The organism is Pseudarthrobacter woesei, assembly GCF_055412745.1.
The window spans coordinates 57,672-168,391 of record NZ_JBVAYU010000005.1 but is presented as its reverse complement, the minus strand read 5'-3'; the positions used below and the strand labels follow the sequence as shown (position 1 = coordinate 168,391).

The 110,720-nt window shown below is 67.0% G+C and carries 108 protein-coding genes, 3 tRNA genes and 2 riboswitches (2 of these 113 cut by a window edge); of the genes, 34 read left to right on the top strand and 77 right to left on the bottom strand.

All coding sequences use genetic code 11. The features are described from left to right. The 3 genes from ACZYZE_RS09610 to rimP all read right to left on the bottom strand — a co-directional run. Positions 1–164 carry the 5' end (the start) of a YlxR family protein gene (locus tag ACZYZE_RS09610; protein WP_459318664.1) on the bottom strand. The gene continues 178 nt to the left of window position 1, outside the view, so the window shows 164 of its 342 coding nt (coding positions 1–164); its start codon is at positions 162–164; its stop codon lies off the left edge, out of view. 182 nt (positions 165–346) lie between these two features. Further along, positions 347–1,327 (bottom strand): transcription termination factor NusA, encoded by a 981-nt coding sequence (nusA, locus tag ACZYZE_RS09605; protein WP_459318663.1) that lies wholly within the window; start codon positions 1,325–1,327, stop codon positions 347–349. Continuing rightward, complete coding sequence (gene rimP, locus ACZYZE_RS09600) at positions 1,327–1,944, bottom strand: ribosome maturation factor RimP (RefSeq protein ID WP_463907461.1); 618 nt, start codon at positions 1,942–1,944, stop codon at positions 1,327–1,329. Before rimP ends, nusA begins: the two co-directional genes overlap by 1 nt. A gap of 106 nt (positions 1,945–2,050) precedes the next feature. On the opposite strand from rimP, the gene ACZYZE_RS09595 reads away from it, so the two are divergent. The 3 genes from ACZYZE_RS09595 (at position 2,051) to ACZYZE_RS09585 (ending at position 5,219) form a co-directional block, all read left to right on the top strand. Continuing rightward, positions 2,051–3,112 (top strand): ferritin-like domain-containing protein, encoded by a 1,062-nt coding sequence (locus tag ACZYZE_RS09595; protein WP_463907460.1) that lies wholly within the window; start codon positions 2,051–2,053, stop codon positions 3,110–3,112. Between the two features lie 259 nt (positions 3,113–3,371). Continuing rightward, the gene (locus ACZYZE_RS09590) at positions 3,372–4,100 is read left to right on the top strand and encodes a VIT1/CCC1 transporter family protein (RefSeq protein ID WP_459318660.1); all 729 of its coding nucleotides are present in this window, start codon (positions 3,372–3,374) and stop codon (positions 4,098–4,100) included. A gap of 72 nt (positions 4,101–4,172) precedes the next feature. Beyond that, a complete protein-coding gene (locus ACZYZE_RS09585; RefSeq protein ID WP_459318659.1) occupies positions 4,173–5,219 on the top strand; it encodes an aminoglycoside phosphotransferase family protein in 1,047 nt (348 codons plus the stop codon). Positions 5,220–5,870: 651 nt separating this feature from the next. On the opposite strand, the gene ACZYZE_RS09580 is transcribed toward ACZYZE_RS09585, so the two are convergent. The 3 genes from ACZYZE_RS09580 to ACZYZE_RS09570 all read right to left on the bottom strand — a co-directional run bounded on the left by ACZYZE_RS09580 (position 5,871) and on the right by ACZYZE_RS09570 (position 9,989). Then, on the bottom strand, positions 5,871–7,295 hold the full coding sequence (locus tag ACZYZE_RS09580; protein ID WP_463907459.1) for a pyridoxal phosphate-dependent decarboxylase family protein: 1,425 nt from the start codon (positions 7,293–7,295) through the stop codon (positions 5,871–5,873). A gap of 71 nt (positions 7,296–7,366) precedes the next feature. Further along, the gene (locus tag ACZYZE_RS09575) at positions 7,367–8,161 is read right to left on the bottom strand and encodes a sulfite exporter TauE/SafE family protein (protein WP_463907458.1); all 795 of its coding nucleotides are present in this window, start codon (positions 8,159–8,161) and stop codon (positions 7,367–7,369) included. 16 nt (positions 8,162–8,177) lie between these two features. Then, positions 8,178–9,989 carry a proline--tRNA ligase gene (locus ACZYZE_RS09570; protein WP_463907457.1) on the bottom strand — a complete coding sequence of 604 codons (1,812 nt, stop codon included), beginning with the start codon at positions 9,987–9,989 and terminating at the stop codon, positions 8,178–8,180. Between the two features lie 438 nt (positions 9,990–10,427). Here ACZYZE_RS09570 and ACZYZE_RS09565 point away from each other — a divergent pair, with 438 nt between their 5' ends. Genes ACZYZE_RS09565 through ACZYZE_RS09555 form a run of 3 tightly spaced genes read left to right on the top strand, consistent with a single transcriptional unit; the run spans position 10,428 to position 12,675 of the window. Continuing rightward, a complete protein-coding gene (locus tag ACZYZE_RS09565; protein ID WP_459318655.1) occupies positions 10,428–11,261 on the top strand; it encodes an ABC transporter ATP-binding protein in 834 nt (277 codons plus the stop codon). An 8-nt stretch (positions 11,262–11,269) separates the two neighbouring features. Beyond that, positions 11,270–12,013, top strand: a complete 744-nt coding sequence (locus ACZYZE_RS09560) for an ABC transporter permease (protein ID WP_459318738.1) — start codon at positions 11,270–11,272, stop codon at positions 12,011–12,013. Then, a complete protein-coding gene (locus ACZYZE_RS09555) occupies positions 12,010–12,675 on the top strand; it encodes a TetR/AcrR family transcriptional regulator (protein ID WP_459318654.1) in 666 nt (221 codons plus the stop codon). The genes ACZYZE_RS09560 and ACZYZE_RS09555 overlap by 4 nt, the downstream gene beginning before the upstream one ends. 7 nt (positions 12,676–12,682) lie before the next feature. On the opposite strand, the gene ACZYZE_RS09550 is transcribed toward ACZYZE_RS09555, so the two are convergent. From ACZYZE_RS09550 to dxr, 7 genes are all read right to left on the bottom strand, one after another. Continuing rightward, positions 12,683–13,570: a GNAT family N-acetyltransferase gene (locus ACZYZE_RS09550; RefSeq protein WP_459318737.1), complete on the bottom strand. Its 888-nt coding sequence runs from the start codon at positions 13,568–13,570 to the stop codon at positions 12,683–12,685. After that, positions 13,533–14,699: a flavodoxin-dependent (E)-4-hydroxy-3-methylbut-2-enyl-diphosphate synthase gene (ispG, locus tag ACZYZE_RS09545; RefSeq protein ID WP_459318653.1), complete on the bottom strand. Its 1,167-nt coding sequence runs from the start codon at positions 14,697–14,699 to the stop codon at positions 13,533–13,535. Before ispG ends, ACZYZE_RS09550 begins: the two co-directional genes overlap by 38 nt. A gap of 72 nt (positions 14,700–14,771) precedes the next feature. Beyond that, a complete protein-coding gene (locus ACZYZE_RS09540; protein WP_459318652.1) occupies positions 14,772–15,065 on the bottom strand; it encodes a YciI family protein in 294 nt (97 codons plus the stop codon). A 128-nt stretch (positions 15,066–15,193) separates the two neighbouring features. Next, the gene (locus ACZYZE_RS09535) at positions 15,194–15,709 is read right to left on the bottom strand and encodes a hypothetical protein (RefSeq protein ID WP_459318651.1); all 516 of its coding nucleotides are present in this window, start codon (positions 15,707–15,709) and stop codon (positions 15,194–15,196) included. Beyond that, positions 15,706–16,455, bottom strand: a complete 750-nt coding sequence (locus tag ACZYZE_RS09530) for a MarR family transcriptional regulator (protein ID WP_463907456.1) — start codon at positions 16,453–16,455, stop codon at positions 15,706–15,708. The genes ACZYZE_RS09535 and ACZYZE_RS09530 overlap by 4 nt, the downstream gene beginning before the upstream one ends. 432 nt (positions 16,456–16,887) lie before the next feature. Continuing rightward, positions 16,888–18,219, bottom strand: a complete 1,332-nt coding sequence (locus ACZYZE_RS09525; RefSeq protein ID WP_459318649.1) for a M50 family metallopeptidase — start codon at positions 18,217–18,219, stop codon at positions 16,888–16,890. A gap of 18 nt (positions 18,220–18,237) precedes the next feature. Then, positions 18,238–19,422: a 1-deoxy-D-xylulose-5-phosphate reductoisomerase gene (gene dxr / locus ACZYZE_RS09520; protein ID WP_463907455.1), complete on the bottom strand. Its 1,185-nt coding sequence runs from the start codon at positions 19,420–19,422 to the stop codon at positions 18,238–18,240. 78 nt (positions 19,423–19,500) lie between these two features. Here dxr and ACZYZE_RS09515 point away from each other — a divergent pair, with 78 nt between their 5' ends. After that, positions 19,501–21,018: a lipase maturation factor family protein gene (locus ACZYZE_RS09515; protein WP_463907454.1), complete on the top strand. Its 1,518-nt coding sequence runs from the start codon at positions 19,501–19,503 to the stop codon at positions 21,016–21,018. Between the two features lie 94 nt (positions 21,019–21,112). Here ACZYZE_RS09515 and ACZYZE_RS09510 read toward each other — a convergent pair whose 3' ends face one another. The 3 genes from ACZYZE_RS09510 to ACZYZE_RS09500 are packed head-to-tail and all read right to left on the bottom strand — an operon-like array spanning position 21,113 to position 24,193. Further along, positions 21,113–22,645 carry a tripartite tricarboxylate transporter permease gene (locus ACZYZE_RS09510; RefSeq protein WP_463907453.1) on the bottom strand — a complete coding sequence of 511 codons (1,533 nt, stop codon included), beginning with the start codon at positions 22,643–22,645 and terminating at the stop codon, positions 21,113–21,115. Next, the gene (locus ACZYZE_RS09505; RefSeq protein ID WP_463907452.1) at positions 22,638–23,159 is read right to left on the bottom strand and encodes a tripartite tricarboxylate transporter TctB family protein; all 522 of its coding nucleotides are present in this window, start codon (positions 23,157–23,159) and stop codon (positions 22,638–22,640) included. Before ACZYZE_RS09505 ends, ACZYZE_RS09510 begins: the two co-directional genes overlap by 8 nt. A gap of 2 nt (positions 23,160–23,161) precedes the next feature. Next, positions 23,162–24,193: a Bug family tripartite tricarboxylate transporter substrate binding protein gene (locus tag ACZYZE_RS09500; protein ID WP_463907451.1), complete on the bottom strand. Its 1,032-nt coding sequence runs from the start codon at positions 24,191–24,193 to the stop codon at positions 23,162–23,164. Between the two features lie 173 nt (positions 24,194–24,366). On the opposite strand from ACZYZE_RS09500, the gene ACZYZE_RS09495 reads away from it, so the two are divergent. Continuing rightward, entirely contained in the window at positions 24,367–25,947 is a 1,581-nt protein-coding gene (locus ACZYZE_RS09495) for an ATP-binding protein (protein WP_463907450.1), read from the top strand. Beyond that, the gene (locus tag ACZYZE_RS09490; protein WP_463907449.1) at positions 25,944–26,666 is read left to right on the top strand and encodes a response regulator; all 723 of its coding nucleotides are present in this window, start codon (positions 25,944–25,946) and stop codon (positions 26,664–26,666) included. Before ACZYZE_RS09495 ends, ACZYZE_RS09490 begins: the two co-directional genes overlap by 4 nt. Before the next feature lie 257 nt (positions 26,667–26,923). Here the strand turns inward: ACZYZE_RS09490 and ACZYZE_RS09485 are convergent, their stop codons facing one another. The 7 genes from ACZYZE_RS09485 to ACZYZE_RS09455 form a co-directional block, all read right to left on the bottom strand. Then, a complete protein-coding gene (locus ACZYZE_RS09485) occupies positions 26,924–27,757 on the bottom strand; it encodes an HpcH/HpaI aldolase/citrate lyase family protein (RefSeq protein WP_463907448.1) in 834 nt (277 codons plus the stop codon). Next, the gene (locus tag ACZYZE_RS09480) at positions 27,754–28,311 is read right to left on the bottom strand and encodes a MaoC family dehydratase (protein WP_459318640.1); all 558 of its coding nucleotides are present in this window, start codon (positions 28,309–28,311) and stop codon (positions 27,754–27,756) included. Before ACZYZE_RS09480 ends, ACZYZE_RS09485 begins: the two co-directional genes overlap by 4 nt. Beyond that, on the bottom strand, positions 28,308–29,060 hold the full coding sequence (locus ACZYZE_RS09475; RefSeq protein ID WP_463907447.1) for a CoA transferase subunit B: 753 nt from the start codon (positions 29,058–29,060) through the stop codon (positions 28,308–28,310). Before ACZYZE_RS09475 ends, ACZYZE_RS09480 begins: the two co-directional genes overlap by 4 nt. A 2-nt stretch (positions 29,061–29,062) precedes the next feature. Beyond that, positions 29,063–29,851, bottom strand: coding sequence for a CoA transferase subunit A (locus tag ACZYZE_RS09470; RefSeq protein WP_463907446.1), 789 nt, complete (start codon positions 29,849–29,851; stop codon positions 29,063–29,065). Positions 29,852–29,870: 19 nt separating this feature from the next. Beyond that, complete coding sequence (locus tag ACZYZE_RS09465; protein ID WP_459318637.1) at positions 29,871–31,046, bottom strand: acyl-CoA dehydrogenase family protein; 1,176 nt, start codon at positions 31,044–31,046, stop codon at positions 29,871–29,873. 80 nt (positions 31,047–31,126) lie between these two features. Next, positions 31,127–33,340: an acetyl/propionyl/methylcrotonyl-CoA carboxylase subunit alpha gene (locus ACZYZE_RS09460; RefSeq protein ID WP_463907445.1), complete on the bottom strand. Its 2,214-nt coding sequence runs from the start codon at positions 33,338–33,340 to the stop codon at positions 31,127–31,129. Positions 33,341–33,347: 7 nt separating this feature from the next. Continuing rightward, positions 33,348–34,955 (bottom strand): carboxyl transferase domain-containing protein, encoded by a 1,608-nt coding sequence (locus ACZYZE_RS09455; protein ID WP_463907444.1) that lies wholly within the window; start codon positions 34,953–34,955, stop codon positions 33,348–33,350. 158 nt (positions 34,956–35,113) lie between these two features. On the opposite strand from ACZYZE_RS09455, the gene ACZYZE_RS09450 reads away from it, so the two are divergent. After that, complete coding sequence (locus tag ACZYZE_RS09450) at positions 35,114–35,770, top strand: SACE_7040 family transcriptional regulator (RefSeq protein WP_459319554.1); 657 nt, start codon at positions 35,114–35,116, stop codon at positions 35,768–35,770. Between the two features lie 419 nt (positions 35,771–36,189). Here ACZYZE_RS09450 and ACZYZE_RS09445 read toward each other — a convergent pair whose 3' ends face one another. The 3 genes from ACZYZE_RS09445 to pdhA are packed head-to-tail and all read right to left on the bottom strand — an operon-like array spanning position 36,190 to position 39,742. Then, entirely contained in the window at positions 36,190–37,557 is a 1,368-nt protein-coding gene (locus ACZYZE_RS09445) for a dihydrolipoamide acetyltransferase family protein (RefSeq protein ID WP_463907443.1), read from the bottom strand. Next, positions 37,554–38,564, bottom strand: coding sequence for an alpha-ketoacid dehydrogenase subunit beta (locus tag ACZYZE_RS09440; RefSeq protein ID WP_463907442.1), 1,011 nt, complete (start codon positions 38,562–38,564; stop codon positions 37,554–37,556). Before ACZYZE_RS09440 ends, ACZYZE_RS09445 begins: the two co-directional genes overlap by 4 nt. Then, complete coding sequence (pdhA, locus tag ACZYZE_RS09435; RefSeq protein ID WP_463907441.1) at positions 38,564–39,742, bottom strand: pyruvate dehydrogenase (acetyl-transferring) E1 component subunit alpha; 1,179 nt, start codon at positions 39,740–39,742, stop codon at positions 38,564–38,566. The genes ACZYZE_RS09440 and pdhA overlap by 1 nt, the downstream gene beginning before the upstream one ends. 195 nt (positions 39,743–39,937) lie before the next feature. On the opposite strand from pdhA, the gene ACZYZE_RS09430 reads away from it, so the two are divergent. Next, positions 39,938–40,411: an Lrp/AsnC family transcriptional regulator gene (locus ACZYZE_RS09430; RefSeq protein WP_459319558.1), complete on the top strand. Its 474-nt coding sequence runs from the start codon at positions 39,938–39,940 to the stop codon at positions 40,409–40,411. A gap of 147 nt (positions 40,412–40,558) precedes the next feature. Here ACZYZE_RS09430 and ACZYZE_RS09425 read toward each other — a convergent pair whose 3' ends face one another. Continuing rightward, positions 40,559–42,175 carry a monocarboxylic acid transporter gene (locus ACZYZE_RS09425; RefSeq protein WP_463907440.1) on the bottom strand — a complete coding sequence of 539 codons (1,617 nt, stop codon included), beginning with the start codon at positions 42,173–42,175 and terminating at the stop codon, positions 40,559–40,561. After that, positions 42,172–42,552 carry a DUF485 domain-containing protein gene (locus tag ACZYZE_RS09420; RefSeq protein ID WP_463907439.1) on the bottom strand — a complete coding sequence of 127 codons (381 nt, stop codon included), beginning with the start codon at positions 42,550–42,552 and terminating at the stop codon, positions 42,172–42,174. The genes ACZYZE_RS09425 and ACZYZE_RS09420 overlap by 4 nt, the downstream gene beginning before the upstream one ends. A 219-nt stretch (positions 42,553–42,771) precedes the next feature. Here ACZYZE_RS09420 and ACZYZE_RS09415 point away from each other — a divergent pair, with 219 nt between their 5' ends. Genes ACZYZE_RS09415 through ACZYZE_RS09400 form a run of 4 tightly spaced genes read left to right on the top strand, consistent with a single transcriptional unit; the run spans position 42,772 to position 46,593 of the window. Next, positions 42,772–43,989: a sensor histidine kinase gene (locus tag ACZYZE_RS09415; protein WP_463907438.1), complete on the top strand. Its 1,218-nt coding sequence runs from the start codon at positions 42,772–42,774 to the stop codon at positions 43,987–43,989. Between the two features lie 36 nt (positions 43,990–44,025). Further along, a complete protein-coding gene (locus tag ACZYZE_RS09410; protein ID WP_459319562.1) occupies positions 44,026–44,745 on the top strand; it encodes a LytR/AlgR family response regulator transcription factor in 720 nt (239 codons plus the stop codon). Next, on the top strand, positions 44,742–45,119 hold the full coding sequence (locus tag ACZYZE_RS09405; RefSeq protein ID WP_459319563.1) for a DUF485 domain-containing protein: 378 nt from the start codon (positions 44,742–44,744) through the stop codon (positions 45,117–45,119). The genes ACZYZE_RS09410 and ACZYZE_RS09405 overlap by 4 nt, the downstream gene beginning before the upstream one ends. A gap of 7 nt (positions 45,120–45,126) precedes the next feature. Further along, entirely contained in the window at positions 45,127–46,593 is a 1,467-nt protein-coding gene (locus ACZYZE_RS09400) for a sodium/solute symporter (protein ID WP_459319564.1), read from the top strand. A 5-nt stretch (positions 46,594–46,598) separates the two neighbouring features. Here the strand turns inward: ACZYZE_RS09400 and ACZYZE_RS09395 are convergent, their stop codons facing one another. The 6 genes from ACZYZE_RS09395 to rpsB form a co-directional block, all read right to left on the bottom strand. After that, positions 46,599–47,177 carry a DivIVA domain-containing protein gene (locus ACZYZE_RS09395; RefSeq protein WP_463907437.1) on the bottom strand — a complete coding sequence of 193 codons (579 nt, stop codon included), beginning with the start codon at positions 47,175–47,177 and terminating at the stop codon, positions 46,599–46,601. A gap of 90 nt (positions 47,178–47,267) precedes the next feature. Further along, the gene (locus tag ACZYZE_RS09390) at positions 47,268–48,188 is read right to left on the bottom strand and encodes a phosphatidate cytidylyltransferase (RefSeq protein WP_459319566.1); all 921 of its coding nucleotides are present in this window, start codon (positions 48,186–48,188) and stop codon (positions 47,268–47,270) included. Next, positions 48,188–48,745 (bottom strand): ribosome recycling factor, encoded by a 558-nt coding sequence (frr, locus tag ACZYZE_RS09385; protein ID WP_459319567.1) that lies wholly within the window; start codon positions 48,743–48,745, stop codon positions 48,188–48,190. Before frr ends, ACZYZE_RS09390 begins: the two co-directional genes overlap by 1 nt. Before the next feature lie 132 nt (positions 48,746–48,877). Further along, entirely contained in the window at positions 48,878–49,615 is a 738-nt protein-coding gene (gene pyrH, locus ACZYZE_RS09380; protein ID WP_459319568.1) for a UMP kinase, read from the bottom strand. 152 nt (positions 49,616–49,767) lie between these two features. Beyond that, positions 49,768–50,604: a translation elongation factor Ts gene (gene tsf, locus ACZYZE_RS09375; protein WP_459319569.1), complete on the bottom strand. Its 837-nt coding sequence runs from the start codon at positions 50,602–50,604 to the stop codon at positions 49,768–49,770. Between the two features lie 158 nt (positions 50,605–50,762). Continuing rightward, the gene (gene rpsB / locus ACZYZE_RS09370; RefSeq protein ID WP_459319570.1) at positions 50,763–51,686 is read right to left on the bottom strand and encodes a 30S ribosomal protein S2; all 924 of its coding nucleotides are present in this window, start codon (positions 51,684–51,686) and stop codon (positions 50,763–50,765) included. A gap of 433 nt (positions 51,687–52,119) precedes the next feature. On the opposite strand from rpsB, the gene ACZYZE_RS09365 reads away from it, so the two are divergent. Next, positions 52,120–52,650, top strand: coding sequence for a M23 family metallopeptidase (locus tag ACZYZE_RS09365; RefSeq protein WP_463907436.1), 531 nt, complete (start codon positions 52,120–52,122; stop codon positions 52,648–52,650). A 105-nt stretch (positions 52,651–52,755) separates the two neighbouring features. Here ACZYZE_RS09365 and ACZYZE_RS09360 read toward each other — a convergent pair whose 3' ends face one another. Both ACZYZE_RS09360 and ACZYZE_RS09355 read right to left on the bottom strand, forming a co-directional pair. After that, a complete protein-coding gene (locus ACZYZE_RS09360; RefSeq protein ID WP_459319572.1) occupies positions 52,756–53,946 on the bottom strand; it encodes an acyl-CoA dehydrogenase family protein in 1,191 nt (396 codons plus the stop codon). 680 nt (positions 53,947–54,626) lie between these two features. Further along, on the bottom strand, positions 54,627–55,664 hold the full coding sequence (locus tag ACZYZE_RS09355; RefSeq protein WP_463907435.1) for a phage minor head protein: 1,038 nt from the start codon (positions 55,662–55,664) through the stop codon (positions 54,627–54,629). Between the two features lie 100 nt (positions 55,665–55,764). On the opposite strand from ACZYZE_RS09355, the gene ACZYZE_RS09350 reads away from it, so the two are divergent. Then, positions 55,765–56,172, top strand: coding sequence for a hypothetical protein (locus tag ACZYZE_RS09350; protein ID WP_463907434.1), 408 nt, complete (start codon positions 55,765–55,767; stop codon positions 56,170–56,172). Positions 56,173–56,203: 31 nt separating this feature from the next. Here ACZYZE_RS09350 and ACZYZE_RS09345 read toward each other — a convergent pair whose 3' ends face one another. Beyond that, positions 56,204–59,161 (bottom strand): phage tail tape measure protein, encoded by a 2,958-nt coding sequence (locus ACZYZE_RS09345; RefSeq protein WP_463907433.1) that lies wholly within the window; start codon positions 59,159–59,161, stop codon positions 56,204–56,206. Between the two features lie 116 nt (positions 59,162–59,277). On the opposite strand from ACZYZE_RS09345, the gene ACZYZE_RS09340 reads away from it, so the two are divergent. Further along, positions 59,278–59,841 (top strand): hypothetical protein, encoded by a 564-nt coding sequence (locus ACZYZE_RS09340; protein WP_463907432.1) that lies wholly within the window; start codon positions 59,278–59,280, stop codon positions 59,839–59,841. A 97-nt stretch (positions 59,842–59,938) separates the two neighbouring features. Here ACZYZE_RS09340 and ACZYZE_RS09335 read toward each other — a convergent pair whose 3' ends face one another. The 14 genes from ACZYZE_RS09335 to ACZYZE_RS09270 all read right to left on the bottom strand — a co-directional run bounded on the left by ACZYZE_RS09335 (position 59,939) and on the right by ACZYZE_RS09270 (position 67,580). Continuing rightward, on the bottom strand, positions 59,939–60,352 hold the full coding sequence (locus tag ACZYZE_RS09335; protein ID WP_463907431.1) for a hypothetical protein: 414 nt from the start codon (positions 60,350–60,352) through the stop codon (positions 59,939–59,941). Between the two features lie 84 nt (positions 60,353–60,436). After that, positions 60,437–60,652, bottom strand: a complete 216-nt coding sequence (locus ACZYZE_RS09330) for a helix-turn-helix domain-containing protein (protein ID WP_463907430.1) — start codon at positions 60,650–60,652, stop codon at positions 60,437–60,439. 248 nt (positions 60,653–60,900) lie between these two features. Then, the gene (locus ACZYZE_RS09325; RefSeq protein ID WP_463907429.1) at positions 60,901–61,482 is read right to left on the bottom strand and encodes a hypothetical protein; all 582 of its coding nucleotides are present in this window, start codon (positions 61,480–61,482) and stop codon (positions 60,901–60,903) included. A 7-nt stretch (positions 61,483–61,489) separates the two neighbouring features. Beyond that, positions 61,490–61,711: a type II toxin-antitoxin system HicA family toxin gene (locus tag ACZYZE_RS09320; protein WP_463907428.1), complete on the bottom strand. Its 222-nt coding sequence runs from the start codon at positions 61,709–61,711 to the stop codon at positions 61,490–61,492. A gap of 347 nt (positions 61,712–62,058) precedes the next feature. Then, entirely contained in the window at positions 62,059–62,244 is a 186-nt protein-coding gene (locus ACZYZE_RS09315) for a hypothetical protein (RefSeq protein ID WP_463907427.1), read from the bottom strand. 1 nt (position 62,245) lies between these two features. Further along, positions 62,246–62,899 (bottom strand): hypothetical protein, encoded by a 654-nt coding sequence (locus tag ACZYZE_RS09310; RefSeq protein ID WP_463907426.1) that lies wholly within the window; start codon positions 62,897–62,899, stop codon positions 62,246–62,248. 32 nt (positions 62,900–62,931) lie between these two features. Then, complete coding sequence (locus ACZYZE_RS09305) at positions 62,932–63,450, bottom strand: hypothetical protein (protein ID WP_463907425.1); 519 nt, start codon at positions 63,448–63,450, stop codon at positions 62,932–62,934. Positions 63,451–63,736: 286 nt separating this feature from the next. After that, on the bottom strand, positions 63,737–64,075 hold the full coding sequence (locus tag ACZYZE_RS09300; RefSeq protein ID WP_463907424.1) for a helix-turn-helix domain-containing protein: 339 nt from the start codon (positions 64,073–64,075) through the stop codon (positions 63,737–63,739). 113 nt (positions 64,076–64,188) lie between these two features. Further along, on the bottom strand, positions 64,189–64,671 hold the full coding sequence (locus ACZYZE_RS09295; RefSeq protein ID WP_463907423.1) for a hypothetical protein: 483 nt from the start codon (positions 64,669–64,671) through the stop codon (positions 64,189–64,191). Positions 64,672–64,783: 112 nt separating this feature from the next. Then, positions 64,784–65,101 (bottom strand): hypothetical protein, encoded by a 318-nt coding sequence (locus ACZYZE_RS09290; RefSeq protein ID WP_463907422.1) that lies wholly within the window; start codon positions 65,099–65,101, stop codon positions 64,784–64,786. After that, entirely contained in the window at positions 65,098–65,637 is a 540-nt protein-coding gene (locus tag ACZYZE_RS09285) for an LvrA C-terminal domain-related protein (RefSeq protein WP_463907421.1), read from the bottom strand. The genes ACZYZE_RS09290 and ACZYZE_RS09285 overlap by 4 nt, the downstream gene beginning before the upstream one ends. Before the next feature lie 614 nt (positions 65,638–66,251). Beyond that, a complete protein-coding gene (locus tag ACZYZE_RS09280) occupies positions 66,252–66,995 on the bottom strand; it encodes a phage antirepressor (protein WP_463907420.1) in 744 nt (247 codons plus the stop codon). Then, positions 66,992–67,267, bottom strand: a complete 276-nt coding sequence (locus ACZYZE_RS09275; protein WP_463907419.1) for a hypothetical protein — start codon at positions 67,265–67,267, stop codon at positions 66,992–66,994. The genes ACZYZE_RS09280 and ACZYZE_RS09275 overlap by 4 nt, the downstream gene beginning before the upstream one ends. Positions 67,268–67,364: 97 nt before the next feature. After that, entirely contained in the window at positions 67,365–67,580 is a 216-nt protein-coding gene (locus ACZYZE_RS09270; RefSeq protein WP_463907418.1) for a helix-turn-helix domain-containing protein, read from the bottom strand. A 136-nt stretch (positions 67,581–67,716) separates the two neighbouring features. On the opposite strand from ACZYZE_RS09270, the gene ACZYZE_RS09265 reads away from it, so the two are divergent. Genes ACZYZE_RS09265 through ACZYZE_RS09255 form a run of 3 tightly spaced genes read left to right on the top strand, consistent with a single transcriptional unit; the run spans position 67,717 to position 70,118 of the window. After that, complete coding sequence (locus ACZYZE_RS09265) at positions 67,717–68,202, top strand: helix-turn-helix transcriptional regulator (protein ID WP_463907417.1); 486 nt, start codon at positions 67,717–67,719, stop codon at positions 68,200–68,202. After that, positions 68,195–69,385 (top strand): tyrosine-type recombinase/integrase, encoded by a 1,191-nt coding sequence (locus tag ACZYZE_RS09260; RefSeq protein ID WP_463907416.1) that lies wholly within the window; start codon positions 68,195–68,197, stop codon positions 69,383–69,385. The genes ACZYZE_RS09265 and ACZYZE_RS09260 overlap by 8 nt, the downstream gene beginning before the upstream one ends. Continuing rightward, positions 69,378–70,118 (top strand): hypothetical protein, encoded by a 741-nt coding sequence (locus tag ACZYZE_RS09255; protein ID WP_463907415.1) that lies wholly within the window; start codon positions 69,378–69,380, stop codon positions 70,116–70,118. The genes ACZYZE_RS09260 and ACZYZE_RS09255 overlap by 8 nt, the downstream gene beginning before the upstream one ends. 99 nt (positions 70,119–70,217) lie before the next feature. On the opposite strand, the gene ACZYZE_RS09250 is transcribed toward ACZYZE_RS09255, so the two are convergent. The 5 genes from ACZYZE_RS09250 to ACZYZE_RS09230 form a co-directional block, all read right to left on the bottom strand. Continuing rightward, positions 70,218–70,291 (bottom strand) — tRNA-Ile (locus tag ACZYZE_RS09250). Positions 70,292–70,423: 132 nt separating this feature from the next. Beyond that, on the bottom strand, positions 70,424–71,620 hold the full coding sequence (locus ACZYZE_RS09245; RefSeq protein ID WP_463907414.1) for a glycosyltransferase: 1,197 nt from the start codon (positions 71,618–71,620) through the stop codon (positions 70,424–70,426). Positions 71,621–71,724: 104 nt separating this feature from the next. Then, a complete protein-coding gene (locus ACZYZE_RS09240; protein WP_459319574.1) occupies positions 71,725–72,630 on the bottom strand; it encodes a DMT family transporter in 906 nt (301 codons plus the stop codon). Continuing rightward, positions 72,630–73,259 carry a CDP-alcohol phosphatidyltransferase family protein gene (locus ACZYZE_RS09235; protein WP_459319575.1) on the bottom strand — a complete coding sequence of 210 codons (630 nt, stop codon included), beginning with the start codon at positions 73,257–73,259 and terminating at the stop codon, positions 72,630–72,632. Before ACZYZE_RS09235 ends, ACZYZE_RS09240 begins: the two co-directional genes overlap by 1 nt. Before the next feature lie 55 nt (positions 73,260–73,314). Further along, the gene (locus ACZYZE_RS09230) at positions 73,315–74,241 is read right to left on the bottom strand and encodes a phage holin family protein (protein ID WP_463907413.1); all 927 of its coding nucleotides are present in this window, start codon (positions 74,239–74,241) and stop codon (positions 73,315–73,317) included. Positions 74,242–74,473: 232 nt separating this feature from the next. Here ACZYZE_RS09230 and ACZYZE_RS09225 point away from each other — a divergent pair, with 232 nt between their 5' ends. Next, entirely contained in the window at positions 74,474–75,697 is a 1,224-nt protein-coding gene (locus ACZYZE_RS09225; protein WP_459319577.1) for a multidrug effflux MFS transporter, read from the top strand. A gap of 770 nt (positions 75,698–76,467) precedes the next feature. Beyond that, positions 76,468–76,875 carry a hypothetical protein gene (locus ACZYZE_RS09220; RefSeq protein ID WP_459319578.1) on the top strand — a complete coding sequence of 136 codons (408 nt, stop codon included), beginning with the start codon at positions 76,468–76,470 and terminating at the stop codon, positions 76,873–76,875. An 80-nt stretch (positions 76,876–76,955) separates the two neighbouring features. On the opposite strand, the gene ACZYZE_RS09215 is transcribed toward ACZYZE_RS09220, so the two are convergent. The 7 genes from ACZYZE_RS09215 to ACZYZE_RS09185 all read right to left on the bottom strand — a co-directional run bounded on the left by ACZYZE_RS09215 (position 76,956) and on the right by ACZYZE_RS09185 (position 83,892). After that, positions 76,956–77,028, bottom strand: a tRNA-Asn gene (locus ACZYZE_RS09215). 136 nt (positions 77,029–77,164) lie between these two features. Further along, positions 77,165–77,237: transfer RNA gene (locus ACZYZE_RS09210), tRNA-Asn, on the bottom strand. A gap of 90 nt (positions 77,238–77,327) precedes the next feature. Beyond that, positions 77,328–79,274 carry a DNA primase gene (dnaG, locus tag ACZYZE_RS09205; RefSeq protein ID WP_463907412.1) on the bottom strand — a complete coding sequence of 649 codons (1,947 nt, stop codon included), beginning with the start codon at positions 79,272–79,274 and terminating at the stop codon, positions 77,328–77,330. Positions 79,275–79,384: 110 nt separating this feature from the next. Further along, positions 79,385–80,674: a deoxyguanosinetriphosphate triphosphohydrolase gene (locus tag ACZYZE_RS09200; RefSeq protein ID WP_463907411.1), complete on the bottom strand. Its 1,290-nt coding sequence runs from the start codon at positions 80,672–80,674 to the stop codon at positions 79,385–79,387. Further along, positions 80,667–81,845 carry a tRNA dihydrouridine synthase DusB gene (gene dusB, locus ACZYZE_RS09195; RefSeq protein ID WP_463907410.1) on the bottom strand — a complete coding sequence of 393 codons (1,179 nt, stop codon included), beginning with the start codon at positions 81,843–81,845 and terminating at the stop codon, positions 80,667–80,669. The genes ACZYZE_RS09200 and dusB overlap by 8 nt, the downstream gene beginning before the upstream one ends. Positions 81,846–81,910: 65 nt before the next feature. Further along, positions 81,911–83,311, bottom strand: a complete 1,401-nt coding sequence (locus ACZYZE_RS09190) for a YibE/F family protein (RefSeq protein ID WP_463907409.1) — start codon at positions 83,309–83,311, stop codon at positions 81,911–81,913. Positions 83,312–83,409: 98 nt separating this feature from the next. Beyond that, positions 83,410–83,892, bottom strand: a complete 483-nt coding sequence (locus tag ACZYZE_RS09185) for a BBE domain-containing protein (RefSeq protein WP_463907408.1) — start codon at positions 83,890–83,892, stop codon at positions 83,410–83,412. Positions 83,893–84,437: 545 nt separating this feature from the next. On the opposite strand from ACZYZE_RS09185, the gene ACZYZE_RS09180 reads away from it, so the two are divergent. From ACZYZE_RS09180 to ACZYZE_RS09165, 4 genes are all read left to right on the top strand, one after another. After that, positions 84,438–85,196, top strand: a complete 759-nt coding sequence (locus ACZYZE_RS09180) for an alpha/beta hydrolase (protein ID WP_463907407.1) — start codon at positions 84,438–84,440, stop codon at positions 85,194–85,196. Continuing rightward, positions 85,196–86,062 (top strand): DUF1295 domain-containing protein, encoded by an 867-nt coding sequence (locus tag ACZYZE_RS09175; protein ID WP_463907406.1) that lies wholly within the window; start codon positions 85,196–85,198, stop codon positions 86,060–86,062. Before ACZYZE_RS09180 ends, ACZYZE_RS09175 begins: the two co-directional genes overlap by 1 nt. Further along, a complete protein-coding gene (locus tag ACZYZE_RS09170) occupies positions 86,062–86,907 on the top strand; it encodes a lysophospholipid acyltransferase family protein (RefSeq protein ID WP_463907405.1) in 846 nt (281 codons plus the stop codon). The genes ACZYZE_RS09175 and ACZYZE_RS09170 overlap by 1 nt, the downstream gene beginning before the upstream one ends. A 72-nt stretch (positions 86,908–86,979) precedes the next feature. Next, positions 86,980–88,425, top strand: a complete 1,446-nt coding sequence (locus ACZYZE_RS09165) for a short-chain fatty acid transporter (protein WP_459319588.1) — start codon at positions 86,980–86,982, stop codon at positions 88,423–88,425. Positions 88,426–88,506: 81 nt separating this feature from the next. Here the strand turns inward: ACZYZE_RS09165 and ACZYZE_RS09160 are convergent, their stop codons facing one another. The 3 genes from ACZYZE_RS09160 to ACZYZE_RS09150 all read right to left on the bottom strand — a co-directional run bounded on the left by ACZYZE_RS09160 (position 88,507) and on the right by ACZYZE_RS09150 (position 92,086). Next, entirely contained in the window at positions 88,507–89,514 is a 1,008-nt protein-coding gene (locus ACZYZE_RS09160; protein WP_463907404.1) for a GNAT family N-acetyltransferase, read from the bottom strand. A gap of 2 nt (positions 89,515–89,516) precedes the next feature. Continuing rightward, a complete protein-coding gene (locus tag ACZYZE_RS09155) occupies positions 89,517–90,902 on the bottom strand; it encodes a glycine--tRNA ligase (protein WP_459319590.1) in 1,386 nt (461 codons plus the stop codon). Between the two features lie 215 nt (positions 90,903–91,117). Further along, positions 91,118–92,086, bottom strand: a complete 969-nt coding sequence (locus tag ACZYZE_RS09150; RefSeq protein WP_459319591.1) for a DMT family transporter — start codon at positions 92,084–92,086, stop codon at positions 91,118–91,120. Positions 92,087–92,119: 33 nt separating this feature from the next. On the opposite strand from ACZYZE_RS09150, the gene ACZYZE_RS09145 reads away from it, so the two are divergent. Further along, on the top strand, positions 92,120–92,356 hold the full coding sequence (locus ACZYZE_RS09145; RefSeq protein ID WP_459319592.1) for an RNA-binding S4 domain-containing protein: 237 nt from the start codon (positions 92,120–92,122) through the stop codon (positions 92,354–92,356). Here ACZYZE_RS09145 and ACZYZE_RS09140 read toward each other — a convergent pair. Continuing rightward, the gene (locus ACZYZE_RS09140) at positions 92,353–93,009 is read right to left on the bottom strand and encodes an alpha/beta hydrolase (protein ID WP_459319593.1); all 657 of its coding nucleotides are present in this window, start codon (positions 93,007–93,009) and stop codon (positions 92,353–92,355) included. The two genes, ACZYZE_RS09145 and ACZYZE_RS09140, sit on opposite strands and share 4 nt — an antisense overlap. Positions 93,010–93,092: 83 nt before the next feature. Between ACZYZE_RS09140 and ACZYZE_RS09135 the strand changes: the two genes are divergently transcribed. The 3 genes from ACZYZE_RS09135 (at position 93,093) to ACZYZE_RS09125 (ending at position 95,716) form a co-directional block, all read left to right on the top strand. After that, positions 93,093–93,968, top strand: a complete 876-nt coding sequence (locus tag ACZYZE_RS09135) for an SGNH/GDSL hydrolase family protein (RefSeq protein ID WP_459319594.1) — start codon at positions 93,093–93,095, stop codon at positions 93,966–93,968. Between the two features lie 23 nt (positions 93,969–93,991). Further along, complete coding sequence (locus ACZYZE_RS09130) at positions 93,992–95,101, top strand: winged helix DNA-binding domain-containing protein (protein WP_463907403.1); 1,110 nt, start codon at positions 93,992–93,994, stop codon at positions 95,099–95,101. A 78-nt stretch (positions 95,102–95,179) separates the two neighbouring features. Beyond that, positions 95,180–95,716 (top strand): hypothetical protein, encoded by a 537-nt coding sequence (locus ACZYZE_RS09125; protein ID WP_463907402.1) that lies wholly within the window; start codon positions 95,180–95,182, stop codon positions 95,714–95,716. Positions 95,717–95,817: 101 nt separating this feature from the next. Here ACZYZE_RS09125 and ACZYZE_RS09120 read toward each other — a convergent pair whose 3' ends face one another. Beyond that, entirely contained in the window at positions 95,818–97,302 is a 1,485-nt protein-coding gene (locus ACZYZE_RS09120; RefSeq protein WP_463907401.1) for a CoA-acylating methylmalonate-semialdehyde dehydrogenase, read from the bottom strand. 61 nt (positions 97,303–97,363) lie between these two features. Then, entirely contained in the window at positions 97,364–98,266 is a 903-nt protein-coding gene (mmsB, locus tag ACZYZE_RS09115; protein WP_459319598.1) for a 3-hydroxyisobutyrate dehydrogenase, read from the bottom strand. Between the two features lie 191 nt (positions 98,267–98,457). Between mmsB and ACZYZE_RS09110 the strand changes: the two genes are divergently transcribed. Next, entirely contained in the window at positions 98,458–99,363 is a 906-nt protein-coding gene (locus tag ACZYZE_RS09110; protein ID WP_463907400.1) for a LysR family transcriptional regulator, read from the top strand. An 81-nt stretch (positions 99,364–99,444) separates the two neighbouring features. Here the strand turns inward: ACZYZE_RS09110 and ACZYZE_RS09105 are convergent, their stop codons facing one another. The 3 genes from ACZYZE_RS09105 to ACZYZE_RS09095 all read right to left on the bottom strand — a co-directional run bounded on the left by ACZYZE_RS09105 (position 99,445) and on the right by ACZYZE_RS09095 (position 103,805). Next, on the bottom strand, positions 99,445–100,827 hold the full coding sequence (locus ACZYZE_RS09105) for an MFS transporter (RefSeq protein WP_459319600.1): 1,383 nt from the start codon (positions 100,825–100,827) through the stop codon (positions 99,445–99,447). A gap of 214 nt (positions 100,828–101,041) precedes the next feature. After that, positions 101,042–102,250: a homoserine O-acetyltransferase MetX gene (metX, locus tag ACZYZE_RS09100; protein ID WP_463907399.1), complete on the bottom strand. Its 1,209-nt coding sequence runs from the start codon at positions 102,248–102,250 to the stop codon at positions 101,042–101,044. Positions 102,251–102,261: 11 nt separating this feature from the next. Continuing rightward, positions 102,262–102,378: riboswitch (SAM riboswitch) on the bottom strand. A 110-nt stretch (positions 102,379–102,488) separates the two neighbouring features. Further along, positions 102,489–103,805, bottom strand: a complete 1,317-nt coding sequence (locus tag ACZYZE_RS09095) for a bifunctional o-acetylhomoserine/o-acetylserine sulfhydrylase (protein ID WP_463907398.1) — start codon at positions 103,803–103,805, stop codon at positions 102,489–102,491. A 64-nt stretch (positions 103,806–103,869) separates the two neighbouring features. Beyond that, positions 103,870–103,985: riboswitch (SAM riboswitch) on the bottom strand. A 203-nt stretch (positions 103,986–104,188) separates the two neighbouring features. Between ACZYZE_RS09095 and ACZYZE_RS09090 the strand changes: the two genes are divergently transcribed. Further along, positions 104,189–104,827, top strand: a complete 639-nt coding sequence (locus tag ACZYZE_RS09090) for a VOC family protein (protein WP_459319603.1) — start codon at positions 104,189–104,191, stop codon at positions 104,825–104,827. Positions 104,828–104,981: 154 nt separating this feature from the next. On the opposite strand, the gene ACZYZE_RS09085 is transcribed toward ACZYZE_RS09090, so the two are convergent. Next, the gene (locus ACZYZE_RS09085; protein ID WP_459319604.1) at positions 104,982–105,749 is read right to left on the bottom strand and encodes a CPBP family intramembrane glutamic endopeptidase; all 768 of its coding nucleotides are present in this window, start codon (positions 105,747–105,749) and stop codon (positions 104,982–104,984) included. A gap of 41 nt (positions 105,750–105,790) precedes the next feature. On the opposite strand from ACZYZE_RS09085, the gene ACZYZE_RS09080 reads away from it, so the two are divergent. After that, complete coding sequence (locus ACZYZE_RS09080) at positions 105,791–106,471, top strand: histidine phosphatase family protein (protein ID WP_459319605.1); 681 nt, start codon at positions 105,791–105,793, stop codon at positions 106,469–106,471. Positions 106,472–106,504: 33 nt separating this feature from the next. Here the strand turns inward: ACZYZE_RS09080 and hutI are convergent, their stop codons facing one another. The 4 genes from hutI to tdh all read right to left on the bottom strand — a co-directional run. After that, positions 106,505–107,710, bottom strand: coding sequence for an imidazolonepropionase (gene hutI, locus ACZYZE_RS09075; protein WP_459319606.1), 1,206 nt, complete (start codon positions 107,708–107,710; stop codon positions 106,505–106,507). A gap of 11 nt (positions 107,711–107,721) precedes the next feature. Then, entirely contained in the window at positions 107,722–108,858 is a 1,137-nt protein-coding gene (locus ACZYZE_RS09070) for an NAD(P)/FAD-dependent oxidoreductase (protein ID WP_463907397.1), read from the bottom strand. 81 nt (positions 108,859–108,939) lie between these two features. Continuing rightward, the gene (locus ACZYZE_RS09065) at positions 108,940–110,160 is read right to left on the bottom strand and encodes a glycine C-acetyltransferase (RefSeq protein ID WP_459319608.1); all 1,221 of its coding nucleotides are present in this window, start codon (positions 110,158–110,160) and stop codon (positions 108,940–108,942) included. 60 nt (positions 110,161–110,220) lie between these two features. After that, on the bottom strand, positions 110,221–110,720 hold the 3' portion of the coding sequence (gene tdh, locus ACZYZE_RS09060) for an L-threonine 3-dehydrogenase (RefSeq protein ID WP_459319609.1). The gene runs 547 nt beyond the window's last position; the window shows 500 of its 1,047 coding nt (coding positions 548–1,047); its start codon lies off the right edge, out of view — the gene reads right to left on this strand; it ends in the stop codon at positions 110,221–110,223.

Sequence of the window (110,720 nt, the reverse complement as noted above, 5' to 3'; positions counted from 1 at the left end):
AGCCATGCACCCCGGCCAGCCATCCGGCGTCGTTCATCCAGTACGACGGCGGAAGAACCGCTGCCGTCGGCGACGAGCCGGAGTAACTCAGACCGCGAGCCCTTTTTCCGGCATCCGATGCAGGTACGCTGCGGCCGGTTCTCGAGGTGTTGCACTTGTGCCACTTCCGAGTAACTTCCTGCCAGTACATATCTGCCGGCCCACAGCTTCCGGATGAAAACCCGGTTGTGCTGAGGGCACACGGATACCGGCCGTTAGGCCCGGTCATGTCTATTCTAGCCCCCCAAGCGTCTGTGCCCCGAACCCGCGCGGACGCGGACGCTAACGGGCGGGCCCGGACTGAGGCCTAGTTGTCGCGGTTCACCGCGGCGTCCGAGACGATGTCGATCCGCCAGCCGGTGAGCTTGGCGGCCAGGCGCGCGTTCTGGCCTTCCTTGCCGATCGCGAGGGAGAGCTGGTAGTCCGGCACCACGACGCGCGCGGAGCGGGTTGCCTCGTCGGTGATGGTGACCGAATTCACGCGCGACGGCGAGAGTGCACTGGCGATAAAGGTGGCCGGATCGTCGCTGTAATCGACGATGTCGATCTTCTCGTCGTTCAACTCGGTCATAACGGCGCGGACGCGCGAACCCATTTCACCGATGCAGGCACCCTTGGCATTGATGCCGGGGGTGTTGGCCTTGACCGCCATCTTGGTGCGGTGCCCGGCTTCGCGTGCCAGTGCCACGATCTCCACGGAACGGTCGGCGATCTCCGGGACTTCCAGTTCGAAGAGCTTCCTGACGAGGCCCGGGTGTGAACGGGACAGCGTGATGGAGGGTCCCTTGGTGCCGCGGTGGACGTCGATCACGAAGGCGCGGAGCCGGTTGCCGTGGGTGTACTTCTCCCCCGGGACCTGCTCGGGCGGCGGCAGCAGTGCCTCCACGGTGCCCAGGTTGACCTGGATCATGTGCGGGTTGTTGCCCTGCTGGATGGTTCCTGCCACCAGCTCGCCTTCGCGGCCCTTGAACTCGCCGAGGACATTGTCGTCCTCAACATCGCGCAGGCGCTGCAGGATAATCTGCCGTGCGGTGCTGGCAGCGATGCGGCCGAAGCCCGCGGGCGTGTCCTCGAATTCGCCGATGGGGGCGCCGTCGTCGTCGATCTCGGTGGCCCAGATGGTCACATGGCCGCTCTTGCGGTCCAGCTCGGCGCGGGCCGTCTCGAAGGCTCCCGGCGTCTTGTGGTAGGCAACCAGCAACGCCTGCTCGATCGTCGGAATCAGGAGATCCAGAGGGATTTCACGCTCACGCTCCAGGAGTCTCAGTGCGCTCATGTCAATATCCATTAGGCCTCCTCAGAAGGTCCATTGTGTGCGTTCTCCAGACCAGCCTCTTCGAGGTGGCTGAACTCTATCTCGACTTTTCCACTACGGATCCTGTCGAAAGGAAGTTTGACGGGCTCGCCCTGCTTGGGCTTCATGCCCTTCTTGACGGCGATCTCGGGGACCAGCGTGATGCCGTCGTCGTCGACGGACCGGACCCGGCCGGTGACGTTCTCGCCCTGCAGGACATTGACCTTGACCATCCGGCCGCGGGCGCGGTGCCAGTGCCGCTCTTCGGTGAGGGGACGCCCGACGCCGGGCGAGGAGACCTCAAGCTCGTAGGGGCGGGAGTCCGTGCTGGGATCGTTGTCCAAGGTTTCGGAGAGGGTCCTGGAGATCTCGGCGATGACGTCGAGGCCGACGCCACCGGTTTCCTCCTGGGGCAGGTCCACCACTACGTGGACCACGCGGTTGGCGCCGGCGATATGAATGGAAACGTCTTCCAGATACAACCGGTTCGCCAGCACTTCGGGCTCGAGGAGTGCGTGCAGCCGCTCAGCCTCGAAGTTGTGAGCGGGTGCGGCGTCAGCCTTACCCGTCCCGGTCCGGTCTGTTGAAGTCGTGGCTTCTGCGTTGGTCATGATGCCGGCCGCCTCCCGCTAGATGATGTTGTGTGTACTAGCGTAGCGATTTTCCGGGCGCCGTGGTGCACTTGGGTTCCCGGCCGGCATGACAACATGGTGTGTTGTGAAAGACGACACCGGGGAAAAGCGAGGGAGGGAGCTCCTTCCGCGTTTCGCGCTCCTCAGCATCCTCGCCCTGGTGGTGGTCAGCCTGGGCGTGGCCTTGACGCCCGGAGGCCCCAAGGAACCCGCGGCACCGCCTTATTCCGAGCAGGCGAGGGCCGCCGCACTGAGCGATACGATGCGGCTCAGGGCCGCCGGTGAACAGCTGGCCCGGTCCGCCGCCGGCGCCGGGCAGGCGTCCGTTTCGCTGACTGTGAGTTTGCTGACAAGCCAGGCCCGGGCCCTCCTGCTCCCTGGTGAGCCCGTTTCGGACGCGGCTGTTTCCCCTTCGGCCCCGCCTGCATCCTCAGCCGCTGCGCTCCCCTCGTCCTCAGCGGCGCTGGCCGGCGCGCTGGCGAGCAGCGGCTCGCAACGGCTCGCGGATGCCGCAGTGGCCGACGGCGGCATGGCACGGCTCCTGGCATCCGTCGGAACCGCCCAGCTCCTGCAGGCCTCGTCCCTGGCCGCCGCCACAGGCGCCCCGGATCCCCCGCAGGCTGACCCTGCGGGCCCGAAGCCATCCGGCGCCTGCCCCGGCCAGCCGGCGACGGCGTCGACCTCCGGCCCGTCCGACGGCGCGGCCATCCTGCGGGAAGCGCTTGCGGCGACGGTGCGGAGCGAACTGGAAACCGTGTATGGCTATCAGGTGGCACTGACCCGGCTGGGCGGCGGGGCGGCCACGTCGGCCTCGGAGCAGCTAGCCCGGCATGAAGCCCTTGCAGGCGAGGCTGAGGCCCTGAGCAGGATGCACTGTGCCCCGGTGCCGTCCCGGCAGGCCGGGTACACCATGTCACCGGACTTCCTGGCCTCGCCCGCCGCCGGCCTCGGCAGTCTGGAGGCCTCGGCGCTGCCCGTTTACGGCGACCTCGTGGCCCTGAGCGAGGGCCAGACCCGTCAGTGGGCCATCGCCGGCCTTGTGGGTGCCGCGCGCCGGTCCGCCCTGTGGGGCGCGGAGACAGGCGCACTCCCCGGCCTGGGAATGGACCCGGAGGGGTTCCCCGAACTGCCGACTCCCAGCCCCTAGTCCCTAGACGGCTATTCCTCCCGCGTCCCCCTCTTTGCCCGCAGCTACTCCTCGTGCCCGCCGCCGTGTGGGGCGGCTTTGAGGTCTGCAGGCCACGAATCCCGCCCGGTATCCGGCGTGTCCGTGTCGAAGTGCCCCCGTTGCGCCCTACCCCGGGGGCTGCTCGGCAAAGGAAGCCGCTGCGCCGAGGAAGTCCGGACTTACTTTGCTTAGCCTCATCACACTGGCCAGCCGGCGGCGGTGGTGCTTTGCTGTAGCCATGGACAGCACCGGCACGGCCACCCTTCATGAGAATGAGCCCCATCACAACGACATCGCACACCGGCTGAACTGGCTCCGTGCGGGTGTCCTGGGCGCCAATGATGGCATTGTCTCCGTCGCCGCGATCGTGGTCGGCGTCGCCGGCGTCACCACGGACTCCGGCCCCATCCTCATCGCCGGTGCCGCCGGCGTCGTGGGCGGCGCGATCTCCATGGCCCTTGGCGAGTACGTGTCCGTCAGCAGCCAGAAGGACAGCCAGCAGGCCCTGATCGAAAAGGAGCGGCGCGAACTGGCCGAGCAGCCCGAGGAAGAGCTCGAGGAGCTCACCGCCATCTACCAGGGCAAGGGCCTCAGCGCCGACACGGCCCGCACGGTCGCCAAGGAGCTCACCGCCCACGATGCCCTCGGCGCCCACCTTTCCGCTGAACTCCACATCGACGAGACGGACATCGTCAGTCCCTGGCATGCGGCGTTCGCCTCCGCTATCGCGTTCCTGACCGGCGCAATCCTCCCCATGCTCGCCATCCTTTTGCCGCCGGAGAACATCCGCGTCCCGCTGACCTTCGTGGCCGTTCTCGTGGCCCTGGCGGCCACCGGTGCGCTGGGGGCCTGGATCGGCGGCGGCTCGAAGATGAAGGCGGCGCTCCGGGTGGTGGTCGGCGGCGCCGCAGCGCTGGTCGCGACTTTCCTGATCGGCAACTGGCTTGGCGCCAGCGGCATCGTCTGATCCCCGGCTCACCCGCACGCCGCGGCAGGGCCGGCCGGGCCTCGCCGACCACCTGGGACTACGCTGGATCCGATGAGCCAGCCCGCAGACGTCCCGATCCCGCCCGACCTCACCCGACGCTATGGCGGCGGCGCCAGCGGCCGGGAGTGGCTGGCGTCGCTCCCCCGGCTGATCCGGCATTGCCTGGCGCAGTGGCAACTCAAGCTTGACCTTGTTCCCGGCACCATGCCGTGGAACGGCCACGGGGCCATCGTTGTCCCGGTGCACAGGCGGGGCGAGCACGGCGGGGGCCTGGAAAGCGCCGTCCTGAAGATCGCCTATCCGCACGAGGAAGCGCTGTTGGAGCGGCACGCCCTCAGCCTCTGGGGCGGTGACGGCGCCGTCGGGCTGCTGGCGGCCGACGCCGGTGCCGGCGCGATCCTGTTGGAGCGCCTAGACGCCGTGCGTTCCCTGCAGGACGCCCCTGTGGAGACCGCCGTGCCCGTGTGGGGAACCGTGGTGCGCCGGCTCAGCCTGGTGCCCGACGGCCGCGCCGAGTGGCGGGAATTCAACCACATAGCGGCCCGGGCCGAACAATGGAGCGATGAGTTGCCGGAGAGCTGGGAACACCTCGCCCGGCCCTTCCCGCGCTGGCTGCTGGAAGCTGCGCTCGAGGTCTGCCAGACGCGCGGCGCCGTCGGACGCCGCTCCGGCAAGGACGTGCTTGTGCATACGGATCTTCACTACCTGAACATCCTGGCCCGGCCGCGCGGGGAGGGGAGCGGGGAGGGCATCATCGGCTACGCCGCGATCGATCCCCAGCCCATGATCGGGGAAGCGGAGTTCGCCGTCGCCCCGGTGCTGTGGAACCGGATCCCGGAGCTGTCACGGGCGGATCCCCGGGGCGCCCTCCTGGAGCGCTGCCGGGACTTCAGCACGGCCGCGGGCCTCGACCCGGAAACCGCGCGGCAGTGGAGCCTCGCCCGTGAGGTGGAGAACGCCCTCCGGTATGCCTCGAAGCCCCGCCACAATGGGGACCTCGCCCGCTCGCTCTGGGTCGCCAGCACGCTTGCCGGACGCACCCTGCCGGGGCTGCCCGCGCCGCACGAGCTGCCGGCGCCGGGAGCATCGGCCGGCTGACGGGGCACGCTAGCCGGGAATTGTCGTTGGTTCGTAGGGGTCCGGGTCCAAGGCGGGATGGCCGGGCACAGGGACATGCCCTGCGCCGGGGCCGGCGGGTGGACATAGTCCGGTTATGCCCGGTCCCGGGCGAGAGGACTGGGCATGTCCTCCCGCGGCCAGGCTCGCCGCAGCCCGGCTCCCGGCCGCCGGACCCACCCAACGCCTGACCGGACCGCCCCCGCTCGCCCATGCCCATGCCCATGCCGTGACGGTCCTCCCCAGTTGCTTCGGCGCGCGGCGTCAAACTCGCCCGGGAATCCGGGCTTGGCCCGGGCCGGCGGGCAACCGGGCCGGCGGGCAACCGGGAAGGAGCGCGCCCGCTGGCTGCCTGCGCCCGGCCACGAACACGAAAATGCCCACGGGACCGGACATGCCCCGCGGCGGGGCCGGCGGGTGGACATGTGCCCACGGGACCGGACATGCCCCTCCCCCGGGGCTGGCTCATGGATATATTCCGGCCCCACTGGACCGGACATGCCCCGCGCCGGGGCCGGCGGGTGGACATATTCCGGTTATGCCCTGTCCCGGGTGCGAAAAATGGACATGTCCTCCCGGCGCGAAAAGGTCCTGGCCCCGCCATACCCCCGACGAACCGGCGAAATCGACCTCCTAGCCGCGGACCGCCGCCAACGCGTCCCGCACGGCGCCGACAGCAACCGCCACATCGGCGTCGTCCGTACTCCAGTTGCTGACCGAGATCCGCAGGACGTCCCGGTCCTGCCAGCGCGAGCCGGACATCCACACCCGGCCGTCGCTGATGATCCGGGCGGTCACTGCGCGCGTGACGGCGTCGTCCCCGAAGGCCAGCGACACCTGGGTGTAGTCGACATCGTTGAGCACTTCGACCCCGTCCAGCGCGGACAGCCGCTCCGCCAGCTGCGCGGCACACCGCACCAGTTCGCGGATTTGGCCGGCGACGCCGTCCCTGCCGAGGGACTTCAGGGCGGCCCAGACAGGCACCCCGCGGGCACGGCGGGACAGCTCCGGAACCTTCTCGAACGGGTCCGCCGCACCGTCCGCGTCGTGGATCAGATAGCTCGTGTGCAGGCCCATGGCAGAACGCAGGGCCTGGGCGTCCCGGACGACGGCGATGCCGCAGTCGTAGGGGACGTTGAGGGTTTTGTGCGCGTCGGTGCCCCAGGAGTCGGCCAGTTGCAGGCCCGCCGTGAGACCGGCCAACTCGGGGACGGCCGCGGCCCAGAGCCCGAAGGCGCCGTCCACGTGCACCCAGGCGCCGTGCGATTTCGCGACGGCGATCGCCTCGGCGAAGGGGTCAAACGCTCCGGAATGCAGGTTTCCGGCCTGCAGGCAGACCAGCGCCGGGGCCCGGCCGGACCTGTTCGCGCGGCTGGGCGCGCCGTCCAGCGCACGTTCGAGGGCGCGGTCCAGTTCCTTGGGAATAATGCGTCCCTGCCGGTCCGCGGGGACGGGCGTGGGCCGGCCCAGCCCGAGGTACCGCAAGCCGAGGTCGATCGTATCGTGCCGTTGCTGCCCCACAAAGCAGTGGATTTTCGGTGCTCCGGCGAGGCCGTTGCCGTCGAGATCCCAGCCGGCCTCGGCCATCAGGCGCCACCGCGCCGCGGCGAGGCCGGTGAAGTTGGCCATGGTGGCGCCCGTGGCGAAGCCGACGTCGGACTCCGCCGGAAGCCCCAGCAGCTCCAGGAGCCAGCCGCCGGCGGCCTCCTCGATGGCCGCGGCGGCAGGAGTGGCGTAGCGCAGTCCGGCGTTCTGGTCCCAGGCGCTGACCAGCCAGTCCGCGGCCAGGGCCGCGGGCAGGGTGCCGCCGATGACCCAGCCGAAGAAGCGTCCTGAGGGCATGGCCATCAGCCCCGGTTCGGCCCTGGTGGCCAGATAATCGATGACGTCCGCGGCCGGCATGCCCTCCTCGGGCAATGGACCGCCGAAGTCGGCCGCCAGGTCCCCCGCGGTGACGCGCGGGCCCACAGGGCGTGTTTCCTGGCTCTCCAGCCATTCACGGGTATGCCGGGCCGCAGCCTCAAGGGCATCGCTGTAGCGTTCTTCAGGTGCTGACATAGCTGCATGCTACGCCCGCAGCCACCCATCGGGGAGGGGCCTCGGCGAGGGGCCCGCCGCCCAGGTACGGGTCAGGCGAAGCTGTCCTGCCAGATGTCGGAACCGAGCTTGAGGATCAGGGCGGCCACCACCACGAGGAAGACGATGCGGATGAACTTGCTTCCCTGTTTGACGGCCGTCCGCGCGCCAAGGTAGCCGCCGGCCATGTTCGCCGCGCCGAGTACCAGCCCGAGGCCCCAGAGCACGGCGCCGTGCGGCACGAAGAACAGCAGGGCCCCGGCGTTGGTGGCCGTGTTCACGATCTTGGCCTTAGCGCTTGCCTCGAGGAAGGCATAGCCCATCGCCGAGACCAGCGCGATGATGAGGAAGGACCCGGTCCCCGGGCCGATCAGGCCGTCGTAGAAACCAATCACTCCCCCGATCAGGCAGGCGAGGACGTAGTGCCGGTGGCCGTTGTGCCGCAGCCTGGTCAGCTCCCCCACGTTCGGGCGGAAAGCCGTGAACAGCGCGACGGCGACCAGCGCGGCTACGATGATCGGCTTGAACACGCTGGCCGGAAGGGTGGCCGCGAGGACCGCGCCGCCGGCGCTCCCGGCCAGGGCGATCACCGCCATGGGCAGGGCTGTGCGCAGGTCCGGCCGGGCGCGGCGGTAATACGTGACGGCACTTGTTGTGGTGCCGAAAATCGACCCCATCTTATTGGTGGCCAGTGCCTGCACCGGGCTGATTCCCGGGACAAGCAGCATCACCGGGAGCTGGATCAGTCCGCCGCCGCCCACGACGGCGTCGACCCAGCCCGCGGCGAAGCCGGCCACCACGATCAGGATGAGGGTGCTGAGCTCGATCGACTCGAGTCCGGAGACCACGCCTGCCGGGACAGCGTCAGTTGTTGCGGACGGCGTTGACCACGAAGTCGACTGCCTTGTCCACGGCGATGTTTTCGGCGTTGCCGCTGCGGCGGTCCTTGATCTCAACGACGCCGTCCACCAGCCCGCGCCCGACGGCGAGGATGGTCGGGACACCCACGAGCTCGGCGTCGCCGAACTTCACCCCCGGGGATACCTTGGGACGGTCGTCGTAGATGACGTCGAGGCCAGCGGCTTCGAGCTCCAGGGACAGCTTTTCGGCAGTTGCGAAGATTTCCTCGCCGCGGCCAACGGCCACCACGTGGACATCGGCGGGCGCGACGGCGCGCGGCCAGACGAGGCCCTTGTCGTCATGGTTGGACTCGGCCAGGGCGGCAACGGCGCGGGTGACTCCGACGCCGTAGGAGCCCATGGTGACGACCACCTGCTTGCCGTTCTGGTCCAGGACCTTGAGTTCGAGGGCTGCGGCGTACTTGCGGCCGAGCTGGAAGATGTGGCCCATTTCGATGCCTCGGGCGGTTTCCAGCGGGCCGGAACCGTCCGGTGCCTCGTCGCCGGCGCGCACCTCGGTGCACTCGATGACGCCGTCCCAGCCGAAGTCGCGTCCGGCCACCAGACCGAAGACGTGCTTGCCGGCCTCGTTGGCGCCGGTCACCCAGGCAGAACCGCTGACAACGCGGGGATCCACGAGGTAGAGCAGCTTGGCGGCACCCTCGGTGCCCAGCAGGGGCGCGTCCAGGGACAGGCCCGGGCCGAGGTAGCCCTTGACGATCAGCGGCTGCTTCTTGAGGTCTTCCTCGTTGGCGGCTTCGAGCGTGATCTCGCCGGCGATCGGCAGGAACGAACCGATGTTTGCCTCGACCCGCCTGAGGTCGACGCCGCGGTCGCCCGGCAGGCCGATGACGACAATCTGGCGTTCCCCGGTGGGCAGGGTCACGGCCAGGACGACGTTCTTGAGCGTGTCGGCGGCGGCCCAGGCGCCGCCGTCGGCCTCTGCCCTTGGCATCAGCTGGTTGGCCGCGTCGACGAGGGTGTCGATGGTCGGGGTGTCCGGGGTATCCCGGACTTCCGCGGCCGGAGCGTTCGTGAAGTCGATGTCCGCGGGGACCACCGTGGTGACGGCCTCAACGTTGGCGGCGTATCCGCCGGCGGAGCGCACGAAGGTGTCCTCGCCGATCTCCGTGGGGTGCAGGAATTCCTCGCTCTTGGACCCGCCCATGGCGCCGGCGGTAGCCGCGACCGGAATGACCTCGAGGCCGAGGCGCTCGAAGATCTTCAGGTACGCGCCGCGGTGCGCTGCGTAGCTGGCGTCCAGTCCGGCGTCGTCGACGTCGAAGGAATAAGAGTCCTTCATGATGAATTCGCGGCCGCGCAGCAGGCCTGCCCGGGGGCGCGCCTCATCGCGGTACTTGTTCTGGATCTGGTAGATGCTCAGCGGCAGGTCCTTGTACGAGGAGTACAGGTCCTTGACCAGGAGCGTGAACATTTCCTCGTGGGTGGGCGCGAGCAGGTAGTCGTTGCCCTTGCGGTCCTTGAGCCGGAAGATGCCGTCGCCATACTCGGTCCAGCGGTTGGTGACCTCGTAGGGCTCCTTGGGCAGCAGCGCCGGGAAGTGGACTTCCTGCGCGCCGATGGCGGTCATTTCCTCGCGGATGACCCGCTCGACCTTGCGCAGCACGCTCAGCCCCAGCGGCAGCCAGGTGTAGATGCCCGGCGCGGCGCGGCGGATGTAGCCGGCGCGGACGAGGAGCCGGTGGCTGGCCACTTCGGCGTCGGCGGGATCTTCACGCAGGGTGCGCAGGAACAGCTTGGAGAGTCGAAGGACCACGGGGTATCCATCCATTTCTGGGAGGTGCGGGCGAAACCGGTCAAACCGGTTAAAGCGTCTGCGTACTAATCTACCGTCAGCCCGGACACGGAAGAGCCACGCCATAACCGATGGAAGCCCCTGGCCGTTTCCGGCTGGTCATCCCGCTATGGCGTGGCTCTGCGGCCCCAGCACCGCCAAATTCCTGGCTGTGCGTTCCGTGGTGTGCCCTATCGGCACGTGCATTCCCGGGTGTACGCCCGGGAATGCACGTGCCGATGCGACACGGCTAGGTAGAACCTATGCGACGCAGGCCCCGAAAACAAGAGCCGGCATCCGGTTACTTTTCCGTTGACCGTCCGCGGCGCGGGGTCTAGATTCAATTCATCATTTGGTGAATTAATCGCGTTGCAGATCTCAGCGTGGCCCCTAGCGGCACAGCGCTCCGGCGGAGGAACCATGTCCCGTTCATCAGAAGCCAGCCCGCTCCCCGGCGAGGAAGCAGCGGTGCAGGTGACCGCCCTGCGCATCGTGAGGGCTGGCAAGAACATCCTGCGGGATATCGACTTCGCCATCCCCCGGGGGCGGATCACCGGATTGCTGGGCCCTTCCGGCAGCGGCAAGACCACCCTGATGCGCGCCATTGTGGGCGTCCAGCGCATAACGTCCGGCTCGGTGACCGTGCTCGGAAGGCCTGCCGGCGATCCGGCCCTCCGGCACGAGCTCGGCTACGTCACCCAGGCGGCCAGCGTCTACCTCGACCTCAGCGTCGAAGCCAACGTTCGGTATTTCGGTGCCATGCATAGAACCGGCAGGCGCGATGCCGCCGAGGCGATTGCCGCCGTCGGGCTGGAAGGGCAGGCACGGACCAGGACGGCGGACCTGTCCGGAGGCGAACTCAGCCGGGTCTCGCTGGCCTGCGCCCTCGTGGGCCGCCCGAAGCTGCTCATCCTGGACGAGCCCACCGTAGGCCTGGACCCCGTGCTGCGGGCAGATCTCTGGGATCGTTTCGGCGCCATGGCCGCGTCGGGGAGCACTCTGCTGATCTCCAGCCATGTGATGGAAGAGGCCAGCCATTGCGCGTCCCTCCTGCTCCTGCGGCAGGGGCGGCTCCTCGCATCCCTCACCCCCGCCGAGCTCAGCGCGAGGGGCCGCAGCGAAGACCTGGAGCTGGCCTTTTTGAACATCATCCGGCAGGCGGAGGCCGCAGAAGGGCCGCCCCAGCGGCCAGGCGCCGGAGCCGGGCCCGGCCCGGAAACGCGCCGGGCAGCCGACGTGAAGGTGACGGAATGAATCCCCGCATGATGCTGGCCACAACGGTCCGTGTGCTGGACCAGCTGCGGCACGACCACCGCAGCGTGGCGCTGATGCTGGTGGTCCCCGCACTGCTGCTGACGGCGGTCTACTTCCTCTACGAGAACGAAACTGTCCCGCCCGGCGCCTCCCGGACCTTCGACCGGGTGGGCCTCATGATGTTGGCGATCTTCCCGTTTGTGGTGATGTTCCTCGTCACGTCGATCACGATGCTCCGGGAGCGGACGTCAGGTACCCTGGAGCGGCTGCTGACCACCCCCGTCCACAAAGCCGACCTGCTGTTCGGCTACGGGCTGGCCTTTTCCGTCATGGCGGCCCTCCAATCACTCGTTGCCACCGGCGTCGCGTACTGGGTGTTCGGCCTGGAGATCAAGGGCAGCCCCGGCCTGGTGGTGATGATCGCCGTCATCAATGCCGTGCTGGGCGTCGCGCTTGGCCTGCTGTGCTCCGCGTTCGCCCGCACTGAATTCCAGGCCGTCCAGTTCATGCCTGTGGTGGTGGTGCCGCAGATCCTGCTGTGCGGGCTGTTCGTCGCGCGGGACCGGATGAACGAGGTGCTGCAGGCCGTCTCCAATGTTCTCCCCCTGACGTTCTCGGTGGATGCCCTGAAAGAGATTGCCGGCCACTCCGACGCCACGGAGTCCCTGTGGCAGGACACTGGCATCATGGCCATGATTGTCCTTGCCGTGCTGGTTCTGGCCTCGCTTACCCTGCGGAGGCGGAACCCGTGAGCGGCGGCCGGCCCGGGGCACGGCGGGGCCGCCGGGCAGGCGATTCGGACTCCCGCGGCCAGATCCTCGCGACGGCCCGCCGGTTGTTCGCCGAGCATGGCTTCGAAGGCACCAGCCTGCGCGGGATAGCGCGCGAGGCGCACGTGGACCCAGCCATGCTTCACCACTACTTCGCCGGCAAGGATCAGCTCTTTGCCCTCAGCGTTGAACTGCCCGCCGACCCTGCATTGGTGCTTGCCGGGCTGGATCGCCGCGACCCTGCACAGCGGGCGGAGGCCGTACTCCGGGCCGTGCTGGGGCTGTGGGAAAGCCCCGCACAGCCTGGTCTTCTGGCGTTTCTCCGGGGCACCATCGGTTCAAAGGCGAAGACGGCAATGCTCAGGGAAGTGGCCACCCGGACCATCCTGTCCCGGGTCATGGCGGGCGTTCCCGGCCCCGCCGAGGAAGTTGCCCTGCGGGGAAACCTGGTGGCCACGCAACTGGTCGGGGCGATGCTGGTGCGCTATGTCATCCGCCTCGAGCCGCTGGCGTCGGCCAGCCAGGACGAGGTGGTGAGGCTCCTGGCGCCCACCATCCAGCGATACCTCACAGGCGACTTGCCGGCTGAAGCCCCGCACCCGCAGGCTGCAGCCGGCCGGAACGCGTCCGGACAAGACGCGTAGACGACGCCTAGAAAAGTACCGTCGCGAAAGTGCCCACCTGCTGGAAGCCGACCCGCTCGTAGCTGGCGCGGGCCCGGGTATTGAAGTCGTTGACGTAGAGGCTGGTAACCGGGGCGAGGGCCTGGGCAAGGACCACGACGGCGGCCATGTACCCGCCGCTCAGGCCCTGACCGCGGAAGTCCGGGTTCATCCACACACCCTGGACCTGGGTCACTTCCGGGGTGACCGCGCCCAGTTCGGCCTTGAAGATCACTTCGCCGTCCGTGCTCAGGTGAACCAGGGAATGCCCCTGGCGGATCAGTGCCTTCACCCGGCGGCTGTAGAATTCCCGGCCGCCGAGGTAAGGCGAATAGCCCACTTCCTCCTCAAACATGGCCGCGCAGGCGGGCAGAATCCGGTCGAAATCGGCCAGCTGGCCGAATCCCAGCAACGGGTTCGGCGGAACCGCGGGCGGTCCGGAGAGGGTCATCAGCGGCTGGTCTTCCCGGATTTCGTGGGCGTTGAGGCCCAGCCGGTCCAGCTCGGTGTAGAGGGCCAGCACCGTTCCGGCCGGACCGAAGATCGAGGCGTACCTCCGGCCCAGGCGGTGCGCGGCCGCCGCGACGATCCCCGCGAATTCCGGGTCGAGCTCCACCGGCACCAGGTTGGCGCCGGCCCAGCAGGCACCGAGGAGTTCCCCGCCGTCGAACACGCCGAGGATGCTGGCGCCCCCGGCGGTGGGAGACGCCGTACCGGCGGTCTCCAGATGGGACAGGATGAAGACGTTGGCGACGGCGTCCTGCCGCGCCAGGTCCAGCAACTGTGAAGTGTCCGAGCCCCCGAGGACCCGGATTACGACGCCGGGAGCGGCGCCGTCCCTACGAGACGCTAACCACGGGGCTACCCTTGACAGCATCTTCGCCATCGGCCTCCCCCATCTCTTCAGCGATACGCATGGCCTCTTCGATCAGTGTCTCAACAATCTGGTCCTCGGGGACAGTCTTGATGACCTCTCCCCTGACGAAGATCTGGCCCTTGCCGTTGCCGGATGCTACGCCGAGGTCGGCTTCGCGGGCTTCGCCGGGGCCGTTGACGACGCAGCCCATGACGGCGACCCGCAGCGGGATTTCCATGCCTTCAAGGCCGGCGGTGACCTGTTCGGCGAGGGTGTACACGTCCACCTGGGCGCGGCCGCAGGATGGGCAGGAGACGATTTCGAGCTTGCGCGGGCGCAGGTTGAGTGACTGCAGGATCTGGTTGCCCACCTTGATTTCCTCGACCGGCGGGGCAGAGAGGGAGACGCGGATGGTGTCGCCGATGCCGCGGGACAGCAGGGCCCCGAAAGCGGTGGCGGACTTGATGGTGCCCTGGAACGCCGGTCCGGCCTCGGTGACGCCGAGGTGAAGCGGCCAGTCGCCCTGTGCGGCGAGCATCTCGTAGGCGGCCACCATAATGACCGGGTCATTGTGCTTGACCGAGATCTTGAAGTCGTGGAAACCGTGCTCCTCGAACAGCGAGGCTTCCCATACGGCGGACTCCACGAGGGCTTCCGGGGTGGCCTTGCCGTACTTCTTCAGGATTCCGGGCTCCAGCGAACCGGCGTTGATGCCGATGCGGATCGAGGTGCCATGGTCCTTCGCCGCGCGGGCGATTTCCTTTACCTGGTCATCGAACTTGCGGATGTTGCCGGGGTTCACCCGGACCGCGGCGCAGCCTGCCTCGATCGCGGCAAAAACATACTTCGGCTGGAAGTGGATGTCTGCGATCACCGGGATCTGCGACTTCTTTGCGATGATCGACAGCGCCTCGGCATCGTCCGCAGTCGGGCAGGCGACGCGCACAATGTCGCAGCCGGAAGCCGTGAGTTCGGCGATCTGCTGGAGCGTGGCGTTGATGTCCGTGGTGGGCGTGGTGGTCATCGACTGCACGCTGATGGGGGAATCGGAGCCGACGCCGACGGAGCCCACCTTGATCTGTCGGGTCTTGCGGCGCGGTGCAAGAACGGGGGGCGGTGCTGACGGCATTCCCAGGCTGACCGAGGTCACATGGACTCCTTGTATGGAAGTAACGGCATCGAAGTAACGGCTCGACGGATCGAAGGTCTGTTGCGGGACGGCCTAGGCGGCGTGATCGGCCAGGAGTCCGGTCACGGGTGCCCAGGCGGTCGTGCGGGTGCCGGAAATGGCGCCGGCGGCGGCGAACGGGTCCTGCTTGAGGAGCTCGTTCAGGGCCGTCTCATCGGCAGCCTTGAAGATGAGCAGGGCTCCGGCACCGTCACCATAGGGCCCGCTGGCCAGCAGCTTGCCCTCGTGGGCAAGTCCCGCGGTCCATTCGCGGTGCGCGGGGCGGCTGGCATCTCGGGCTTCGGAGGATTCGGCGTCGTATACGTACTCAACAGCAAAAACAGTCATACGGATACACTATCTCCCCGCTTGCCTGAGTACCCATCCGGACGGATTGCCGGCCCGACGGCGGCGGCCAGCGGGGATGGGTGTCCAGCCGGACGGTGGCGACAGTTCCGTGTCGGCAGGATGTCGCGTCAGCCGAGGAAGAACATCTTGGCCAGCGCGGCGATGCCTGCCGCCCACAGCATGGAGGTGAGCGTGCCGATGATGAACCGCTCGGCGGCCACCGGTGTCTCCTTCAGTTCGGCGAAGCGGCCGAGTCCCTTGATGGCGACGACGTAGGCGATGGCGACGGGCTCGCCGGCGAGGATCGCGGTGCAGACAGCCAGCCGCTCGAGGACGCCGATGATCGCGCCCCCGCGCAGGATACGGGCGCTGCTGACCGCTGCGGTGTCTGCGGCTGCGGCGTCTGCAGCTGCGCTGCCTGCGGCCGCTGCGGTTCCGGGCGCCGCATCCTGCGTCCGCCCCGTTGCCGGCCCGGCGTTTGGATCGACTGTGACGTCCGCCGCGGGGTCCGCCGCGCTGGCGGCGGCAGCGCCGGCGTCGGCCCGGTCATCGATGGTGCGGGCGAGCCGGAAGACGAGGGCCGTCACGGGCCAGCCGGCAAAACCGGCCATAAGCAGGGCCAGGGTGATCCAGAGGGCGTTCACCGGTCTCCTTCTGTGCAGTTTCGCTGGGCACTGATGTCCCCGGCACCGGTGTCCTTGGCCTCGTTGTCCGCGCCGGCAATCAGTCCGTGGGCGAGGGTCAGCAGCATTTCGGCGGCCGGTCTCGCCGCCCATTCTTCCTGCCAGCCGGACCGCAGGAGTGCACGGCTCACCGATTGTTCCGTGATTCCGAGTTTTTGGGCCGCGATTTTCTGCGTGCCGTGCGTGCCGTGCGTGCCGTGCTGGCCATGCTGGACCGAGCGCAGCACATCCACCACTTTCCACTGGGCCGCGGTCCGGTCCTGGACCAGACGGCCGATTAGCCGCAGCACCGCCTCGGCGTTGGCGCAGGCCCGGGCGCCGGCCCGCCCTTCCGCCGACGGGGCAGCGTCTCCCCTGCGCAGGCCGCCGGAGACCACGGCGAGCGGCACATGGGCGGCGGCGGACTTGGCCTTGTCCACGGCGAGCCGGGCCGCCACGAAAGCAGGTCCGGATCCTTCGCGCGGGCTGGCGGGCAAGGGTAGGTCCACCACTCCGACGCCGATCCCCACGTACCAGCGGCCGCTCCGCAGGGCATGCAGGGCGATCTCCACGACGTCGTCAGGGCGTTCCACGACGCCCTGGACCTCGTCGCCGACGGAGCGCTCGAAACGGCCCGCGGTGGACAGCGCTGCCAGTTCCGCGAGCAGGCCGGGGACACGGTCGACGTCAGTGCTGCTGCCGCGCTGGTCGATGGTCATGACGTACATGGCCCCAGCCTAGAGGGCTGATCTTTAATAATCAATCATTTTCAACTGATTATTGGAAATAAGCCGAAATAGGCTTAGAGGAGCAAATCAGCGGATTCCGGTTTGCCGGCCCGACGGAGACCCGCCTGGGCAAACGGGCCGGGCGGGACTGGCGGGGCTACCCTGCGCCGTCCGGGGGTACTTTGACACGAAACGCCGGGCACCGTCGTCCATTTCGACGCCGGGCCGCGGCAAAGTGCCCCCGGACCGCGCTGCAAAGCCGGCCCGGGACAGGGTGAACGTCAGATTCTCCTGTTCGGGTGAGCAGCTCCCAGTTGACGAACCCAGAGCCACTCCGAATCATTGCCGAGAACCCGTAAAGGGAACGCCACAGCGGCGTCAACACCACCCTGAACCTCACAGGACATTTCCGCAGGCCGGAAGGCCGTCGCCTCAGCCGAAGAGGTTGACCGGCTTGACGATGTCCGCGTAGATCAGCAGCGCACCCATACCCATGAGCAGCACCGCCACCACATATGTCACCGGCAGCAGCTTGGCGATATCGAAGGCGCCGGGGTCCGGGCGGCCGAAGAGCTTGGCGATCCGGCGGCGGGCCCCCTCGTAGAGCGCGCCGGCCACATGGCCGCCGTCGAGCGGCAACAGCGGAATGAGGTTGAAGACGGCCAGCGCGAAGTTCAACCCTGCCAGCAGCCCCACCAACGTGGCCACGCGGGACTGCAGCGGGACCTGCTCCATGGCGGCCACCTCGCCGGCCACGCGCCCCACCCCCACGACGCTGATGGGGCCGTTGGGGTCACGCGGTTCCTCGCTGAAGGCGGCCTGCGCCACACCGGCCACGCGGGCCGGAAGGTTGACCACAACCCCGGCGATCTGCTTGATGTTCTCGCCCGCCATCGGAAGCACGGTCGACGCCGGCTGCGGCACGAGTGCCGTCTGCGCGCCGATGCCGAGGAAGCCGACGTCCTGGTACAGGAGCTTGCCGTCGGCGTCCTTGGCCTGCCGGCCGTCGTCGCCGATCACCGGGCGCGCGGAGAGCACCGGCGTGACGGTGGTGGTGACGGCGGCGCCGTCGCGCTCCACCGTGATGCTGACCTGCTTGCCCGCCGAAGCGCGGATCCAGCCGGTGAGTTCGACCCAGCTGGTGACGGCCTTGCCGTCGAAGGAGGTGATGGTGTCGTTGGGCTGGAGTCCCGCGGCGGCGGCGGGCGTGAGCTGGCAGTCGGCGGAGTTCGGGTCCACGGTCTCGCCGGCCTTGACCTGGCATTTGGAGACGTCGGCGATGGCGGTGGTCTGGGTGGCGATGCCGAATCCCATCAGCAGCACGGCCGTCAGCGCGAGCCCGATCAGCATGTTCATGGCCGGGCCACCGAGCATAACGACGATCTTCTTCCACACCGGAAGCTTGTAGAAAACGCGGTTCTCGTCCCCGGGGCCCACTTCCTCGTGGGCCAGCGAGCGGGCGTCCGAGGCGAGGCTCTGGAACATGCCGGTGCTGGAGGGACGGACGGTGCCGTCCTCCTTATTCGGCGGGTACATGCCGACCATGGAGACGAAGCCGCCCAGCGGGATGGCCTTGAAGCCGTATTCGGTGTCGCCCTTCTTCCGGGACCAGACGGTGGGCCCGAAGCCGATCATGTACTTGGTGACGCGGACTTTGAAGAGCTTGGCCGGCAGCAGGTGCCCCACCTCGTGCAGGGCAATGGACAAAGCGATGCCGATCGCCACGAAGACGACACCGAGGATAAAGAGGAGTACCGGGCTCATGCTGTGATCTGCTGCTTCCTAGACGCTTCTGGGGGCTAAACGTTCGTGGGTGCGGGCGCGTGCCCACCTTTCAGCATCCAGCACGGAGTCCACCGTCAGCCCGGAAGATCCTGTGTGTTCGCTGAGTACGGCTTCGATCGTATCGACAATGTCGGTGAAGCGGATCCGGCCGGCGTGGAAGGCCATGACGGCTTCCTCGTTCGCTGCGTTGAACACGGCGGGGAAGGTGCTCCCCTGCTGTGCGGCGTCCTTGGCCAGCCCGACGGCGGGAAAGGCCACGGTATCGAGCGGCTCGAAGGTCCAACTGGTGACCTTGGTCCAGTCGCAGGCCTCCGCGGCCTTGGGCACACGGTCCGGCCAGCCCAGGCCCAGGGCGATGGGCAGGCGCATGTCCGGCGGGGAGGCCTGGGCGATCGTGGATCCGTCTATGAACTGGACCATCGAGTGGACCACGGACTGCGGGTGGACCACGACGTCGATCTTCTCCAGCGGGATGTCGAAGAGCAGGTGCGCCTCGATCACTTCCAGGCCCTTGTTGACCAGGCTGGCGGAGTTGGTGGTGACCATCAGGCCCATGTCCCAGGTGGGGTGGGCCAGCGCCTCCTGCGGGGTGACGTCGTGCAGCTCGTCCCGGGTCTTGCCGCGGAAGGGGCCGCCGGAGGCGGTGAGGATCAGCCGGTCCACTTCGGCGGCGGCGCCGGAGCGCAGGCATTGGGCGATGGCGGAGTGTTCGGAGTCCACCGGGACGATCTGGCCTTCGCGGGCTGCGGCCTTGATGAGGGCGCCGCCGACGATCAGGGACTCCTTATTGGCCAGGGCCAGGGTGGCGCCGGATTTGAGCGCGGCCAGGGTGGGCGCGAGGCCGATGGAGCCGGTGATGCCGTTGAGCACGACGTCGGCGTCAAGTTCCGCGATCCGGGTGGAGGCGTCCGGGCCGGTGATGATGTCGGGCCGGTAGCCGGTGATGCCGGCTGCGCCGGCGGCGTCGTCGATCAGGGTCTGGAGGGCTTTCGCGTCGCCGGACGCGACGCCCACCGCCTGGGCCCGGGTGTGGACGGCCTGCCGGGCCAGGAGTTCCAGGTTGCCGCCGCCGGCGCTGAGCGCGACGACCTCGAAAAGGTGCGGGGCGCCGTCGACGACGTCAATCGCCTGCGTGCCGATGGAACCGGTGGACCCGAGGAGGACGATCTTGCGCGGCTGCATGGTTCAAGTATCCCGCACCGCGCCCGGTGCCCGGGTATCCCCGCGAGAGGGAGGGCCATCCGCGGCCAAGGGGCGGGGATGTGGCCGCGCATTGACGCTCCGAAGCTCAGGCGTAACGTGGGGATCGTGGAGTGGACGGCCTGGTTTGACGCGCCGGAGTATGAGTTCGCCCGGCAGGTGCTCCAGCGCGGCATCGCCACCCTCTACTTCGTGGCTTTCCTGTCCTCGCTCAACCAGTTTCCGGCCCTCCTCGGCGAGCGCGGGCTGTTGCCGGTGCCGGACTTCATGGCACGCTCCCGCCGCCTCCGACGGCCTACCCTGTTCAGCTGGCGTTACTCGGACCGGCTGCTGCGGGCCGTCTGCTGGGGCGGGATGGCGATTGCCGCCACGATCATCCTGGGCCTGCCGCAGCTGGGCCCGGCGTGGGGACCCCTGCTGGCGTTCCTGGCGCTATGGATGTTGTACATGTCGATCGTCAATGTGGGGCAGACGTTTTATGGTTTCGGCTGGGAAATGCTGTTGCTCGAGGCCGGGTTCATTGTGGCCTTCCTTGGCTCCGACCAGACTCCCCCGCCGCGGACCATCCTGATCCTGCTGGCCTGGCTGGTGTTCCGCCTCGAGTTTGGCGCGGGCATGATCAAGATCCGTGGCGGCCGGGAGTGGCGTGACCTGTCCGCCGTCTACTACCACCACGAGACCCAGCCGATGCCGGGGCCGCTCAGCCGGCAGGCGCATTTGCTGCCCAGGCCGTGGCACCGGTTGGAGGTCCTGGGCAACCATTTCGCCCAGCTGGTGGTGCCGTTCTTCCTCTTCGCCCCGCAGCCGCTGGCCAGCGTGGCCGCGGGGATCATCATCTTCACCCAGCTCTGGCTGGTGGCGAGCGGGAACTTCGCCTGGCTCAACTGGATGGCGGTCCTGCTCGCCTTCTCCGCTGTCAGCGACCCGGTGGCCCATGCCCTGGTCCCGGCGATCCCGCTCGACTGGCACGCTGGGGCCGCAGGCACAGCGGCGCCCGGCAGCCAGGCGCCGGTCGCGTGGCTCGTGGTGGTACTGCTCGCCACCGTGCTGCTGGTGGTGCTCAGCTACCGCCCGATCGAGAACCTGTTCTCCCGCTACCAGCTGATGAACGCCGCCTTCAACCGCTGGCAGCTGGGGAACACCTATGGCGCCTTCGGCACGGTCACCAAGCAGCGGATTGAGATCGTCGTGGAAGGAACCCTCGCCGCGGAACCCGATGACACAGCGGACTGGCGGGAATACGGGTTCCGCGGAAAGCCCGGCGAGGTCCGCCGCGTCCCGCCCCAGTGGGCGCCCTACCACCTGCGCCTCGACTGGCTGATGTGGTTCCTGCCGCTGCGCACCGTGCACGAGGAGTGGTTCTATGCCTTTCTGTCCAAGCTTCTGGAGGCCGACCGCCCCACCCTGCGCCTGTTGCGGCATGATCCGTTCGACGGCGCCCGGCCCCGCTGGGTGCGGGCCCGCAGCTACCTGTACCGTTTCGCCACCCGGAAGGAATTCCGCGCCACGGGCCAACGCTGGATCCGGATCCCGCTGCACGAGTCCATTCCGCCGCTGTCCCTGCCGCCGGGCGGCTGAAGGCGGTTGGACGCGTGAGAGCCGTTTAACCCGGATGGCCGGAATGGTTTTCACCATTCCGGCCATCCGGGGCGAGGCAGGGGGGCATCCTTGCCTAGACGGACAACTCGTCCTTCACCGGCACTGCCTCCAACGCGGCCTGGCGGCGGCGAAGCCACCAGGAGCCCACGAAGATCAGGGCCATGGAGATGTACACAACCACCGCGAACGGCGAGGAGAACAGGGCCGTGGGATCGTTCTGGGAGAGCTGCAGCGAGCGCCGCAGCTGCACTTCGAACATCGGGCCGAGGATCATCGCCACCACCAGGGGCGCCACGGGGTAGCCGTAGCGGCGCATGAAGTAGCCCAGGATGCCGACCACCAGCAGGACCCCGACGTCGGCCGCGGCGAAGTTCACCGAGAAGGCGCCCAGTGCCGCGAAGACCAAAATGCCCGCGTAGAGGTAGGGCCGCGGAATCTGCAGGATCTTCACCCACAGGCCCACCAGCGGCAGGTTCAGCACCAGCAGCATCAGGTTTCCGACGTACAGGGAGGCGATCAGGGTCCACACCAGTGCCCCCTGGTTCTCGAAGAGCAGGGGCCCGGGCTGGATCTGGTAGCGCTGAAACGCGGTGAGCATCATGGCCGCGGTCGCCGTCGTCGGAATTCCGAGCGTCAGCAGCGGGACCAGGACGCCGGCGGCTGCGGCGTTGTTTGCCGCTTCCGGACCGGCCACGCCCTCGATGGCGCCTTTGCCGAACTGTGCCTTGTTCTGGCCCTTGGCCAGTTTCCGCTCCGCAGCGTAGGACAGGAAGGTGGAAACGTCCGCGCCGCCCGCCGGGACCGTGCCGATGGGGAAGCCGATGAAGGTGCCCCGCAGCCAGGGCTTCCAGGACCGCTTCCAGTCCTCCTTGGACAGCCAGGCGTTCTTGCCCTTGCTGACCGGGATGACCTCGACCGGCCCGTGCCGCAGTTTCGAGGCCACATACAGGGCCTCCCCGAGGGCGAAGAGGCCCACGGCCACGAGGACCATGTCGACGCCGTCGACCAGGGTGGGGTTGTCGAAGGTGAAGCGCTGTTGCGCGGTGCTGTCATCGATGCCGATCATCCCGATGAACAGCCCCAGGCCCAGCGACGCGAGGCCGCGCAGCACGGAGGCCCCCAGCAGGGCCCCGACGGTGAGGAACGCCACGATCATGAGTGCCACGTAGTCTACGGGTCCCAGGCCCACGGCAAGTTCCGCGACGACTGGCGCCAGGAAGGTCAGCAGCACCGTGGCGATGGTGCCGGCGACGAAGGAGCCGATCGCCGCCGTCGCCAGCGCCGCCGCGCCGCGGCCGGCCTTGGCCATCTTGTTGCCCTCGAGCGCCGTGACGATCGAGGAGGACTCGCCCGGCGTGTTGAGCAGGATGGAGGTGGTGGAGCCGCCGTACATGCCGCCGTAGTAGATGCCGGCGAACACAATCAGGGCGGCCGCAGGATCCAGCGCGTAGGTGATGGGCATCAGCAGCGCCACAGTCATGGCCGGACCGATGCCGGGCAGCACGCCGACGGCGGTGCCGACGAAGACGCCGCCCAGGGCGTACAGCAGGTAGACCGGCTGCAGCGCCGTGGAGAAGCCCTCAAGAAGCATCATGAAGCTATCCATTGAAGAACGGCACCCCCTCAAGCAGCGGGCCCGGCGGCAGGGAGACGCCCAGCAGCCCGCCGAAGACGTACTGCAGCACGAGCGCCAGCACCACGGAAATGATGACCGCCTTCCAGAGCGGCTTAGCCTCAAGGGTCCAGGCCGCCCCGCTGAACAGCACGGCCGCGGCAACGGGCCAGCCGGCCGGTTCGATCAGGAAGATGTGGAGCACCACGAAGCCCACAAGTTTCGCGAGGGCCATCCAGTCGGTCTTGGCCGTGACATCGAGGTCTTCGCTTTCCTCGGCCTGGCCCACCTTGCCGCGGAACACCTGGGCGACGATGCCGGTGCCAACGAGCACCAGCATCGTGCACACGATGTAGGGGAAGGCCCGCGGGCCGATGCCGGTCTCCGACGGCGGGATCGGGATGGACCCCGCCGTCAGGAGGCCCGCTGCGCCCACGCTCACGAACACAAGGGCGAAGAGGATCTCCCCCGTGGGCCGCTTGGCGGGCGTGCTGACTTGGGTGGACATTGTTACTTGACCAGTCCGATCTCGGTCAGCGTGGTCTTGACCTTGGTGATGTCCTCGGTCAGGAAGGTCTTGAACTCGTCGCCGGCAAGGAAGGCGTCGTCCCAGTTGTTCTTGGCCAGGGTGGCCTTCCAGGCCTCGGTGGCGTGGAGCTTGGTGACGACCTCGGTCAGCTTCGCCTTCTGCGCCTCGTCGATGGAACCCGGGGCCACAACGCCGCGCCAGTTGGTCAGGACGACGTCGATGCCCTGGTCCTTCAGCGGCTTGACGCCCGGCAGGGCCGGGGCCTCGGAGGTGCCTGAGACGGCGAGCGCCCGGACCTTGCCGGCCTTGACCTGCTCGGCGTACTCCCCCACGCCGGAGATGCCGGCCTGGACCTTGTTGCCGAGCAGGGCGGCGATCGATTCGCCGCCGCCGGAGTAGCCGATGTAGTTAAGCTTGTCGGGTTCGACGCCCTGGGACTTGAGGATCTGGCCGGCCAGGATGTGGTCCGCGCCGCCGGCTGAACCGCCGGTGATCGCAACGCCCTTGCCGTTGGCTTTGATGTCATCCACGAGGTCCTGGACGGACTGGTACTTGGACGACGCCGGGACCACCAGGACCAGCGGTTCTTCGGTCAGGCGCGCAATGGGGGTGGTGTCCTCCAGCCGCGTCTTGGCGGCGTTGGTTTCCACGGCACCCACCATGACGTAACCCATCACCATGAGCGTGTTGGCGTCCTTTTCGGTGGCGAGCTTGGCGAGGCCGTTCGTGCCGCCGCCGCCGCCGATGTTGCTGACCTGGGCGGAGGTGACGAGTTTGTTGGACTGCAGGTCCTGCTGCATCGCACGGCCTGTCTGGTCCCAGCCGCCGCCCGGGTTGGCCGGAACAATGATGCTCAGCTTCTTGATCGGATCAGCGGCCGAGCCCTGGCCTGCTGCCGTGCTGCTGGCACCGCCGGCACACGCCGACATGGCCAGTGCGATGCCGGCCGCACCGGCAGCAAGCGCAGCTCGGCGGGTGAAGTTGGTCCGCGTGAAATTGGAGTGGGAGGTCATTGTTTCTCCTTGTATGAATGTGACGCACGTCATCGGAATCACTCCCCAGAGACTAGGAGCAGCCCGGCGCGGGGACCAGAATTTGGCCGTAGAGGTAGTAGTGGTCATATTGGTCACGGCCGGGAGCCCGGGATTGGCTGTGGCAGGGGCGGCCGGGATGGGAAACTTGTGACATGGTTCACAGGATTCCCTTACGCTTCCAGCTGGTCGCGCTGCAGCTCGGCATCGTGTTGGCTGTCCTGACGGCGGTGGGGGCCGTGACCATCCGGATGCAGGAGCAGCAGCTCAGGGACGCGTACAAGGGCAGGCTGATCGGAGTCGCCGAAAGTGTGGCCCGGCTGCCCTCGGTGGTGAATGCCTTCGGGACACCGCAACCGGCCCAGACCATCCAGCCCATCGCCGAAGTCATCCGGCAGGCCTCGAATGTCACCTATGTGGTGGTGACGGACCGCAACGGTGTCCGCCAATCCCACCCGAACCCGGCGGAAATCGGCCGGCCCGTGTCCACCGATCCCTCCGTGCCGCTGTCCGGCGAGATCTACGTCGGCACCCAGACAGGAACCCTGGGTGAGTCCTGGCGGGTCAAGGTTCCCATCTTTGACAGTGCCGGCACAGTGATCGGCTCGGCCTCGGTGGGCGTGCTGGAGAGCACCCTGGCCCAGGATCTCTACGAGGACCTGCCGCAGTTGTTCGGCTGGCTTCTTGGCGCCGCGCTGCTCGGGTCGCTGGGGGCGATGTACATCTCCAAGCTCGTCTGGCGGCGGATCTACAAGCTGGAGCCGGAGGACATTGCGGCGCTGCTCGAGACCCGCGACGCGATGCTCCACGGCCTGGGCGAGGGGCTGGTCGCCGTCGACGCCGAGGGCAAGGTCGCGCTCGTCAACGACGAAGCCCGGCGGCTGCTGGGTGTGGGCGAGGAGATCATCGGAAAACCAGCCGGCGAATGCCTGGAACCCGGAGTCCGCCGGATGCTCACCGCCGGATCGGCCACCGAGGAACTGGTGCTCTCCGGCGAACGGATCCTGCTCGGGAAAGTCAACGCCGCGAAGGTGGACGGCCGGGAGGTCGGCAAAGTCCTCATTCTCCGTGACCGTACCGAGCTCCACACAGTCCTCCGCGACCGCGACGGCGCCCTGGACGTGATGCAGGCCCTCCGGGCCCAGGCCCACGAATTCGCCAACAAACTGCACGTGATCTCGGGTCTCCTGGAGCTCGGCGAACAGGCGAAGGCCGTGGAATACCTGGGCCGCAGCCACAGCGACGCCGCCTTCGTCAACCGCCCGCTGGCCGCAGGAATCACCGACTACGACGTCCGGGCGCTCCTGATTGCCAAGTCCACGGTGTGCGCCGAGCGCGGCGTCGAGATCCTGGTGAGCCCGGATTCGGTGTGCACCCCGGACGGTACCGGTGACGTCATCACGGTCCTGGGGAACCTGATCGACAACGCGGTGGACGCCGCGGGCTACGACAGCACTGTGGCCGTCCGGCTTGATGAAACACTCTCGGGCGAACGCACCATCACGGTAGAGGACGACGGGCCGGGCGTCCCCGAGCCGGAACGCTCGGCCGTGTTCGAGGCTGGAGTCACCACCAAAGCGGCGGAAGGCATCAACAGCCGCGGGTTCGGGCTGGCCCTGGTCCGGCGCGTGGCCCTGCGCCGGGGCGGCGCGGCATCGGTGTCGCCCTCCGCACTGGGCGGCGCCTGTTTCACCGTAACCCTGAAGACAAAAGAGGCGGAACTACAAAAGCAATGAGCTCCATACGCACCCTCATCATTGACGATGACGTGGCAGTGGCCGGGATCCACCATGGGTTCCTGCTGGCCCGCGGCGGCTTCGACGTCGTCAGCCTGGCCCACACCGGGCAACAGGGCCTGGACCTGGCGGCGCAGCTGCAGCCGGAACTGGTCCTGCTGGACATCCACCTTCCGGACATGTCCGGCCTGGACGTGCTCCAGCAGCTCCGCGGCCGCCAGCAGGCCCTGGACGTCCTGGTCATTACGGCGTCGAGGGAACTGGAGACGGTCCGCAGCGCCATGGCCGGCGGTGTACTGCACTATCTGGTGAAGCCCTTCACGTCCCAGGCCCTGAACGAGCGGCTCGACGAATACCTGCTCCTGCGCCGCGAACTCGCTGCGGGCGGGTCTGCCGGGCCGCTGGACCAGGACAGCATCGACCGTCTCGTGGCGCCGTCGCGCCGGGCCACGGCTGCAAATACCGTGGCGGCGTCTCTGGCAGGGCCCCCGGCCAGGCTGCCCAAGGGGCTGTCCCGGCCCACGCTGGATGCCGTCATCGAGGCGCTCAAGTCCAGCCCGGAGGACGTCTCGGCGGCCGGGATGGCCCTTCAGCTCGGACTCTCACGGGTCAGCGCACGGCGCTACCTCGAATATCTGGTCATCCACGGCTTCGCCCGGCTCACGCCCCGCTACGGTGCTGCGGGGCGGCCGGAGAACAGGTACTTGTGGAAGCGCTGAACATGTCCAGATTTCATGTGCAGCGCTGAGCATGTCCATCCGCCACGGTGGAACACCCGGACAGGGTTGCGCGCCTCGGAGTATCCATCTGACGCATATGGCCGTTACGGAGCACCCACCTGACGCACATGGCCGCTACGGGACCCTTCAAAGCGGCCATTCGTGACGGATCGATGCGGCCCACACCACGGAACCGGGCGCAGCTCTGCACCAGCCACACGCCCCGCCAGCGAAATGGGGGCCGGAACTTCCCGAAGCTAGTGCCCGGCCCGGCGGAGGGTGGCGTCGGCGTGCTTGAGGATGGGGCCGTCGATCATCTTGCCTTTGTACTGGAACACTCCGCTGCCGGCCGCGGCGGCAGCCTCGAGCAGCTCTTTGGCCGCCGCAACATCCGCCGCTGACGGCGCGTAGGCTTCGCGGACCACGGCCACCTGGTTCGGGTGGATGCAGGCCTTGGAGCCGAAGCCCGAGGCGACGGCGTCACGGGATTCCGCGGCCAGGCCCGCAAGGTCCGGGATGTTGACGTAGACGGAATCGATGGCTTCCTTGCCGAATGCGCCGGCCGCCAGGAGCACCGCGGAGCGGGCGTGCAGCGCAACGGCACGATAGGCGCCGTCGTCGGTGCGGCTGGAGGTGCCGCCGAGGGAGGCGAGCAGGTCCTCGGCTCCCCACATCAGGCCCACCACATTGGGCTCCGCCGCAATGGCGGCGGCGCTAATGATCCCGGCCGCCGTCTCGCACAGCGCGATCACACTGTAGCCCTCGAGCTCCCTGAGCTGGGCGGCGCTTTCGGCCTTGGCGAGCATGATGTGGCGGTACGGGGTGTGCTTGAGGCAGTGCATGTCCTTCTCGAACGCCTCGGTGCCGGCCGGATTGACCCGGATGATGGTGCGGCTCGGGTCCAGTTCCGGGACGTCACCTGCAGAGCCGAGCTGGGCAAGGATGGCGCCGCGGGCACGTTGTTTGTCGGCGGGGGCGACGGCGTCCTCGAGATCCACGATCACGGCATCGGAACGCTCGGAGGCCTTCTGGTAGCGCTCGGGGCGGTCGGCCGGGCAGAACAGCAGGGCAGGGCCCATCAGGAAACTCATGTGTCTTTTCTCCCTTGTTGCACGCGTTCTTTCCGGGCTTCGCTAGCGGCTTCCATATACGCCCCGCGGGTCCACATCAGGCAGCTGCGCGTGGCGAGGGCCACCACCTCGCCGTGCTGGTTCCGGCCGGTGTGCTTCATGGTCACGATGCCCTGTCCCGGCCGGGAGGAGGACAGCCGCTTCCCGGCCACGATTGTCTCCGTGTACAGCGTGTCACCGTGGTACATCGGGTGCGGGAAGGACACATCCGTCATCCCCAGCTGGGCGATGATGGTGCCCTGCGTCAGTTGCGGGACGGACTGCCCCACCACGGTGGCGAGGGTGAACATCGAGTTCATCAGCCGCTGGCCGAAGGGCTGCTCGGCGCTCCACGCGGCGTCGAGGTGCAGCGCCTGGGTGTTCATGGTCATGGTGGTGAACAGGACGTTGTCCGTCTCCGTGACGGTCCGGCCGGGACGGTGCGCGTAGACCACGTCCTCCTCGAGCTCATCGAAGTAGAGGCCTCGCTGTTCGATGACGCGGGGTTCAATCACACGCTGCGGGGTGGTTGTCATACCGTCAGTTCCTGGTCTTCCTCAAAAAGTTCGGCGCCGGTGGCCGCGGCCACGTCCTCCACAGACACGTTGGGGGCCAGCTCGCGGAGCACCAGCCGGGATTTGCCGCCCTCGGTCACGATGTCGATCACAGCGAGGTCGGTGATGATCCGGTCCACGCAGGCTTTGCCGGTCAGCGGGAGCGTGCACTGTTCCACGATCTTCGGCCTGCCGTTCCGGTCCACGTGCTCCATCATCACGATCACCTTTTTGGCGCCGAAGACGAGGTCCATGGCGCCGCCCATGCCCTTGACCATCTTTCCCGGGATCATCCAGTTGGCCAGGTCACCGTTCTGCGCCACCTCCATCGCGCCGAGGACGGCCACATCCACGTGCCCGCCCCGGATCATGCCGAACGACGCGGCGGAATCGAAGAAGGCGGCGCCCTTGTTGACCGTGACGGTTTCCTTGCCGGCGTTGATCAGGTCCGGATCGACCTCGTCCTCCCCCGGGTAGGGCCCGACGCCGAGGATGCCGTTCTCGGAATGCAGCACCACCTCGATGCCGGCGGGAATGTAGTTGGGGATCAGCGTGGGCATCCCGATGCCGAGGTTGACGTACTGGCCGTTGTGCAGTTCCTGCGCCACCCGGGCGGCCAGTTCGTTGCGGGTCCAGCCCTTGATTTCGGGATGTTCGACGGCGGATCGCCGGTATTCGTGGCGGACGGCTTCCGGTCGGGGAGGGGCGCCCTGCGAATTGTTTGTTTCCACGGTTATGCTCCTGCCTGATCTGTTGCTGTGCGGCGGGCGTCGGACACGGCGACGGTACGCTTTTCGATGCGCTTCGCGGCCCCGGGCGCCAGCACGACGCGCTGGACGAAGATGCCGGGCACGTGGACGTGTTCCGGGTCCAGCTCTCCCGGCTCCACGAGTTCCTCAACTTCGGCGATGGTGATCTTCCCGGCCATGGCGCACAGCGGGTTGAAGTTCATCGCGGTGGCGTGGAAGACGAGGTTGCCGTGCCGGTCGCCTTTCCAGGCGTGCACGAGGCCGAAGTCGGGCGTCAGCGATTCTTCCAAAACGTAGTCCGCGCCGTTGAATCTCCGGACTTCCTTCGGTGCCGAGGCGATCGCGACGTTGCCGTCGGCGTCGTACTTCTGCGGCAGTCCGCCGTCGGACACCTGGGTGCCGACGCCGGCCGGCGTGTAGAAGGCGGGAATGCCCGCCCCGCCGGCCCGCAGCTTTTCGGCCAGTGTGCCCTGCGGTGTGAGGACCACCTCGAGTTCGCCGGAGAGGTACTGCCGGGCGAACTCCTTGTTCTCCCCCACGTAGGAGCTGATGGTGCGGCGGATCCGGCCGTCCCGCAGCAGGATGCCCAGCCCCCAGTCGTCGACCCCGCAGTTGTTGCTGACGGTCTCCAGGTCCTTCGTACCGTGCCCGTGCAGGGCATCGATCAGGGCCACCGGAATCCCGCAGAGCCCGAACCCGCCGACGGCGAGTGAGGCGCCGGCGGGGATATCCGCGACGGCCTCGGCAGCGCTGGCAACAACTTTGTTGATCATCAGTGATCCTTCCGGCCTGTTAGAGCCCCAGTTCGCGCGCGATCAGCATCAGCTGGACCTCCGTGGTGCCCTCGCCGACTTCAAGGATCTTGGAGTCGCGGTAGTGGCGCGCCACGGTGAATTCGTTGATGAAGCCATAGCCGCCGAACACCTGGGTGGCGTCCCGCGCGTTGTCCATGGCTGCCTCGCCTGCGACCATCTTAGCGATGGCCGCCTGCGTCTTGAACGGCTTGCCGGCGAGCATCCGGGCGGCCGCGTCGTAGTAGGCCAGCCGGGCCGTGTGGGCGCGTGCTTCCATGCGGGCGATCTTGAACGCGATGGCCTGGTACTTGCCGATGTTCTGCCCGAACGCGCTGCGCTCCTTGGCGTATTTCACCGACTGGTCCACGCAGCCCTGGGCCGCACCAACGGCGAGGGCCGCGATCGCGATCCGGCCCTCATCGAGGATGGACAGGAAGTTCGCGTAGCCGCGGCCCTGCGTGCCGAGGAGGTTGGCCTCCGGGACGTGGACGTTGTTGAGCGTCAGCGGGTGGGTGTCCGAGGCATTCCAGCCGACCTTGTTGTAGGCCTTCTCCGCCTTGAATCCCGGGGTGTTGGTGGGCACCAGGATGGTGGAGATTGCCTTCTTGATGCTGCCGTCCGGGCGCTCTTCCTGGCCGGTCACGGCCGTGACCGTGACGAGCCTGGTGATGTCGGTGCCGGAGTTGGTGATGAACTCCTTGTTGCCGTTGATGACCCAGGTCTTCTCGCCTCCGACGACTTCGAGGCGGGCGGTGGTCTTGGTGCCGCCGGCATCCGAGCCGGCTTCGGGCTCCGTCAGGCCGAAACCGGCGAGCGCCTTGCCCGAGGCCAGGAGCGGCAGCCACTCTTCCTTCTGGGCGTCATTGCCGAAGCGGTGGATCGGCATGGCGCCGAGGGAGACGCCGGCCTCCAGGGTGATCGCGACGGACTGGTCCACGCGGCCGAGCTGTTCCAGCGCCAGGGCCAGGGCGAAGTAGTCCCCGCCCATGCCGCCGAATTCCTCCGGGAACGGCAGGCCGAAGAGGCCCATGTCGGCCATCTGGGAGACCACCTCGTAGGGGAAGCTGTGTTCCTCGTCGTGCTTGGCGGAAACCGGAGCCACCACTTCGTCGGCGAATGCGCGGACGGTGTCGCTGAGGTCCTGGTAATCCTCGCTGAGTTCAAAACTGGGCATCGGGGTAACTCCTTTATCGGGTCTGCGGGTCTGCGGGTCTGTGATCTGGGGAATGGTGCTGAAGCTGTGCTGTTCGGGTGTTACTCCGCCGCGCCCAAGGCGATGACGGCTTCCTCGACCGTGTCCTCGGCCCTGGAAGGCGCCGGGGCGTGAATGGTGGCGAGCACCTGGTCCGCCTTCACGAGGTCGCCGGAGCTGACGCTGATATGCACCGTCCCTGCCAGCGGCGCCACGAGCTGGTGTTCCATCTTCATGGCTTCCACGGAGACCAGCACCTGGCCGGCTTCCACGGTGTCGCCGTTGCTGACGGAGACGGACACTACGGTCCCGGGCATCGGCGAGCGCACGGCCGGGTCCGCGGCGCCCTCTTCCCGTTCGATGGCGGCGAGCACCCGTGCCAGCCTGGTCTCGCGGGTGAGCACCTCAAGCCGGCAGGACCAGCCCTCGTTGCCCACGTAGACGGTCTGTGGATTGCCCTCCGCCGGGTAGTCCTCCCAGACGGCGCCCTGTGCGAACCGCAGTTCCTCGCCGTCGATCGCCAGGAACACGTCATCGCTGGCGAGTCCGATGACGATCACTGTGTGTTCCGGGCCGTCATTGACCCGGACCATGGCGTGGCCCAGGTCCAGGCTGCTCAGCCAGGTGACGGCCACGGTGGCGATTCCCCCGCCCGGAACACCGAAGCTGATCCGCCACGGACCGGGTGCGCCCAGTCGCCAGCCGTTGGTGGTGTCCCAGGGGGATCCCACTGCTGCCGGAGCTTCGGCAAGGACCCAGAACGGCATGGCCGCGGCGATGAGTTCGGCGTCCCCGATGCGGCGGAAGCTGAAGTCCGGCATCTTGCGCTCAATCAGGCCTGTGTCGAGGCGGCCGGCGCGGACGTCGGCGTCGTTGATCAACAGGCGCAGGTATTCGACGTTGGTGTCGATGCCCAGGGCCGTGAACCGCGCAAGGGCCGCGTCCAGCTTGTCCAGCGCAGCGGTGCGGTCCCTGCCCCAGGCGATGACCTTGGCGACCATGGGGTCGTAGGCGCTGGAGATTTCGAGTCCCTTGAGCAATGAGGAATCGATCCGGATGTCCGGGTCGGCGGACGCGGCAGCGAGGGGCGAAGTGAAGGAATCCAGATCGTCCATGCCGGTGAAGATTGTGCCGCGCTCGTCCAGGAGCACCACCTCGCCTCCCGACGGCATGAAGCTCCGTTCCGGGACCTCGGCGTAGACACGCGCTTCCACAGAGTGCCCGGTGAGCACGACGTCGTCCTGGCGGACGGTGAGTTCCTCGCCGGCGGCGATGCGCACCTGCCATTCGACGAGGTCGACGCCGGTGACCATCTCGGTGACGGGGTGCTCCACCTGCAGGCGGGTGTTCATCTCCATAAAGAAGAACTCGTCCGGGGCGTGGTCGGAGACGAGGAATTCCACGGTACCGGCGCCGCTGTAGTTGACACTGCGAGCCGCATTACAGGCGGCGTCGCCGAGGCGGGCCCGGATTTCCGCGCCGTCGTTCATCGCCTCCAGCAGCGGGGAGGGCGCCTCCTCGATGACCTTCTGGTGGCGGCGCTGCAGCGAGCACTCGCGCTCCCCCAGGTGGATGACGTTGCCGTGGTTGTCCGCGAGGACCTGGACCTCGATGTGCCGCGGCGTGAGGACCAGCCGCTCCAGGAACAAGGTGTCGTCACCGAAGGCACTCGCCGCGACCCGGCGGGCGGTAACCAGGGTGGCCTCAAGATCCTCTGGGCGTTCCACGATGTGCATGCCCTTGCCGCCGCCTCCCGCGGAGGGCTTGATGAGCAGCGGGAAGCCCACGCCGGCCGACGCCTCGATGAGCTGGGCGTCCGTCATCCCGGGTTCGGCGACGCCCGGGACCACCGGGACGCCGTAGCCGGTGACGTGGTTCTTGGAGCGGATCTTGTCGCCCATAATGTTCAGGGATTCGACGCCGGGGCCGATGAAGGTGATCCCTGCCTTCTCCAGGGCGCGGGCGAAGTCCACGTTCTCGCTCAGGAAGCCGTAGCCGGGGTGCACGGCCTCGGCGCCGGTGTCGCGGCAGGCCTGGATAATGGCCTCGATCTTGAGGTAGCTCTCCGCGGCGGCGGCCGGGCCGATCCGCACGGCGAGGTCGGCCTCGCGCACGTGGCGGGCCCCGGCGTCGGCGTCGGAATAGACGGCCACCGAACGGATACCCAGGGCGCGCAGGGTGCGGATCACGCGGCAGGCGATCTCGCCGCGGTTGGCGATGAGCACGGTGCCGAACAGCGGCTTGGGGGAGGTTGTAGTCGGCGAAGAAATAGTCACAGCTGGCTCACATCCGGAAAAGGCCGAAGGAGGTCTCCGGCAGCGGGGTGCGGGAGACGACGTCGAGCGCCAGTCCCAGGACGGTGCGGGTATCCGCGGGGTCGATCACGCCGTCATCCCAGAGGCGGGCGGTGGAGTAGTAGGGGCTGCCCTGGTCCTCATACTGGGCCTTGATCGGGGCCTTGAACGCTTCCTCGTCCGCGGCGGACCATTCCTCCCCGCGGGCCTCGTACTGGTCCCGCTTGACGGTGGCCAGCACGCCGGAGGCCTGGTTGCCGCCCATCACCGAGATCCGGGATGCCGGCCACATCCACAGGAAGCGCGGCGAGTAGGCCCTCCCGCACATGGAATAGTTCCCGGCGCCGAAGGACCCGCCGATCACAATGGTCAGCTTGGGCACCCGGGCGGTGGCGACGGCGGTGACCATCTTGGCGCCGTTCTTGGCGATGCCGCCCTGCTCGTAGTCCTTGCCGACCATAAAGCCGGACAGGTTCTGCAGGAAGATCAGCGGGATCCCGCGCTGGTCGCACAGTTCGATGAAGTGCGCGCCTTTGAGCGAGGACTCGCTGAAGAGCACCCCGTTGTTGGCCACGATCCCCACCGGGTGGCCGTGCAGCTTCGCGAAGCCCGTCACCAGGGTGGTGCCGTAGTCCTTCTTGAACTCATGGAAGCGGCTGCCGTCCACCAGCCTGGCGATGACCTCGCGCACGTCGTACTGGGCGTTGACATCGGTGGGGACGGCGCCGTAGAGCTCTTCCGTATCCGCGAGGGGTTCGACGACGGTGTCCACGTCCCAGGCCGGGGCCGCCGGCCGGGGCAGGGTGGAGACGATGTCGCGGACGATCTGGAGGGCATGCTCATCGTTCTCGGCCAGGTGGTCGGTGACGCCGGAGATCCTGGCGTGCACGTCGCCGCCGCCGAGTTCCTCGGCCGTGACGATCTCGCCGATCGCGGCCTTCACCAGGGGCGGGCCGCCCAGGAAGATGGTGCCCTGGTTGCGGACGATCACGGTCTCGTCGCTCATCGCGGGGACGTAGGCGCCGCCGGCGGTGCAGGAACCCATGACGGAGGCGATCTGCGGGATCCGGGCCGCGGACATCTTGGCCTGGTTGAAGAAGATCCGGCCGAAGTGCTCCTTGTCCGGGAAGACCTCGTCCTGTTTGGGCAGGAACGCCCCGCCGGAGTCCACGAGGTAGATGCAGGGCAGCCGGTTCTCCAGTGCGATCTCCTGGGCCCGGAGGTGCTTCTTGACCGTCATCGGGTAATAGGTGCCGCCCTTGACCGTGGCGTCGTTGGAGATGACCAGGACCTGGCGTCCGTGCACGAGGCCGATCCCGGCAATTACCCCGGCGCCGGGCGAATCGTCGTTGTACATGCCGTTGGCTGCCAGCGGTGCGATTTCCAGGAACGGGCTGCCGTCATCGAGCAGCTGGTCGATGCGTTCGCGAGGCAGGAGCTTGCCGCGGGCCACATGGCGTTCCCGGGACTTCTCCGGCCCGCCCAGCGCCGTCGTGGCGAGGCGTTCCTTCAGCTCGCGGGCCAGCCCCAGCTGGGCCTCGCGGTTCGCGGCGAAGGCGGCGCTCGAGGCGTCCACCTGGCTGGCGATTGTCTCCATTGACTGCTTCCGTTCTCGGCCTTGGTGCTGGGGCCCGGCTTCGTGGCCGATCCGGCCACTTCGGTTAGTACCGCATAACTGAGTTTTAGGTTAGTCTCTATTAACTGTGATGTCCAACACAGGGCCATACAAATACGCGGAATTGTGAAACGAAGGATATGCCGGTGACCGAGCCCAGCCAGATGAGCCAGACCGGCACCCAGCCTCCAACGACCCAGCGCAGCCAGGCAAAGGAGAACCGCCGGCAGGCGCTGCTGTCCGCGGCCGCCGCGCTGTTCGCCGTCGACGGCTTCAACCGGGTGTCGCTTGAGGACCTTGGCGCCGCGGCAGGCGTCAGCGGCCCCGCCGTCTACCGGCACTTCGCCGGCAAACAGGCAGTCCTCGGGGCGCTGCTGCTGAGCGTCAGCCAGGAGCTGCTGGACGGCGGCCACCGGGTTATTGCCGAGTCCGACGGCGCCGCAGCGGCCCTTCGCCGCCTGGTGGAGTTCCATGTGGACTTTGCCCTCAGCAACCCCGACGTCATCCGGGTCCAGGACCAGGACTTCAGCAACCTTGCGGACGACGACCAGGCCGAGGTCCGCACACTGCAGCGCAACTATGTGGAGCTCTGGGTCGACGTCCTGGCCGGGCTTCACGCCGGCACCGAGGCCGCCGAACTGCGGATGCGCGCCCACGCCACGTTTGGCCTGATCAACTCCACCCCCCACTCGGTGCGCAGCCACGGGCGCCGGATCGCGGCCAGGCGCGCCCGCCCGCTGCTGGAGAGCATGGCCCTGGCCGCACTGATGGCACCAGCCACGCCCGGTCTCCCCTAGAAATCTCCCATCAGCACCCCCGAGTCGCGCAGTCCGGGGGCACTTTGGCGCGGACACGCCGTGAACTATGACGCCGCCGTCGACCATTGGGCGCAAAGTGCCCCCTGACGGAAACGACCCTGTGCGGAAACAACGCCCGCACAGAACAAGGCTGCCGGCCGCCCCGCCCCCACACACTCGACGGCTCGCCCGTCGGGCCGGCGCAACCCGGGGGCCGGCGCAACCAGGGGGCACTTTGGCGCAGTCCGGGGGCACTTTGGCGCGGACACGCCGTGAACTATGACGCCGCCGTCGACCATTGGGCGCAAAGTGCCCCCGGACGGAAACGACCCTGTGCGGAAACAACGCCCGCACAGAACAAGGCTGCCGGCCGCCCTCCTTATCGGAGGGACAGCCGGCAGCAGTGAGTGCGGGGGCGCCTAAACCATCGCCAGTGCCATGCCCGGATCCGCCAGGATGGCGCCGAGGTCCTGCAGGAAGCGCGAGCCCTGTTCGCCGTCGACCAGCCGGTGGTCGAAGGAGAGGCTGAGCGTCATGACCTGGCGCAGCGCCACCTCGTCCCGGTACTCCCAGGGCATCTTCCGCACCGCGCCGAGGGCCAGGATGGCGGCCTCGCCGGGGTTGAGGATGGGGGTGCCGGAGTCGATGCCGAACACGCCGATGTTGGTGATGGAGATGGTGCCGCCAGAGAGGTTGGCCGGGCTGGTCTTGCCGGCCCGCGCCGTGTCCGTCAGTTCGGTGAGCGCCGTTGAGAGCTCCATCAGGGACATCCGGTCCGCATCCTTGATGTTCGGGACGGTAAGGCCGCGTGGAGTAGCGGCCGCAATGCCCAGGTTCACGTAGTTGTACTGGACGATCTCCTGCTTCGCCTCGTCCCAGCGGGTGTTGAGCGTCGGGTGGTTGCGCAGTGCGATCAGCACGGCCTTGGCCACGATGGTCAGCGGCGTGAGCTTGTAGCCGGCAAACGCGCGGCTACCCTTCAGCCGGGCCAGCAGTTCCATGGTGGGGGTGACGTCGATGGTCAGGAATTCGGTCACGTGCGGTGCGGTGAAGGCACTGGACACCATGGCGGCGGCGGTGAACTTGCGCACGCCCTTGATCGGCGTCCGCGTCTCCCGGGCACCCGGCGCGGGGGCCGGACCGGCAGCGGGTGTTCCGGCGACGTCCCGGGGCGCAACCGGCAGGTCTCCCACGCCGACAACGTTGCGCACATCGTCGCGGGTGATGAGCCCGTGCTCACCTGAACCGGTGACGGCTTCGAGGTCGACGCCGAGATCCTTGGCCAGCTTGCGGACCGGCGGGGTGGACCGCGGGCGCTCGGCGGAACGGATCCCGCCGGGCCCGGCCGCCGGGGCCTCGACCGGCTCGACCACCGGGGCGGCCTGAACCACCGGGGCGGTTTCGACGCGCTCAAGCACCGGGGCCGCAAAGCTGCGGGCCCGGCGGGCCGGACGGCCGGAGCCTTCCAGGACGGCGCCGTACCCGACGAGGTTGGGTTCGCGCTTGGCAGCCGGCTCCCCGGAGCCGCCGTCGTCGCCCTCAACCTCGAAGGAAACAATGGGCTTGCCGACCTCCACGACGGTGCCCGGCTGTTCGTGCAGCGCGGTGATCACGCCGGCGAACGGCGAGGGAAGCTCGACGACGGCCTTGGCCGTCTCCACCTCCGCGATGATCTGGTTGAGCGCGACGGTGTCCCCCACCGCGACCTTCCACGCGACGATTTCCGATTCAGTGAGACCCTCACCGAGGTCCGGGAGCCTGAATTCCTTGATCATGGTGGCGGTCATCCTTCCAGCCCGCTCAGGGAGTTGGGACGGCCCAGGGCACGGTCGACGCCGTCCAGGATCCGGTCCAGACCCGGCAGGTGGTGCAATTCGAGCTTTGAGTTGGGGTACGGGACGTCGAAACCGGTAACCCGGACCGGGGCGGCTTCGAGATGGTAGAAACAGCGTTCAGTGATGCTCGCGGCGACTTCGGCGCCGATGCCGCCGGACTGGGAGGCTTCATGCGTGATGACGAGCCGTCCGGTCTTCCGGACCGAGGCCTCCAGGGTGGCGAAGTCCAGCGGGGACAGTGAGCGCAGGTCGATGACCTCGACGGAGACGCCTTCATCGGCGGCGGCGAGGGCGGCATCCTTGGCGGTTTTCACGAGCGGGCCATAGGCAACGAGGGTGACGTCACTGCCTTCGGTGACCACGCGGGCCTTCTCCATGGACAGGGCGGCGCTGAGGCTGAGGGACTCGTCCACGTCGCCCTTGTCGTGGTAGCGGCGCTTCGGTTCGAAGTAGAGCACAGGGTCATCCGAGGCGATGGCCTGCTGGATCATCGTGAAGGCATCCTGCGGGTTGGACACGGAGATCACGCGCAGGCCCGAGGTGTGGGTGAAGTAGGCCTCGGGTGATTCGGAGTGGTGTTCAGGTGAGCCGATGCCGCCGCCGAAGGGCACGCGGATGGTGATGGGCATCTTGACGGCGCCCTGGGTGCGGTAGTGCATCTTGGCGAGCTGGCTGACGATCTGGTCAAACGCCGGGTAGATGAAGCCGTCGAACTGGATCTCCACCACCGGCCGGTAGCCGCGGTAAGCCAGGCCGACGGCGGTGCCCATGATGCCGGATTCGGCGAGCGGGGTGTCCACGACGCGGTGCTTGCCGAAGTCCTTCTGCAGGCCGTCGGTCACACGGAAGACGCCGCCGAGGGCGCCGATGTCCTCTCCCATGAGGATCACCTTGGGATCGTTTTCCAGGGACTTGCGCAGGCCCGAATTGATGGCTCGGGCAAAGGTCATCTGCGTCATCAGCGTGCACCTTCTTCAGAAGCGGCTTCTGCGGGATCGCCGAAGGAAGCCAGGTAACGGGAATAGTGGTCCTGCTGGCGGTCCAGCGAGGAATTGGGCGTGCTGTAGACGTTCTTGAAGATGTCCATCGGCTGCGGCTCTGGCATGTTGATAACGCCGGCGCGCATGTCCCTGGCGACGGCGTCCGCCTTGGCTGCGACGGCCGCCTCGAGTTCTTCGGTGAGCAGCCCCTTGCGTTCCAGCAGCGACTTGAGCCGGGCGATCGGGTCTTTGGCAGCCCAGTCCTCGAGCTCGTTGGCGTCGCGGTATTTGGTGGGGTCATCCGCCGTCGTGTGCGGACCCATGCGGTAGGTGACGGCCTCGATGAACGTGGGGCCGCCGCCGCGGCGTGCACGGTCGGTGGCGATGCGCGTTGCAGCCATCACGGCGAGGACGTCGTTGCCGTCCACCCGCATGCTGGGGATGCCGAATCCTGCGGCGCGGTCCGCGATCTGGATGTGGGACTGCAGCCGGACGGGCTCGGAGATGGCCCAGTGGTTGTTCTGGCAGAAGAAGATCACCGGGGACTGGAAGCTGGCGGCGAAAACCAGGGCTTCGTTGACGTCGCCCTCACTCGTGGCGCCGTCGCCGAAGTAGGCCACGGCGACTGAATCGGCGCCGTCGTTCTGGATGCCCATGGCGTAGCCGGTGGCATGAAGCGTCTGCGCGCCGATAATAATCTGCTGCGTTGCCACATTCACTGTGTAGGGGTCCCAGCCGGCCAGAGCGTTGCCCCGCCAGGCCTTCACGATGTCCTCCGGGTTTACCCCGCGGCAGTAGGCTACGCCGTTGTCGCGGTAGCTGGGGAAGACGAAATCGTCGTCGCGGAGGGCCCGCGCCGAGCCGATCTGGGATGCTTCCTGGCCCAGCAGCGGGGGCCAGAGGGCAAGCTCGCCCTGGCGCTGCAGGGCGGTGGCCTCGGTGTCGATCCGGCGGATGACCACCATGTCTTCGTAGAGCGCACCAAGCTGTTCGTCGCTGACATCCTGGACCCAGGGGTCGAATTCGGGATGGCTGACACGTTCACCCGCGGGGGTGATGAGCTGAACGAGGTCCCCGCCCGTCCGCCTGTTTGATTCTGTACTGTTCCCGGGGCCGCCGGCGGCAATGCCGCCCTTGCCCGCGTCGTCGGTAAACACAGTTGTCCGCACCTTCTGACGTCGTCTGACCGGAACTCGCAGGACTCGTGATCCCGCTGCGCGCCAGCCGCCCGGGCGCCGTTGCCCCGGATAGTTGTGACCCTACTCACAATGCCCATTGGGTACAACCACCCGCCAATAGGTTGAGCATTCTGCACTGTCCGGGGTCAAGCGGCCGTGCTAATCTTGCGCATTATGCAACCCTTGGATGGCACTGACACCCGCCTGCTTTCGGCCATGGCCGGAGACCCCCGGCGAACTGTTGTGGCACTGGCCCAAAAGCTTGGATTGTCCCGGAATACGGTCCAGGCCCGGATGGCCCAGCTGGAGAAGAAACACGTGTTCCTTTCCTTTGAGCGGCGCATTAATCCGGCCGCACTGGGCTACCCTCTGATGGCCTTCATCTCCGTGCATGTCCAGCAGCAAAAACTCGGCCAACTGGCGGAGGAACTGGCTGGTATCCCGGAGATCCTGGAGGGCTACGGCCTCACGGGCTCGGCGGACCTTCTTCTCCGGGTGGTGGCGCTCGACGCCGAGGACCTCTTCCGGATCAACGGCAAGATCCTGTCCTGTAACGGCGTGGACCGGACGGACACCGCCCTGGCCATGGGTGAGCTCATCCCGTTCAGGATCCAGCCGCTGCTCGAGCGGGGCTCCGCGGAACGCTGACCGCCCGACGGCGCCAACGCTGCCCGCCCGACGGCGCCGCGAACCGCGGGAGGGAGCGGTGGCCGCCGGACAAACGGCAGGAGCTCCCGCGCACTGGCACGGGAGCTCCTGTCGTTTCGCCGGCTGACTGCGCCGGCACTTCGGTACTTAGTGGTCGGTGGCCTTCTCGGCACCCACACCCGTGAGGGAACGGACTTCCATTTCGGCCTGCTTGGTGGTGTCTTCCAGCTTCTTGTCCAGCACCGAACCGAGCCAGCCCAGGAAGAACGCGAGCGGGATGGAGACGATGCCGGGGTTGCTGAGCGGGAAGATTGCAAAGTTGGCGCCCGGGATCATGGACGTCTTGGCACCCGAGACCACCGGGGACAGCGCGATCAGGATGATCGCGGAGCCGAGCCCGCCGTACATGCTCCAGATGGCGCCCTGGGTGGTGAACTTGCGCCAGAACAGCGAGTACAGAATGGTCGGCAGGTTGGCCGAGGCCGCCACCGCGAAGGCAAGCGCCACCAGGAACGCCACGTTCTGGCCGTTGGCGAAGATGCCGCCGACGATGGCCAGCAGGCCGATGACGACCACGGTGCGCCGCGCCACCTTGACCTCGGTGGCGGCGTCGGCCTTGCCCTTGGCAATAACGCTGGCATAGATGTCGTGGGCGAACGATGCCGCCGCGGTGATCGTCAGTCCGGCGACGACTGCCAGGATGGTGGCGAAGGCCACCGCCGAGATGAAGCCGAGTAGCAGCGGCCCACCGAGGTGGAACGCCAGCAGCGGTGCGGCGGAGTTGACGCCGCCCGGGGCACCCTTGATCGTTTCAGCGCCCACCAGCGCCGCGGCACCGAAGCCCAGAACCAGGGTGAACAGGTAGAACAGGCCGATCAGCCAGATGGACCAGACCACGGACTTGCGGGCTTCCTTGGCGGTGGGGACCGTGTAGAAGCGCATCAGGACGTGGGGCAGGGCCGCGGTGCCGAGCACGAGGGCCAGCGCCAGGGACATGAAGTCGATCTTGGAGGTTTCAGACTTGCCGTACTGCAGGCCCGGGTTAAGGAGGTTCTGGTTGCCGGAGGCTTCCACCGCGCCTCCCAGCAGGGAGGAAAGGTTGAAGCCGTAGATGGCGAGGACCCAGAGGGTCATCACGGCTGCTCCCGCAATCAGTAGCACGGCCTTGATGATCTGGACCCAGGTGGTGCCCTTCATGCCGCCGATCAGTACATACATGATCATCAGCGCGCCGACGACGATGATCACCAGGGCCTGTCCGCCCCAGTCGCTGATGCCCAGGAGCAGGGAGATCAGGGTGCCCGCTCCGGCCATCTGGGCCAGGAGGTAGAAGAAACAGACCACCAGGGTGGAGATGGCCGCCGCGATGCGCACGGGGCGCTGCTTGAGCCGGAAGGAGAGGACATCGGCCATGGTGAACTTGCCGGTGTTGCGCAGCAGTTCAGCCACGAGCAGCAGGGCGACCAGCCAGGCAACAAGGAAGCCGATGGAGTACATAAAGCCGTCGTAGCCGTTGATGGCGATGGCGCCGGTGATCCCCAGGAACGAGGCCGCCGAGAGGTAGTCGCCTGCGATGGCGGTGCCGTTCTGAGATCCGGTGAAGGACCGTCCGGCGGCGTAGTAGTCGGCGGCCGTCTTGTTGTTCTTGCTTGCCTTGACCACGATGATCATCGTGATCGCCACGAACAGGGCGAAGATGCCCATGTTCAGCAGCGTGGTGTCCTTGAGATCCGCAACGATCACTGCGGGAACCATAAACGTCATTTCTCTACCCCGCTGATCTGGTTGCCGTGCTTGTCGAATTCGTGGCCTTCGATTTCGTGGCGGATTTCGGCGGCGATCGGGTCAAGCTTCCGGTTGGAGTAGCTGACGTACCAGCCTGTGATGGCGAACGTGGACACGAACTGCAGCAGGCCCATGATCAGGCCGACGTTGATGTTGCCCCAGACCTTGGTGGACATAAAGCCCACGGCGTAGTCGGCCAGCAGAACATAAGCGAAGTACCAGAGCAAAAACGCAATGGCCATCGGAAAGACAAAGCTGCGGTGACGTTTGCGAAGTTCCTGGAACCGCTCCGTCGACTGGACTTCTTTGAAGTCCACGGCCGCCGCGGCGTCCGTTTCTTGGGCTTCGTGACCCATCGTTCCTCCTCATTGAGACTGGTGAGCCCACACCGGCTGCGCTGGTCTTCTCGAAACAGTCTTCCGGCCAATGTGACTGCAATCACTGTGCATCGTGATGCGCCTAACAATCCACAGCCGCCGTACCCTGCGTCGCTCAGCGGTCAGGATGCTGCGCCCAGCGGCACCTGAAGTACGGCCCGGCACCTCATGCGGGGGTGCCCGCGCTACGCTGGGCCCATGCCGGACTCTCCCCTGTTCACCGCCGCCGCCGTCGCCGTGATCGCGATGGCGATCGCCGTCGTCGTCGCCGTGGGGCTCAAGGTCCTGCGTTCCTTCCGGGAGCTGGGCACCGACGCGGAACAGGCCACCTACAAGACGCTGCACGCGGCCTCCCGTGCCGGGCAGCACCTGCGGACCGGGCTCAACCCGGCGGGCGCCGCCAAGGCCAGCCGGCAGCTGCGCAGCCTGCTGGGCAGCGACGCGCTGGCGATCACGGACACCACGGGGGTGCTCGCGTGGGACGGGGCCGGCGAGGAGCTCAGTCCCGTGCTGATGGAGCTCGCCGTCGGGGTGCTCGACGGCGGCCACACCGCCGTCATCCCGGCCGGCGAGGTCCAGGAACTCGCCCAGACCACGGGCGTGGTTCCGGCCCGGCCGGTGGTGGAGCGCGCTGCGGTCATCGCCCCGATCAAGGCCGGTACCCGGGTGGTCGGCGTCGTGGCGGCATTCGCGCCGTCGGCCGGCGCAGGACTGGTCCGCGCCACCAGCGAAGTGGCCGACTGGGTCGCCGCGCAGGTGGAACTGGCCGAACTCGATGCCTCCCGCACCCTGCTGATGGAGGCCGAGGTGCGTGCGCTCCGGGCCCAGATCAGCCCGCACTTCATCTACAACTCGCTCAACGCAATCGCCTCCTTCATCAACACCGATCCGGTGCGGGCGCGCGAGCTCGTGGTGGAGTTTGCCGACTTCACCCGCTACTCCTTCCGCCGGCACGGTGACTTCACCACCCTGGCCGAGGAGCTTCGCTGCATCGACCGCTACCTGCTCCTGGAACGCGCCCGGTTCGGGGACCGCGTGCAGGTCAGCCTGCGGATCGCGCCCGAGGTGCTCAGCACCGTGATCCCGTTCCTGAGCCTCCAGCCGCTCGTGGAAAACGCGGTCCGGCACGGCCTGGAGGCCAAGGAAGGTCCGGGCCACATCTCGATTACGGCCAACGACTCCGGCGCCTTCGCCGAGGTGACGATCGAGGACGACGGCGTGGGCATGGACCCCGAACAGCTGCGGGCCGTACTCGCCGGGCACAGCGACGGCGACCACGTGGGACTGCGCAACGTCGACACCCGGCTGCGGCAGGTTTACGGCGAGGACAACGGGCTGGTTATCGAGACGGCACCGGGCGAAGGGACCCTGATCACCATGCGGGTACCCAAATCCCAGCCCCGTCACGATGCCTGAGCCTGCGGCTCATGGCTGCGGCGCTACTCTAGAAGCATGATTAATGTCCTCGTCGCCGACGACGAGTTGCCCGCCGTTGAGGAACTGGCCTTCCTGCTCGGCCGGGATGACCGGATCGGCACCATTTACCGGGCTTCCTCCGGTGCCGAGGCCCTGCGCGCCCTCGAGGCCGAGGACGTCGACGCCGTCTTCCTCGACATTCATATGCCCGCCCTCTCCGGGCTGGACATTGCCCGGGTCATTTCCCGCAGCGCACACCCGCCCGCCGTCGTGTTCGTAACGGCCGACGAGGACTGCGCCCTGGAGGCGTTCGAGCTGGCCGCGGTGGACTACCTGCTGAAACCCCTGCGCGCCGAGCGGCTGTCGAAGTCGATTGGACGAATCTGCGATCTGCTCAAGGACGGCGCGAAGGCACCGGAAATGATCACAGTGGACCTCGGCGGCACCACCAAGATGATCATGCGCGAGGATGTCACCTACGTCCAGGCCCAGGGTGACTACGCCAGGCTCCACACCGCCGACGCGAGCTACCTGATCCGGGTCCCGCTGGCCGATCTCGAACAGCAATGGGCCGACGCCGGGTTCATCCGCACGCACCGCTCCTACCTGATCGCCCTGAACCACGTCAGCCACATGAAGCTTGCCGCGGCGAGCCCCAGCGTGACCGTGGCCGGGGCGGAACTGCCGATCAGCCGGCGGCACCTGCCGTCCGTGCGGGAGAAGCTTGAAGCGACCCGGATCCGGCCGCAGGCATGACCCGCGTCCGGGTTACGGCCCCCCGCAGGGCTGCACAGAACGGCACGGCGCTGCCCGCGGTGCGCTCGGCCGCCGCCACACGTGAAGCCGCCGAGGAGTCCGACGCCGGCCAGGTGTTCGTCCGCTCGCTGATCCGCTCGCAGCTGCGGCTGGCGATCGTGGTGGCCGGCGGTTTCCTGTCCATCCTGCTCGCCTTCCCGCTGATGCTGGGACTTGTCCCCGGGCTCGCGGAATCGACGATCGCCGGCCTTCCCTTCGACTGGGTCCTGCTCGGTGCCGGCATCTATCCCGTGGTGGGGCTTAGCGCCTGGCTGTACATCCGGACCGCGGCGCGGAACGAGGCCCGCTACCGGGACCTCGTCGGCGACAAGTGAGGCGCCGGTGAATCCGGTCGTCGGCATCGCGGCGTTCGCCGCCGTCTCGCTGGCCACCGCCGCCATCGGGTTCTACGGGCTAAGGATCTCGCGCACCACCGGGGACTTCTACGTGGCGTCCCGCACGGTCCGGCCGTGGTGGAACGCCTCGGCGATCGGGGGCGAGTACCTCTCCGCCGCCAGTTTCCTCGGCGTGGCCGGACTCATCCTGCTCTCCGGCACGGACGCCCTGTGGTTCCCCGTGGGGTACACGGCCGGGTACCTCATGCTGCTGCTGTTCGTGGCCGCCCCCCTGCGCCGCTCCGGCGCGTACACGATTCCGGATTTCACCGAGGCACGGCTCGACTCACGGGCGGCACGCCGCGTCACTAGCGTCGTGGTGGTGATGGTCGGCTGGCTCTACATCGTCCCCCAACTCCACGGCGCGGCGCTGGCCATCCGGATCACCACCGGCCTGCCGGCCTGGGTGGGGCAGGTGGCGGTGGTCGCCGTCGTCTGCATCACCGTCATTGCGGGCGGGATGCGCTCCATCACCTTCGTCCAGGCGTTCCAGTACTGGCTGAAACTGACGGCGCTGGCCGTGCCGATCCTCTTCATCCTGTTCGTCCTGGCCGGCACCGGGGCCCCCGCCGTGGCCGAGGCTTCCGTGAACCCCACGGCAGCTCCCCCGGCCGGGCCGTACCAGAACATCTCCCTGCTGGTGGCGCTGCTGTTCGGCACGCTGGGGCTGCCGCATGTGCTCGTGCGCTTCTACACGAACCCGGACGGGCAGTCGGCCCGCCGGACCACGCTGATTGTCCTGGGACTGCTCTCGGTCTTCTACCTGTTCCCGACGGCGTACGGCCTGATCGGGCGGATCTTCGCCCCGGGGCTGGCCCAGAGCGGGCAGGCCGATGCACTTGTGCTGCTGCTGCCGGGCCGGATGATCGGTGGAATGGCCGGCGACCTGCTCACCGCCCTGGTGGTGGCCGGAGCGTTCGCGGCGTTCCTGTCGACGACGTCCGGGCTGGTGGTCTCGCTCGCCGGTGTGATCAGCCAGGACGTGCTGGGCGGCAGCGTGCGCGGCTTCCGCTGGGCGGCGCTCATTTCCGCCGTTGTGCCGCTGGGGATCGCATCCATGACTGATTCGCTCGCGCTGGCCGGCAGCGTCGGGATGGTGTTCGCGTTCACCGCGTCCACGATTTGCCCTGTGCTGCTGCTGGGCATCTGGTGGCGGGGGCTCACGGATACGGGGGCAATCGCCGGCATGGTGACCGGTGCTGTGCTGTGCGGCGGCGCCATGGTGGCCGGAGCCGTCGTGGGCGCCGCCGGGACGCCGTCGTGGCTCGCCCAACCCGCCGCGTGGACGGTGCCGGCAGCGTTCGCCGTTATGGTCCTGGTGTCCCGGGCGACCAAGGACCGGGTGCCGCGGACGATCACCCGGCTGATGACCAGGCTGCACACCCCGGAACGGCCGCTCGCGACCGAGCGCTAGCGACGTCAGTCGATCGTGGACATCAGTTCGACGACGCGGTCCAGGAAGGCGTCCACCTGGCTTTCCTCGTACCCGTCGCGGCCTATGGTGGGGCGGAAGACGGCGCGCCGGACGTTGTCCACGCTCAGCGGCTTGTCCTGCTCGAGGTAGCCGATCAGCTCATGGCACAAGTCGTCCACGTCGGTGGTGTTGTAGCTGCGGACCTTGGCTTTGACGGGGCGCCGGAAGCGCTGGCCGTCAGGGCGGTGCAGACGCCCGCGGAGCAGTCCGGCGAGCCTGCCGATTTCGCGGAGCCAGGCTTCCTCGCCGCGCTCGGCGACCAGTTCATCGCGTTCCCGCCGGGCCAGGGCATCCTCGAGGCGGTCCAGCGCGGCGTCCACGCCGGCGGCGGCATAGCCGCCCTTGACTGGATCGAAGGAGACGGCCCTTACATCGGCGCTCCTGACCGGGCGGCCCGCGGTTCTCGGGGTCTCGAAGGACACCCGTGCGCGCTGCAGGAACTGATCGACCTGCTTGGCGTTGTAGCCGTATTCGTTCCGCTGCACGCGGTCAAAGGAAGCAGGAATCTGCCGTTGAATGTCCACTGTAACTATGTTCCTTCAATGCCGTTCGGCTGGTTTGCTCGGCACCATTCTAGTGGCCGGACGTTGGAGCGAAATTGGAAATGGGAGGGCCTAGACTCCGGCCATGGCCGAGAAGAGGATGAAGGCCACCGGGGAAGCAAAAACGATCGAGTCCAGCCGGTCCATAAAGCCGCCGTGCCCGGGCAGGATGCTGCTCATGTCCTTGATGCCCAGTTCACGCTTGACCATGGATTCGGAGAGGTCGCCGGCCGTGGCGGCGGCGACCATGCCCACGGCCAGTACAACACCGACCCACCAGGGCTTGTCCAGCAGGAAGACGGCGGCGGGCACACCAACGACGATCGCACCGGCGATGGAGCCGCCAAAGCCTTCCCAGGACTTCTTCGGGCTGATCTTAGGGGCCATCGGGTGTTTGCCGAGCGACGCGCCCACCAGATAGCCGAAGGTGTCGTTTGAAACGACGAGCAGCAGGAGGGTGGCGATCTGCCACGCACCCGGCGGCACCACGCCGTCGGGCCAGAGGCCTACCGGCGCCACCCCCACAGTGGTATGCAGTGGCAGCACCGCGAAGCTGATCAGGAACGGCACCCAGGCCAGGGTAAAGACACCGGCAAAGATGCTGCGCGCGGACCCGGCCGCGCCTTCAAGGGAACGCCACAGCAGCACCGCCACACTGCTGAGCAGCATGGCGAACAGCAGGCTTTCCACACCGCCGAAGTAGGCGGCTGCCGGCATTGCGGCGGTGCCGGTCATCACCGGAACAATCGGCAGCCGGGTTCCCGAGGTTTCCAGGGCCCGGAAGATTTCCCAGACGCCGAAGACCGCGAACGCGGTGACGGTCAGCACAAAGACCAGCGGGAGGAAGATCAGGCCGCCCAGAACGGAAATGAGCATAACAAGGCCCACCGCGGTGGCGGCAGGAAGGTTCCTGCCGGCTTTGGGTGTGGGATTCGTCCATACTTTCCCCCGCCCCCGGACTCGCGGTCCGGGGGCCTGCTGTTCTTCCCCCATCAGACCTCGAGCAGCTCGGCTTCCTTGCGCTTGAGCAGCTCGTCGATGCCGTCCACATGGGCCTTGGTCATGGCGTCGAGTTCCTTTTCGCCGCGGCTGCCCTCGTCCTCGCCGGCGTCGCCGTCCTTGACCAGCTTGTCCAGGGTCTCCTTGGCCTTGCGGCGGATGTTGCGGATGGAGACCTTGGCGTCCTCGCCCTTGGACTTAACGATCTTGACGTATTCCTTGCGGCGCTCCTGGGTGAGGTCCGGGATGGTGATCCGGATGACGTTGCCGTCGTTGGAGGGGTTGGCTCCCACCTCGGAATCGCTGAGGGCGCGTTCGATGTCGCGCAGGGCGGTCTTATCGAAGGGCGTGATCAGGATGGTGCGGGCGTCCGGGATGGCAAAAGAGGCCAGCTGCTGCAGCGGCGTGGGTGAGCCGTAGTAGTCCACCAGGACCTTGTTGTACAGGCCAGGGTTGGCGCGGCCGGTACGGATCGAGGCGAAGTCTTCCTTGGCTACTTCAACCGCCTTGTCCATCTTGTCCCCGGCTTCGAGCAAGGTTTCTTCGATCACGGTCTCTCCTCAGAAATTTGGTGCACCCGCCGCCGGCGGGGCACTGAACGGTCTATGGTCCGGCGGTGTCTTCCACCTGGCGGCCCCCGACCCCGGGGGCGCCGAACTGTCCTGAAAACATCCTAGCCGCTGCTAGGGGGTGACTACGGTGCCCAGGTCCTCGCCGCGGATGGCGCGGGTGACGTTTCCTTCGCCTTCCATGCCGAACACCACCATGGTCAGGTTGTTGTCCTTGCACATGGTCATGGCGGTCTGGTCCATCACGCGGATGTCGCGGCGCAGGGCCTCGTCGTAGCTGAGGTGGTGGAGCTTCTCGGCCGTGGGGTCCTTCTTCGGGTCGGCGGTGTAGACGCCGTCGACGCCGCTCTTGGCCATCAGGACGACGTCGGCGTGGACCTCCAGGGCGCGCTGCGCGGCCACGGTGTCCGTGGAGAAGTAGGGCAGTCCGGCGCCGGCGCCGAAGATGACAACTCGGCCCTTTTCCATGTGCCGGATGGCGCGGCGCGGAATGTACGCCTCGGCGACCTGGCCCATCGTGATGGCGCTCTGCACGCGGGTTTCCACGCCTGCCTGTTCCAGGAAGTCCTGGAGCGCGAGGCAGTTCATGACGGTACCGAGCATCCCCATGTAGTCTGCGCGGGAGCGGTCCATGCCGCTCTGCGACAGTTCGGCGCCGCGGAAGAAGTTTCCGCCGCCGACGACGATTGCGACCTCGACGTCGGGGACTGCGGCTGCGATCTGCCTGGCCACGCCGCGGACGGTATCCGGGTCAACGCCCAGCTTCCCGCCGCCGAAGACCTCGCCGGAAAGCTTCAACAAAACTCGGCGCCGGCTCTTCTTCGGCTGGGCTGAAGTGGTGACGGTTTCCATGGTGCCTTCCCGTTGGTGAACTCTGAAAAGAGGTTATCGTGCCCGGGGCAAAAGGCGTCATTCCGCCCGGTTGAGAGGGGGCGCCCCGGATGCATGCAAAAGGGGCGGCCACCGCAGTGACCACCCCCTCAGCGTGAATGACTATTTTCTGGCTAAGAACCGACGCGGAAACGCGCGAATGAGGTGCCCTTGACGCCAGCCTCTTCGAGGATCTGGGCGACGGACTTCTTGGCATCCTTGGCGAATGCCTGGTCCAGGAGGACCTCGCCCTTGTAGAAGCCCGTAACGCGGCCTTCCACGATCTTGGTCATTGCAGCCTCGGGCTTGCCTTCAGCCTTGGCTGTTTCCTCGGCGATGCGACGCTCGGACTCGACCAGCGCGGCCGGAACATCCTCGCGGGCGAGGTAGTTCGGGGACATCGCGGCGATGTGAACGGCAACGTCGTGGGCTGCAGTGGTTGCTGCTTCGCCTTCGCCGTCAACAGCGAACAGGACGCCGACCTGGGCCGGGAGGTCCTTGGAGGTCTTGTGCAGGTAAGCGTCGACCGTTGCGCCCTCGATGCGGGAGATGCGGCGGACAACAACCTTCTCGCCCAGAACGGCGCCCTCCTCGATGACAACCTCGGACAGCGGCTTGCCGTCGACCTCGGTGGCCAGCAGGGTCTCGAGGTCGGCTGCGCCGGACTCGACTGCAACGGCGAGGACCTTGTCGGCGAGCTGGATGAACTTGTCAGCCTTGGCGACAAAGTCGGTCTCGCAGTTAACTTCGATCATCACGCCGACGCCGCCGTCGATCCTGGCGGCAACCAGGCCTTCAGCGGTGGAGCGGCCTTCGCGCTTGGTAGCGCCCTTCAGGCCCTTGATGCGGATGATTTCGATGGCCTTCTCGGCGTCACCGTTGGCTTCGTCAAGAGCCTTCTTGACATCCATCATGCCGGCGCCCGTGCGCTCGCGCAGAGCCTTGATATCAGCGGCAGTGTAGTTCGCCATGTGAACCCCTCTGTCTAGAAATTTTATGTGGTGTACGGACCGACAGGACGGCTGCTCACCCGGTGAGCGGCCATCCTGTCGGTACCCCCTGCGCCGCGGGCGGCGAGTGGGGAGATCCAGATTTATTTGTCAGCTGAGCTGGCAGATTGCCTTACTGGCTACTTGGTGTCGCCGGCGGCGTCGTCAGCAGCTTCGGTTGCCTCGGCAGCTGCCGGGGCTTCCTCTGCAGCGGCAGCAGGTGCCTCTTCGGCGGCCGGAGCAGCTTCAGCGGCGGGTGCCTCTTCGGCGGCCGGAGCGGCAGCAGCCGCTTCGGTCTTGCTGCCTTCGAGGAGCTCGCGCTCCCACTCGGCCAGCGGCTCTTCCGGAGCTTCCGTGGTGCCGGTGGCGCGCTGGTTGCGGGCGATGAGGCCCTCGGCAACGGCGTCAGCAACAACGCGGGTCAGCAGGTTGACGGAGCGGATGGCGTCGTCGTTGCCCGGGATCGGGAAATCGACTTCGTCGGGATCGCAGTTGGTGTCCAGGATGGCAACAACCGGGATGTTCAGCTTCTTGGCCTCGTCGACAGCAAGGTGTTCCTTCTTGGTGTCAACGATCCACAGCGCGGAAGGCGCCTTGGTCAGGTTGCGGATACCACCGAGGTTGGTTTCCAGCTTGGTGAGTTCGCGGCGAAGGAGCAGCAGTTCCTTCTTCGTGTAAGCGGAACCGGCGACGTCGTCGAAGTCGATCTCTTCCAGTTCCTTCATGCGCTGGATGCGCTTGGAGACGGTCTGGAAGTTGGTCAGCATACCGCCGAGCCAACGCTGGTTGACGTACGGCTGGCCAACGCGGGTGGCCTGCTCGGCGATGGATTCCTGCGCCTGCTTCTTGGTGCCGACGAAGAGAACGGTGCCGCCGTGTGCAACGGTGGCCTTCACGAACTCGTAGGCACGGTCGATGTAGGACAGCGACTGCTGCAGGTCAATGATGTAGATGCCATTGCGCTCCGTGAAGATGAATCGCTTCATCTTCGGGTTCCAACGGCGGGTCTGGTGTCCAAAGTGGACGCCGCTGTCAAGCAGCTGGCGCATAGTTACGACGGGCATGCCGGCGCTCCTTCCGGCAGGTCATTCATGAGAGAGCCCATGAGCTCTCTTACCCTGCCAATAGTTGACGGTTAATTAGCACCACCCAGGCGGGCGGCACTCCTGGCATCCACTGCGCTTCTTATCCGGACCACAAGGGCCGGACCGCAAGAGGCGCAGTCCTCCGCACGCTGAAGAGTTGAAGCTTCGAATGAGGAGGGCTGGATACGCGTAGTCAGCCACTGCTCCCCCGCACCCCTGAATGAGGCGTGCCGGCTACGACAATCTAAATTGAACGAGCGTGAGGGCACAGCAAACTGCTCTACCAAGTGTACTACAGGGGCACCGCCGGATTGGACGGTTTCACGGTGCTGGCAGCGGACTCTCCGAGCGCCTATCCACATGGCGCAGCAGGGTACTTTTGTACGCCCCGCACCCCCGGCAGGCTGGGTCCATGAAGACTGGACCCACCCGGGCAATCCTCACGGCCATACTCGTGGCGTTCTCCCCGGCGGCGGCCGCCGCTCCCGCGCCGGCACCCATGCAGCCGAAGGCGCCTTCCGCCTGGGGCTGGCCGCTGAGCCCAAGGCCGGCGGTGCTGCGGGCGTTTGATCCGCCGGCCAAGCCGTGGCTGAGCGGTCACCGCGGTGTTGACCTCCGCGCCGCTTACGACGGCGCACCGGTCGCCTCGCCGGCGTCCGGGACCGTGAGCTTTGTCGGCGTGGTGGTGGACCGGCCCGTCATCACCGTGGACCATGGCAACGGGCTGCGCAGCAGCTTCGAGCCCGTGGAGAGCGGCCTCACGGCGGGGTCCGCCGTGGCCGCGGGCGACACCCTCGGGCTGGTACGGGCTGGCCACTGCGGCCAGGTGCCGTGCACCCATTGGGGCGTGCGGCGCGGAGCGGAGTATCTGGATCCGCTGGCATTCGTGATGGACCTCAGGCCCTCGGTGCTGCTGCCGGTGGTGCCGGAATCCGAGCGGTGAAATTGCCGCAAGCTGGAGCCACAAAAGAACCGCACGGCCATGGAGTGATCATGGCCGCACGGTTCTTGTGCCTTGCCGCCGGGTTGCCGGGTTGCCGGGTTGCCGCTAGACGATCGCGGAAATGCCGGTGATGGCGCGGCCGGTCACGAGGGTGTTGATCTCATGGGTGCCCTCGTAGGAGTAGATGGCTTCGGCGTCGGCGAAGATCTTTGCCATCTCATAGTCCGTTACAATCCCGTTGCCGCCGAGGATGCTGCGGCCCAGGGCCACACTCTCGCGCATCCGGGCCGTGGTGAAGGCCTTGGCCAGGGCGGACTGCTCGTCTTTCGCTTCGCCCTGGTCCTCCAGCTGCGACAGCCGGACCATCATGCCCATGGAACTCACGGTGTTGCCGAGGATCTGCACCAGCTGGTGCTGGATCAGCTGGAAGGAGGCAATGGGGCGGCCGAACTGGCTGCGTTCCACGGCGTAGCGGCGGGCGACGTCGAACGCCGCGAGCTGCTGGCCGACGGCCTGCCAGGCGACAGAGAGGCGCGTGACCTTGAGGACCTTGTTGGTGTCGCGAAAGCTGTTGGCGTTGGCGAGCTTGAAGAAGTCCGGCACCACGACGTTGTCCAGGACGATGTCGGCGTTCTGGACCGTGCGCAGGGAAATCTTGTTCTCGATCTTCGTGGCGCTGTAGCCCTCGGTCTTGGTGTCCACGAGGAAGCCCTTGACCTGGTTGTCGGCGAGATCGCGGGCGTAGATGACAACCCAGTCGGAGAAAGTGGCGTTGCCGATCCAGCGCTTCTCGCCGTTGAGGATCCAGCTGCCGCCCTCGCGGCGGGCCGTGGTGCGGGTGCCGCCCGCGACGTCGGACCCGCCAAGGGGTTCGGTGAGGCCGAAGGCGCCGATCTTCTTCAGCGAGTAGATGTCCGGGAGCCAGGCTTCCTGCTGTTCCTCCGAGGCAAGGGCCTCGATGGAGCCCGTGAAGAGTCCGTCGTGGACTCCCAGGAAAGTCGCAATCGAGGTATCCGCGCGGGTTGCCTCGGCATGCAGGATGCCGGCAAAGAGGTTGGAGTAGCCCTGCCTTTTGACCGGGCTGACGAGGTCGATCTCGGCGAGCTTCGGGATCAGTTCCATCGGGAACTCGCCGCGGTTCCAGCAGTCGACGGCGATCGGCTTGACCTCGCGGGCCAGGAACTCCCGGACCTCCGCCAGCCGGTCCTGTTCCTTGCTGCTGAGCAGCTGCTCGAACGCGAAGAAGTCGCCATCGGCGTACGGGAGGTTATTGATGTCGATGTCAGCTTTGGACATGTTGTTCCTTCACTCGTGATCAGCAGCGACCATCAGGGCGCGCGCGTCGCGCCGGCGGGATGTTACTCATGAGTAACTTACCGCAGCCGGGCAGGCTCCTGCAAGTGATAGGGCTAACACCGGCAGGAGAAACAGGCCCCGGAACCCTGGAAACAAGGGAAGCCGTGGCCGGTGTTGAAACACCGGCCACGGCTCCTGTGGCCGCGGACCCTGACGAAATTCCGCAGAAAGGTAGGGCTACTCGGACTTGAACCGAGGACCTTAGGATTAGCAGTTACTGCTTTTCGTCAGTATTCGGTGGACGTCGTCAGTGCCTAGATTCCGGGGCAGAACGGCCCAATCAGCCCATGTGCACATTCATCGTTGTTCGATACTTTTCGATGTTTCCGGTGGGTAAGCGGTGGGCCACCAGCTAAGCTAACGGGTCACGCCTTATTCGGCCCACCACACCGGCCTTGCCCTGTCGCTTGTCCGCGAGTCCAGCCAGTCGCGTCTACTTCACACCGGACGTATGATTCGCTCGTGGGGAAAGACGACTCTAACGACCATCCTGGAGTGCCCGGGGAATGCCCGGCGCACGAGTGGCGGGTGTCTAAGATCCATCTGAGTCTCAGCGGCGGCAGACTCGAAACGACGTGCAAGTGGTGCGGTGCCATCGAGTGGCAGATGTCGGCGCAGGACTAGCCGCGTAGGTCCTTAAGCGGGGTCATAACGTGTGAGTCCCGCCAGCCGGGGGTCTGCTTGACCGTGGACAGGTCAGCCCAGGCGATTTTGCCGGACTGCAGGAGCTCCAGCCGGCCCGGGCCCATGATGGCCAGCTGTGAATCCGGGGTGAGGTTCTGAAACCATGCCTGTGCGTCCGGGGTCAGTGACTCCGGTTCGGTGATGCCCGTGAATCCCAGCTCGGCCCAGGTCTTCGTGACCGATACGCGGGCGCAGCGGCCCTGATGGTGATCATTCGGGCCGGACTCGGTGAGCGGGTGGCGGGTGCCGTGCTGGGCGAGGCAGGACGGGCACGTACGGGCATCGAGGGCCGCGTGCCACTCCCAGTCCTCGAGGATCTTCGTGTTCGTCTTCTCCGAGGCCTGTGTCGCGGCCCGGTGAGCGTCCAACATTTCGGTCCGAGAGATCACGAGGGCCCGGGTCAGCCCGCCATTGAAGCGCTGCTGGGTCGCGGCCATGATCCGGGACGCGGCCCGTCGCGGATTGTCACCGACGGCGATGCCCCGGGTCAGTTGCTGTTTCATGGCCAGATCAACAGCGGCCGAGAGCGGCTGTGCCGCGGAGTGGATCTGCTTCGTGGTGCGCTCCACGATGGCGGCCAGCGCGTCCGGTGACATCCGGGTGAAGGACAGGCCCGGCGCGGTGGTGGGTGGCATCTGGGAGGCGACGACGGCGGCGTGCCCGTCGACCGCGTCCAGGACTGCCTGCCCGACGTCGTTGACGACGACCGTCTCGGTGGTGCGGGCCAGTTCGTCCAAGGCGGCCCGGCTGGTTTGCAGCGCGTCGCGGAGCCGGATGTTCTTCGCCACCACGGACCGCGGCACGGTCCCGCCGGCGGCGACCAGCTCCGCGACGGCGGCTTGGAAATCTGGAGCGAGAACATCCCATGCCTCCACCCACGCCCGGGTAAGGGCAAGAGTCTGCGCGTCCGTCATCACCACGAGCTGGGCGCGGAGATGTTCAACGATCCGGAGAGTTTCTGAGGTGACTGCCATGGTATCAGCATTACGGAACCATTCGCCTGGAATCTTCCGCGCTACCGCGACCGGAAACGAACGGCAGAATGGTACCCCGGGCCCACGTAGCCTGTGCCCTATGACCGACGACTTTGACACGACCCAGCAACTCATGAGTGACCCGTTCCACATCGCAAGGATGTTCTTCACGGCACTAGATTTTCACCCCGAGAGCATCGGGGAATTTCAATTCCTGATGACCCCCGAATCACTGGCAGCGGATGGTTTCATCGATATGGCGGCTGCGCTCCTTCGCACCATCGATAATCCCGGTATGGGCCAGAGTGCCATCTACGCTGACGGGCAGGCGGACGTCGCCTACGTCCGCGTGTTCCGCGACATCAAGAAAAGCGTTGACCTTCCTCCTGGGGCAGTAGTTGAGGATCCGCTTTACATCACCCTTGTGTGGCGCGCCGAATGCGGCGGCTGGGTCGTTCACCACTTCGGGGACATGATGCATGGCGATGTGGCGCCTCGCAGCGCTTAGCCCGAGGCTTGGTTCACTCTGGGTGCCACATTCACACCGAGCGCCCCCTTGAGATGTCGCGGCCGGCAGCACCAATGGCGGCCCCGGCCTCCTGGCGTGCGACCGACGTCACCAAGCCGCGAACCTGTTCACCCGTGAATGGGTTAGTAACCATCACTGTCAGCCCTTCCAGGCTCGGCGTTTGTGCAGGCGCTTGGTAAGTCATGATCTGGTTGGCTGGGGTCATCATGCCAACGGCGCCGCCGGCGGCCATGCCGGGGACCTGTCCCGTGTGGAGGTTGTCGCGGAATTTATAGACGGCCTTATGTCCGCCCATCTTCTGTACGTCTGCGGCGTCGAGCATGTGCTCGCCATCGGAGGCCCAGATCGGCACGTCGTCGCTGGTGCTGGTGCCCGGGCCACGGATGGCCCCGCCGCCGGCCCGGCCTTCGATAGCGCCGCCTGCGGCCTTCTTGGGGGCCAGGACGGTGCCCGCCCCCACAGGAGCCACATCGGGCTCCGTGGAGAACTTCCGGATAACGCTCTGGAAGGTTGTCTCCCGGTGTTCGGCGAAGGTCTTGATGGTTCGCCCGTCGATGGCGTCCATCGCAGCCTTGGTGCCTTCGGCCATTTTCTTGGCCTTGTCTGCCATCCAGGAGTCAATGTTGACGCCCGGGGGCACGTTCATGACCTCACGAGCCAGGTCGATTGCAGCGTCGCCCGTGATGCCGAACTGACCGGCACTGTCGATCAGGGACTGGTACGTGTCGCTCAGGTTCTTCTGGAGAACCTCCTGACTCTCGCCGTTCTTGGCGTTGGTATCAATCACGCGGTAGCCTGCCGCCGCGACAGCGTCCAGGGCGGCCTGGTTGGCGCGGCCCTTCTCCGAGTTGATGTCCAGGGACGTGCCATTTTCCTTGGCGGAAGCGGCCACTCCGTCGAGGGCTTCCTGGAAGCCGCGGGCAGCATCACGAGCGCTCAACTGCAGGAGCCCCGCGTTCAACAGGGACTCGGTGAACTTCACCAGGTCCGTGATGGCACCCTCGGCGCTCACCCCAACCTCGTCGAGGCCCTCGGCCAGGGCCTTCGTCCCACTTGCTGCGTCCTGCCCACCCTTGCCAGCCTTTACCGAGTCCGCCTCGACCTGCTTAAGTGCGTCGGCGTAGGAGGGGAATTTACTGATCAGCTCGTCGACGCCGATGCCCTGCTTGGCGGCAGCCTCTTGGATCTTGGCGAACGACTTGGCCGCCGCCTCGGGGTTTCCACTGCTGACCAGACCAGCGAGCCCGGTGTCGAGGCGTTCAAATGCGCCACTCAGGTCCTGGGCGTAACCCTTGGCCACGCCCATGCCGTTCATGATTCCATCGGACCAGTCTTCGAACGCCTGTGTTCCTTCCTTGCGGAAGGTACGCTTGAGCGCGCTGTCCAGGTCGTCGACGTCCTTGACAAGCCCACTGCCGTCGCGGGCCTGGAACAGCCCGTCCATCGCGGACGCGGCGTCAGGGGCACTGTTGGACACTTTCTGGAGGGACAGGTCCACCTTGCCCATGCCCGTGTCGATCTTGGACAGGCGGTCGCCTTCACACGCCTTGGCGATGGCCACACCAACGATGGCGATGCCCGCGGCGGCGGCGGCACCCTTGGCGATCTTGCCCATTGTGGAGGGGATGCGGCTACTCGCCGCGTTCAACTGCGTGAAGGCCAGTCGTGTGGCCGCGATCTTCGGGAGGAGGGTCAGGAGACCCCCACCCACCAGGGCTGTTACACCTACCACCCCGCCCAGCATCGTGATGATGCCCTTGACGGGCTCCGGGAGGCTGCCGAAGGTCTGGGCCAGACCGGACACGCTCTCGGCGATGCTCTGGATGACCGGGAGGAGCACCGCCCCGGCGTCGATGGCGGCGTCCTTGATGTTGTTCCAGGCAACCTTGACCTTGGACTCGGTGGTTTCATACCGCTTGGCGGCCTCCGCGGCCAGCGCCGAGTTGGACTGCCACGCCTCGTCGCCCAGGGCCAGCGACTCAGACAGCAGATCCCCGGCCCCGGCCAGACGCAGGATCACGCCTGTTTCCTCGGTGCCCTTGATGCCGAGGTTGCTCATGGTTTCGACGACGTTGCCGCCCTCGTCCTTGACCTTGGAGAGCCCCTTGATCATCATGTCGACGGCCCGTACCGGGTCCGACTCCCACGTGGCGGCGAAGTCCTTAGCGGACATACCCGACACAGAGGCCAGAGTCTCCAGGCTCTCGCCGCCGCTCATCACGTCGGCGTACATCCTCTGCATGACACGGGACATGACACCGCCACCCAGCTGTGCCTCAATACCGACGGATGCCATGGCGTTCGCCAGTGCCAGTACGTCCGATTCGGACGCCCCGATCAGCTTGCCAGCGCCAGCGATGCGCTTCGCCATTTCGAGGATCTCTTTTTCGGTGGACGCGCCCGCGTTGCCCAGGGCCACCAGTGTGGCACCGAAGCGCTCCACCCCGACGGACCCGTCCCGGGCCATCGTGCCCATGACGTTGCTGATCTGAGCGATGGAGGTGGCAGCCTCATCGGCACTGAGGTTGGTGGTGTTGCCCAGGTCGATCATGGTTTTGGTGAAGCCGACAACGTCTTCCCGTGCCACGCCCAGCTGCCCGGCCGCCTCCGCCACGCCAGCGATCTCATCGTGGGTGGCAGGCATGGTCTTAGCCAGCCCGCGGAGGGATGCCTCGAGGGCGTCCATCTGCTCGGGGCTGCCGTCGACCGTCTTGGTGACGCCCGCCCATGCTGATTCCCAGTCCATCGCGGCCTTGGCGCTGGCCCCCAGAGCGGCCACCGAGGCGGTGCCGAAGACAATCAGGGACTTGCCCGCGGTATCCATGGCCTGCTGGTTGTCCTCGATGGACCGGCGGGACTGCACCAACTGACGGGCAACGTCGTCCGTGGCCCGGCCGGCCCGGCCCATGCCCGCCACGTAGCCGGCGACCTCCGCCTCAAGGCGGACTATTACTGATCGGGTGGACATGGTCTCCCTTGGAATATGACGGTCGAAGTATTTGTCATCAGGCTATGGCGCCGCGCCTGGCTTGTGTTTCCGCGTTTCCGGCGGCGGAAGTCGGCAGCTGATGATTGAATCAGTGCATGATTCTCGAGGTTGTTCAGGTTGAGCTAGTCGGCGACGCATGGTGGGAGAAGGTGCTCCCGATTCTGGCCATGGTGGTTTCGTTCGGCACTCTCGGATGGACGATGCACACGCGTTACCGTGATCAGGCGCGGCTGAAGGTGCGGGCGACGTCCTTCACGCTGTTGGGCGAGACTTCATGGGGGACGAACCCCGATGCTCAGGAGTGGCACATCGCGGTGGATGTGACGAACGAAGGGCTGGTTGGATCGACGTCGGTTCACAGCGTCAAATTCAAGCTCCCGAACGGGAGCCACATCCAAAGCTTCGAGAGCTACCGGGTGCCGGTGAAGCTGCCGAAACATCTAGGGCCCGGCGACAGTTTCATGTACGTCTTCAACGTCCACGAGGTCGCAGCGCAGCTGCTCAGACACGGCTACGAGCCCAGTCAGCTGACGCCCGTAGCGGTATCCGGACACGGCCCGGCCACGGGCAAGTGGACCAAAGCTGGACTGGGCATTCTGGAAGATGCCGTAGCGGCGAAGCGGGCCGCTGCTGCGCCGGCGAGTGAGGCTGCTAACTGACCATTCGCAGGCCGGCCCCGCGCCCGCCCCCTGATTAGCGAGGCCGATCAGCCGCTGGCTTCTCCCGCTGAGCCATCTGCCACCGGATACCCACCGCTTACTTCTTGAAGTAGTCCAATGCGGCTTCAATTTCCTGAGTCTTTTTCGGACAGAAGTATGCGGCCGTCAAACGCACCGTTGGAATCCCGCCGCCCGAGCTGTTCCCGCCGATACTCCGCACCGCGACGCCGAGTCCCACAGCGTCCTGATCGCAGAGCTGTTCCTTCATCCACTTGCTATAGCTCTGCACATTGTCTGGCTTGATCCCGATGGCGGCCAGGTCATTGGCGTAGGAACCTGTCGTCGGCATCCCTGCAGCCGTTGGGGTCACCGTGATCGTGACGGTTGGCGTGGCCGTCGCTGTCGGTGCGACGCTGGGCGCTGTCGTCGTGGTTAACGGCACGGCCGTCGGCGTCACTGCGCACCCGGACATGAGGAGTCCAGCGATCGCAAGGAATGGCAGTTTGTTCATGAGTCCCCCAGGATTCGACGATGGCCGCGGTGGGCCGATGAAGCGATCATACTGGCCAGCCGTGACGCCACGGCGCCGGCATCGCTACCCGGAGGCGCGAGGTTGACGCTTCCTGTAGTCCTCAACATCCGACCACAAGATCCGGATGGAGGAGCCCTGGCCGCCGAAGCCCGTCTTGTACGCGTTGGGGAACTTCCCGGATCGCGCCAGGATACGCACCGATTCAGGGTGAAGGTGAAGTGCCTCCGCCACCTCCCTGATGGTCAGGTCCGGCTCGCGGCCGGGGATCTTGTTCGTCATGCCCGGGAACCTATCAGCCCCTCGTGCGCGGTCCGGGTATTCCCTAATGTTCCCGGCGAGGCTCACACATGTTCCTCAAGCAATCCGACAGAACTTCCCGTGAGTTCCCCTAAAGAAAGCGCCCCCTGACGGATCGCCTGGGCGATCTGTGAGGGGGCGTTTGACAGGTTCAATGAGCGCTTCTACCGCATTTCTCTGGGACCTGGTTGGCAAGCAAAGACGATACTCGGCTGATGTGGAAGCGAGTGTCAGGCAGTGACGAGGATCCGGCCGTGTTGATGGCTGGATGACCCGATGCCCAGCATTTCGAACATCTGTCCGACTGTGGATGACGCATCGAGGCCAAGATCGGAAAGTCGACGACCTTCGGAAGCGCTGTCACCGGACAACATCCCGATGTAGTGCACCGAGCCGCCGGCACTTCTCATGCCAATGGTGAGTGGCTGTCCGGCTTCTGCGCCGATCATTACGTTATAAATGCGGTCTGAGGGCAGCGTCGCTACGACGACTGCGTCATCATACCTATCGGCGTCCGCGTATTCCCTAAGCCCAGAATCCTGTCGGAGCTCTTCCGCAATCTGAGTAGCCAGGCGGCCACGCTCGTCGCCCCTATGATCGTGTCGTGATCGGACAAAGAACTGTTTGTCATCAACCTCGAATGCCACTTGGATGTGGACGTCAACGGTTCCATCGGGGCTTAGGCCGGCTGCTACAGCGATTTTGAAGAGTTCGACCGCGGACGGATGGTTGTCGTACGCCGCTACGATGCCGGGAAGTTGTGGACTAGTCACTGAGCACGCGAAATCATCACCCCACGTGGTGATGATCATTTGAGCGTTACTTACCATTGAGCACCTCCAGCGCTTCCTCTTTACTGAGACCCACCTGTTTCACCAGTACCTGCTTAACAAGGCCGCCGGCGATTTCCTTCCTTGCGTGGAATCCCCAAGTCAAAGTAGGACGACCGGAACACACAAGTCTCTCATGGCTGCCCTTGCCGTTTCCAGAGGAAACGTAGCCCAATCGGCTAAGTATGCGGAGGAGCTTCTTGGAGTCCATTGAGGGGAAATCACTGCTCCCCATCGGCAAGCCCTGAGTCCTGTACTTTTTCCAACTCGGTAGTCCCCTTCCCCCGGAACGCGTCGCCTTCGGGGAGCGAACATCGATGGTTCCCTCACTATAGGTCGTAAATCTGTCTGGACTACAACTCGAACCGGCGGCCGGTCTGATTTCGACACGTACTCGCGGCCGCCAATCCAACCGTTCTGCAAGCATCACGCCGGGCTCTGGACGCTATGGGGGCATGCTCTGCGAATTGGTCATTCTGAGGTTGCGCTGACCACTGGACCCCTGCTTAGCGGGAATCCAGCGGCTTGCGCTCAGCTCGATGAACGGCGATCCACCGGTTACCCACCGCTATCAGGTGACGTGGGGCCTATTTCGTCCGCGACCGGCTGCTTCCATGCGCGCACGGCTCCGGCGAGCACAGCCCGTTTGAAGGGGCTCGCCACGACTTCGCCGGCGTCGATCTTGCGGAGGTCCTCTTCCAGCTCGAGGGCGGCCAGGTGGAGGCCCTCGTCGAGGGTGGGCATGTTAGACGCCCTGAGGGGTCGGGGCGCTGCGGAGTGACACCGGTGTCTCGATGCCCTCCCCGCCGATGGTGATGAAGTTGTCCGTGAAGGACGTTCCGAGCGCGGTGTTCAGGATGTGCACGTCGGTGGCAATGGTGCCTGTCTGAAGGTAGTAGCGGATCAGGGCGGCCCGGATCTCGTGCTTGCGGGCTGGCTTCAGCATGGCGTCGCTATTCGTGGACGAGATGGTGATGCCACTGGCCGCGCTGTGGACGTGCACCGGGGCGAAGTCGAGGCCTTCGAGATCTTTGAGCTGCGCCAGGAGGCCAGCAACCTTGGCGGCGTGCGCGGCGGATGCCTTGCCCGCCGCAGCGGCCTGTTTGTCTTCTTCGCGGGCTTCCACCTCGAGGGCTTCCCGGTAAGCGCTGACGTGCTTACGCCGGGCCTCTTCGGCCGCCTGGTCGTAAGCGCGGGCTTTGCGCTCCCACGTCTGGACATTCAGGGTGATACGTTCGGCCGCGGACTCGTCCTCCAGGACGGCCGCACCCGATTCGCTGTCCAGCCGCAGCGCCTCAGCACGGGCGGCAGCGGCCTTTGCTTCCCAGTCGGCCACGACCGCGGCGGCCTTGATGACGGCTGCGCTTGCCTGCTCCATGCTCTTGCTGAAAAGTGCCATGCTGATGCTCCTTGAAGGTGTGGTGTTGGTGGCTACTTGATGATGGTGACGCGGCCAGGGCGGGCGATCTCGGTGATCCACGTTGGTCCCCTGCCGGCGGATTCCTGCCGGGTCGGCTTGGTCGCCGTCGCAATCTTCGGCGGCTTGGTGGCCTCTGCGGTTTTCCGCCCGGAGATCTCTGCCATCTTCGTGACGAACCGCGCCACCGACTCCTGCCGTTCAATCTCATACGGACTCCGCTTGGCTGCCTCCGAGTAAGCCTCGGCCGCCATCCCCTTGGCGGTGGACTCCGCCTCGTAGATGCCAAGCTTGGCGTTTGCCCGCATGAGCGCCTCCGCCAGCCCCGCGGTGGCCGTTTCGGCGGCTTCTTTGGCTACCCAGATGGCCAGTGTTTCGCTGACGTCGCCTCGCTTTTGAAGGGGCAGTTCACCTTCACGAGCGGTGTTGGTCCTGGTGCGTCCGTAAGTCTCTGCGACAGCGGCGGTGGTCTCGCGGTCCCGTGCTGAGGGCTGGCCGTGCAGTGCGGCGATGATGTCCTTGTCGGTGGTCATTGTGGCCCTTCCTGGGGCTGTCGATTCTCGTGTCCGGTTGCGCCGGGGCCCGCCTTCCACGGACGGAGCCCGGCGTTCATGCAACCCGGCTGGGGTTCCGTGAGGAACCGTCCACGATCAGTTTCCAGCGACGCCTTGATTCGCTACTTCCGCGCTTCCGGCGGCGGAAACGGTGTCAATAGTGGTGGGTAAGCGGTGGATAGCCGATTGGGGCGCCCACTCCGGAACGCCCCGATCGCTGTGTTCTCGCTGGTTCTGCTGGTTCAGGCCTGCGAATGGCCTCTTATCAGGCAGCCTTACGGCGGAGCGTTTCCGCGGCCTGGTAGTCCTCCACGCTGTCGGGCGTGATCATCCACATGTTCCCGACCTTCATGCCATCCAGCCTGCCGGCGGCCACGAGCTGCCCCACGCGGCGGGGCACCACTCCGAGTGCGCTGGCCACCTGCTCGGCGGTCCACCGTTCCGAGCCGGACGGCGCCTCAGCGTCCGCCCCCGGATCCGCAGCACCCTGGTGGGGTACTGGCGTCGTGGCGCTGACCTCCCTGCGCTGCTCATCCCAATAGATGCCCGCTGCCCTCAGGGCGTCATAGGTGTGGAGCACTTCCTCCCGGGCTTCAGCGGGCATCTTCTGGATGCTGTCCAAGGCTTTCGCCCGCTCCAAGATCGAGACTAGAACCCATGCGCTGACACCGCCGACGTGGGCACCCAATCCGCTGAACCGTGGTGGCCTGTACCCGCTCAACTTGCCAGCCTCCGGAGCTCCTCAGGGGCGGCGGTCTTCGCTATCATCCACTGCTCGGGACTCAGGGCCAGGCGATTAAACACAGCCATCATCACGGTGTGTACGATGTGGCCTTGCTGCTCTGCAACCTTGACCCGTCGTTCTTCGATGCCTGCGCGCAGCGCCCGCGCCGCATAGTCGGCCAGCTGGTTCTCCGCCTCCCGCAGGAGCGTCCACCAGACCGACGGAGACGCCTTTTCCGTGACCTTGTCGATCGGGCCCTCAGGGCCCACACCGACGTCAGTCTGGCTGATCCCCCACGTCAGATCCGCGTTCGGCAGTTCCTGCACCCTGACGCGCAGCCACTTCACCTCGCCATACTTCCACCCGATCAACTGCAGGAGGGCCTCAGACGGGTCAATGGCCTCCGGCTCGCCCAGAGCGGCCAGCTGGCCACGAGCAGCCTCAATCTGGGCATTCCGCGCCGCAGCAGCCTTCACGGCCGGGGCCGCTCCCCCGTGGACCCTGCAAACCTTCCCACCTGCGATGGGCGGACGCCGGCACCGCTCGCCCGTTCCCTTCGCCTTCGCTGAGCACTGGCTCTTCATGAGGTCACGCACCTTCGCCGGGCTTCATGGGGGTGTTTCGGGGCCGGTCGAGGATAGCGATCGTTGCTAACCCTTTCTCCACAAGGGCCTGGGCCATGTTGTCGTAGTTGGCGGGTCGGAGGTCTGGCGCAGAATATGGCGGCCGCGGCTGGGTGCGGATGGTGGGGTGTGTGCGACGGGGCATTAGACGCTCTCCTTGGTGTGAGGTGGTGTTGGGGCAGTTGATGTGGTGTGTGGATTCGATGGCCCAGCTGATGCCGGCCATGTTGGTGAGGATCTCGTTGGGCAGGCAGCAGGGTTCTGCCGGAGGGTCGGTGGTCACGCGGTCTGCTCCTCTTCGAGGGCTTCGAGTTCTGCGGGTGGGTTGCACCATTCGTATTGGCGCGGAACGAGGCTGGATAGCTTGCGGCCTTGGTGGTAGCCCTTGTCCCATGGCGTGAGCTTGGCGGCGGTCTTGACCTTGGCTTCCGCGAGCCGTTCGGCGTTGTGGGCGGCACGCCGCTCTTTCTTCCAGACGATCTCCGCGGCGACGTCCAGGCCTTCCGGTGGTTTGCCGGCGGTCCAATAGTCCTTGCCGAGGATCGCGTAGACGTCGATCTCGCCGGAGTGGTCCGGTTCGTCGGTCCAGCACTCCTGATTGAGCCAGGTGGCGGGCGCCTTGGTGAACTTGGGATCCTCACCTTTGCGGCGAATCACGTAGCTCTTTACTCCTGCGAGGAGTGCGTCGGAGGAAGCCTTCTTCCGCGCCTTTGTGTAGGCCTTGACGGCCGCTCCCTTGCCCTCGTGCTTGGGATAGATCGAGTACCACTTGTCGAAGTCCTCCTCTGTCACCTGCTTGGCAAAGGCAGCCTTGGACAACGGAGGTTGTTCCGCAGGCAGACCAATCTCTGTCTGTCCTCCCGGCCGTGCCGGAGATACTCCTATGAGTTCTTCCTTAAATTCTTCCTGTACTCCTAGGGGGCAACGATCTGTTGGGGCAGTAACAACAATCTGTTGGGGCATAGGGGCAACAGATTGTTGGGGCATAGGGGCAACAGATTGTTGGGGCAGGATGGCTGGTTCATCGGAGGGTGGGGCAACGGCTTGTTGGGTCTGGTAGCCCCCTTGGAGGTACAGCGAGTATTCGGCGCGGTTCCTGAATCGGGCATCGCCGCTAGAAACGATGACGCCCTCTTTCACCAGACGAGCAACGGCCTTTCGAACAACCTCGTACACGCTGGCACGGGCCTTGCGTGACGCCTCTGCTCCGGCACTCTCGTCGCGGTCGTCCGGTTTGGCCGGCAGGGGCTTGCCAAGGGCCGCGGCCAGGTCATCCCGGCCTGCGAAGTATCTGGGCGGCGTCCCGTTGTCCATGGACACGAGGGCCATGCGGCAGAGAACCCGGAAGGACCTGTCATCCAGCCCGGCCCAGTTCGTGAAGGCGAGGGATACGTTTCCAGCACCCAAGTGCGGTACTTCCTATCGTCAGTGGGTTAGCGGTTGGCGTCGACGAGCTGCGAGGCGCCGTGAGCGACGTCAGTGGCGGCCTGTGCCAGCTTCCGGCGGAGGAAGTCCAGCCCTGCCGGCCGGATCATCGTCGTGGCCGTCGGCACGAGCTCCTGGCTCCGGTTACGGTACGTGCCGGTCTTCACCTCGAAGTGGTGCATGTATCGCTGGTACGGCAGATTGTTGCCCTGCAGGATGCCCAGGCGCCGCAGGTCACGGAAAAGGATGTTCGGCCCGTAACCGAGCGCCTTAGCGGCCGCCTGCATCGAGTAGAGCCCGTGGGAGTCCATGAGCGCGTCGTAGGCCTCAGCCTTGGGAGCCACCGCCTCGAGCTGCTCAAAGGTGTCCGCGAGCTGGCGGAGGGCGTCGGCGAAGCTGACCGGCAGGGCTGGTGCTTCGGCGGTTGCGGAGTGGAACGATCCTGTCTTGCGGATGGTCGGCAGGACGGTGCCGGTCACCCAGCGGCGGAACGGCTTCGCGCCTTCGGAGTTGCTGCGGAAGATCGAGTCGTACAGTCCGGCCTCAGAGATGACGATGACTTCCTGCTCTCCGCCCCGGGTACGCACTTTCGCGTAGCCCTTATCGTCGGCGTCCAGGCGCCTGGTCATGTCCGACGCCATCCGGTAGTCGAGGATGCCAGCGATGTCGGTGGCGATGAACCACGGCTCGCCTGCGAGTTCAACCGTCCGGACTTCTTGGCCGTCGTAGGTGAACTGTTGAATCGCGCTCACAGTTCGATCCTTCCGGCGGCTGCGTGGTGGATGACTCCGACGCCCTTGTAGCGGGGGTCCTTGGCGACAGCCAAGGCGTGAAACGCCAGGCTGGAGAACGGCAGGAGGTCCTTGCTGTTCCACAGCTGCTCCGCGACGTCGTCCGGCGCCCACAGGGCGTCCGGGCGGGTGCGGCCGCGGGCCATGGAGACGATGGCGCCGAGTCGGCGGAAGTCGCGGACGGTGGGCTCGGTCGGGAGGGTATCGGCTTTGGGTGCTATCGTTTGGTCCATAATCTTTACTTCCTTCGTGGTGTTGGTGGTTGGATTCTTGGGAGCCAGTTACCGCTGGCTCCCTTTTTGTTGGCTTGGGGCAGGCCTGCCGGCAAGCTCAGGCCGCGGTCTGTGGGTCTGCCAGCGTTTCCAGCCAAGCGGCGACGTCCGAGCGGGAGTACCTCACGTGTTTCCCGATCTTCTGGCCGCGGGGTCCCTTGTGCCGCGACCTCCAGACGTAGATGGTTGCGAGCGGGATCTGCAGCTCTTCGGCGAGCTGGGCGGGTGAGACCCATTCGGTCGGTCGATCGGCCTGCATAGTCGTTGCGTTCACGATTCTCCTAAGTCCACAGCTTGTTTTGGTTGCAAAATCAACTTGTGGCTTTAGCTTGGTCTTTTTTTCAATGGTTGTCAACCCCAGTCTTTTCCCGCATACTAACTAAAGCTGAGGCACTAGTTGAGGGAGAATCGTGGCGAAGACAATCGAGCAGGTCGTAGGCGAAAACGTGAAGAGGCTCAGAGAGGGCCGAGGCATGTCTCAGGCGGAACTGGGGGAAGAGGTCGGCATGCTCCTGGGCAGCAAATGGGTCCCACAGACCGTCTCTGCCGCGGAAAGGGGTAAGCGCCAGTTCATTGCCGCAGAGCTCCTGGTGCTGTCGAAGGTATTGGGCTGCCGCGTCCAGTACCTCTTTGAACCCGAAGACTCGTCGTCTATCCGCGTCAGTGACGCTTTCACCTATGCCCCGGACTTCGGAGCGAAGCTTGACGCAAGCGGTATCGATGACGAGCAACTCAGGTGGGTCTACTCCAAGCTCCGGATCGAGCTCATGGGGCTGCCGGCCATGACCGCAGCCCTGAAAGAGGACTTGAAACAGCTCGAGGCAGTGACCAGCCACGCAACCTACCTGCTGGAACTCAAGGAATCGCATGATCCAGAGGACGCCCGGGATGCCTAGGCCGCCGCTGCAGATCGGTACTTGGGGGAAGATCAGCAGGGATGAGGTCACGCCCGGCGTGTGGCGTGCAATGGCGCGGTTCCGCGACTTCGACGGGATCACCCGCAAGGTGGAGGCCCGGGCCGCGGCGACGTCGAAAGCCGACCGGGGCGGTAAGGCTGAGCGGCTCCTAATCGCTGCACTGACGGACCGGGCCATGCCGGCAGGCGAAGACATCACCGGGGACATGCGCATCACCAAGCTGGCCGTGATCTGGTGGGCCGAGTTCGAGGACATCGGCCGGGCGCTGAACACCCGCCGGCGGTACAAGGACATCATGGACAACTACGTCAGTCCGGGCGTCGGCGGCCTCCGGATCCGCGAAGCCAACGTTTCCACTCTGGACCGATTCCTGAAGACCATGAGGACCAAGCACGGCAACGCCACGGCGAAGCTTTGCAAGACCGTCCTGTCAGGCATGCTGGGTCTCGCAGCCCGGCACGGCGCCCTGGACGGTAACCCGCTCCGCGACGTCGCCACGATCCCCACGAATCACAAGGAAGTTCGGGCCCTCACCGTGCCCGAGGTCGGAGCGTTGCGCTCCGGGCTTCGGCAATGGGAGACGAACAAGACCCAGGCCGGCCGGTACCCAACCGTGGACATGCTCGATGTCGTCGACATCATGCTGGCCACCGGGGCCCGCATCGGCGAGGCCTTGGCCATCCGCTGGCAGGACATCGATCTGAAGTCCGAGCGGCCGACAGTCACCGTCAACGGGACAATCGTCTACATGCCGGGGCAGGGCCTGACCATCCAGGACCACCCCAAGAGCGCCCATTCCCGGCAAAGGTACTTCCTGCCACCCTTCGCCGTCGAAATGCTCCTGAGACGGCAAGTAAGCCAGCTGGAGGCCAATCCCTGGGACGTTGTCTTCCCTTCGGCCGTCGGCACACTCCGGGATCCGAACAACTTCCGCAAGCAATGGCGCTCAGCACGCGATGATCTCGGCTTCCAGTGGGTAACCCCACACACGTTCCGCAAGACGGTAGGAACCCTGCTGGAGGCCTCATCAGGCATGGCCAGCGCGTCCGCCCAGCTCGGCCACTCCAGCGAGAACGTCACCCGGAAGCACTACGTCCAGAAAACACACCAAGCGCCTGACAACACGTCACTGCTCGAAGCCTTCGGAGATCGACTTGTCTAACGAACCGCAGCCACTTTTCCGCGTCGCTATGGCGGGAGTGTTCCCTCCCATCAACCTGCCGCCACTCTTCCCTGCCGACTACTTCTCGCATCTGACTAAGCCAATTGTTGACTCCATCGTCGTCGACTTTGCGGCCCACCTTCCAGACTTTCGGCAGACGATCCTCGATTCCCTCAAGATTCCGATTCCCGACTGGTCCGAACTATTGCCGAACATCTCCGACGTTGTGGGAGCCAACTTCTCGGGGGAACTGGCAAGGTCGTTTGCCCCAAGTATCCAAGCGCTTCAGAAGTCGGTTCTTGATGCTGTCTCCCCCGCTACCGACCGAAGGGGCGTCGCGGCCGCCATATCAGCTGCTAGGCCATCAGGCGCCCCTATGGCAGGACTTCCGTCTGCGGACGAACTCCTCAGTTTGGGCGCAGCCGTAACGACGTCGCATGCATCTGATCCCGATTTCTTGGAAACGGCCCGTGAGACGGTGAATGGACTCAGCGGTGCAGAACCAGCGATCGAAAAATACATCGCGTCCCTTTCCGGCTACGCCACTAGCGCTCTTGACCTCATAAGGCAGGGCATTTATGCATTCGTCTTCACGGCCTGGGTCCTTCTTATTCTCGGCTTGTCGAATGCAATGCCCGAGATTGATGGCCCGATTGGCGCAACCGGCCTCGTGGCTCCCGTCGTGGCCGCGAAGGCCCAGCGACGCTGGGATGACTTCGTGGACAAGGTTTAGGTAATCAAAGCGGTGGGTTTCCGGTGGATGGGGACCTGAGAACTTCAAAAGCAAAGAGCCCCTCACCTACGTTTCCGCAGGTCAGGGGCTCTTTCGAGGTAGGGCTACTCGGACTTGAACCGAGGACCTTAGGATTATGAGTCCCGCGCTCTAACCAGCTGAGCTATAGCCCCTTGGACCCGGAGGCCGTTCCGCCCTGCTTGGGGCCGGACTGCTTCCGGGGAAAAACACTCTAACAATAGTAGTCGTCCGGGACCGCCCCGGACTGCCCCGCCCGTCGGGACCGGCCCGGACGGCCCCGCCCGTCAGACCACCATGTCGTCGTAGCTGGCGCCGCGGTAGAGGTCCTCGAAGGCCCGAAGGGTGCGTTCGATACTGTGGTTCTCCACCACGCCACGGCTCGCCTTGCCCATCGCCTCCAGCTCATCCGCCGGAAGCGACAGCACACGGACCATCTTGGCCGACAGGTCGTCACTGTCGTTGGGAGTGAAGAGGTAACCGTTCTCGCCGTCGCGGACCAGGTGCGGAAGGGCCATGGCGTCCGCGAGCAGCACCGGAGTGGAGGCGGACATCGCCTCCAGCGTCACGAGCGACTGCAGTTCGGCGGTACCCGGCATGCAGAACAGGTCCGCCGCGAGGTACGCCGCGCGAAGCTCCGCGTCGCTGGCCAGACCCAGGAACGTCACCCGGTCCTGCAGACCGAGCCTGGCAACCTGGGCCTCGAGGGCCGGGCGCACTTCGCCGCCGCCGACGACTTCGAGATGGACGTCGAGGTCCTTGGGCGTCTTGGCGACGGCGTCGATCAGGACATCGATGTGCTTTTCCTCCGCCAGCCGGCCGACGAACAATACGGTGGGGCTCGCGTGGCGCTCCAGCTCCTCGCCCGGCTGGAGCTCATAGGCCGCGGCGTCGATACCGTTGGAGAGCGGGAGGACCTTGCGGAGAAAGGCGTGCTCGTGCATTGCCCTTGCCGCCAGCGGCGTGGGTGTGGTGACGACGTCGGCCTGGCCCATGACCTTGCCCATGTCCTTCCAGGAAATGCGGCCCACGATGTCCTTGAACCACTGAGGGAAGGGCAGGAAGGGGTTCAGGTTCTCGGGCATAAAGTGGTTGGTTGCAACGATCCGGATGCCGCGCTTCGCCGCCTCATACAGCACGTGCTCGCCGATCATGTAGTGACTCTGGATATGCACGACGTCGGGCTGGATCCGGTCGAACAGCAGGCTGATTTCCTTCTTGATCTCCCAGGGGAAGGTGATCCGGAAGTAGTCGTGGGTGGGAACTGAGTGCGAGCGGATCCGGTGGACGGTAGCGTCGTCACCGAACTCGCTGTAGCTCTTACCCGAGTCCGGACGGCAGGCCAGGACGTGCACATTGTGTCCGCGCGCGGTCATGCCCTTGGCGAGGCGGTAACTGAACATGGCGGCGCCGTTGATGTGGGGCGGGTACGTGTCGGCGGCAATCAGGATGGTCAGCGGGTGCTGGTTGTCGGGCATGGTCACGTGGAAAGCTCCTGGTGGTCACGGTGCGGGCAGCTGGGACATTGGTGGCCGGCCGGCCGTCGGCGCGGGCGCGCCTGGCCTTGTGCTGAAGTCTGGTGGATGCCCTAGGAAACCCGGCCCGCGGCCTTCCGCGCGTCCTTCTTGCGCTTGGTGACCTCGGGATGGTGCCTGGACAAGGCGATCACTCCCACGATAGCAAGCGAAGCGGCCGTCCCCATCGCAATCGCCGTCACGGCGTGGACGTCGGGCCGGAGCTCGCCAAGGATCGTGATCCCGATTGCGATGCCGACGATCGGGTCGATCACGGTCAGTCCGGCGATCACGAGATCCGGCGGGCCGCCGGAATATGCGCTCTGGACGAACCAGGAGCCGAGGCCGCCCGCGGCCACGATCGCGACGACCGAATACCACGGGACATTCAGCGGGCCCAGGCCGTTCGGGTCCAGCAGGTGCTTGCCGATGATGCGCGTCAGCACGGCCACGAACCCGAACAGGACACCGGCGCCGAGGATATAGACAAAGGCACTCATGCGGTGCTTGAACATCACGGCGAGCGTGCCGAAAAGGCCGACCGCCAGCGCCAGCAGCAGCACGATGGTCAGCTCGTCGGAGGAGCTGACGTGATGGTTCTCCTGGGTCACGTTCACGGCCAGCAGGACGAACAGTGCCGACCCCGTGACGCAGGCGGAAATGGCCACTACGGTGGCGCGGTTGATGCTCAGCCCCTGGTCCTTGGCGTTGACGATCGTGGTGATGACTAGGGCGATCGCCCCGATCGGCTGGACTACCGTGAGGGGTGCCATGACCAGGGCGATGGCATTCATCACCATGCCCGCGGTAAGCAGCAGCAGTCCGAAGACCCAGCGGGGGCTGCGGAGTAGCCGGAGCAGCCCGTGGGTACTCAGGGCCAGTCCGCCGGTGTCCGCCTTGACCGCGCTGCCCTGGCGCTGGGCGCCGATGGCAAGGCAAAAGGCGCCAAGAACCGCGAGGAGGACAGCGAGCCAAACCATCAGCGGGAGCCGCCGTCGTCGGCCTTGTTCTTAAGCTCTTTGCCCTTGCGGGTGATGGCCCAGAAGTAGTTGTAGCCGGCGATCCAGTGCCCCACCAGGCCGAGGCCCAGGAAGATCCAGGCGGCCACGAAGTACACGCCGGTGCCCGGGATTGGCAGTTTGGAGAGTACCAGCAGCGGTGTGCCGACGAGCAGAAGGGCCGTCCGGATCTTGCCGATCCTACTCACGGGCAGGTCGGGGTGGCTGTGGAAGTAGTACAGCGTCAGAGTCAACAGGATGGCGTCCGGGACGAGGAGCGCCGTCAGATACCACCATTCGACGACGCCGGCGATCACCAGCGTCACGGCGACCGCGATCAGCGCCATCCGATCGGCCATGGGGTCCATGATCCGGCCAAGGTTGGACATCTGGTCGAAGCGGCGGGCGATGTAGCCGTCCACCCAGTCGGTACTGCCCATGATGGCCAGCACGAGGGCGGCGTAGCCGTATTCCTGCTCCCCGAGAACGAGCCAGATGAAGAGTGGAACGCCGAGGAACCGCACCACGGTCAGGAGGTTGGGGATGGTGAAGACCGTGTCGTGGTGGATCTGAAGCTGCCCGCGCCGGGCACCAGCGCCGATGAACTTCATCCGATCCCCCTTTCCATGCCAATCAACGGTCTCTCCCCGGCGTTCAGCGGGCTTCCTAGCCCTTGAGGAGTTTGCGCAGCAGGAACACGAGGGCGGCTGTTGAGGCGGTCAGCGCGACGATCGGCTTCCAGCGTCGGCCGAGCTGTCCGGCGATGCCGGAGGCCTGCGGGGCGGCCTCGGCGGCGCTGGTCGACGTCGGCGTGGATGTGGGCTTCTGCGTCGGTTTCGACGTCGACGGTTTCCGGGATGATGACCGGAAAGCGGCGATCTTGGCGCCGAACTGTTCCTTGCCATCCCCCAGCTTCGCCTGGGTGGTAGCCAGCAGCGCCTGGGCCTGGGTCTTGACGTCGAGTTCCTGGTTGAGGTCATCCCGGACCCCCGTGAGGTGGCTGCGGCGCTGGTCCAGCCGGCGTCGCAGTTCAGGCTCGGTGGGCGGCGGGCCGAAGTCCGGCGCGGCGGCAGCCTTGGCTTCCTTCTCGGCCTTCGCCTTTGCCGCGGCCTCGGCCTTGGCTGCCTTGGCTGCCTTGTATTTCTCGGAGTTGGGATCTAGGACTGAGGGGTCGAAGGCGGAGCCTTCCTTGGCGATGCCGAGGTCGTACCTGAGGCCGCGGATCGTCTCCGCCGGAACCAGCGGCATGGCCTTCTTGAACCTGCCGACGCCCAGCAGCCCGGCGATCAAGGCGATCAGCAGGAACACGCCGCAGACGAGAAGGGCCGCCAGCCAGGCCGGCATGATCGTGGCGAGGCCCATGATGGCGGCGACGATGAGGCCGATGACAAGGAAGGAAACGAAGGCCAGTGCAATGGCGAGAAACGCGGCGGCAACGCCGACTTCGATGCCCTTGCGCTTGAGCTCGATCTTGGCGAGGGCGATCTCGTCATTGAGCTGCCGGGGAGCGAGTTTGAAGATCAGTTTCAAGGTCCCGGGCAGCGCCGAAATACGCAACCCACCGCTTGTCCCGCCGCTGTGACGTCCGCTCATCGGTCCCGCCTATCTGGTTACACCTGTGATTCCGCTTCCGCGGGCTTGACGGGTCTGCGCAGCTTCACGCACACCCCGGTGTCAAAAGTACCATTCAGGCTCCCTGCCCGGCGCGGTGGCGGGGTGTGGCGCGCCCCCTGCCGCCGGCCGGGGCGCGGCCCTGCCGCAGGCCGGGGCACGGCCCCACGGCCCGCCGGGAGCGCGGCCCCAATGGGCCCTAGGATTGACCTCTGTGAGTACACCCAGCAATCCCGGCGATTCCCTGAGCCGCCGCCGCAAGCTCCTCTACATTCTGATGCTGGGCGCCCTGACCGCCCTGGGACCCTTCACTGTGGACCTTTACCTGCCCGCATTCCCGGCCCTGGAAGAGAGCCTCGGGGTCTCCGAGGCCGCCGTGCAGCTCACGCTGACGGGCACAACGGTGGGCTTCGCGCTGGGGCAGCTCGTGGTGGGCCCGCTGAGCGACAAGTTCGGCCGGCGGTTGCCGCTGATCCTGGCCACGGCCGTGCATATCATCGCGTCCCTGGGCGCGGCCCTGTCCACGGACATCACCACGCTGGGACTGTTCCGGGTCCTCATGGGCATCGGCGCCGCGGGCGGGGGCGTGGTGGCCATGGCGATGGTCCGGGACCTGTTCAGCGGCTACGCCATGGTGCGGATGTTCTCCCGGATGGCCCTCGTGAACGGCCTCGCACCGATTCTGGCCCCCGTGATCGGTTCACAGCTGCTGCTGTTCATGCCGTGGCCGGGCATCTTCTTCTTCCTGGCCGGTTACGGGACCTGCGTCATCATCGCGGCCGTGTTCGTGGTGCGCGAGACGCTGCCCAGGGAGCTCCGCGGGAAGAGCGGGATGACCGCCCGCCAACGCTACGGGGTCCTGTTCGCGGACCGGATCTTCGTGGGCCTGCTGCTGGTGGGCGGGATGAACTTCGCCGGGCTGTTCAGCTACCTCTCCGCCTCGCCGTTCCTCTTCCAGGACGTCTACGGTTTCAGCCCCCAGCAGTACGGCCTGCTGTTCGGCGTCAACTCGCTGGGCATCGTCGCCGGTGTCCAGACCAGCGCCCGGCTCATCCGCCGGGTTCCGCCGCAGTGGATCCTGGCGTGCTCGACAGCCTGGATGTTCCTCATGGCCGTGCTGATCGTGATCTTGGACCAGCTGGGCTTCGGCCTGTGGGGCGTGATGGTGCCGCTCTGGTTCTACATCCTCGGCGCCGGCTTTACGTTCCCCTGTGTCCAGGTGCTGGCGCTGGCCAAGCACGGCGCCCAGGCGGGCACCGCGGCCTCCCTGCTCGGCGCGGCCACGTTCATGATGGCGGGCTTGGTTTCGCCTGTGGTCGGCTGGCTCGGCGTCAGCTCCGCCACCCCGATGGGCTCAGTCCAGGCCGTCTGCATTTTCCTGGGCGCAGCCGCCCTCTGGCTCGTTGTGAGGCCGCGCACGGTGCCGGCCATCGGCTAGGACCCTTCCCAGCACCCTCCGCCGCCCACTCCCTCCCAGCGCCCACACCCTTCCAGCGCCTACTCCCTCCCAGCGCCCAGACCCTCCCAGCTGGACATGCCCATTTTTCGCGGCTGCAAGAGGGCACAGTGGGTTTGTGTCCATCCGCAAACCCGAGCGAGGGGCATGCCCGACGGCGGGAAGAGCGCACAGGCCGCCCGGCCGCTCCCCGGGAGGACATGCCCATTTTTCGTGGCCGCGAGTGAACACAGTGGCATTATGTCCATGCGCCCACCCAAGCGAGGGGCATGCCCGACGGCAGGAGGAGCGCACTGCTATAACCGGCTCGACCTCGCCAACGCTCAGGTCGAGGCCGTCAGCCCGTGGCGTTTCTGGCTTGCTGCGCCCCGGGTCGCGCCTGCGCTCCTTCCCAGTTGCTCGTCGCCAGGTGCTCAGCGGCCCCTGTGAAGCCCGGAATCCCGGGGGCTGCCAGGGAAGTCCCCAAAGCAACTGGGAGGGAGCGTCACGGCGTCTCAGCGCGGGGCGTCTCCGGCGGTGCGAAGGGGAATCGGGCAACTCCTCCGGGAGGACATGTCCAGCCGTCGCGGCCAGGAACGCGCATATTGGGACTATGCCCACTCGCCCACCCCAGCGCGGGGCATGTCCGGTGGAGGTATGCGCGTCCCGCGGGGCATGTCCCGTGGCGGTATGCGCGTCTCGTGGCGGTGTAGGGGTCCGATGCCTGTCTTCCGGCCCTGTTCCCGGTCCGCGGCGGGCGATAAAGTTGTAGTGTGCCCGATTGGCAGGACCCTCCGCCCCTACCGGCCACGTGGCAGCGGTGCGACGCCGGTATTCTGCCTCTGTGGTGGGATCGACTGTGCAGCCAGACCAGCTCCCAGTCGGCGGCCCTCTTCGCCGGCGGGCTGTTCACCGAAGACCGGCGGCGCCCGATCGCCCAGTGGTACAACCCGGCCTACGACTCCGCCCTGCTGGTTGCCCCCGAGACTTCCCCGGAATGGCCCGTGCAGCGCTTCGGCATCTACTACGCCCCGCCCGGCGGCGGCTTCACCCAGGTCCATTCGGCGCCGCATGAGTGGCATCCGCGCGAACCTAGGCAGTCCCCCACCGAGCATGAGGCCTTCGAGGCCGCCGTGGCCGAGGCGGAGCGCTTCCTGCAGGTCGAGATGTACTTCGTCTGAGGCACCCCGCGGCACCCCACCGGTCCCCGGGCACAAAAAAGTCCCGCAGCCGGTTTTTCACCGGCCACGGGACTTGTCCGCTCCTCCTGCTGGACTTGAACCAGCAACCCTTCGATTAACAGTCGAATGCTCTGCCAATTGAGCTAAGGAGGAATGAAGCAGGTACGACATTAGCAAAGGAATTGCCGCTTTGGAAATCGACCGCTTGCCCTGCCCGCAGAACACTGCAAATACCCCATCCGGGTATAAAAAAGTCCCCGTCCCGGTGACCCGGGACGGGGACTGCGCGCTCCTCCTGCTGGACTTGAACCAGCAACCCTTCGATTAACAGTCGAATGCTCTGCCAATTGAGCTAAGGAGGAATGAAGCGGATACAAGCCTAGCAAACACCTTGCCGGGAAGTGAAATTTCCCCCAGACGGGACAACCAGACGGGACAACAGGACGGGACCCTCAGGCCTCCGAGCGCAACGACCGCCGCTGCATCTCCAGCTGCATGAGCTCACGGTTGAGCCGCTGGAATTCCTCCGGATCCGCCGAGGCATCAAGGCGCTGCAGCTGGCCCATCTTCTCCGCCTTGACCCGGGTGATCTGCAGCTCGAACAGGCGCGCCAGAATGTCCCTGCAATACCGCAGCACCCCGTCGGCGGTACTGGCCGGCAGCGGGACAACGGAAAGCTCGGACACCAGCGGCCGCAGCGGTTCGGGAACCTCCTGGAGCAGCGCCTCCACCCAGCGCCCCGGATCCCCGGTAAAGGCCAGCCCGGTGGCCCGGATGGCCTCGTGGATGGCAAGGTAGGCGGGCGTCGAGAATCGGGCCTCGGAGAAGCGCTGCCAGGTCTCGCCTTCCAGCATCGAGGGCTCCTGCAGGGCGACCTCGAGCGACTGGCGCTCCATCGCAGCAACCGGGTCGCGGGGGTCCGGCCGGGTGAAGGACGGCAGAACGGCCGACGGCGGCAGTGGCGCCACGCCCGGCGCGGACCGCGCCGAAGACCCCCCGCCGGCTCCCGGAGCATACCCGGAGCCCTGTCCCCCGCGCCCCGGTGCGGAGCCCCCGGACGGCCCCTGGGCGGCACGCTTGGCCGCGGCGCCCACTGCGCGGCTGACTTCCTCGACCGGCATACCCAGCCAGCCGGACAGTTCGCGGGCGTAGGCGGGGCGGATGCCGGCGTCGCGGATTTGGGCCACCACCGGGGCGGATTCGCGCAGCGCGGCGATCCTGCCCTCGACCGTGTCCAGGTTGTGGCGTTTCAGGGCGGCACGGATGGCAAATTCGAACAGCGGACGCCGGGTGCCGATGAGGTCGCGGACGGCGTCGTCGCCCTTGGTCTGGCGCAGCTCGCAGGGGTCGGCGCCGTTAGGTTCTACTGCCACATAGGTCTGCGCGACGAACCGCTGGTCCTCCTCGAAGGCCCGCAACGCGGCCTTCTGGCCCGCGGCGTCGCCGTCGAAGGTGAAGATGACCTCGCCGCCGCTGCCGTCGTCGGAGAGAAGTCGGCGGGCGATCTTGATGTGCTCGGTGCCGAAGGCAGTACCGCAGGTGGCCACCGCCGTCGTGATCCCGGCAAGGTGGCAGGCCATCACGTCGGTGTAGCCCTCCACGACGACGAGCTGGCGTTCCCTGGCGATGTTCCGCTTGGCGAGGTCGATCCCGTAGAGGACCTGCGACTTCTTGTAGAGCGCAGTCTCGGGGGTGTTCAGGTATTTGGGGCCCTGGTCGTCCTCGTAGAGCTTGCGGGCGCCGAAGCCGATGGTGTCCCCGGCAATGTCACGGATCGGCCAGATTAGCCGGCCGCGGAACCGGTCGTAGATCCCCCGGCCGCCTTCGGAGAACATCCCCGTGAGCTTGAGTTCGGGGTCGGTGTAGCCCCGCCCCCGGAGGTGCTTGAGCAGCGAGTCCCACCCCTGCGGGGCGTAGCCGACACCGAATTGCTCGGCCGCCGCGCGGTCGAAACCGCGCTCGTGCAGGAAGTTGCGGCCCTCGGTGGCACCGGGGCTCAGGAGCTGGGCGCGGAAGAATTCGTCCGCGACCTTGTGCGCGTCGAGCAGCCGCTGCCGGCGGCCGATGTCCTCGCGGTTGGGGCCGGAGCCGCCGTCCTCGTAACGGAGCTCGAAGCCGATCCGCGAGGCCAGTTTCTCCACGGCTTCATGGAACGAGGTGTGGTCCAGTTTCTGCACGAAGGAGATGGCGTCGCCGTCCTCGCCGCAACCGAAGCAGTGGTATCTGCCCACCTGGGGACGGACGGTGAACGAGGGCGAACGCTCGTCATGGAAGGGGCACAGGCCTTTGAAGGAGCCCAGCCCCGCTCCCTTGAGGGTCACGTAGCCGTCGATGACTTCCTTGATGTCCGTACGCTGGCGTACTTCGTCGATATCTTCGCGTTTGATCAGGCCGGCCACAGTGCCATCCTAGTCCCGTGCACGGGAGGCAACCGGCCGCGGCCGGAACGACAGTGCGACTCCGGGGGCGCCAAGGCGGGCAAGGTCACCGGCAACGTCACCGGGCTCCGTCACCACAGCGACGGCAGGCTGCCAACGAGCCGCTCATACATGGCCAGTGCGGAACCGTCGGTCAGCGAGGCGACCTGGTCGATCACGACGCGCAGCCGCGCGCCGTCGTCCCCAGCGTCGCGCCAGTCGGCGGCGAACATCGGCTCCAGATGCCGGTCCCCCGTGGCGCTCAGCGCGGTGACGAGGGCATGGAGGACCTCGCGCTGGCGTTCGTAGATGGGCTGCCGGTGCTCGGTGGTCATCACGAAGGTGGTGGCCAGGCCCTTCATCACGGCGATTTCCATCACGGTCTCGTCCGGGACGATCAGCTCGGCGTTGTAGCGGGTGAGGTTCTCCGGACCGTAGACGGCCCGGGTGGTTTCCAGCGCGCGCTGGCAGAACCGGCCGATGAGTTGGCTGGTCATGTCCTTGAGCGCGGCCATGGACTTCCGGCTGCCGTCGGCCTCGCGGACCCAGACGCTCGTAGCCTCGAGCCGGGCCAGCGCCGCGTCGATCGCGGCCGGATCGTTGTGCGGAAGGTACCACTGCCTGGCGTAGCCGACGACGCGGGCACGGTGGTCCGGGTTGTCCATCCAGCGCAGCTGGAAGTGGCCCGCAACAATCGCGTCCTCGACGTCGTGCACGGAGTAGGAGATGTCGTCGGCGAGGTCCATGACCTGGGCCTCGAGGCAGGAGCGCCGCTCCGGGGCCTCCTCGCGGATCCAGTCGAAGATGGGCAGGTCGTCCTCGTAGGCGCCGAATTTGCTGGTCCGCTGGCCGTGGATGATGGGGGCGTTCGCGGCCGACCACGGGTACTTGGCGGCTGCATCGAGACTGGCGCGGGTCAGGTTCAGCCCGGCGGGGCGGCCGTCCGGGGCAAGGACCTTGGGCTCCAGCCTGGTCAGCAGGCGCAGGGTCTGGGCATTGCCCTCAAAGCCGCCGATGGCATGCGCGACCTCGTTCAGGGCCGACTCGCCGTTGTGTCCGAAGGGCGGGTGGCCAAGATCATGGCTCAGGCAGGCTGTGTCCACGACATCGGGGTCGCAGCCCAGGGCACGGCCCAGTTCCCGGCCCACCTGTGCCACTTCGAGGCTGTGGGTCAGGCGCGTGCGAACAAAGTCATCGGTGTCCGGCGCCACCACCTGCGTCTTGGCACCGAGCCGGCGCAGCGCCGAGGAGTGCAGGACCCGGGCGCGGTCGCGTTCGAAGTCCGAGCGGTAGGTGGTCTTGGGCGGTTCCTCCACCCAGCGGGCGGAGTCGCGGGCGTCGTAGCCGTCCAGGACGGGGGCGGTTGTCCTGGTTTCAGCCACCGGAAACGTCCAGTTCGGCGAAAGCAATGTCACGCGACTGTGCGGCGTCCATGGTGCGGTCCAGGAGCCAGTCTTTGGGCAGGGCGGGTTTCTTGGGCGAGCCCGCGCGTCCGCGGGGGCCTTCGGCGTCGGCTCCGGGGTACGGGGAATCAAGGTCCAGTTGGTCCAGCGTCCCGCGGAGCACCTCGAGGCTCGTCACCATCGCCAGCTTGGTCCGCAGTTCGCTGCCAACAACGTAGCCCTTGAAGTACCAGGCCATGTGCTTGCGGATCTCGCGGAGCGCCTTCCCCTCGTCACCGAAGGTTTCCACCATAAGTTCGGCGTGGCGGTAAACGCTTTCGGCCACCTGGCGCAAGTCCGGCTTGTGGCGGACGTCGCTGCCTTCGAAGGCCGCCATCAGGTCGCCGAACAGCCACGGCCGTCCTTGGCAGCCGCGGCCCACGACGACGCCGTCGACGCCGGTTTCGCGGACCATGCGGATCGCGTCCTCGGCGGACCAGATGTCACCGTTGCCGAGCACCGGAATGTCCGGCAGCGCCTCGCGCAGCCGGGCAATCGCTGACCAGTCGGCCTGTCCGGAGTAGAACTGCGCGGCGGTGCGGCCGTGGAGCGCGACGGCGGCCACGCCGGAATCGCGGGCGATCCGGCCGGCGTCGAGGTACGTCAGGTGGTCCTCGTCGATGCCCTTCCGCATCTTGATGGTGAGCGGGATGTTGCCCCTCGAGGCCTCTTTCACCGCCGTCTGGACGATCGAGGTGAACAGGTCGATCTTCCACGGCAAGGCCGAACCGCCGCCGCGGCGGGTCACCTTGGGCACGGGGCAGCCGAAGTTGAGGTCGATATGGTCCGCGCGGTCTTCCTCGACGAGCATCCGGACGGCCTGGCCGACTGTCGCGGGGTCCACGCCGTAGAGCTGGACGGAGCGGACCTTCTCGTCGTCGTCGTGCGAAATGATGCGCAGCGATTCCGGTGTGCGCTCCACGAGGGCGCGCGAGGTGACCATCTCGGCGACGTACAGGCCGCCGCCGTATTCACGGCAGAGCCTGCGGAAGGCGGAGTTCGTTATTCCCGCCATGGGAGCCAGAATCACGGGGGTGTCCACCGTGATGGGGCCGAGCTTCAGGGGCGGGAGCTCCAGCGTGGGGGCGGGAGGCGTTGCTACAACAGTCACCCGTCCATTGTCTCAAAGCCGGGCAAATCGGCCGGACCCACGCCTGGCTATGTGGATAGTGCGCCTCAGCCGGGCGCGGCGGCACGGCGGCCGCGGCGGCCGGCTGCCCCGGCGTCGTCACCGGCGTCGCCGCCGGCATTGTCACCGACGTCACCGGCGTCGCCAGCGTCAGCCTCACTGTGGGCTCGGTCACCGGCGTTCATCGCGCCGGTGCCCTTGAGCCCGGTGGCTTTCACCACGAGTACCGCGATCAGCGTGGTGACCGGGATCGCCAGGACCAGCCCGACGGAACCGACCAGGGTGCGGATGACTTCCTCGGAGAGTTCGGCGCTGGTGAGGGCATCGCCGAGGGGCCGCTCATAGAGCATCACGATGATCAGGATGGGCAGGGCCGCCCCGGCGTAGGCGAAGGCGATGGTGTAGACGGTTGAGGCGATGTGGTCCCGGCCGATCCTCATGGCCGAGGTGAACAGCTGGCGGGCAGATGTTTCCGGGGCCAGTTCCCACAGCTCCCAGACGGCCGAGGACTGGGTGATGGTGACGTCGTTCAGGACGCCCAGGCCGGAAATGATGAGCCCGCAAAGGATGATGCCGGAGATAGAGATGTTGTCCGAGATGTTTGCGAGGGTGGCGGAATCGTGGCTGCCGACGCCGGCGAGGTTGGCGGCGTCGGTGGCCCACGCCGCCAGCAGTGCGGTGATGCCGAGCCCGAACATGGTGCCAAGCAGCGCCGTCGAGGTCCGGGCCGAGAAGCCGTGGGCGAAGTACAGGACCCCGATCATGATCACCGTGGACCCCACCAGCGCCAGCAGCAGCGGCGGCTTGCCCTCCACCAGCCCGGGCAGCATAAAGGTGACCAGCACGGCGTAGGCCCCGAGGAGCCCGATCAGGGCACGCAGTCCGCGCCAGCGTGCCACCGCGATCACGACGACGGCGTACAGCACCGCCAGGAAGATGATCGGCAGGGTCCGGACAAAGTCCACGAACACATAGGCGGGGGCACCCTGGGCCTCGGCTGCGCCCTGGGCTTTGGACAGGTTGAGGTAGCGGATGATGTCGCCGGCCTTGACCCCGTGGGACTTGGCGACGTCGGGGTTGATGACCACCTTGACGGGGCTGCCGCCCTTGTCCGGCTCGGTGAAGGCGAAAGTGCACTCCGAGCCCTGGTGCGCGGCCTGGCCAGAGGCGTCGCCGCCGGCCTGGGCACCGTCCATGCAGCTGCCGGTGACGACGCGCTGGATCTTTCCGGTGTCGAAGGTGACGCCGGGCGCCGCCGCATAGGGGCTGGCCAGCTTGATGCCCTCCTTGCTGCCCGAGGGCCACATCATCACCATCGCCGCGAGCGTCAGCAGGGTCAGCGGGATCAGGATGGCGGCCAGGATCCAGTTGGCCTTTGTCCGGGCGGCGAGCGCCTGCGGCGTCGGCACGGCATGTTCCGTGGGGCCATGTGAATGTCCGGCGCCCATCAGCAGTTGAACCTCATGCCGGAAACTTTACGGCGTTTCCGGCGCCTCCCCGGACGGATGACGCCCCGGTTGCCGGGGACGCACGGCGCGCCGGACAGTTACGCGGGCGTGATGTTCTGGTTGATCCGGAAGAGGTTTTGCGGATCGTGCTTGGCCTTGATTTCGCGCAGCCGGCCGTAGTTCGGCCCGTAGTTTTCCGCAACCCGGGGCAGATCATCGCCGTCCATGAAGTTGATGTAGCCGCCGGGGGCGGAGAACGGGCGCAGCGCCGCCGCATATTCCCTGGCCCAGGCCACGTTCGTTGCACTGTCGGCGGGGTTCTCCCAGACAGCGGCAATCACCGGGGCGAACTTCACGTTCCGGTTGGCGAACGCCGTGTCCGTCGCCCCCACCCGCTGCACCGCTCCGTCGATGGGGTAGAGATGCACGGCGGTCTGCACCGTGGGAATCGTGGCCCCGTAGCGGATATGCGCGTCGATGGCGTCGTCGCTGAGCTCCGCGAGGAAATCCGCCTTCCAGTAGCTCCGGATTCCCTTGGGCTGCAGGGCATCGAACGCCTGGTTCAGGGCCGGATAGGGCATCGGCCCCACCAGGGAACCGGCCACCGGCGCGACGTCGAGGTACGGATCGACCCGGACCCCGGAGGTGTTGACAAAGTCGATGACGAGGGCAGCGTCCCAGGTTCCAAAGCCCGGCGCACTGTGGCCACCGCCGCCGGCCTCCTGTTGATCATGCTGTTGTGGACCGCGCTGACCGCGTCGTATCCGGCGTCGACAGGCGTGATGAGCTGCCCGCGGGACTGTTCCCGCAGACCATCAACAACTGTTCCGTTCATTTTGTGTACCGTCTCATTTTCCGCAGCGGGGACTTCGAAATGAGACCCGACCCGGGCGGCGATCAGCGCTCCCAGCCGGCATGGGGTCCGGAGGCTTACGGGCTCAGGCCGACTCCTACCGCAATGCCCGGTCAAGAGGCCCCGCGGGACCTGCCCGGGGCAACGTTCCAATCCCCCGGGGCCCCGGCTCCGAATGTCCTATGGGAATGACATGAGGGACTGCCGGCCGGGAACGCCGCCAGGCAACCTATGGTTGTTAATTGAGGGACGAACTACCTGGAGGACACCGGCGTGGCCATACGTATACTGGACGACCGCGAGCATGAGCTGATCGGCACAGCGCCGGCGGCCAAGGCCGTGCTGAGCATTGCCGAGGCGGCCGGGGAACCCCGGGCAGTCGCCCTGGTGCTGCATGGCGGCCGATCGGAAAGCTACGAGTCTGTCAGCCCCCGGCACCTGAGCCCGGCCCGGATGCTGCCCTTCGCCTCGGCGCTCCGCTCGCAGGGTGGCCCGCACGGGCTGGCCGTCTGGACACTCCGGAACCGCTACCGGGGCTGGAACGGGAAGGACATGTCCCCCGTTCAGGACGCCCGCTGGGCCCTGTCCCACATCAGCCGCGAGCACCCGGGCGTGCCCGTCTTTTTGCTGGGCCACTCGATGGGCGGGCTGACAGCGCTCTGCGTCGCTGATGATCCCCAGGTGGAAGCCGTGGTGGCGCTCGCACCATGGCTGAACCATGAGACGCCGGTGAAACCCGTTGCCGGCCGCAGGATCCTGATCGTTCACGGCACCAAGGACCGCTGGACCAGCCCTGCCAACTCGCTGGCCTTCGCCCGCCGGGCAGACGGCGTCGCGGAATCCGTGGACTATGTGTCCATCAAGGGCGCAGGGCACTTCATGTTCCGCCGGGTGGGTCTCTGGAACTCGCTCGCCAACGGCTTCATCCTGGATGCCTTCGCCGGCCGCGCGGGCAGCGAACTGCCGGGCAGCACGGACGCGTTCCGCACGCTTCTCCCCGCCCCCGGCGGCAGCCTCCCGGTGGAGCTCTGATGCCCGCCTTCGCACTCAGTGTCTTCCCGTTGGGGGCTTTCCTGGGCAGCCTCCCCTGGGTGGCTGCAGGGCTCGTGGCTCTGCTCGCGCTGACCTTCGCCATCGCCGTCCGCCAGAACCGCCATTCGGTCATCGACACCGTCTGGGGTCTTGGCTTCGTCGTCGTCGGCGCTGTCTCGTGGCTGCTCTCCGCCGGCCACGGCGACGGCGGCCGCCGCCTCCTGCTCCTGGCGCTCGTGGCGGTCTGGGGCATCCGGCTGGCCGTCCACATCGGCCTCCGCGCCCGCGGCGGCCACGAGGATCCCCGGTATGTGGACATGCTCTCCGGTGCCCCCGGTTCCCGCAACGTTTATGCGCTGCGCCGCGTGTACCTCCCCCAATCCGTGGTTCTGTTCTTCGTCTCACTCACCGTTCAGGTGGGCATGTTCAGCACCGGGAGCCTCGGCTGGCTGGCGCTGGCGGGCGTCCTGCTCTGGATCCTGGGCTTCGTCTTCGAGACCGTGGGCGACTGGCAGCTGGCTCAGTTCAAGGACGATCCGGCCAAGCGCGGCACGGTACTCAACACCGGCCTCTGGCGCTACACCCGGCACCCGAACTACTTCGGAGACGCGGCCGTCTGGGCCGGACTCTTCCTCGTCGCCGCCGACTCCTGGCCCGGGGTGCTGACCATCCTCTCCCCCGCGCTGATGATCTGGACGCTGGCGGGCAAGACCGGCAAGCCGCTGACCGAGAAGGCGATGTCCGCCCGTCCCGGCTACAAGGAATACATCGAGTCCACCTCCGGCTTCCTGCCGTGGCCGCCCCGTAAGCCCCGCCGGACAAACCGGACAAACGGGACAAGCGGGCCCCGGACAAGCGGACACTGATGGCGTGGCGGCCCAAGCCCAACGACCGCTTCTACCGCACTATCGTCCGCGCGGGCCTGGCGCTGCGGTGGCTGTTCCGGATCCGCGTCATCATCACGGGACGGGAGCACCTCCCGGTGCCGGAGGCACCCGCCGTTTCCACCGGGGGGACCTCCCGGCGCGTCACGCCGGGCCGGGGCGCCGTCGTCGCGATCACGCACTTCGGGTACCTCGACTTTGCCTTCGCCGAACTGCTGCTGTGGTGGAGCAGCAAGGCCCAGATGCGCTTCCTGATCACCCAGGGGGCGGCCGACCACTGGTTCGCCGGCCCCGCCATCAGCGCCGCCGGGCACATCGTCGTCGGGTATGAAACCGGCTCCCACGCCTTCGACGCCGCTGTGCAGAAACTGCGCGACGGCGAGTATGTCGCCGTCCTGCCCGAGGCGGGCGTCAGCCGCAGCTTCAAGGTGCGCGAGTGCAAGTCCGGCGCCGTCCGGATGGCCGCGGAGGCCGGCGTGCCGATCATCCCCGTCTCGGTCTGGGGATCCCACCGCCTGATGACGCGCCGGCCATTTACCCGCCGCAGCGGTTTTTCCCCCGGCCGGGCGTGGCGCGCACCGGTCCGGGTCCATGTCGGCGAGCCGCTGGTCGTGGCCGCGTCAGACGACGTCCAGGCAGCCACCGCACGGCTGCGCGGTGCCCTGCAGGCCGGGATCGACGCCGGCATCGCGGACTTCCCGCTGACAGCGGCCCCCGGCGCCTGGTGGATGCCGGCGGACCTTGGCGGCGGCGCACCCAGCGAGGAGGAACGGCGGCGGCTGGATGACGCCGAGGGCCCGCGGCGCGCAGGCGGCCGCCGCCGATAAGCCGGATTCGCGCCAATGACTGGCTAAACTCCATCGGGTACAAATTCGCACTCAATGGAGAGGTACTCCTCTGTGGCAAACACAGTCCTGACGAAAAGCGGAATCGAAGAACGCGGTCTCGCCCGAATAGCCCAAAGGATGGCGGCGTGGACCGAGAAGTGGTTCCCGGATGCCTACATCTTCGCCCTGGCCGGCGTCGTCATCATCGCCGTTGCCGCCCTGGCTATCGGCGCCTCACCCCAGTCGGTCGCCGATTCCTTCGGCAACGGCTTCTGGGACCTGACCGCCTTCACCCTGCAGATGGCCATGGTGGTCCTCACCGGCTACGTCGTGGCGACTTCCCCGCCCGTGGCCAGGCTCATCAACCGCCTCGCCCTGATCCCGGCCACTGCCCGCACTGCGGTGAGCTTCGTGGCGCTGATGTCCATGTCGGTGTCCTTCCTCAACTGGGGCCTCAGCCTCATCTTCGGCGGCCTGCTGGCGCGTGCCATTGCCCGCCGCAAGGACCTGACCGTGGACTACCGCGCGCTCGGCGCGGCCGCGTTTATGGGCCTCGGCGCCGTCTGGGCGCTTGGGCTGTCCTCCTCCGCCGCCCAGCTGCAGGCCACCGCCGCTTCGCTGCCGCCGGCCCTGCTGAAGATCACGGGCATCCTGGACTTCGGCACCACGATCTTTACCTGGCAGTCGTTGCTCACCCTGGCCATCCTGATGGCCCTCACCACCGTGATCGCGCACTTCTCGGCACCGCAGGGCGGCGCCATCCGCACTGCCGAGGTTCTCGGCGTCGACCTCAACGACGAACCGAGCGAGCCGGAGCCGCGCTCCCGCCCGGGCGAATGGCTCGAATACAGCATGATCCTGCCCATTCTGGCCGGCATCCTGACGCTCGGCTGGCTGGTCTCGCAGTTCCTGACTAAGCCCTTCCTCACCGTGGTGAGCAGCCTCAACGGCTATCTGCTGGTCTTCCTGATCCTGGGCCTGGTGCTGCACGGCACCCCGCGGAATTTCCTGCAGGCCGTCACCAAGGCCGTCCCGGCCACGGCCGGCATCCTGGTCCAGTTCCCGCTCTACGCCGCGATGGCCGCGATCCTGACCAGGGCCACCGGCCACGGCGGCATGACCATCTCCGCGCACCTGGCCGAATTCTTCACGGACATCGGCAGCGGCGGCGGATTCGCCGTCGTGATTGCGCTATACACCGCTCTGCTGGGCCTGCTGGTCCCCTCCGGCGGCGGCAAATGGCTCGTGGAGGCGCCGTATGTGATGCAGTCCGCCACCGATGTGCAGATGAACCTTGGCTGGACCGTGCAGATCTACAACATCGCCGAGGCCCTGCCGAACCTGATCAACCCGTTCTTTATGCTGCCGCTGCTCGCGGTGCTGAAGCTGCGGGCCCGGGACCTGGTGGGCTTCACGTTCCTGCAGTTTGTGTTCCACCTGCCGGTGGTGCTGCTGCTGGTCTGGCTGCTGGGGATGACGTTCGACTTCGTCCCGCCGGTGATGCCGCCGGGCAAATAGCCACCAACGAAAACTGACCCGCAGCTGCAGCCGTTATGACGCTTCATAACGGCCGCAACTGCGGGCCAGTTGGGTTAACGGCTAGGCCGGGTCGGAAACCACCAGGGTCTCGGCACCCTGGAGACGGGCATTGCCGCTTTCCAGCAGGGGCTCGACGACGGCACCCAGCGCCGTCATCGAATCGTCCAGTTCCAGCAGCACGGGGTGCTGGAACGCGATGAGCGACAGCAGGTCACGGACGGCGGCCTGGGCCTGCTCCGGGAGAAGCTGCGGCTCGTGCCCCACAAAAACATCGGTAGGCTGGCCGGATTTGGCGCCCTCGCCGCCGCCGGCGTTCTCCCCGCCGGGGACAAACGCCGCGTAGCTGATCGCGAAGGCCTCGAGCCGGCCCTTTTTGCTGGCCGGCACGCCCGGGCCGAACGCGCTGGCCTTCGGCGCGCGCAGCACGATCGCACCGTGGGCCCCGCTGAGTTCGTCCAGGAACAGCCGCTGGACCGTGGCGATGCTGAGGTCCCCGGGGCTGTCCCAGCCGTGCACGGCCGTGTAGTACCGGCCCACGACGTCGCTGAGCTCTACGGAACCGGTGGCGAGGTCTTCGATCTGCTCGGAGGCGGCAGCCTCGGAGCCGTCGCCGAAGACCGGCAGCTTGAGCGCGCCGGGGTCGACGACGACGAGCCGGGACCGCTGGATCGGGGCCAGGCCGGCCGCCCCGGCGAAGGCCGCGCCGGGGGTGTCCGGCTCCACCTTGGTCCGGAGCCGGGTAACGCCCGACGGCGATTGTGCGGCCTCGTGCCGGAGCATGGTCAGCAGGGTGGACCCGACGCCGGTGCGGCGGTGGTGCCGGTCCACCTCGATGTAGGCCCAGAGCCGTTCCGGGTGCAGGGAGGCCTCGTGGACCACACCCGCCGCGACCGGGACGGCCACACCGTCGACGACGTCCTCGGCCACGATGCAGCGGCGCCACGGTGAATTGCCCGAGGGTGCCAGGGTGCCGCGGAACTGCCCGGCCTGGACCGTTTCCGGGCCGCCCCACATTTCCAGCAGGGCAAGGTCGTCGCCGTCGCGCCATTCACGGTATACGATCGCCATCCTCAGGCTCCGATCAGCCGTGCGGCCAGGTAGCCCTCCACCTTGTCCAGGGAGACGCGTTCCTGGCTCATGGTGTCGCGTTCGCGGATCGTGACGGCCTGGTCGTCCAGGGTCTCGAAGTCCACGGTGATGCAGAACGGGGTGCCGATCTCGTCCTGGCGGCGGTAGCGGCGGCCGATCGCGCCGGCGTCGTCGAACTCGATGTTCCAGCTCTTGCGCAGCTGGGCGGCGAGGTCCTTGGCCTTCGGGGACAGGTCCTCGTTCCGGCTCAGCGGCAGCACGGCCGCCTTGACCGGGGCCAGCCGCGGATCGAGCCTGAGCACGGTGCGGATGTCGACGCCGCCCTTGGCGTTGGGTGCCTCATCCTCGGTGTACGCGTCGATCATGAACGCCATGAAGGAGCGGGTCAGGCCGGCGGCGGGTTCGATCACGTACGGCGTGTAGCGCTCATTGGTGGCCTGGTTGAAGTAGCTCAGGTCCTGGCCGGAGGCCTTGGCATGGGTGGAGAGGTCGAAGTCGGTGCGGTTGGCGATGCCCTCAAGCTCGCCCCACTCGGAGCCCTGAAAACCGAAGCGGTATTCGATGTCCGTGGTGCCCTTGGAGTAGTGGCTGAGCTTTTCCAGCGGGTGCTCGAAGAAGCGCAGGTTGTCTTCCTTGATGCCGAGGCCGGTGTACCAGGACATCCGCTCCTTCATCCAGTACTGGTGCCACTGCTCATCCGTGCCGGGCTCGACGAAGAATTCCATCTCCATCTGCTCGAACTCGCGAGTGCGGAAGATGAAGTTGCCCGGCGTGATCTCGTTGCGGAAGGACTTGCCGATCTGGCCGATGCCGAACGGCGGCTTCTTGCGGGAGGTGGTGAGCACGTTGCTGAAGTTGACGAAGATGCCCTGCGCGGTTTCCGGGCGCAGGTAGTGCAGGCCCTCTTCGCTGGCCACCGGGCCCAGGTACGTCTTGAGCAGGCCGGAGAATTCCTGGGGCTCGGTCCACTCGCCGCGGGTGCCGCAGTTGGCACAGGCGATGTCCTTGAGGCCGTTCTCGGCCGGGCGGCCCTTCTTTTCCTCGAATTCCTCCAGGAGGTGGTCCGCGCGGTAGCGCTTGTGGCAGGAGAGGCACTCGACCAGGGGGTCGGAGAAGACGTCGACGTGGCCGGACGCTTCCCAGACCTGGCGGGGCAGGATGACCGAGGAGTCGAGGCCGACGACGTCGTCGCGGCCGCGGACCACGGACTGCCACCACTGGCGCTTGATGTTTTCCTTGAGCTCTGCGCCAAGGGGCCCGTAGTCCCAGGCGGAGCGGGAGCCACCATAGATTTCACCGGCCTGGAATACGAAACCCCTGCGCTTGGCGAGGGAAATGATCTGGTCGAGGACGGATTTTGCTGCCATGGGAACTCCACTTTCTACAGGGCCGCTGGGTGCGGTCCGCGGTCTCAGCCCCGGGACCCCGGCTGGTTGCCGGACGGGGCACTAAAAACGCAAAACAAACAAAGCTGTGGGTAAAGAGTGCGGTGGTTAGATGCCGCGGTGCAGGAAGCTGCGCCTCCTAGCCTACCGGCCTGCTGTCCCGCCAGGGCCACCGCGCGGGGGCCACCGCCCCGGGGCTACCGCGTCAGGGAGCCCTTGGGCCAGGGCAGGGTGGCCAGCACTATGGCACCGAGGGTCAGGACGGTCCCGAGCACCGTGGGCAGCGCCACGACGGTGCCGGGTGCCGGGAAGGCCAGGTCCAGGCCGAGCGAGCCCAGCAGCTGGCCGGAAATGGTCCCGAGTCCGGTAACCAGCACGCCCAGGCTGCGCACCAGCAGCGCGCTCACCCCGATGAAGACACAGCCCAGCGGGCCGCCGAGGTAGTACCACCACTCCGCCGGCAGCGGATTCCCGGCACCGGCGGTCGCGAGCTTGACCAGCCAGGCGGCCCACAGCAGCACCGCACCGGCAACGAAGTTCACCAGCGTGGCGGTGATGGGGGTGCCGTAGTGGACCGTCGCGGTGCCGTTCATGGCCTGCTGGAAGCTCATCAGGAACCCGGCCAGCACGGGCAGGAGCACCGGAACCAACAGCTGGACGGTTCCGGATTCGGCCCCGGAAAGGCGCGGCGAGACAGCCCAGGCGACGGCGGCGACGGTCAGGACGCTTCCGAGCACCCGGATGCCGGTGATGGCCTTCTTGCCGGCGGGGCTGATCCCCATCCGGTCCACGAGGAGGCCGCTGAGCGTCTGTCCCGTCACCGCGGCCACGGTAAACAGGGCCACGCCGAGCAGGCCCACGGTGAAGGACTGGGTGAAGACGAAGAAGGCCCCGATGCAGCCGGCCAGGACGTAGTACGGCGGAAAGTCGCGGTCCCGGACGGCCGGCAGTATCCGTGCCAGCCCGGCCCGGCCCTTCGGCAGCGCCAGCGAAATGACGATCATGACCACCAGTCCGGTGCTGAAACTGACCACGGCGGCGGCGATTCCGTCCGCGAGCGCCACACCCAGCGCGCCGTTGATCCTGCCCTGGACGGGCATGAGCAGGCCGGCGCCAACGGCCAGCGGCAGGCCGGCGAGGAGGGGCATCCGGGGTGTGTGGGTCATGGCTGTCACCTTACGTCAGGCATTATTGCTTGTATGAGCAACCCGGAAATTGAAGAGATCCCCATCCGCGACGACATGATCCGGCTGGGTCAGCTGCTGAAACTTGCCAACCTGGTCGAGGACGGAGTGGAGGCGGCGGAACTGGTCAAGGGCGGGCTCGTCAAGGTCAACGGCGAGATCGACGACCGCCGCGGCCGCCAGCTCCACCATGGCGATACCGTCACCGTCAACGGCAGGACCGTGCGGATCAGCACTCCGGCCGGCGCCTAGGACTGTTTGTTCAGCACCTCGTGGGTCAGGAACTCGGACACATGGCCGATTTCCTGCTGGTTGATGCCGTGCCACATGCCGGCGTAGAGCACCTTGGTGAGCTTTACGTGCTTGCGCACCCAGGCCATCGTGAACTCGATTTTGTCCGGCGTGATCACCGGGTCCTGCTGGTCCCGGCCCCAGAACATCGGCACGGTTCCGTCCAGTTCGGCGTCGCGGAAGCTCGGGTCCCCGCCGGCGTCGACGGCAAAACCTGAGAGTCCGACGACGGCGGCGTAGTCAGCGGGGCGCCGGCGCAGCAGCGTGGTAGCCATCGCCATCCCCATGGAGAAGCCCAGCAGCGTCACCGAGGGGTGGTTCGCCTTTACGGAGTCGATCCAGTCCTGCACGTAAGCGGCGGCGTCCTGGACGGCGTCAACCGTGTAGTCGATGGACGCGGTCAGCGGGAACCATGTGAAGCCGGGGCCGGAGACGAGCGGGGCGCGCAGTGAGGCCACCGCGAATCCGGCGGGAAGCACGTCCGCCAGGCTGAGCAGATCCTGTTCGTTGGCCCCGTAGCCATGGAGCAGGACCAGCAGCGGCTTGCCGGCGCGGTCCTCCTCAGCGGTGGACCACAGGACAACGGGGGCGGGAAAGACGGGGGCTTGAGTCATGGCTCCATTCTTGCAGTTACCCATTCCCGTTACCGGCCGGTAACAACTTACGGTGGCGTAGCTTTACTGGAACAGTGCAGGATATGAAGGTGAGCGAAACCGAGGCCATGGAGAATCCAGCAGAGAACGCCGTTACCCACCCGTGGACCCGCTACGTGGCCATGGGGGACTCCTTCACGGAAGGCATTGGCGATCCCGAACCCGCGAGCCCGGGCGGCCACCGGGGCTGGGCCGACCGTGTGGCCGAGGAACTGAGCCGCGGCCATCAGGGCTTCGCGTACGCAAACCTCGCCGTCCGGGGCCGGCTCCTGCAGCAGATCGCGGACCAGCAACTAGCGCACTGCCTCTCGCTCCGCCCGGACCTCGTGACCCTGTCCGCCGGCGGCAACGACCTGATCCGGCCCGGCGGCGATCCCGATCTGCTGGCGGAGAAGCTGGACTCCCTGGTGCAGATCCTGAGCCTGGGCGGCGCCACCGTGGTGCTCTTCAACGGCCCCGACACCGGCTCCTCCGTACTCGGCCGGGTCCGCAGCAAGGTGGCCATCTACAACGAGAACCTCCGGACCATCGCTGCCCGCCACGACGCCGTCATCGCGGACATGTGGTCCTTGCGGCAGCTCAACGATCCCCAGATGTGGGACGCGGACCGCCTGCACTTTTCGCCGCTGGGACACCACACCATCGCGGCCATGGTGCTTGATTCCCTCAACGTCCAGCACACCCTCGAGCCGCTCTCCCCCAAGCCGCTGCCGCAGCGGAGCTGGCGGGAGGCGCGGACCGGGGACCTCGTGTGGGCCCGCGAATACTTCGTGCCGTGGGTGGTGCGGCGGCTGCGGCACCGTTCCTCCGGCGACGGCGTCACGGCCAAGCGCCCGCTGCCCGGCCCGGTGTTCGGGCCCGGTGTTCCGCTGGGCTCCGGCGAAGGGCCGCCCGGCGCCGAAGAACCGGCGCGCTCTTAGCGGCCCCGGCAGCTCCGGCGGACATGATGGACGCGGACGACGTTGTGCGGCTGCGGCTCTGCCGGCAGCAGTTGCGCGAGCCGTTCGCCGCCACGGTGGACCATGCGCTGAAGAACCTCCTCGCCGTGCAGTCCCAGGAGTTCCCCTACGCGCGCTGGACGCTGGCCCAGCGCACCGCGGGCGCCACGGCCGCGGCGGTCGAGCGGGCGGTGTCTGAGGGCAGGATCCTCCGGACCCACATCCTGCGGCCCACCTGGCACTTTGTGCACCGGGACGATTTGCGCTGGCTTCTGGCAATCTCGGCACCGCGGCTCCATCAGGGCAATGCGGGGATGTACCGCCGGAGCGGGATCGACGCCGCCAACGCCGCGAGGAGCACCGACGTCCTGGCCCGGGCGCTGGCCAGTGGCGCCCACCTGACCCGGGAGCAGCTCGCCGAGGTCCTGCAAAGGGACGGCTTTGTGGCCTCGGGATTGGAGCTCGCCTACCGGATCATGTTCGCCGAGGCCAGCAGCGTCCTGGTCAGCGGCTCCCCCGTGCGCAGCGCCGGCGGGGCCCTGAAACAGACCTATGCGCTGTTTGACGAACGCGTCCCCCCGGCGCCGGCAGGCCTGATGGACCGCCCGGCTGCGCTGGCCGAGCTGGCCCGGCGCTACTTCGGCAGCCGCGGACCGGCGACGGAAAAGGACTGCGCCGACTGGTCCGGGATGACGGTGGCGGACGTCAGGGCGGGGGTGCGGTTCGCCCTGGAGGCAGACCCCGGAGCACTCGACTCGAGCCCGATCGACGGCGTCACCTCCTACTTCAGTCCGGCGCCGGGTGCCCCGGCGAGGGAGAGCGGGCTACCCCGCTTTGACCTGATCCAGTGCTACGACGAATATGTCATGGGGTACTCGAAGACCCGGCACCTCCTGGCCGGCACGGCGCCGATCACTCCGGTGCCCGGCCGGCCCCTGCACCTGGTCCTGCGGGACGGCCGGCTGGCAGGGGTATGGCGTCATGGCTTCGTCCGCGGCCGCTGCGAACTCGACCTCCGGCTGGACTCCCGCCCCGATCCCGACACCGAGCTCCGGATCGGCAGGGCGGTGGAGGCCTACGGCCGCTTTCTGGGGATGCCGGCCGTCCGGATCTAACGCCCTGCGCTGAACCCGCCCGATCGGGGACCGGTCCGGGCATAAGCTGGAAGCACACATTTTGAAAGGCGCCGTACCGTGAACAATCTGTTCTTTTGGATCATCGTTCTGTCATTCCTCATCCCGATGGGAATGCGGCTGTACAAGAAGTCGGTGCGCGGCCGGAACCAGAACCAGGGCGGGCCCGGCGGATTTCCTGGACAGTTCGGCCAATTTCCCGGAAACAGTTCCGGAGGCGCGCCCGGAGACTATCCCGGCCCGCAGAGCAAGCAGCCCCGGGACGGCTTGACCCAGAGTGACTACTACGGCGGCTTCGGCCAGCTCGGCGCCCCGCAGCAGCCCCAGCCGCCCGCGAACCAGCAGTACCCCGGCCAGCCGAACCCGCCCCGGCAATATCCCGGCGAACAGTTTCACGGCGAGCAGTACCCCACCCCGGCGGGCGACCAGCAGCCCGCCGCAGTCCAGCAGCCGTCCGGCCCGGCGGTGCCCCCGCCGCCGTCGGCCCCGCAGGGTTTCCGTGCCCGCAAGCTCGCGGAATTGGACCAGCGGTACAGCAACGGTGAAATCGCCATGGAGGACTACATGGCCCAGCGCGCGGAGATCATGAAGGGCTGACCCCCTCCCTCTACAAGCAACGCGGGGTCACCTACGGCCCATGATCCGGTCCTGGATGGGCCGTAGGTGACCCCGCGTTGCCTTGTGGGGAGGGCGGGAGGTCAGTCGACCTGCGGGAAGCCGAGGTCAATCACCGAGGTGGACGGGTCCGGCCAGCGGGTGGTGACCACCTTGCCCCGGGTGTAGAAGCGGATGCTTTCGGGGCCGTACATGTGGGTGTCGCCAAAGAGCGAGTTCTTCCAGCCGCCGAAGGAGAAGGTGCCCACCGGCACCGGAATCGGCACGTTCACGCCCACCATGCCGGCCTCGACGTCGAACTCGAACTGGCGCGCTGCGCCGCCGTCGCGGGTGAAGATGGCCACGCCGTTGCCGAACTCGTTGTCGTTGACGAGCTGGACGGCATCCTTGTACGTCTCGACCCGGACCACCGAGAGGACGGGGCCGAAGATCTCGTCGTCGTAGACCTTCATGCCCGGCTTGACGTGGTCGATCAGGCTGACGCCGATGAAGAAGCCGTTGGAGTCGAACTCCTGTGCACGGCCGTCGACCACCACGGTGGCGCCTTCATCGGCCGCACCGGCCACGTAGGAGGCGACCTTGTCGCGGTGCTCGGCGGTGATGAGCGGGCCCATCTGCGAGGAGGGGTCGGTGCCGGGGCCGATCTTGAGGGTGGCCATCCGGGTGGTGATCGCCTCGACGAGCTCGTCGGCGATGTTCCCGACGGCGACAAGCACGCTTACTGCCATGCAGCGCTCCCCCGCTGAGCCATAGGCGGCGGAGACGGCGGCGTCGGCGGCCATGGACAGGTCCGCGTCCGGCAGGACCACCATGTGGTTCTTGGCGCCGCCCAGGGCCTGCACACGCTTGCCGTGGTCCGCGGCGCGCTTGTAGATGGACTGGGCGATCGGCGTCGAGCCCACGAAGCTGATGGCCTTGACAGCCGGGTGCTCGAGGAGCACGTCGACGGCTTCCTTGTCCCCGTGGACGACGTTGAGCACCCCGGCGGGCAGGCCGGCATCGGCGAATGCCTGCGCGATGAAGATGGCCGAGGACGGGTCCTTTTCACTGGGCTTGAGCAGCACGGTGTTGCCGCAGGCCAGGGCGCTGCCGATCATCCACAACGGCACCATGGCCGGGAAGTTGAACGGCGTGATGCAGGCGACCACACCGACCGGCTGGCGCACCGAGTGGACGTCGACGCCGCCAGCGACCTGTTCGGAGCGCTCGCCCTTGAGTGCGTGGGACAGCCCGGTGGCGAATTCGATGTTCTCCAGGCCGCGGGTGATTTCGCCCTCGGCGTCGGAGAGGACCTTGCCGTGTTCGCTGGTCAGCAGGGCCGCCAGTTCGGGCCGGCGTTGCATCAGCAGTTCGCGGACCTTGAAGAAGATGGTGGTGCGCTTGGCCAGGCTGGTGGCGCGCCAGCCCGGCAGGGCGGCGCGGGCGGCCTCGATGGCTTCCTCGACGCGGGCGGCGGAGGCCAGGGCGACCTCTTTCTCCTGCTCGCCGGTGGCCGGGTTGAAGACGGGGCCGAAGCGCTCGGCGTCGGAAATCAGGGCGCCGTTGATGAAGTGCGGAATGCGTTCCATGGGTGGGTCTCTTTCGTGGTTGTTCGGGGCCGCTGTGCGCGGGAGTTCCTTGGCGTTCCTGTTACTGGGAGGTGTCCAGGGTGCCGTCGACGAGCTTGACGATCATGGAGCAGTCCATCCCGGACTGGCCGGAGTCGATGAGCCGCTGGAAGAGTTGCTGGACGTGCCCGCCGATCTCCAGGGGGGTGCCGGTGTCACGGGCGGCGCTGATGGCGAGCCCGATGTCCTTGTTGGCCAGCTCGGCGGTGAAGGTCGGGGCGAAGTCGTTGTTGGAGGCCGCTGTCGGCACGACGCCGGCCACGGGATACCAGGTGCGCAGGGCCCAGCTGTCGCCGGAGGAGACGGAGGCGATGTCCCAGAAGACCTGCTTGTCCAGGCCGAGCCGGTCCGCCAGCACCGCACCCTCCGCCGTCGAGGCCAGGTTGATGAACAGCATGAGGTTATTGCAGATCTTCGCGGCCTGGCCCGTGGTGGCGCCGCCGGTCGGGATGATGTTCGCCGCCATCGGACGGATGAAGTCCGTGGCCTCGGCGACGGCGCCGGCTTCGCCGCCAATCATGAAGGTCAGGGTTGCGGCCTTCGCGCCGCTCATGCCGCCGGAGACCGGGGCGTCGACGAAGCGGAAGCCGGCGGCAGCGGCGGCGTCGTGCAGGGCCTGCGCGGAGGCGATGTCGATCGTGGAGGAATCCACCAGCAGCGTGCGGGTGTCCGCGTGGGCCAGGACGCCGTCCTCGCCGAGGTACACGGCGCGGGCGTGCTCGCCCTTGGGAAGCATGGTGAAGACGACGTCCGCGCCGTCGACGGCTTCGGCGATGCTGCCGGCGGGCTTCACTCCGCCGGCGACGGCGGCGGCAACGGCCTCGGCGTTGAGGTCGAAGCCGCGGACGTTATGCCCGGCACTGGCGAGATTCACCGACATGGACCCGCCCATGTTCCCCAGTCCGATCCAAGCGATTACTGCCATGGCTTAAGCTCCTTTGCTTTGTGTCGTGCGTACTGCGTGCTGCTCTTTGTGTGCAATTCCTTGCGGGCGTATGCTCCGGACGTTTCGCCGGACGTTCCGTGTCCAGCATCACACCCTGTTACAGTGCAATCAAGGTGAAAAACTACAGATGGTATGTGCATGAATGCACATACTCCGGAAAGCGGGTCACGATGGACTCAAGACGGCTGCCGAGCCCGGATGACCTGCTCATCCTGCTGACCGTTGCCCGGCTGGGCCGGTTCAACGCGGTGGCGGAGACGCTCGGCACCACCCACACCACCATTTCCCGGCGGATCCTGGCCCTGGACAAACAACTGGGCGGCCGCACCCTCGAGCGGAGCCCGCACGGCTGGGAGCTGACGGAGCTCGGCGGCCAGGCGGTGACCGCGGCCGAGGCAATCGAAGGAACGCTGGGTGCGCTGTCCAACCGCATTGCCCGCAGCGAGGATGCGCTGTCCGGCCTGGTCCGGATCAGCACCCCGGACGGCTTCGGCGCAGAGTTCCTCACCCCGGCGCTCGTCCGGCTGCAACAGGAGCACCCGCTGCTGAACGTGGAGATGCTGAGCGCCACCCGCAAGGTCAGCCAGAACCGCTCGGGCGTGGACCTCGAGGTGGTGGTCGGCAACATGGACGTCAGCAACGCGCAGACCATCTTCCTCGGCAACTACTTCCTCCGGCTCTACGCCAGTCCGCAGTACGCGCAGGAACGCGGCCTGCCGGTGACGCTCGACGACGTCCGGCAGCACGGCTTTGTCTCCTACGTGGAATCGGCGCTGCAGGTCGCGGAACTCGGCCACCGCTCCACCCAGCTCCCGATGCCGCGCTCCAGCTTCCAGGCCACCAGCATCTTCGCCCAGCTCGAGGCCGTGCGGCGGGGCGCCGGGATCGGGCTGCTGCCGAACTTCCTGGTCGCCGGGAACCCCGATTTCCTGCCCGTACTGCCGGACGACTTCCAGCGGCAGCTGCCGATCTGGGCGGTGGCACGCTCGGAATCGCTGCGCTCGGCCCCGGTGCAGGCGGTGCTGGCGGCGATCCGGACCGAGATCGCCGAGCGCCAGGATGTCCTGCTGGGCTGAGCCCGACGGCCAACAACAACGGCCCTTGTCCCCGCTGGACGGGGACAACGGCCGTTGTTGTTGGCTCTTACTTCTTGCCTGCTACTTTTTGCCTGCGGCAAGGAGGTCGGCGGTGCCCTTGGCATCGGCGGCGTCGACGTCGTGGAGCGAGATCCCGCGGGTTTCCTTCAGGAAGTACACCGCCACCATGGTGACCATACAGGCGCCGAGGAGGTAGATGGCCACCGGGGTGGAGGACTTGAACTGGCTCAGCAGCGCGGTCGCAATGATCGGAGCCAGCGAACCGGCCACGATGGAGGTGACCTGGTAGCCGAGCGAGACGCCGGAGTAGCGCATCCGGGTCGGGAACATCTCGGCCATGATGGCCGGCTGGCCGGCATACATGAGGGCGTGGAACAGGAGGCCGATGGTGATGGCGGCGAGGATGATCAGGTCGTTCTTGGTGTCCATCATCGGGAAGGCGAAGAAGCCCCAGGTGCCGCCGAGGATGGCGCCGGCCATGTAGACGGGCTTGCGGCCGTAGGCGTCGGAGAGCTTGCCGACCATCGGCACTGCACAGAAGTGGACGAAGTGCGCCACGAGGAGCAGGAGCAGGATCCGCGAGGTGTCCGTCTGGACCACGATTTTCAGGTACGTGATGGAGAAAGTGACCACGAGGTAGTAGAGGATGTTCTCCGCGAAGCGCAGGCCCATGGCGGTGAAGACGCCACGCGGGTAGCGGCGGAAGACTTCGGCGACGCCGTAGCCCTTGTTCTCCACGACGACTTCCTTGCGTGCCTCGAGGAAGATCGGCGCATCCTGGACCTTGGTGCGGATGTAGTAGCCGACGACCACGATCACGGCGGAGAGCCAGAACGCCACGCGCCAGCCCCAGCTGAGGAAATCGGCCGAGGACAGCGTGGAGGAGAGGATGAACAGCACACCGGTAGCGAGCAGGTTACCCATCGGAACCGCCGACTGCGGCCAGGAGGACCAGAATCCGCGGGATTTGCTGGGGCTGTGCTCGGCCACGAGGAGGACGGCGCCGCCCCATTCACCGCCGACGGCGAAGCCCTGGACGAAGCGCAGGAAGACCAGCAGGGCCGGAGCCCAGTAGCCAATTTGCTGGAAGGTGGGCAGGCAGCCCATCGCGAAGGTGGCGACGCCGACGAGGATGATACTCAGCTGAAGCAGCTGCTTGCGGCCGAACTTGTCGCCGAAGTGGCCGAAGACGATGCCGCCGATGGGGCGGGCCACGAAACCGACCGCGTACGTCACGAAGGCTGCGATGATGCCGTCGAGCTCAGTGCCGGAGTTCGGGAAGAAAAGCTTGCCGAACACCAGGGTGGCGGCAGAGGCGTAGAGGAAGAACTCATACCATTCCACGACCGTGCCGGCCATGGAGGCCGTCACAACCTTCTTCAGGCCGGACGTCTTGACGTCGGGCTCTTCCGGGCGCCTCGCGGCGGCGTTTTGCGTAGTCATTTCGACTCCTTCGGTGTCTCCGTCGACACCCTATGGACCATTTGGACAGAGGATACCTGTGATGTGTGACACGGGCATCATTCTCAACGAGTATGGTCGCTCACGCCCGGGGCCTCAACGGCCATTAGTGCAGAGCGCATCTGCAAAAATGCACAAATGGCGGCGTCCATGGCCGGGCCGGTGCCACTTTTGGAGACGTTCCCTCGTCAAGGCCCTAGCTGAAGAAGTTCTGCCGGAGCTGTCCGCTGAGCTGGCCGATCTCGGTCAGGAAGCCGTCGTGTCCGATCGGCGCCTCGATGGTGTGCACCGCGACGTCGCCCGGCAGGGCGTCGGCGAGGGCCTGGGACTGGGACGGGAAGTACAGCCGGTCCGAGTCGACAGCCGCTATCAGGAAGTCCGCTGTGGCCGGAGCCAGGGCTTCCCGGAGGCTGCCGCGGCCGCGGCAGACATCGTGGCTCATAAGCGCCTCGGTGATGGCGATGTAGCTGTTCGCGTCGAAGCGGCGGACCAGCTTGTTGCCCTGGTGGTCGAGGTAGCTCTCCACCTGGTAGCGTCCGCGGCCGGCCAGCGAACCGGCTTCCAGCGGAGCCTCGGATTCCTGGGCCTTCCGGCCGAAGCGGCCGTCCAGCTCGGCGGCGGAGCGGTAGGTGATGTGCGCGATCCGGCGCGCCAGGGCGAGCCCCGCTTCCGGGTCCGGGCCGCCGTAGTAGTCCCCGCCCTTGAAGTTGGGGTCCTGGCGGATGGCGAGCGTCTGGGCCTGGGCGAAGGCAATTTGCTCGGCGGTGCTGCTGGCGCCGACGGAGATCACGGCGCAGCGCCGGACCCGCTCTGGGTGGCTGACGGCCCATTCGAGGGCGCGGGCGCCGCCGAGGGACCCGCCGAGGACGGCGTGCCAGCAGCGGATGCCGAGGGCATCGGCCAATCTGGCCTCGGCCGCGGTGGTGTCCCGCAGTGTGACCAGCGGGAAGCGTGAGCCCCAGGGTTTTCCGTCGGGGGCCGGCGAGGACGGGCCGGTGGAGCCGTAGCAGCCGCCGAGGATGTTGACGGAGACAACGAAGTACGTGCCAGTGTCTACGGGGGCGCCGGGGCCGGCGAGCTGCTCCCACCAGCCCGGTTCCTCGCCGGCGCCGCGGGTGACGTGGGTGTCACCGGTCAGTGCGTGTTCGATCAGCACGGCATTGGAGCGGTCCGCGTTGAGCGTTCCCCACGTCTCGTAGGCGAGGGTGACGTCCGGCAGCCGGGAGCCGGATTCGAGTTCGAGGTCCCCGATCCGGAGGTATTGGACGGTCCCGTCCGGAACTTCGTCGGAACGCGCCGTGTCCGGCGGTCCGGTTTCCGGGCGCTCCGTTTCTGCCGGCGCGGCAGCCGGGTTGGGGGAGGTGGTGCTTCCGGATACACCCTTGCGGGTGGCGGCAATGCTCATGTGGGGACCTAACTTTGCGCTTGCCCGCCGTCAGCTGACCGGCAGGCCAGGTCTTCACCCGGGGCACCCCGCCGCAAGAGGAGGGTTGCCGGCCAGCAAGCCGGGGCTATCTGCTGGCACTCATGACCTTCACTGAGTCTACGAACTGAGGCGCCGTTGTGGCGAAGATTGTGACGCGCGTATGACTCCCGGCGCCCCGCACCCCGGAAAGGGGCTGTGCGCCGGGAGCCGGCAGTCCTCAGACGGCCTTGGCCGCGCGGAATCCGGCGTCGAGGTCCTCGAGGATGTCGTCGATGTGCTCCAGGCCCACCGACAGCCGTACAAGGCCGGGGGTCACGCCGGCAATCGCCTGCTGTTCCGGCGTCAGCTGGCTGTGGGTGGTCGACGCCGGGTGGATCACCAGCGAGCGCACGTCGCCGATATTCGCCACATGGGAGTGCAGTTCGAGGGCATCGACGAAGCGCTGTCCGGCCTCCGCTCCCCCGGCGATGTTGAAAGACACGACGGCGCCGGTGCCCTTGGGGCCGTACTTGCGGCCGCGCTCGTACCAGGGGCTGGACGGCAGCCCGGCGTAGGCGACGGATTCGACGTCGTCCCGTGCCTCCAGCCATTCGGCCACCGTGGTGGCGTTGGCGACGTGGCGCTCGACGCGCAGGCTCAGGGTCTCGATGCCCTGGGCGATGAGGAAGGCGTTGAACGGGGATACCGCCGAGCCGAGGTCGCGCAGGAGCTGGACACGGGCCTTGAGGATGTAGGAAAGGTTCGAGCCGAGGGCACCGTCCTTGCCGAGGTCCCGGGCATAGACGAGGCCGTTGTAGCTGGGATCGGGGGTGTTGAAGCCGGGGAACCGCTCCGGGTCCCTGCCGAAGTCGAAGTTGCCGGAGTCCACGATCACGCCGGCGATCGCGGCGCCGTGGCCGCCGAGGTACTTGGTGGCGGAGTGGACCACAATGTCAGCGCCCCACTCGATCGGGCGGATCAGGTACGGGGTGGACAGGGTGTTGTCAACGATCAGCGGCACACCGGCCTCGTGGGCCACCTTCGAGATGCCCTCGATATCGAGCACGTCCTGGCGGGGGTTGGAGACCACTTCACCGAAGAACAGCTTGGTGTTGGGCTGGACGGCATCGCGCCACTGCGCCAGGTTGTCCGGATCCGCCACGAACGTCACGGAGATGCCGAACTTCTTCAGCGTGTGCGCCAGCAGGTTGTAGGTGCCGCCATAGAGGCTGGGGCTGGCCACCACATGGTCGCCCGCCTCGGCGACGTTGAGGATCGCGAAGGTCTCGGCGGCCTGGCCGGAGCTCAGCAGCAGCGACGCGAGGCCGCCCTCCAGGCTTGCCACCCGCTGCTCTACGGCATCCTGGGTAGGGTTGCCGATCCGGGTGTAGATGGGGGCGAGTTCGGCGAGGGCGAAGCGGTTCGCGGCGCTTTCGGCGCTCGGGAACACGAACGACGTCGTCTGGTAGATGGGCAGCGCCCGCGCGCCGGTGGCGCTGTCCGGCTCCTGGCCGGCGTGGATCTGGCGGGTTTCGAAGGACCAGGCATTGGACATCGGGATGCTCCTCAAAGGACCGGGCACGGTCCGCCGCCGGGCTCATCGGCCCGGGGCGGCACAGGCGCCGCGCTTGCCCTCCGGCGGGCGCCGGACGGCCAGGTCTTCACCCGGGGCACCCCACCGCGAAACGAGGGTTGCCGGCCAGCAAGCCGGGGCAATCTGCTGGCACTCATGACCTGGACCCAGTCTAGGAACCGTTTCCCGGGTGTGGATAGCTTTGTGACGAAGATGAAGTGACCCGCTGGAGGGGGAAGGTCCGGGGCGTCCCGGGTCAGTGACGACGGGGAAAGTCCGCGTCACCGGCGGGAAGAACATGACATCCCATCCCGGTTAGGACACCCTAAGCTGAGAGGCGCATCACAAAGTGTCAAGATGAGGGCATGCGCATGGATCACGTCTCTTACGCCTGTGAACAAGATGGCTTGGCTGCCACCACCGAACGAATCGCGTCTGCCCTCGGCGTCGAAGCCGTGAAGGGCGGAGTACACCCCCGATTCGGGACCCGCAACATGATTATCCCGCTGGCGGGACACAAGTACCTCGAGGTTGTCGAGGCCCTGAACCACCCGGCATCGGACAAGGCGCCCTTCGGCCAGGCCGTACGCGCCCGCTCCGAAGCGGGCGGCGGCTGGATGGGTTGGTGTGTCGAGGTCAAGGACCTGGCACCGTTCGAGGAGCGGCTCGGCCGCTCCGCCGTCAACGGCAACCGCAAGTTCCCCGACGGCCGCGAACTGGTCTGGAAGCAGATCGGCATCCTGGGACTCATCGCCGATCCCCAAGTCCCGTACATGCTCAAGTGGGAGGGCGATCCGGAACTCCACCCGTCGAAGGCCTACGAGAGCAACGTCAAGATGTCGGCCCTCACCATCGCGGGCTCTGCTGAGCGCGTGACCGAATGGCTCGGTGTTCCGGTGGAAAAGCCGCTGGAGGACGTGGCCGTGAACTGGCTCGCCCCCCGCGGGACACCCGGTATCCTCTCCGTCACGTTTGAGACGGCCTCCGGAGCCGTCACGATCTGACGCTTCACCTCCCCCCGCTTCGGCCGCCATCGGCGGGTGCCAATGACGTCACCCATCGATGGCGGCCGATACCTTTTACCAACGCGGGGTCACTTCGCGCCCGTCCCAAGGCTCCGGATGGGCGCGAAGTGACCCCGCGTTGCTTTGTGCACACTCAGCCCAGGCCGACGGCCTTGCCAAACAGGCTGAATCCCACGAACGCCACGATGTCCAGCAGGGCGTGCGCAATCACCAGCGGCATCACGCGGCGGGTCCGGGTGTAGACCAAGGCGAAGACGACGCCCATGATCGCGTTTCCGATGAACGGCCCGAAGCCCTGGTACAGGTGATAGCTGCCGCGCAGCATGGAGCTGGCAAAGATGGCCACAGGCATGCTCCAGCCCAATGCGGGGAGCCGGTCCAGCAGATAACCCACCACAATGACTTCCTCCACGATCCCGTGCCGGACCGCGGAGAGGATGAGCACCGGCACCGTCCACCAGTACGAGTCCAGCGCGCTGGGGATGATCGCCGTGGTGATCCCAAGGGCCCGGCCCGCGGCGTAGAGGCCCAGCGAGGGGATCCCGATCAGCGCCGCCAGGCCCAGTCCCTGCAGCAGGTCCTTGCCTGGCCGGGCGAAATTGAAGCCCAGCTTGCCGCAGGCCGTGGCGCCGGACCCGAACGCGGGACGGTGCTCGGAGAGGAAGTAGATCACCAGGGCCACCGGAACGAGGGCGAAGATGATGTCCAGCAGCTGGTAGGTGAGATCGAAGTACTCGCGGGGGCTTTGCGAGCGGTTCAGCGTGGAGGTCCCCTGGGCCAGCGGCGCCCGGGTCATCTTGTCCAGCAGCTGCACCACCGAGTACACGGCGGACTGCCCCAGCGACAGGCCCAGGACAATCCATACTTCGATCCGCAGCCGACGGCGGGAGGGAACCAACATGTTCCTATCTTGCCTGTAGTTGGCGCCTATGCTTGGGGTTTATGAGTGCGCCCGGGAAAATCATCATGATCCGGCATGGCCAGTCCGCCGCCAACGCCGACACCGCGATCTACAACCGGGTGCCCGATTACCGGATTCCGCTGACCGAGCTGGGCCTCGAGCAGGCCCGCGCCGCCGGCACGCAGGTCCGGCGGCTGCTGGACGGACGACCGGTCTGCGTCTATGTCTCCCCCTATCTCCGCGCCTACCAGACCCTCGAGGCGCTCAACCTCGGTCCGCTGATTGAGCGGGTCATCGAGGAGCCGCGGCTGCGGGAGCAGGACTGGGCGAACTTCCAGATCGCCGGCGAGATCGAGGACCAGAAGGAGCTCCGCAACGCCTACGGCCACTTCTTCTACCGCTTCCGGGAGGGCGAGTCCGGCTCCGATGTGTACGACAGGATCTCCTCCTTTATGGAAACCCTGTACCGGCACTGGTCCAAGCCGAGCTACGCCCCGAACGCGCTGTTCGTGACGCACGGGCTGACCATGCGGCTGTTCTGCATGCGCTGGTTCCACTGGTCCGTGGAGTACTTCGAGTCCCTCAACAACCCGGAAAACGCCGCGGTCCGGACCCTGCACCGTACCGGGTTGGGCAAGTATGAGCTGGACAAGCCGTTCAGCCAGTGGGAAGCCCGGCGCGTCGATGAAACGGTCCTGGACGCCCCGCCGATGTTTTTCTAGCAGCTGGCCGCCCCCTGGAGCGCACGCGCTGCGTCAGCGGGCGCGGACCCCCGCGCGCCACACGGCGTGGGTCAGTGGAATGCCCGGCCGGTAGGCCAGGTGGGTGGCGGACGGCGCGTTGAGCAGGTGCAGGTCCGCGCGGTGTCCGACGGCGATCGAGCCGACGGCGCGTTCGCCGTCGACGTCGTTCCCGGACCCGCGTCCGAGCGCCAGCGCACCGCCGTAGGTCGCCGCCCGCACGGCCTCGTGGACGCTGAGCCGCATCTGCAGCACAGCGGTGGTGACGCAGAACGCCATGGAGCTCGTATAGGAGGTGCCGGGATTGCAGTTGGAGGCCAGCGCGAGCTGCACCCCGGCGTCGAGCAGTTCCCGGCCCGGGGCCAGCGGCTGGCGGGTGGAGAGATCGCAGGCCGGCAGGCACGTGGCCACGGTGCCGCGCTGCCCGGTTCCGGCGTCCCAACCGGACCAGCTCGCGGCGAGGGCGTCGACGTCGGCGGCGGAGAGGTAGTTCACGTGGTCCACGCTGGCGGCGCCGAATTCGACCGCGAGCCGCACGCCGGGGCCTTCGCCGAGCTGGTTGCCGTGCACGCGGAGCCCGAGCCCGGCGTCCTTGCAGGCCTGGAGCACGCGCCGCGACTGGTCCTCGTTAAAAGCACCCCGTTCGCAGAAGACGTCGGCCCAGCGGACGTAGGGCCGGACGGCGGAGAGCATGGGTCCGCAGACGAGGTCGGTGTACTCCTCGGAATCCAGCCCGGCGGGCACCAGATGGGCGCCGAGGTAGGTGACCTCGTCCGCGACGGTGGAGGCAATCCGGGCGCTGCGGGCCTCGTTCTCAACATCCAGGCCGTAGCCGGTCTTGGTCTCGAGATATGTGGTGCCCTGCGAGACGGCCTCGGCCACCCGTCCCATCGCCAGCCGGGTGAGGTCGAAGTCGCTGGTGCTCCGAGTGGCGCCGGTGGTCACGGCGATCCCGCCGGCACTGTAGCTCTCCCCCGCCATCCGGGCCTCGAACTCGGCCGTCCGGTCCCCGGCGAAGATCAGGTGGGTGTGCGAATCGACCCAGCCCGGCAGGACGGCGCGTCCACCGGCGTCGATGGCCTCGTCCGCCGCCGGTGCCTCCGCCGCCGGCCCGATCCAGCCGATCCGCTCGCCCTCGATCACGACGGCCGCGTCCTTCAGGACCCGGTGTTCGGTGTCCTGCGTCATCAGCTCGGCGATATTGGTAATCAGGGTGCTCATGCGTCCATTCTTCAGCGCCGGATGGACCAGCGGGTTGCCGCCAGCGCCTCGCCCGTCCGGGATGCCGGATTCGCGGCTGCTGCGGTTCCGGCGGCGGCCCCAGCCGGGCCCTGCCCCGCAAGGATCAGTCCCGCGGCCAGCTCGGCGATGCCGGAGGACGTCTGGAAACCGTAGCCGCCCTGGCCGGCGAGCCAGAAGAAGCCGGGGGCCTCGGCGTCGAACCCCACCACGGGGAGGCCGTCGGCCGCTTCCGTCCGAAGCCCCGTCCAGGCCGTGCGGACGCCGCGGATGCCGCGGATGCCCAGCGTGGTGAGGGTGTTGAGCCGGGCCACCAGCGCCTCGACGTCGCCGGGAAACGGCTGCGCGTCTTCCGGGCCGCTCGGCACGTGTTCCGACGGTGAGATGAGGACCTGTTCGCCGTCGCGCCGGAAGTAGAAGCTGTCGTCGGCGGCCGCCACCATGGGGCTGTGCTCCGGAAGGGGATGTTCGACGTCGACGATCGCGGCAGTCCGCCGGTACGGCTGTAGCTGGACTTTCTCTACGCCGCTGAGGACGGCGAGTTCGTCCGCCCAGGCGCCGGCCGCGTTGACCACAACGCCGGCCCGGAAGCCTTCCTGCCCGGCGCCGAGCTCCCAGCCGGAGCCCAGGCGCTGGGCCGAATGGACCCGGGCACCGGTGATGATGTCCACGCCGCCGGCTTCGGCACGCCGGCGGTGGTCGTCAAGCAGTACGGGAGCGTTGCAGGCGAAGGAGCCGGTGTCCAGGCCCGCGGCGCTGAAGGAGTCCGGAACCAGGGCCGGGCAGAGCTCGAGGGCCTCGGCATGGGTGATCCGCTGCATGTGGCCGCTGGCCTGCTCCCGCACGGTGGCGTCGTCGCCGATCAGCATAAAGCTGCGGGGCGAGAGCACCGGTTCCGGCCGGGCGGCGTCCTGGGCGGCGATGAGTTCGAGGGTGCGCAGCGTGAGTTCCTGGACCACGGCGGGCCCGTAGCTGGGGATCAGCTGCCGGGCCGAGCGCGCGGACGTGTGGTACGCCAGCGACTGCTCGGCTTCCACCAGCGCGACGCTGCATTGTCCGGCAAGGGCTGAGGCAAGGGACAGGCCGGCGATACCGCCGCCGACAATCACGACATCGTAATTAGCTGACATGCTCCCATCCTTGCAGACGATCGGGTTGCGGCGCCGTTTGTGGCGCCGCAACCTCAACCGGCCCGAACCGTGGCAGCGGTGCTAGCCGGCGACGGTTTCGGCGACGGCGGCGCGGCTGCGCACGAAGGCCTGGACGCAGGACTCGACGTCGTCGGTGCTGTGCGCGGCGGAGAGCTGCACGCGGATCCGGGCCGCACCGTTGGGGACCACCGGGTAGCTGAATGCCGTGACGAAGACGCCGTTGTGCAGCATGGCATCAGCGACCCTGGCGGCCATGACGGCGTCGCCGAACATCACCGGGACAATCGCGTGCTCGCCGGGGAGCAGTTCGAAGCCCTCCTCGCTCATCCGGTTCCGGAACAGCTCCGCATTGGCGAAGAGCTTGCCGCGCAGTTCGCCGGAGTTCTCGACGAGGTCCAGGGCTTTCAGGGTGGCCGCGACGATGGCCGGGGCCAGCGAGTTGGAGAACAGGTACGGGCGGGCCTTCTGGCGGAGCATGGCCACGACTTCGCGGCGGCCGGAGACGTAGCCGCCGGAGGCGCCGCCCAGGGCCTTGCCGAAGGTGCCGGTGTAGATGTCCACCCGGTCCGAGACGCCGGCGTGTTCCGGGGTGCCCGCGCCGGTGGCGCCCATAAAGCCGACGGCGTGGGAGTCGTCCACCATGACCATGGCGTCATACTTCTCGGCGAGCTCGCAGATCGCCTCGAGCGGGGCAAGGAAGCCGTCCATCGAGAAGACGCCGTCGGTGACGATGATCTTGCGGCGGGCCGGGTTCTCCTGCGTGGTGGCCGCGATCAGCTTGGATTCGAGGTCCGCCATGTCCTGGTTGGCGTACCGGAACCGCTGGGCCTTGCAGAGCCGGATGCCGTCGATGATGGACGCGTGGTTGAGCGCGTCGGAGATGACGGCGTCTTCCGGGCCGAAGAGTGACTCGAACACACCGCCGTTGGCATCGAAGCAGCTGGAGAACAGGATGGTGTCCTCAGTCCCGAGGAACTCGGAGACGCGTGCCTCGAGGGCCAGGTGCAGGTCCTGGGTGCCGCAGATGAAGCGCACGCTGGCCATGCCGAAGCCGCGCTCGTCCATCGCGGACTTGGCGGCGGCGATAATCTCCGGGTGGTCGGCGAGGCCCAGGTAGTTGTTGGCGCAGAAGTTCAGCACGTCCGCGCTGCCCCCGCCGAGCTGGCCGGCCTTGATGTGGCTGGCCTGGGGTGAATCAATGTGCCGCTCGGTCTTGAACAGGCCGGCGGTGCGGATCTCGTCCAGCTCGCGCTGCAACTGGTCCTTGATGGCTGAATACATGGGTTGTGCTCCTCAGCTGAATGTGTGCGGTGTGCCGGAAAACGATGCGGACGGCGGGGGCTAGAACCCGGTCCAGTCCAGGACCACCTTGCCGCCGACGCCGGCGCGGGCGATCTCGAAGCCCTTCTCCCAGTCCGCGGCGGGCAGCGTGTCCGTGACGACGGCGGAGATGTTGGCGTGCAGTACCGGGTTGGAGGACAGCATGGCGCTCATGGCGTACCAGGTCTCGAACATTTCACGGCCGTAGATGCCCTTCATGGTCAGCATATGCGTGACCACCTTGCCCCAGTTGATGTCGATGGACTGGCTGGGCAGCCCCAGCATCGCGATCCGGCCGCCGTGGTTCATATTGTCGATCATCTCAGGCAGGGCCGTGGGGTGTCCCGACATTTCCATGCCGATATCGAAGCCTTCACGCAGGCCCAGTTCGCGCTGGGCGTCCTTGACGCGCATCTTGGAGACGTCGATCGCGAGGTCGACGCCGAGCGCGCGGGCCAGTTCCAGCCGCGGCGCGGAGACATCGGTGATGGCGATCTTCCGGGCGCCGGCGTGGCGGGCGA

What these genes read in the sequence shown, in the direction of transcription:
- nusA (WP_459318663.1), bottom strand. Translation starts at nt 1,327, where the DNA reads ATGGATATTGACATGAGCGCACTGAGACTCCTGGAGCGTGAGCGTGAA.
- rimP (WP_463907461.1), bottom strand. Translation starts at nt 1,944, where the DNA reads ATGACCAACGCAGAAGCCACGACTTCAACAGACCGGACCGGGACGGGT.
- ACZYZE_RS09590 (WP_459318660.1), top strand. Translation starts at nt 3,372, where the DNA reads ATGGACAGCACCGGCACGGCCACCCTTCATGAGAATGAGCCCCATCAC.
- ACZYZE_RS09585 (WP_459318659.1), top strand. Translation starts at nt 4,173, where the DNA reads ATGAGCCAGCCCGCAGACGTCCCGATCCCGCCCGACCTCACCCGACGC.
- ACZYZE_RS09580 (WP_463907459.1), bottom strand. Translation starts at nt 7,295, where the DNA reads ATGTCAGCACCTGAAGAACGCTACAGCGATGCCCTTGAGGCTGCGGCC.
- ACZYZE_RS09565 (WP_459318655.1), top strand. Translation starts at nt 10,428, where the DNA reads ATGTCCCGTTCATCAGAAGCCAGCCCGCTCCCCGGCGAGGAAGCAGCG.
- ACZYZE_RS09560 (WP_459318738.1), top strand. Translation starts at nt 11,270, where the DNA reads ATGATGCTGGCCACAACGGTCCGTGTGCTGGACCAGCTGCGGCACGAC.
- ACZYZE_RS09550 (WP_459318737.1), bottom strand. Translation starts at nt 13,570, where the DNA reads ATGCTGTCAAGGGTAGCCCCGTGGTTAGCGTCTCGTAGGGACGGCGCC.
- ACZYZE_RS09540 (WP_459318652.1), bottom strand. Translation starts at nt 15,065, where the DNA reads ATGACTGTTTTTGCTGTTGAGTACGTATACGACGCCGAATCCTCCGAA.
- ACZYZE_RS09530 (WP_463907456.1), bottom strand. Translation starts at nt 16,455, where the DNA reads ATGTACGTCATGACCATCGACCAGCGCGGCAGCAGCACTGACGTCGAC.
- ACZYZE_RS09525 (WP_459318649.1), bottom strand. Translation starts at nt 18,219, where the DNA reads ATGAGCCCGGTACTCCTCTTTATCCTCGGTGTCGTCTTCGTGGCGATC.
- dxr (WP_463907455.1), bottom strand. Translation starts at nt 19,422, where the DNA reads ATGCAGCCGCGCAAGATCGTCCTCCTCGGGTCCACCGGTTCCATCGGC.
- ACZYZE_RS09515 (WP_463907454.1), top strand. Translation starts at nt 19,501, where the DNA reads ATGTGGCCGCGCATTGACGCTCCGAAGCTCAGGCGTAACGTGGGGATC.
- ACZYZE_RS09510 (WP_463907453.1), bottom strand. Translation starts at nt 22,645, where the DNA reads ATGGATAGCTTCATGATGCTTCTTGAGGGCTTCTCCACGGCGCTGCAG.
- ACZYZE_RS09505 (WP_463907452.1), bottom strand. Translation starts at nt 23,159, where the DNA reads ATGTCCACCCAAGTCAGCACGCCCGCCAAGCGGCCCACGGGGGAGATC.
- ACZYZE_RS09500 (WP_463907451.1), bottom strand. Translation starts at nt 24,193, where the DNA reads ATGACCTCCCACTCCAATTTCACGCGGACCAACTTCACCCGCCGAGCT.
- ACZYZE_RS09495 (WP_463907450.1), top strand. Translation starts at nt 24,367, where the DNA reads ATGGTTCACAGGATTCCCTTACGCTTCCAGCTGGTCGCGCTGCAGCTC.
- ACZYZE_RS09490 (WP_463907449.1), top strand. Translation starts at nt 25,944, where the DNA reads ATGAGCTCCATACGCACCCTCATCATTGACGATGACGTGGCAGTGGCC.
- ACZYZE_RS09485 (WP_463907448.1), bottom strand. Translation starts at nt 27,757, where the DNA reads ATGAGTTTCCTGATGGGCCCTGCCCTGCTGTTCTGCCCGGCCGACCGC.
- ACZYZE_RS09480 (WP_459318640.1), bottom strand. Translation starts at nt 28,311, where the DNA reads ATGACAACCACCCCGCAGCGTGTGATTGAACCCCGCGTCATCGAACAG.
- ACZYZE_RS09470 (WP_463907446.1), bottom strand. Translation starts at nt 29,851, where the DNA reads ATGATCAACAAAGTTGTTGCCAGCGCTGCCGAGGCCGTCGCGGATATC.
- ACZYZE_RS09465 (WP_459318637.1), bottom strand. Translation starts at nt 31,046, where the DNA reads ATGCCCAGTTTTGAACTCAGCGAGGATTACCAGGACCTCAGCGACACC.
- ACZYZE_RS09455 (WP_463907444.1), bottom strand. Translation starts at nt 34,955, where the DNA reads ATGGAGACAATCGCCAGCCAGGTGGACGCCTCGAGCGCCGCCTTCGCC.
- ACZYZE_RS09450 (WP_459319554.1), top strand. Translation starts at nt 35,114, where the DNA reads ATGCCGGTGACCGAGCCCAGCCAGATGAGCCAGACCGGCACCCAGCCT.
- ACZYZE_RS09445 (WP_463907443.1), bottom strand. Translation starts at nt 37,557, where the DNA reads ATGACCGCCACCATGATCAAGGAATTCAGGCTCCCGGACCTCGGTGAG.
- ACZYZE_RS09440 (WP_463907442.1), bottom strand. Translation starts at nt 38,564, where the DNA reads ATGACGCAGATGACCTTTGCCCGAGCCATCAATTCGGGCCTGCGCAAG.
- ACZYZE_RS09430 (WP_459319558.1), top strand. Translation starts at nt 39,938, where the DNA reads ATGCAACCCTTGGATGGCACTGACACCCGCCTGCTTTCGGCCATGGCC.
- ACZYZE_RS09425 (WP_463907440.1), bottom strand. Translation starts at nt 42,175, where the DNA reads ATGACGTTTATGGTTCCCGCAGTGATCGTTGCGGATCTCAAGGACACC.
- ACZYZE_RS09420 (WP_463907439.1), bottom strand. Translation starts at nt 42,552, where the DNA reads ATGGGTCACGAAGCCCAAGAAACGGACGCCGCGGCGGCCGTGGACTTC.
- ACZYZE_RS09415 (WP_463907438.1), top strand. Translation starts at nt 42,772, where the DNA reads ATGCCGGACTCTCCCCTGTTCACCGCCGCCGCCGTCGCCGTGATCGCG.
- ACZYZE_RS09410 (WP_459319562.1), top strand. Translation starts at nt 44,026, where the DNA reads ATGATTAATGTCCTCGTCGCCGACGACGAGTTGCCCGCCGTTGAGGAA.
- ACZYZE_RS09405 (WP_459319563.1), top strand. Translation starts at nt 44,742, where the DNA reads ATGACCCGCGTCCGGGTTACGGCCCCCCGCAGGGCTGCACAGAACGGC.
- ACZYZE_RS09390 (WP_459319566.1), bottom strand. Translation starts at nt 48,188, where the DNA reads ATGGGGGAAGAACAGCAGGCCCCCGGACCGCGAGTCCGGGGGCGGGGG.
- pyrH (WP_459319568.1), bottom strand. Translation starts at nt 49,615, where the DNA reads ATGGAAACCGTCACCACTTCAGCCCAGCCGAAGAAGAGCCGGCGCCGA.
- tsf (WP_459319569.1), bottom strand. Translation starts at nt 50,604, where the DNA reads ATGGCGAACTACACTGCCGCTGATATCAAGGCTCTGCGCGAGCGCACG.
- rpsB (WP_459319570.1), bottom strand. Translation starts at nt 51,686, where the DNA reads ATGCCCGTCGTAACTATGCGCCAGCTGCTTGACAGCGGCGTCCACTTT.
- ACZYZE_RS09365 (WP_463907436.1), top strand. Translation starts at nt 52,120, where the DNA reads ATGAAGACTGGACCCACCCGGGCAATCCTCACGGCCATACTCGTGGCG.
- ACZYZE_RS09360 (WP_459319572.1), bottom strand. Translation starts at nt 53,946, where the DNA reads ATGTCCAAAGCTGACATCGACATCAATAACCTCCCGTACGCCGATGGC.
- ACZYZE_RS09355 (WP_463907435.1), bottom strand. Translation starts at nt 55,664, where the DNA reads ATGGCAGTCACCTCAGAAACTCTCCGGATCGTTGAACATCTCCGCGCC.
- ACZYZE_RS09350 (WP_463907434.1), top strand. Translation starts at nt 55,765, where the DNA reads ATGACCGACGACTTTGACACGACCCAGCAACTCATGAGTGACCCGTTC.
- ACZYZE_RS09345 (WP_463907433.1), bottom strand. Translation starts at nt 59,161, where the DNA reads ATGTCCACCCGATCAGTAATAGTCCGCCTTGAGGCGGAGGTCGCCGGC.
- ACZYZE_RS09340 (WP_463907432.1), top strand. Translation starts at nt 59,278, where the DNA reads ATGATTCTCGAGGTTGTTCAGGTTGAGCTAGTCGGCGACGCATGGTGG.
- ACZYZE_RS09335 (WP_463907431.1), bottom strand. Translation starts at nt 60,352, where the DNA reads ATGAACAAACTGCCATTCCTTGCGATCGCTGGACTCCTCATGTCCGGG.
- ACZYZE_RS09330 (WP_463907430.1), bottom strand. Translation starts at nt 60,652, where the DNA reads ATGACGAACAAGATCCCCGGCCGCGAGCCGGACCTGACCATCAGGGAG.
- ACZYZE_RS09325 (WP_463907429.1), bottom strand. Translation starts at nt 61,482, where the DNA reads ATGATCATCACCACGTGGGGTGATGATTTCGCGTGCTCAGTGACTAGT.
- ACZYZE_RS09320 (WP_463907428.1), bottom strand. Translation starts at nt 61,711, where the DNA reads ATGGACTCCAAGAAGCTCCTCCGCATACTTAGCCGATTGGGCTACGTT.
- ACZYZE_RS09315 (WP_463907427.1), bottom strand. Translation starts at nt 62,244, where the DNA reads ATGCCCACCCTCGACGAGGGCCTCCACCTGGCCGCCCTCGAGCTGGAA.
- ACZYZE_RS09310 (WP_463907426.1), bottom strand. Translation starts at nt 62,899, where the DNA reads ATGGCACTTTTCAGCAAGAGCATGGAGCAGGCAAGCGCAGCCGTCATC.
- ACZYZE_RS09305 (WP_463907425.1), bottom strand. Translation starts at nt 63,450, where the DNA reads ATGACCACCGACAAGGACATCATCGCCGCACTGCACGGCCAGCCCTCA.
- ACZYZE_RS09300 (WP_463907424.1), bottom strand. Translation starts at nt 64,075, where the DNA reads ATGCCCGCTGAAGCCCGGGAGGAAGTGCTCCACACCTATGACGCCCTG.
- ACZYZE_RS09275 (WP_463907419.1), bottom strand. Translation starts at nt 67,267, where the DNA reads ATGGACCAAACGATAGCACCCAAAGCCGATACCCTCCCGACCGAGCCC.
- ACZYZE_RS09260 (WP_463907416.1), top strand. Translation starts at nt 68,195, where the DNA reads ATGCCTAGGCCGCCGCTGCAGATCGGTACTTGGGGGAAGATCAGCAGG.
- ACZYZE_RS09240 (WP_459319574.1), bottom strand. Translation starts at nt 72,630, where the DNA reads ATGGTTTGGCTCGCTGTCCTCCTCGCGGTTCTTGGCGCCTTTTGCCTT.
- ACZYZE_RS09235 (WP_459319575.1), bottom strand. Translation starts at nt 73,259, where the DNA reads ATGAAGTTCATCGGCGCTGGTGCCCGGCGCGGGCAGCTTCAGATCCAC.
- ACZYZE_RS09230 (WP_463907413.1), bottom strand. Translation starts at nt 74,241, where the DNA reads ATGAGCGGACGTCACAGCGGCGGGACAAGCGGTGGGTTGCGTATTTCG.
- ACZYZE_RS09190 (WP_463907409.1), bottom strand. Translation starts at nt 83,311, where the DNA reads ATGGGCGCCGGACATTCACATGGCCCCACGGAACATGCCGTGCCGACG.
- ACZYZE_RS09185 (WP_463907408.1), bottom strand. Translation starts at nt 83,892, where the DNA reads ATGCCCTATCCGGCCCTGAACCAGGCGTTCGATGCCCTGCAGCCCAAG.
- ACZYZE_RS09175 (WP_463907406.1), top strand. Translation starts at nt 85,196, where the DNA reads ATGCCCGCCTTCGCACTCAGTGTCTTCCCGTTGGGGGCTTTCCTGGGC.
- ACZYZE_RS09170 (WP_463907405.1), top strand. Translation starts at nt 86,062, where the DNA reads ATGGCGTGGCGGCCCAAGCCCAACGACCGCTTCTACCGCACTATCGTC.
- ACZYZE_RS09160 (WP_463907404.1), bottom strand. Translation starts at nt 89,514, where the DNA reads ATGGCGATCGTATACCGTGAATGGCGCGACGGCGACGACCTTGCCCTG.
- ACZYZE_RS09155 (WP_459319590.1), bottom strand. Translation starts at nt 90,902, where the DNA reads ATGGCAGCAAAATCCGTCCTCGACCAGATCATTTCCCTCGCCAAGCGC.
- ACZYZE_RS09150 (WP_459319591.1), bottom strand. Translation starts at nt 92,086, where the DNA reads ATGACCCACACACCCCGGATGCCCCTCCTCGCCGGCCTGCCGCTGGCC.
- ACZYZE_RS09145 (WP_459319592.1), top strand. Translation starts at nt 92,120, where the DNA reads ATGAGCAACCCGGAAATTGAAGAGATCCCCATCCGCGACGACATGATC.
- ACZYZE_RS09140 (WP_459319593.1), bottom strand. Translation starts at nt 93,009, where the DNA reads ATGACTCAAGCCCCCGTCTTTCCCGCCCCCGTTGTCCTGTGGTCCACC.
- ACZYZE_RS09135 (WP_459319594.1), top strand. Translation starts at nt 93,093, where the DNA reads ATGAAGGTGAGCGAAACCGAGGCCATGGAGAATCCAGCAGAGAACGCC.
- ACZYZE_RS09130 (WP_463907403.1), top strand. Translation starts at nt 93,992, where the DNA reads ATGATGGACGCGGACGACGTTGTGCGGCTGCGGCTCTGCCGGCAGCAG.
- ACZYZE_RS09120 (WP_463907401.1), bottom strand. Translation starts at nt 97,302, where the DNA reads ATGGAACGCATTCCGCACTTCATCAACGGCGCCCTGATTTCCGACGCC.
- mmsB (WP_459319598.1), bottom strand. Translation starts at nt 98,266, where the DNA reads ATGGCAGTAATCGCTTGGATCGGACTGGGGAACATGGGCGGGTCCATG.
- ACZYZE_RS09110 (WP_463907400.1), top strand. Translation starts at nt 98,458, where the DNA reads ATGGACTCAAGACGGCTGCCGAGCCCGGATGACCTGCTCATCCTGCTG.
- ACZYZE_RS09105 (WP_459319600.1), bottom strand. Translation starts at nt 100,827, where the DNA reads ATGACTACGCAAAACGCCGCCGCGAGGCGCCCGGAAGAGCCCGACGTC.
- metX (WP_463907399.1), bottom strand. Translation starts at nt 102,250, where the DNA reads ATGAGCATTGCCGCCACCCGCAAGGGTGTATCCGGAAGCACCACCTCC.
- ACZYZE_RS09095 (WP_463907398.1), bottom strand. Translation starts at nt 103,805, where the DNA reads ATGTCCAATGCCTGGTCCTTCGAAACCCGCCAGATCCACGCCGGCCAG.
- ACZYZE_RS09090 (WP_459319603.1), top strand. Translation starts at nt 104,189, where the DNA reads ATGCGCATGGATCACGTCTCTTACGCCTGTGAACAAGATGGCTTGGCT.
- ACZYZE_RS09085 (WP_459319604.1), bottom strand. Translation starts at nt 105,749, where the DNA reads ATGTTGGTTCCCTCCCGCCGTCGGCTGCGGATCGAAGTATGGATTGTC.
- ACZYZE_RS09080 (WP_459319605.1), top strand. Translation starts at nt 105,791, where the DNA reads ATGAGTGCGCCCGGGAAAATCATCATGATCCGGCATGGCCAGTCCGCC.
- hutI (WP_459319606.1), bottom strand. Translation starts at nt 107,710, where the DNA reads ATGAGCACCCTGATTACCAATATCGCCGAGCTGATGACGCAGGACACC.
- ACZYZE_RS09070 (WP_463907397.1), bottom strand. Translation starts at nt 108,858, where the DNA reads ATGTCAGCTAATTACGATGTCGTGATTGTCGGCGGCGGTATCGCCGGC.
- ACZYZE_RS09065 (WP_459319608.1), bottom strand. Translation starts at nt 110,160, where the DNA reads ATGTATTCAGCCATCAAGGACCAGTTGCAGCGCGAGCTGGACGAGATC.